Below are 115,343 nucleotides of genomic sequence, written 5' to 3'. Positions count from 1 at the left end.
TAATAAAACTTTTAAGCGAGGAATATCACGATCAGAAAGCCCAATCCTATTTCAAAGTAATTCAAACAGAAATCGATCGAATCAATGGTATTGTTAGTGAATTGCTTGTACTAGGAAAACCCACTGCTCATACGCTTAAAATTGATAATGTTAATACCATTCTGACAGAAATCGAGCCGATCATTCATTCCGAGGCTAATTTTATGAATGTGGAGTTAATCATTAATTACTCTAAGGAAAATCTACCCGTTTCTTGTGTCAAAGATCAGTTAAAGCAAGTCATTCTTAATTTAACAAAGAACTCGTTGCAAGCCATGCCTTTTGGAGGAAAACTTTCTATCATTCTTGAGAAACAGGCAGAACACTGTTTAATTACCGTCACCGATAACGGAGTGGGAATGCAGCAAGATCAAATCAACCAAGCATTTAACCCATTCTTTACACTCAAGAAGGATGGATCTGGCTTAGGATTAACTGTTTGCAAACGGATTATCGACTCCTATGGCGGGAAGATTTCAATCCACAGTATTCCAAATGAAGGAACACAAGTCATCATTACACTCCCATTGGTATTCAACCAATAGGCGTAAAAAAGCTGCCCTCGAAAACAGGGCAGCTTTAAAAATAAACAAAATGGGTGTCAGGCACCATGTGCATTCTTTTATACTTCCTCACTCTTGTTCAAAAGATTAACGGAATTCTTGAAGAGTGGAATGAGAATAATTACCCCCACGATAAATAGCAGGGCCGATAATTCGTACATGGTTACCAAAGAAGTGGTTTTCTTCAGCCATCCGCTCGCTGTCATGGTAATAACCATTGTCCCCATAAACATAGGGTTTAATATGCCATTGACTCGACCGATAAAAGCTTCTTCTGTGTTTTTCAATATCATTGTATTAATCCCAATGTGAATACAAGGCATAAACAAACCGCTAATGAATTGCGCGGTCAATGTCAGCCACAATTGTTCTGATAGCCCCATCGCGAAAAATCCTAGTGCCGAAGCGCTCATTCCAATGGCAAGCAAGATTTGTGGAGGAGTCTTTTTGGCTAACCCCATCGTGAGTCCACCACCTAAAATCATCCCCGCTCCAAAAGCTGCCATCAACCACTGCAAATCCTCTTTTGGTAAACCAAGTCTTTCTGTAATAAGGAAAACAGATAGTGGCTGCGTCAGTCCCAGCCCTAGACCTGCTGCCGCAAAACAGCCACCTAGTAAGGTTAGCGCTCGACTGTTCCAAACATAACGGAATCCTGCCTTCATTTCGTCCATAAGTGTCGTTTTAACAGGGCCTTCCTCAATTTCTCTGTCAGGTGGAAGCATAAATAGAGTCGCTGCCGAAAGCATAAAGGCAATACCCATAATCGCAATCGCTGCATTTATACCGTAATGCTGATACACAAAAGTTCCAATAATCGGACCTAAAATCATAAAGAGCGCAAACACCGTTTGGTACATCGACATCCCCATTTGAATTAGTTCTTCTTTTACATGAAGCTTAAAAAGTTTCATTCCAGAAGGCTGTGAAAACTGTGAAAGGATCGATGACACGAGAGTTGCAAAGAAAATGACCTTCCAGCCCCCAAATACCAGTGTTAACAAAACAATAAAGATAGACACCGCACTGAGGAAATCGCACCAAATCATCGTCCGTCTCGGCCGCCACCTATCAGCAAAAGTCCCTCCAATAAAGGAAAAAAGAAAGATTGGTGCGAATTCTGCAACTGAAATCAGTGAGACTGCAACGGGATCTTCATTTGTCTTCTCAATCACAAATAATAAAATGGAGTAGTTACGTACCCAAATACCGATTTGCAAGAATAACGTAGAAAGCAAGATTGTGCGTATGACACGATTCCTAAATAAGTCCCCCATGGTAATGTTTGATTTTGTTTCTTCCATAAAAAAAACCTCCTCATCCAATTATCTGGACAGGAGGTACTTATGTAGCAAAAGGGCACAGTACACCAAGTACCTTTTACTCCCTTTTGTCTATAAAAGCCCGCACTAACCCTATCCAGAAATATGTTCGTTTAATTATCCGAATTTTTTTCTTTTAATAGGTTTAGTGAATCATTGGCCTTATGGTCACCCTTTCAATTATCGTATTCTCCATACTACTCGATTCAACTCGAAGAATCAATAGCGAAGTTTGTCAAACGGTGTATACCAATGAAAATCACCTGAACCCCTTATTAGTTTAGGTAAATCCAAGATATTCTAAACTAATAGGATCAATAAAATTAATATACCTATAGATACCTTTTAGTCTTCAAGTCTTGTTATTTGATTATATCTAACTCCTTCTTAATCATACTTTGTCGCAGTTTCGAATATAGTTCAACGAATCCGATGAAAATTATGGTAAATTTTAAATAGAAAAAAAATGAAAGTAGGCGGCTATGGTGTTAGAAAAATTCCCTGTTTATATGAGCTCTTTTAAACAAGAACGACTGATTAGAGTATACCTGCCTAGTAGTTACAGAGAGGAAAATAAAAGATTCCCAGTCTTATATATGCATGACGGACAAAATGTTTTTGAAGATGAAGGGGCCATCAAAGGGGTATCTTTAGGAATGAAAGATTACTTGGATAAGCATGGGCTTGAGATCATTGTCGTTGCGATTGATCTAAATCCTGAGGGGGAGGAACGAGTCAATGAATACTGTCCATGGGGTCATGGAGAGGTAAGCAAACAAATCTTAGGATACGCCAGTCCATCTGGCGGCCGCGGTGAAGAATATATTGATTTTATTGTGAACGAGCTGAAACCGTTAATTGATGAGAAGTACCGTACCATTCAAAATCATACATCGATGGCTGGAATATCATTGGGTGGATTAATCTCCACCTATGCAGCCTGCCGTTATCCGCATATTTTTAAAAGAATCGCAGCTTTATCACCTGGATTTTATCGAAATCAAGAGGAAATTGAAAACCTGTTAAGAACATCAGACTTATCTAAAATCGAAAAGTTTTATATGGATTTTGGCACAAGAGAAGTTGGTGCAGATGAAGAAATGAATCAAGTTTTCCTTGACCTTACCAATCGTGTATACGAAATATTGAATGAAAAAATACACGATTTTCACTTTCAGCTTGTCGAGGATGCGGAACATGCTTATCCATTCTTTAGAAAAAGAATTCCGGCCGTACTCTCCTACATATTTTCAGATTAATACGAAGAAGTACGAAAAGAAGGGTGTCAGGCACCATGTGAAAAATTCACATAGTGCCTGACACCCAATATAACCCAATTAGAATGGTTTTAAGATCATCAAGCTGATGATGATTAAAAAGATGATATTTTCCAGGTTTTCAAATTGGAAGAGTATTTTTGATAAACGCCAATATTCCGCTGGGATTTCTTCGCCTTTATGAGATTCTAAAAGTGCTTTTACTGGTTTTGACCTAGGTGATAGGACAAGCGGACCAATGGCAAGGGCTGCCAAAAAAAGAATCAGACTTGTTACATACCACCCCATCTTAAATAGGCTTGGGTTAAGGAGCCCCATACTTAACCCTGTAATTAATAAAAGCGTGCCGCCAATCATAACAAAAATGTGCAACTTATGTCTAATCTTATAGGAATGTCTTAATTCGGTCATGTTTTTTCCAGATTTAACCACGGTTGTTAATATGAATCCCGGCCCCATCCCTAGGATGGCTGAAAAAATATGTATGAAAACAAGGATTTTATAGATAGTAATCAATTGCTGCCAACCTCCATTCACTCCATCCCCATTTTATCATATTCTTAATTAATATATTAAAGTGAAATATAGTAGTTTTTGTGGCTCCTTTTGAATAAACAAATTTTTAAAGTTAACCCTATTTACAAAAAGAATATATAAAGGAGCTTTTCTGTGAAACAACCTTATGAAATTTTTAATATGATTGTTGATGAAGAGGCATACGATCAAGAAGAAGTAACCGCTGATTTTACCTACCAGGAGCAAGATTATAGTATTACTTTTAGAAAAGGAGACCTTGAAGTTGTGAATGCTTGGGTCTTTAAGAACGGAGTGTCATTGCCGGCTAATTTATCCGAGAATATCATCGAATCAATTAGAGCAGATGTGAAGAATAGAATTTAGTTTATTGATGAAAAAGTATAACAAACACGTAAGGCCATCAGAAATCTCTCTGATGACCTTTTCTTGTGCACCCAGTTTTGATGAGATAGGACATCATCCAGTTTCTTGATTACTTGTTAATTGAGTAAGTACCTTTTGATAGGCGGCTGCTTCTTGAATCATCCCTTTTGATTGATACATCTTACTGATTTTCCGTACAGGAGCAGGATTTTGCGGATCGAGTTCCATTTCCCAAAAGAAACAATCGATCGCTTGATCAAATTGTTTGAACTCCGCATAATAATCACCTAATTCCATCATCCGATCAGGATTCTCTAATAATTCAACCATTTCACTTATCTTTTTTATCACTTCCAGTCCCGGGATTACCATTTGTATAGGGCTGAGTTGTTCAAACACGGTTTTAAGGTCATGCTCTTTAAGGAGGAATTCAGCACATTGGAACACCTTTTGTTCAAAGCGCCTAGTTTTTTCTGAATGTGGCAAGTGCTGCAACAATTTAATAAATTCATCAAAATGTTCTATGACAAATGTCGGGTCAGAATGATCCCAAATTATTAGGAGATTGGCATTGAAGGAGGCTGGCAGGTCATCGATAAATCTGAATAAGCATAGGGCAGTTTTCTCATAATTACCAGCTTGAAGCATTTTTTTGATGACAGATTCTGAATCAGGAAGCACTCGAAAGGCATTGATATTCAGTTGTGCCAAAATCAGCATCCATTCTTCCATCGTCACAAAGCGTAAGGCTCTGCCTGTATACTTCTCGATCGATTTAGTCTCTATAAGTTTCTCTGTATTTTCTAACCATAGCAATAACTCAACTAAACCGTCTTGTTTATTCACTATTTCTTCTAAACATTTTTGTTCTTCTGGATTGGTTCGATTTTTGAAGCAATTCAATTCTACATATAGGGGGTCCTTGGATAGGATTGCAGGTAAACTTGAGGAATGGTAAAAATGGTGGTATGAACTAAATTCTTGGGCGGTCAAACGTTCTTGTGCTGATTTGAATTTCGGTGCGAAATCAGCTAACATCTGAAGGATTTGAAAGGATTTTAGAAATTTACCGTTTCTTCTAAAGTGGAAGAAAACCTTATCAATAGCCTTGATTAGTTGCTCTTTTTCGAAAAAAGAGTCAAGTGTGGTTAGAATATAGACCATTTCCTGTGGTGAGTAATCGAGTTGAAGTCGAGAAAAAAGGTTACTTTTATTGGGAATAGTTACGGTTTCTTCGGGGATTAATGCACGTAAGATTGGATGCGGAAATTCAATAGTAATACCTTCTTGAGTCGCTTTATATATAAATGTTCCTTTCTCGACTTGGTCGAGCTTTCCACCAAAAATAAGGGCATTATTATAGTAAATAAGATAATATCTTTCTTGATCTACCGTACTAAGTTCGATTACCTTACTCCTTGCATATACGGCGGCCCTTATTACATTTCCTTTTACCATATGTTTTTTATTTTTTATCGAAATTTCGGTTGGCATTATTTGATTGTTATCCATTCTGCATCTGCCCCCTATCGTAATATACAGCTATTAAAAATTTTACCTTCATGACTTTATTATATCATAAACGCAAAAAGAGGTCCTTTAACCGGGACCTCCCTTTTTAGCCTCCTAATCATTCGGGTTAATAATTGCCAATACCTGATGATCTTCCCATTTTCCGTTTATCTTCACATTTTTCACAGCTAATCCTTCTTTATGGAAACCGGATTTCTCTAATACACGAATGGAACCAATATTGTGCGGCATGACGCCGGCCTCTATCCTGTGTAATTCCAATTCCTTAAATGCATAATCCACCAGCAATTTAACCGCCTCTGTTGTAAAGCCTCGCCCATTATGCTTTTCATCTAAAAAATATCCGATAAACGCACTATGAAGTGAGCCTCTAAGAACGTGAAATAAATTTATCGTTCCAATTAAGCAGCCCTCATTTGTAAAAATTCCAAATACATAGCTCTGATCCATGCTGCACTCTTCTTGATACGTCTGGATTCGCTTCAGCTGCGCCTCAACTGTATAGAAGTCCTCACTGCGTTCCATCGAAAATTTTTCAAAAAAGTGACGATTGTCTTTATTTAATTGAAGGAGTGGCACGGCATCTTCTTTAGAGAACGGTCTAATATAGATATTATCACCTTTAAAGACAGACTTTTCATCTACTGCTCTCAAATGCAATACCATATGTTCATCATTATAATCGATTCCATTAACTTTGAAGGCATTTTCCTCGAATCCATATACTTGAAAACCTAATTTACGATAAAGTTGTTTTGCTTTATCATTGCTTGCCATCACAGATAAATTTATTTTTTCAATCGCTGGAATCGATTTGGCTTTATTTATGGCCTCAGTCATTAATGCTTTCCCCACACCCATACCTTGCTTCTTAGGGGTAACATACATCGCAAAAATATTGGCCCGATGCTGAATTTTTTCAGCATTCTCATGCAATAAAGTGACAACTCCAATTAGATTCTTTTGTTCAAATGCACCAAATGTATAATTCCCTTCAGCATTAAAGTTACGGACAACTTGGTCAATCGGATTTTCTCTTTTTAAAGCATCTTCGTAACTCGTTAAGAACGCTTCCGGATTCTGCTTTAGTGCTTCCAACCTTAGCGCCCAATAGCCTTCTGCATCAGAAGCAGTTAGTAATTTAAACTCCATAATAATCCCCTCCGCAAATCTAACAGCCAAGAACTCGACCACATCCTGGCTCAGTACTTTTCTGTTGAAATTTAACAAATAGTGCTTAATAAAATTCTACATAAGTTATTATCTAAAAAGAAATGATAAGAGCAAAAACAAAGAAGGTTATATCATGAAAAAAGTTTTAATTAGTTTATTTATTTCTATCCTCTGCTTCTCCGGAAGTATAAGTCCACTGACAGCCATAAATAGAGTATCTGCGCAACAAAAACCGATTCCTCCATATGCAAAGTGGGGTACATTGGCGTTGAAGGAAACCCATAAAAAGTATCCGCAAGCCAAGATCATTGATTATCTTCACATTGGAAGAACAAGCGGACCGCAAACCTCCACCGAAAAGTTTAAGCTTTGGTTAAAAGATAAGAATAAAGAATTCGGTGTCTTCGTTAATATAGAATTTAATAAAGTGACGGAAAAAGTCATCAAGGTAACTTTTCAGGAAACCTCGAGATAGTCCTTTTTCAAAAAAAATGATGGCCCTGGTCGCCAATGATACAATTATTCTTAGCAAACTGATAATTAACATGAAGAATATTTATATTGTGATTCAAAAACATGCCAGACGTTGGGTCGTATATCCAAGGCCTGGCAGCATAATACAAATACTTTTATTCAGTTCCTCATGATGAATCAATGAATACGGAATGCTTGAAAATTCATTCCTAACGACTAGTCCTTCTTTCAATTGATACAATCCTCTTCACCTCGTTGATATCTCCAAAAACTCCTCACTTAAAAATCCGCTTAAATGACCTCCTTAAATTCATTTATAAAAAATTCGAGAAGATGACTCAACTTACCTTCCTACATTTAGAATTTATGGCTGGACGGGGGTGTACCTAAAACGACTCGTAAGACAAGATACTACAGGAATTTGGACGGTTGTTGGGTTTGACCGGGCTAATCATTAATATTGAATCAAGAACAGAAAACCACTAAGAGTGCTCATTTCCTCTTAGTGGTTTTTTACTTGTTGGCACAAATTGCATAGATTCCAATTCTTAGGAACAAACTAAATTAACCAGTTAATCGGAGTGAATGTTATGCATAACTCATATTGGTATTATGCTTTACTTGTTCTAAGCATCAGTTTATTTAGTTTTATACTATTCAAAAAAAGAAACACTCAATCACTATACTTATTATTAACAAATATAGGTGGGGCTTTTCTGATTGAGACTGTCATCTATAATTTCTTAGCCTGTTACAATTATAATCCGAATTTTATCAAGGCTAATGAATTCTATGACAACAATTTGGGCGCGTTTGTTTCAAATGCCTTTGCTTTACCGGTTGTGGCCACCTTAATTGCTGTTTTTCATTTAAATTGGATATGGATTATTTTTTTCTCTGGATTATTTGTAGGAATTGAGTGGTTGTTTTTAAAGCTACATATTTACTCCCATAATTGGTGGAGATTAGCCTATACAGGACTGGGGCTCCCATTCTATTTTGCTGCGGCCAAGATTTATTATCATTGGATTTTGCGTCCTTCCAAGGGATTCCAACATTATTGGATCCTTTATTTAATAACTGGCGCGCTCTCTGCAAGCGCACATGTTTTGCCCATCATTTTTTTCTCGAATCGAATATACTCCCCTGGTTGGTTTGAAAATTCTGGTCGTGATTCCATTGCTTTGGGTGCCATTTTCTATCTATGTGACAGTTTGTATTATTGTCTAATGACGAAACTTAACTTAAACAGGAATTGGATTAAATATATTATCACTGGTTTCCTTATGTATGTCGTGAATCTAATGCTCATTAATACTGGAATTCTTTGTAGCCTCGTCTGGTGGGACATGCCCTATTATGTCACTTTATCGATTCTTCTCCTGCTGCTAACAGGTATTATTGATAAAAGATTGTCTAAACTGACATACTTACGGTAGCCAAGGGCACTTTTGGGCTACCGTTTCCCACCCCATTCATAAGGTCCAAATTCCCTGCTGAGAATATCTGGATCTTCAATCATGAAAAATACTCATTTTTAATTTCCTCCTAAAAAAAGAATTGCCAATATCTTCATCTATCCTAACCTTACCTTTTCTTCATGAGCCTTTATTTATTAGACCTTTTTGACATTATTTTTATTATATTCGTTAAGAATAATAATGCACCTTTCATCGATTCCCATTTGAGTATAAAAAAAGCGCTTGCATTTTTTCAAATTCGACCTATAATACTTGTATACAAGTGTACTCGTATTCAATAAAGAAGGTGTAGCGATGATAGAATCAAAGGATTTATTATATCCGACCAAATGGCTCACGAAAGCTTCAGTCGGAGATCGGGTAACATATGAGCTAAGGATGCAGATTATTTCTGGTCTAATTGAAAGCGGCACCATCCTATCAGAAAATAAATTAGCCGCTGATTTTAATGTGAGTCGATCACCGATTCGCGAAGCATTAAAAACCCTTGCTTCTGAAAATTTAATCCGTTTAGAGCGAATGGGTGCGGTTGTCATTGGATTAACCAGCAAAGAAATAGTTGAAATTTATGATGTCCGATTACTGATTGAATCGTTTGTATATGAACGTCTTGTAAAATTAGACACTACATCATTAGTTAAGGAACTGAGTAAAATACTCGAGATGATGAAAATAGCCATCAAATATCACGATGCAGATGAGTTTGCCTATCAAGATGTCCTATTCCACGAAACAATTATTCGGGCAATCAATCATTCTTACATCACGATGATCTGGAATAATGCCAAACCAGTAATGGAGGCTTTCATCCTTTTATCGATGCGGTCCCGGTTCAAGGAAAAATACGAAGACTTTCCGCGCATTGTGGAAAATCATCAATTATATATTGATGCGATTGATGCAAAAAATAGAGACCTCATGATTCTATCCTTACATCAAAATTTCGATGATGTTCAAGGAAAAGTAGAAGACCTGTGGCGGTCTCAACAAATGCTTTCTAAAGGAGTCGAGCAAGAATAATGACAAACTATATGTTGGGGTTAGACATCGGCACGACTAGCACAAAAGCCGTTTTATTTAGTGAAAAAGGTGAAGTCATCCAACAAGAGAATATTGGTTACCCACTCTATACACCTGATATTTCAACAGCTGAGCAGGACCCAGAAGAGATTTTTGCGGCTGTAGTAAAAGCGATTTCAAATATTATGAAGCATCACCCACAAAAAGAAATTTCCTTTATTTCTTTTAGCAGCGCCATGCATAGTCTCATTGCTATAGATGAAAATGATCAACCGCTGACACCGTGCATCACATGGGCAGATAATCGCAGTGAGGCCTGGAGCCATAAAATAAAAGAGGAATTAAATGGACATGAGGTCTACAAACGGACAGGAACGCCGATTCACCCGATGTCGCCATTAAGCAAAATTACTTGGATTGTGAATGATCGTCCAGAAATAGCTAAAAAAGCGAAAAAATATATCGGGATAAAGGAATATATCTTTAAAAAGTTTTTTGACCAATACGTTGTCGATCATTCACTAGCTTCAGCCATGTGCATGATGGATCTGAAAAAACTAGATTGGGACCAGGAAGCATTAAAAATCGCTGGAATTTCACGTGAACAGTTATCTAGGCTTGTCTCAACAACTGAGATTTTTACCAACTGTGACCCTGAATTAGCACACCAAATGGGGATAGATCCTCAAACACCTTTTGTGATTGGTGCCAGTGATGGAGTCCTTTCCAACCTTGGGGTTAATGCGATTCGAAAGGGTGAGATTGCGGTCACTATAGGGACAAGCGGTGCAATTCGGACTATTATTGATCAGCCGCATACCGATGAGAAGGGTCGCATTTTTTGCTACGCATTAACGGAAAAACATTGGGTTATTGGCGGACCTGTAAATAATGGCGGGATGATCTTCCGCTGGATTCGGGATGAATTTGCCGCTTCTGAGGTAGAAACCGCAAAAAGACTAGGCATTGATCCATATGAAGTACTAACAAAAATCGCAGAAGGTGTAAGGCCGGGAGCAGATGGATTGATATTCCATCCATATCTAGCAGGTGAACGGGCTCCATTATGGAATCCTGATGTACGCGGATCTTTTTTCGGCTTAACGATGGCGCACAAGAAAGAACATATGATTCGAGCTGCCCTTGAGGGAGTTATTTACAATTTATATACAGTATTTCTAGCATTAATTGAATGCATGGAAGGTTCTGTGACACGAATCCAAGCAACAGGAGGGTTTGCGAGGTCAGAGGTTTGGCGTCAAATGATGTCCGATATTTTCGACCTCGAAGTAGTTGTTCCAGAAAGCTACGAAAGTTCATGTCTGGGTGCTTGTATCTTAGGTTTATATGCTACGGGAAAAATCGATTCGTTTGATGTTGTTTCTGAAATGGTTGGAAGTACACACAAACATACGCCTAAAGAAGAGGCAGCAAGAGAGTATAGAGAATTACTGCCAATCTTTATAAACTTATCGAGGGTTTTAGAAGAAGATTATACACGAATTGCAAATTATCAAAGAGGATTAATTAATAGAAATAAATAAATTTTGGGGGAATTTTCATGCCATTAATTATAGTTGCAATTGGGATAATAGCATTACTGATTTTAATCATGGGCTTTAAATTAAACACCTTTGTTTCACTTATCATTGTCTCATTCGGTGTGGCCATTGCACTTGGAATGAAATTAGATGAAATCATCGCAACAATTGAAGCTGGGCTAGGCGGAACACTTGGACATATAGCACTCATTTTCGGGCTTGGTGCAATGCTTGGTAAATTAGTTGCAGATTCAGGAGGAGCGCAGCGGATTGCGATGACTCTTGTTAATAAATTTGGTGAAAAGAATATTCAGTGGGCTGTAGTGGTCGCATCATTCATTATCGGAATTGCTTTATTCTTTGAAGTAGGATTAGTTTTATTAATTCCAATCGTATTTGCGATTTCTAAACAATTAAAGGTTTCTATTCTATTTCTTGGTATTCCAATGGCAGCAGCTTTATCTGTAACACACGGATTTTTACCTCCACATCCTGGACCAACAACCATCGCAGGTGAATATGGTGCAGATATTGGGGAAGTATTACTTTACGGCTTTATTATTTCCATTCCAACTGTCTTTATTGCTGGACCTTTGTTTACAAAGATAGCGAAAAGATTGGTTCCTGCATCCTTTACAAGAACTGGAGATATCGCCTCTTTAGGTGAGCAAAAAACATTCAAAATGGAAGACACACCTGGATTTGGAATCAGTGTATTTACTGCAATGCTTCCTGTAATTCTAATGTCGATCGCTACAATTATTACTTTGCTTCAAAAAACAATGGGATTTGCAGATAACACTTTACTTGCCATTATCCGTTTTGTCGGCGGTGCATCTCCTGCCATGGTGATCTCGTTATTGTTTGCTATTTATACAATGGGGTTAGCAAGAAATATTCCTATTAAAACAGTGATGGATTCTTGTTCAACAGCCATCTCACATATTGGGATGATGCTATTAATTATCGGTGGCGGCGGTGCCTTCAAACAAGTATTAATTAATGGTCATGTAGGAGACTATGTAGCTGAATTATTTAAAGGTACTTCATTATCACCAATTATTCTAGCATGGATCATCGCAGCTATTTTACGTATTGCCTTAGGATCTGCCACAGTTGCTGCTTTAACCACTGCTGGGTTAGTGATTCCAATGTTAGGTCAAACAGACGTGAACCTTGCCTTAGTCGTCCTAGCCACTGGAGCGGGTAGTTTAATTGCCTCGCACGTTAACGATGCCGGTTTCTGGATGTTTAAAGAGTATTTTGGTTTAACCATGAAAGAAACATTTGCAACCTGGACATTACTTGAGACAATCATTTCCGTTTGTGGTTTAGGTTTTATTTTAATACTAAGTTTATTTGTTTAAGATAAAGCCAATAGTGGGGGATTTATGTTCCCCACTATTGGCAGTTTAAAGGAGAAGAAAGTGAAATGGACAATACAATTGGAGTTATTGGATTAGGTGTAATGGGCAGCAATATTGCCTTAAATATGGCAAACAAAGGTGAAAAAGTAGCGGTCTATAATTACACGAGGGATCTCACAGATAAACTTTTACATAGAATTGACGGTGAAACGATCGCCCCGTATTACGACGTACAAAGTTTTGTTCAATCCTTGGAAACCCCTAGGAAAATCTTCCTTATGGTGACCGCTGGGGCAGCCATCGATTCAGTGATTTCATCGTTAGTTCCTTTTCTTGAGCCTGGGGACATTATTATGGACGGCGGGAACTCCCATTATGAAGATACGGCCAGAAGATATGAGGATCTGAAGTCAAAAGAAATTGAGTATTTAGGGATTGGCATTTCTGGTGGAGAGGTTGGCGCTTTATATGGTCCTTCGATTATGCCTGGCGGGGAGAAAGATGCTTATGAAAAAGTAGCGCCCATCCTCACCAAAATAGCTGCCCAAGTGGATGGTACCCCATGTTGTACATATATTGGTCCAAAAGGTGCAGGGCATTTTGTGAAAATGGTCCACAATGGCATCGAATATGCTGATATGCAATTGATCGCTGAAGCCTATACCTTTTTAAGGGAAAGATTACAATTATCTGTGAATGAAATTGCCGATATCTTTGAAAAATGGAATCAGGGTGAACTGAAAAGCTACCTCATTGAAATCACAGCCGAAATTTTAAAGAAGAAGGATGAAAAAACAGGCCTGCCATTGATTGATGTCATTCTTGATAAAGTAGGGCAAAAAGGGACGGGTAAATGGACAAGTATGCAAGCTATCGATAATGGGATTCCCTTATCCATCATTACGGAGTCATTATTCTCCCGTTATGTATCATCTTTAAAGGAAGAACGTGTTTTTGCAGAAGAAATTTTAGCTGGACCGGAAGTGGCACTGTCAATAGAAGATAAAGATTTGTGGATTGAGCATATTAGACAGGCTTTATATATGGGTAAAGTTTGTGCCTATGCGCAAGGGTTTACACAATATAAAATGACTTCTGACCTCTATGACTGGAACTTACCATTAGAGGAAATTGCACTTATTTTCCGCGGCGGGTGCATCATTCGTGCTGAGTTCTTAAACGTAATAAGTGAAGCCTATCAAACACAAGCAAATTTGAAGAATTTATTAATTGCTCCTTTTTTCGCTGAAAAAGTAAAAGAGTATCAATCAGGTTTAAGGAAAATCGTATGTGAGGGAATTAATTCTGGAATCCCCTTTCCTTGCTTAAGTGCTTCCCTTTCATATTTGGATAGTTATCGAAGAGGCCATTCCAATGCCAGCCTTTTACAGGCTCAACGGGATTATTTCGGTGCCCATACTTATGAGCGAATCGATATGGATGGTGTTTTTCACACTGACTGGAACTAATCTTTAATCAATCACAAAGTCCTATACTCGTTATTGAGTATAGGACTTTGTTCTATTTTTAGATAGAGTGTGAATAGAATGAAACGAAAGGATTATGGAAAGAAAAACCAACTAATTATGGGAGGGATTTTATGTCAACATCAAGAATACTGAAATGGGTTTCAGGTGGGCTTGAAGCATTACTAGGAATTCCTGTACTTGGAGGTACGATCGTTATCAGTCTTGTATGGACCCCTCTAGCAATTATGTTAATATTACATATTGTTACGTTGGTGATTACCAAAAAAGAGGGCAGCGGGTCCATTACAGGTAGTGTCCTTGGAATCATAACTTCATGTATAGGCTGGATTCCGTTTGTAGGAATGGTTATGCATATTATCTCTGCAGTTATTCTAATGGTTGATGCGGCTAAGGCAGAAGGCAATCAAGCAGGAAGCTAATCTTCCTGCTTGATCGCCTCACGATTTATTTAGCTCAATCGTCAGTTGTTTAATAGCTTCCATCACTTCTTGGAGATTTTCATCATGATTCATTTCATTTCTAGCATGGAGCAAAACAGGCCGCACCGATTCAACAGACCGGCCAAATTGGTACATCCACTCATAGCGCGGGACCATCCAGATGTGGAAATGGTGGGTGGTATCTTCATTATAAAAATAATACACATGCTCTATCCCAAGGACTTCTCTTTGGGCTTTTCTAATTTTCGTAAGAATATTTATGTAATCTGTCTTTTCGGCCTCCGTTAATTCATCTAGGCATGTAATATGCCGTTTGGAGGCGACGATTATTAAACCCTTAATCGGGTAGGCGACATCTTGATGGGCATGGAAATATTCTGTTTCATACACGACCCCTCCGTCAGGGACGATTAAACCACTTGTTAAGGCGCAGCTTAAACATTCCACCTCGACTGTATGTCCATTGGATAAGGTAATTTTTCTCAAATCTACTCCCCCAGTAAAAATCAGATACGAATACTAACAGTAATCTTATCTGATTTTTACTGATTAAACTATACTATTAAATGGAATAATCTTGGGGGATAAAGACTTTTAGTTGTTGCGGCTTTACAAACACTTCTTCGCCTGTCTTTAGATTGAGGCTGCGAAATTGCTCCTTTCTTAATTCCACTTCTAGGTAGTCCCCATTATCCTTTCGAATCAGTTCAAGTTGGACAGCTGCCCCAACTAAATGAATATAATTAATTTTGGCAGAAACTGAATCCTGGCTAGCTTCCCTTTCGATACTAATATCATGCGGACGAACATAACCAACTGCCTCGGTATTCTCTATCTCCGAAAATTCTGGAGCATCGACTTCAAAATGCCCATTCCGTAATTTCCCGTTATGCAGACGGCCTTTAAACAAATTCACATTTCCTAAAAAGTGATAAACAAAAGGACTGTTTGGATTTTCATAAACCTCTTCTGGTGTTCCAATTTGCTCAATCTTCCCTTCATTCATCACGACCACACGATCGGCAACATCCAGCGCCTCCTCTTGGTCATGGGTCACAAATATACTGGTAATTTGATAATCATCATGAAGTTTTCTTAACCATCTGCGAAGATCTTTCCGTACCTTAGCATCTAAGGCTCCAAATGGTTCATCTAACAATAGCACCTTGGGCTCCACCGCTAATGCCCGTGCTAATGCGACCCTCTGCCGTTGACCCCCAGACAAATTGGATGGATATCGATCGGCAAAGGCCTCTAGTTTTACTAACTTTAGTAATTCCATGACCTTTTCTCTTATTTCGTTTTTGGAAGGTCGTAATTTTCTGGGCCGCACTTTTAATCCATAAGCAACATTATCAAAAACAGTCATATGGCGAAACAAAGCATAATGCTGAAAGACAAATCCTACTTTTCGTTCCTTTGTACTGATATGCGTAATGTCTTCTTCCCCAAACAGAATCGCACCTTGATTGGCTGCTTCTAAGCCCGCGATAATCCTCAGCAGCGATGTTTTTCCAGAACCGGACGGACCAAGCAGTGCAACGAGCTCCCCCGTTTGAATATCAAGATTTATTTGATCAAGAGCTTGGAAATTTCCAAATGATTTTGAGATATTTTGGATTTGAATACTCATCTTAATGCGCTCCTTCTTCTGATTCAAATGACTTTCTAGCTTTCCACTCAATGAAATTTTTTACAATCAGTGTAATGATGGCAAACAATGACATTAAGGAAGCCACCGCAAAGGCAGCGGAAAATTGATACTCATTGTATAAAATTTCGATATGAAGCGGCATCGTATTGGTCAGGCCCCGGATATGTCCCGAAACAACCGATACTGCCCCAAACTCTCCAATAGCCCGGGCACTGCAGAGAATAACCCCATATAGTAGTCCCCATTTAATATTAGGCAAAGTTACTAAAAAGAATGTTTTCCAGCCGCTCGCCCCCAGCGTCAGAGAAGCTTCTTCATCGGCGGTTCCCTGCGTTTGCATTAATGGGATCAGCTCCCTGGCGACGAATGGCAGTGTCACCAAAAGCGTGGCCAGCGCAATTCCTGGTACCGCAAAGATGATTTTGATATTATGATCAATTAACCATTGTCCAAATAAACCATGTGCACTAAATAATAAAACAAACACCAATCCCGCAATCACTGGGGAAATGGCAAATGGAAGATCAATAATCGTAATCAATAGACTTTTTCCCTTAAAATTGAACTTGGTAACCGCCCAGGCCGCAGCGACTCCAAAGATGGCATTTAGGGGAACAGTAATTAAGGTAATTATCAGTGTTAGCTTAATAGCCGATAATGCGTCTGGATTGCTAATAGCCTCTAGAAAAACTGCCGCCCCTTTATCAAAGGCTTTGATAAAAATAGCAACCAGTGGCAGCACCAAAAACAACCCTAAGAATGCTAATGCGAGTGTGATGAGTATCCAGCGTACAAGGCGTGGTTCAGAGTTGATGGACGAAGCTTGGACCGGTGCTGTTGAATACTGCAATGAGACATTTCCTGCCATAAGGACCTCCTTCTAGACCTGTTCTTTTTCATCTGTAGTTTGTTATTTTTAGATTCGCTGATAGAACCGATGAATTCGCTGATAGAATCAGTAAATTCGCTGATAGAATCAGTAAATTCGCCGATAGAACCGGTAAATTAGCCGATAGACCTTATAGAGTCGCTGATTAGGTGTAATTTTACACCTGAAACAATAACCTTTTACCGTAAATAAGTGAAAATACACGGTTTCGTCAAGGGTTATTTACGGAAATACCAAGTTTATTTGCAGAACCAGGTGATTTATTTACCGAAACTCCCCAAGTAATTTAAAAAACAAACAATTCTCCTCAAAATCAATTAAAATACTAAATAAATTTCCGATTCGTCCACCACTGCAATACGTTAATAATAAGTAAGGTCGTGAAAGAAAAGATCAACATCACGGCCGCAATTGCTGTCGCACCTGCATAATCATACTGTTCTAATTTCGTCATGATTAAAAGTGGGGTAATCTCTGTCCGCATCGGCATATTTCCTGCAATAAAAACTACCGAACCGTATTCCCCCAGGGCCCGAGCGAAGGCGAGCGCGAAACCAGTCAATGCAGCCGGCATTATTTCTGGAAATATTACTTTTACAAATGTTTGCGAACGGTTTGCCCCTAAGCTTGCCGATGCTTCTTCTATTTCTTTCTCCAAGCTTTGCAGGACCGGCTGGACGGTACGTACCACAAAGGGCAGACCAATAAAGGTTAATGCCAGTGTAATGCCGAGCGGAGTAAACGCCACCTTAAAACCTAAAAACTGTCCAATCCAGCCATTCTCTGTATACAATGTCGTTAAGGCAATTCCAGCAATTGCTGTTGGCAGGGCAAACGGCAAATCAACTAGTCCATCAATAATTCGTCGGCCCGGAAATGGATAACGGACTAGCACCCATGCGATTAATACGCCAAAAATAACATTAATAAACGCGGCGGAAAAAGCAGCACCAAAGCTCAATTTATAGGAGGCAACCACCCTCGGATCTGAAATCGTCCCCCAAATTTTTGACCACTCAACTGTCACTGAATTAATAAAAATCATTGATAATGGCAGAATAACAAGAATGCTTATATAAAACATCGTAAACCCTAACGACAGGCCGAATCCCGGCAGAACACTTTTTCTTTTCATTTTCATACTTGCTAATCGAGCCATGAGGTTGACCCCTTCCAAATAATATACATGTAGGGCGCCCCCCATCACACTTGATAGAGGACACCCGTCTCACTTAACAACATTTACGGCTGGTAAATCTGATCAAACGTTCCGCCATCACTAAAGTGCGTCTCTTGTGCTTTTTTCCATCCCCCAAAATCATCGTCAATTGTCACTAGATTAATTTTTGGAAAGACATCTGCATATTTATCAAGAATCGTTTGATTGCGAGGACGATAATAGTTCTTCGCGATAATTTCCTGTCCCACATCACTGTATAGATAGTTCAAATAGGCTTCAGCTACCTCTTTTGTTCCCTTTTTCTCGACGTTCTTATCAACAACAGCAACTGGTGGTTCGGCAAGAATACTGATAGATGGGACGACAATCTCAAACTTGTCTTTTCCTAATTCATTTAGGGTCAAGAAGGCTTCGTTCTCCCAGGCAACCAAGACATCACCAATTCCTCGCTCCACGAACGTCGTAGTTGCGCCGCGGGCTCCAGAATCTAAAACTTCAACATTTTTATATAGTTGGCTCATAAATTTCTTAATTTTCGTTTCATCACCATTAAATTTATCTTTTGCATAGGCCCAAGCAGCCAAGTAATTCCAGCGGGCACCACCTGACGTCTTTGGATTCGGGGTGATGACGGAAGTACCTTTTTTCGTTAAATCGTCCCAATCCTTAATTCCCTTAGGATTTCCCTTTCTAACTAGAAACACAATCGTCGACGTATATGGTGTGGAGTTATCCTTTAGGTTCTTCTGCCAATCCTTAGAGAGTAAGCCTCCTAGATTAGCAATTTCGTCGATGTCATAGGCTAAAGCTAATGTCACCACATCTGCCTCAAGCCCATCGATAACGGCACGGCCTTGCTTCCCAGAACCGCCATGTGATTGTTGAATCGTCACTTTTTGCCCTTTTTCTTTTTCCCAGTACTTAGTGAATTCTCCGTTAAATTCTTCATAAAGTTCTCGGGTTGGGTCATATGAGACATTCAATAATTGGACAGGTTCCTTCGTTTTTGCAGCTTCTTGTTTGGTTCCTCCATCCTTTTTCTCAGAACTTTGGTTGCTTGCCTGTGTACCGCATCCGGCCAAAATAAGAGCGATTAGAATGAGTACAGTTGTGAATTTGTAAGTTATTTTCATTAGTAATTTCCCCCTTTTTTTAAACAAAAGGCTGTGTTAAACTGGTCTGTTGATTTCCGTTCCAGACACTTCGCTTTCCGCGGGCGTGCCGGGGAGCCTCCTGATATGAACGAAACTGTCAAGGCTCCCCACTTAAACTCGGTTTTGGTTTATTTTTGACCAACTCTAAGAAGAGAAGCTATTTCTCGCTTCTTCGCTTACTTGGTTAGATAGTTAGCCGTTTAGGCTAGGGTAGCTCCTTCTTTAGCTTACAGACCATTTCTCATCTCTTTGAATGGCTGTCAAGTGCTCTCCTTGACAGCCATTCAAAGAGATGAGACACTTTATTAAGCTAAAGTTGGAATAATCTTCCTTCCTTCATCCTTCTTGGAATAGATGTTAAGGACACGGCACGAAGGCAAAAACTTCTACTGCGGTTAGCGCTCTGATATCCGTGGGTTTTCACATTTTATCTTTCCGTATAAAGGCCTTATCCACTAACTCGTGACGTGCGTTAATCTAATTAGATATAGCACAGAGGAGGCACGTGGGTTTTCCTTTCCGGTTTTTCTCTTTGCCTTCGAGCCCTATTCTCATCCATCTATTTTATTTCTAATGTACTAATGTCATAGAGAATCGTACTTCTTTAAGCTGCTGGTACTACTTCGTCTAATTCCTGCGTGATTGCCCAAATAAAACCTGCTAGCTCTCTTGCTACTGCCGTGATGGCTTTACCACTTTCTTTTCCTCTTGATAATAATCGAAAATATTTCTTATGAAGTCGGTTTTGTGCTTTCCAGGATATTGCTAGAACAGTCGGCGACTGTCCATCTTGTCTTTTTTGTAATTCACCTTTAACAGACGGTTTATATCTATAACTCCACGCCGATTCCACGAGTAGTCGCCGGACATGCCGATTTCCTGTTTTGGTGATCTTACCTTGTCTTCTACTTTCACCACTCGAAAATTCACTAGGTACTAACCCCAAATACGCCATAAACTGTCTAGCGGTAGAAAAGCGCTTAAAAGAACCTATTTCCGCCGCAATACTTGTCGCTGTTATTAGCGCAACGCCTCTTAAAGCTTGTAAAGCTTGAATGATTGGGGCATGAATACTGTTCGTTGCTTGTATTCTGATTTCTTCTTCTAGTCTCAAGACTCGTTGTTGTATCTCTTTAATTTGATGGTAGTACTCTTGAAAAACCACTTGTAGTTTTGAGTTTTCAAACTTTACCGTGTCCAACCATCTATAATACCTAACGGTCCATTTTTTTCCCTTTGATGGAGGTTGGATATCATAACGTAGTAAAAATTTACTTAACCGGTGTTTAGCCCTTAATTCGTCTTCTTTTGCATCCTCTCGACATCTAACAAGATCTCGTAAAGCCTCATCCTCTGGAGTAGGAACGTAAACAGAAGTTAATTCTCCAGCTCGATATAATTGAGCCAGTCGAACGGAATCTCTACGATCCGTTTTAATACGCTCACCAGGTTTTTGAGGAATTAAAGATGGCGCTATAACCATACAGTGAATATTTAGAGTAAGGAATAACCTATACAATGCATATCCGGTAGGACCTGCTTCGTAACACACTCGTAAGTTCTCGCTGTTTCCTAACTTTTTCATCAATTTCTTAACTGCTTCTGGTGTATTCGAAATCATGCCCCAATATCTAGGCTCATCTCGACCCTCATCTGCAATCGCAACAGCTATTTTTTCTTTTGATACGTCTAAACCTACGTATTTTATGGTATCCTTCATAATAACTAGCTCCTTCCGTAATGTAGCTCTGATTTGGTTATGTTTTTTTCAGTAAACATTCTAACCAAATTAACCTACGATGTTACGAGTAAGGAGCTAGTTTCGTTCATGATAACTCGTCGCTTTGCTCCTGCGGGGTCTCCCCTGCCCCGTACTCCCGCAGGAGTCTTCGTGCCTTCCTCTCCAATCAACAGAGTGCTAAAATCAACATTAACCTTTAACCAAACAAAAAAGACAACCTATCTCTAGACCATTCCTATTAGAATGAGTTTCTGCGTTTCGGCCTTGGTAAAAGACCTGTCAGAAATGGTCATCCTTCGGATAGTCTAGAGAATAAGTAGCCTTCAGTGGTCTGATCGGCTATATTTTTAAAATGAACGAAATAATAAGTGTTGTTACTTTTGTTCTTTCTGGATGTACTTTTTTTGTTGTGCAAATCTAGTTTTCTCTGTTTTATCAATTTGGGTAATGCTGCCATCATGTACTGTTATCACCACAGATCCATACTCCAGCCCTTTAAGTATCGACAGTATATAATTTGCTTTTGCTTGATCCACGTATGCCATCATATCATCCTCTCTTATTCTACCAATTTCATATAAGAATACTTGGTTTTATTGTAATAAAAAAACGATCCAATGACATACAACAATGTGGACTGCACTTACTTATTGGAAAATTCATGATCAGTCACCTTCCTAACAAAAGAGGCCTATACCCCTTTATTATTTCTAAGAGTATAAGCCTTTGGTTTTCCAATCAGCTTAATTTCATGTTTACGATTTATTTGAATTATTTACATTTTATTCTGACTTTTCCTACCTGTCAAGTAGGTTTTTAAAAACCATTTGAATTATTTAAAAATAAGTCGAAAAGCTTTTACGATAATACCATCATTGGCAGGTTCAAAGTCGTATTGGGGTAACCGCTCGAAACCCATTCGTTCATATAGCTTCATCGCACTTACCATAAAATCCGCTGTGTGCAGGCCAATCGCTGGATATCCCTGTGCTTTTGCACGCTTCATACATTCTGAGATTAAGGCAGCTGCTACTCCTTTTCCTCGAGCGTGCGGTGTGACTGCGAGCATCCGGATCTCGGGATAATCCAACTCATCCACCAATCCTTCATAAGCATCAGTTTTGGCTGGAAATAAGGCAACACTCCCTACGATACTCCCATCCAACTCCGCAACAATCCGTTCCACATTTTCCTGCAAATCTGCTTCTGACGAAATGGCTTGTTTAAGAGCCTGCCAGTGCTCTTGTGGGATGTTATGGGAATGTTCTTCATAGGAGTGAACTCTTTGCTCACGAATAAATGGGAATTCATCCGCTGCAGCATCACGTATATTCATTTTTCCACCTGCTTTTAATCAAATTTTTTTCTCAGTCTATTAAGAATTTCTCAGCGTTTTTACTTAAAGCTTCTCGATGATGTTCCGATGTCAAACCAGATAGATCAGGGCCTTTCGGCAAAATAGTATATCCCTTTTGATCATTACTCGCGATATGGTTTGACAAATGGTAGTGCCGTTTAATCGCATCAAAATCTGTCGTATCACCAAACCCAGGAGTCTGATAAAGATCCCTTAAATAGCCCCATAGATTAGGAAAATCGACTATCCGATTTCGATTGGCCTTGAAGGCAGAATAATAGGCAGCATCGAAGCGAATTAACGTAGCATACAACCGAACATCAGAATCCGTAATAAAATCACCAAATAAGAACCGCTGTTTCGACAAACGCTCCTCCAGCTCATCCAATCTTGCAAATAAAGTGTCATATGCCTGTTCGTAGGCCTCTTGTGATTGGGCGAATCCACATTTATAGACGCCATTGTTGACCTCATGGAAAATGAGATCATTTATTGCATCAATTTCCGCACGTAAATGTTCCGGATACAAATCAGGTGCATGCTCTTTGTGAAAAGGAGCCCAGGCAGTTTCGAGATAGTTCGTCAGTTTAAAATAATCATTATTAACGACCTTTTGCTCCTTAACATCCACGATTACCGGCACTGTCGGCCTGCCAGTATAATCTGCAGCTGTTTTTAAATAAATTTCACTCATATACCTTATTCCTAATACTGGGTCAATGTCGTCCTCATCTAAAGAAAACTCCCAATCCACGTGGGGAAGATTCGGCCGCATAGGACTAGCTGTCCCTAAACTGATTACTTCCTCTAACCCGAGAACACTACGGACAATAACCGACCGATGGGCCCATGGGCAGACAGCAGACCATAATAATCGGTAACGCCCGGCTTCAACTGGCAGCTCTCCAGCGTTTTGACCGAAAGGCGTAGTAAATCTATTTTTTTGACGATTAAACGAACCATCTGCAGTAATCTCTTTTGGACTTTTATTAATTCCCTGATCATCTCGTGACATAAATGAATCCCCTCTAATAAATATTTAAATCTAAGTAATTCTATCGGTTTTATTAATTTTAGTATGATTAATCAATCTGTATAAGTCAATAATATTATCTGACTACATTTAATATTCAGAATCTATACTCCCAAAGCGATCCACTTCAAACGAAAAAGGACATCTCCATGTTGAAGATGTCCTTTCTCCGCTATTAAGCTGCTTTTTGTTCTTGATAAGGTTTAAGCTTGTGGCCTTCCCATCTAGTAATAACAATGGCAGCCAAAGAGTTTCCGACAATATTAACACAAGTTCGTGCCATATCAAGGATCCTATCAATCCCGGCAATAAACGCTAACCCTTCTACAGGAATTCCTACGCTTCCTAATGTAGCAAGAAGAACTACAAATGATACGCCTGGTACCCCCGCAATTCCTTTCGAGGTTAACATCAATACAAGTACTAAGGTGATCTGATGGCCAATACTCATATGAATACCATACATCTGCGCAATAAACAGCGCTGCGATCGCTTGGTAAAGGGTAGATCCATCAAGATTGAATGAATATCCTGTTGGAATAACAAAAGATGTAATCGCCTTAGGACAGCCAAGTTTCTCCATTTTTTCCATGATTTTCGGAAGAACTGCTTCCGAACTTGCTGTTGAGTAGCCTAAAATTAATTCATCTTTTAGATACTTAATGAGATGGATAATGTTAAATCCAACAAGTTTTGCTGTTAAACCTAGGACAACTAAAATGAAGAAAAACATAGCTCCGTATACAACAAGAACTAGTTTACCCAATGGTATTAATGAAGCAACCCCAAATTTTGATACAGTCACACCAATTAATGCGAACACACCGAATGGCGCTAACTTCATGATCTGGTTGGTAACATAGAACATCGCATCGGCAGTTCCTCTAAAGAAATTAATGATTGGAATGCCTTTCTCCCCAATTGCCGCAACTCCAAGCCCGAACATAACGGAGAAGAAAATGATTGGCAGCATTTCCCCGTTTGCGAGAGACTGAATGATATTTGTAGGAACAATGTTTACAACAGTATCAATCATTGAATGAGATTCTGTTTGTTCCGCTGTGCTTACATAGCTGTTTATATCTGTTTTCGCAAGTTTCGATTTATCTACACCTGCACCTGGTTGGAATACGTTTGCAAATAGAAGTCCTAAAATAATCGCAATCGTAGTGATCACTTCAAAATAAAGAAGGGTTTTACCACCAAGTTTCCCCAATGACTTCATATCTCCAGTACCAGCAACACCCACGATTAAACTAGAAATAACAATGGGAACAACAATCATTTTAATTAAACGAATAAATATATCGCCAATCGGCTGCAGGTAACTTGCCACATGTGGATTACCATAAAAAACCGCACCGACAATGACACCGAGAATGAGCCCAATGAAAATCTGCCACGCTAAACTAATCTTCTTCATTTGCATTTCTCCTTTTCAATATAATAAAAGTTGATTACTATAATGAATCAACTCTGACTTATAAAATGAAATATTATTTTCTCTATTCAGTTATACTTAGTTTATATTATATAAATTCTCCTCATATAACAACAATTTTCTTCATGGAAATTACTCCTATTTGTAATATCAGAATAACAATATCCCTTATTTACCAAGACTTTTTTCCTAATATAATCGAAAAATTCCTATCTGAAGAGTATAAGAATAATGGAAATTAACAACCTGTACGAGGAGGTTCCCTACGTATTAGCCTAGCTATTGATGAATAGCCTAGTTGTAGATGGTTTTCCATACTTTTATATAGGAGGGGTCAAAATGGGGTATTATGTAAAGGTTGCCACTCAAGTCAACATTTATGTAGAAGATATTAATCCCAAGAGCCATAAGACCGTCCTCTTTGTCCATGGCTGGCCTGCAAATCATAATTTATTTGAATATCAGTTTAATGTCCTTCCTTCCATGGGATATCGATGTATTGGGATTGACCTTAGAGGATTTGGCAAATCAGATAAACCATGGAACGGCTACTCTTACGACAGAATGGCTGATGATATTCGCCAAGTTGTGAAAGCGCTTCGTTTACAGCGTTTCACACTCGCTGGCCATTCAGTAGGTGGAGCGATTGTAATTAGATATATGGAGCGTCATAGCGGCTATGGGGTTTCGAAATTAGCCCTATTCGGTGCGGCTGCCCCTAGTTTTACCAAGCGGCCCGGCTTCCCTTTTGGGTTAGAAGCGAAGGATGTCAATACATTACTGGGACAAATTTATAACGATCGTCCGAAAATGCTCGCAGACTTCACGAACATGTTCTTCCATCAGGCAATCACCAAACCATTTTCAGACTGGTTTTTTCAATTAGGACTCCAAGCTGCAGGTCATTCCACGGCAGGTTTACTTAATTCCTTAAGAGATGAAACCTTATTCGATGATATCAAAAGGATTCAAGTGCCTACATTGATTCTTCATGGGAAACATGATCAAATTTGCCTGCCGCCGCTGGCTTCCGTCCTTCACCAAGGTATACAGAATTCTAAACTGGTTTGGTTTGAACATAGTGGACATGGGTTGTTCTGGGAAGAGCAGAAGAAGTTTACCCAGGAATTGGCTAATTTCATTGGCTAGAATAAAAAAACGCTTCCTACTTTAAAAGTGGGAAGCGTTTCATTATTATTGTTGGGGATATGCCTTTTGTAAAAATTGGATTGACTCGGTAATGAGCGATTTTAATACAGAAACATCAATATCTGCAACTTTATTGATATAAACACAGGCTTTCCCAGTTGTATATTTCCCAAAGTTTTTAAGTAATTCCTCACGCTTCGGCTCACCAGGTGCAAAATACAAACTAATTTTTGCCTTACGTGGTGAAAAGCCAACCAAAGGGGCATCTCCCTCATGACCAGATTCATATTTATAGTGATAAGAACCAAAACCAATGATACTTGGCCCCCACATTTTTGCCTCATAACCTGTCGTTTCAGTAAAGATATCAATTAATTTATACGCATCTTCACGTTTTTTCGGATTGTCTACCTGTTCAATAAACTCAATAACACTGTGCTCAGTTTCTTTTGTTTTTTGTTGATAACTCAATTGGTTCACTCCTTTTGTTATATTTTAGTGAATATTGGTAAGAAGGACAAATAACAGACTTTTGTATTAATTAATACTCTTTCAATCCTTCCTTTCCTGCTATTTTGTTGCTTTTTCTCCAAATAAAAAAGGAGAGCAGCTCTACTCTCCTTCTTCTACAACTATGATATATCCATGTTGCTGCGGGCCTTCCTCGTATACTTCACGAGAAACTATGTAATAGTTTTCCTTATTTTCGTCACTGATGACTAATTCACTTGGACTTTTGTCCACCGCTGCTGCTTCTAAGCTAAAATATGGCAATCCAAGTGTTGAACTATCAAATGGCATGGTTATCCCTCATTTCTATCTATTAAGATGTACATTCCCTTTGTAAAGTATAACAAATTTTTCCCCTTTGTTGTCCTAATGATTTTTCTTTACTTTCAAGTTATGGTACTCTCTTAAAAGAAAAATGAAAACGTTTCGGAAACGGGGGATTATTATGAACGTATTATGGGATTTTGACGGAACTCTTTTTGACACCTATCCAGCACTTGTCTCTGGATTCATCCGCTTAAGCCAACAAGATTTGGACCGTGATGAGGTTCTTAAATGGCTTAAAATTGATTCCAAGACTGCCTTTAAGCATTATGGAATCGGTGAGGAACAGAGACTTGAATACCAAACTTTACATAATTATTATTCAAAGACAGAAAGCAAGCCATTTGAACACTTAAAGGAAGCTTTATCCTCTGTGGAGAATAATATTATTGTGACACATCGTGATAAGGAATCCACTGTATTTCTGCTTGAGAAATATCAATTAAAAGACTATTTTAAAGACATTGTTTCCGTGGAGGAACAAGGATTTACACGAAAACCACACAGCTCCTCTTATGAATATGTATTAAAAAGTTACCAAATTGATTTGGTTGTCGGTGACCGTGAGTTAGACTTAATTCCCGCTCGCAAATTAAAGATTAAAACATGTGCCTTTCAGAATCAAAACATTGAAGCGGATTTTCATATTGACAGCTATGCCGATTTTATTCCTGAAGTTCTAAACCGCCTTTAGGTTTTTATAAAAATCTTGAAACTTTATTGAATTTCAATCGTACAAGTATATATAGGTAAGATGAATGGCAGAATAAAAAAAATTATGATAGAACGGAAGATCGATATTGGGCTCTAATATTTTACTTATTGGACATTATGTTTTTGAGGCTTATTATTGGTTAATTTTAATATCCATTTTTGGTTCTTGGTTTCCTAAGTTTCAAGAAACCAAACTTGGGATCTGGATTGGCAAGTTGGTCGAACCTTATTTAGGCTTGTTCAGAAGGTTTATTCCACCACTTGGTCCTATTGATTTTTCACCAATTATTGCATTATTTGCCTTTCAATTTATCCGGAGATTTGCAATCGAAGGTCTTCGCCAATCATTGAATGTTATTGGTGTATAAGGCAAAAAAAGGAGCTGCGCTGCAGCTCCTTTTTTCTATATCATCAATATTTCCCTTATATCCTCTTCAGTAAGGGTAGACATGACTTTCTCATCCGAATCAATAATTTCTTCGATAAGGTGTCTCTTTTTTTCTTGCAGTTCATTCATTTTTTCCTCAATCGTTCCGCGTGTTACCAGCTTGATGACCTGGACGACATTTTTCTGACCCATTCGATGGGCCCGGTCGGCGGCCTGTTCCTCAACAGCAGGATTCCACCATGTATCATATAAAATGACGGTATCTGCACTCATTAAATTCAAGCCGGTTCCTCCTGCTTTCAAGGAAATGAGGAACAAATCACGTTCCCCTCGATTAAATCGCTCGCAGATGTTAACTCGTTCTTCTGATGGGGTCTGTCCATCCAGATAAAAGTAGTTCAGCCCTTTTACCGTTAACTCCCGGCCGATAAGTTCGAGCATCTTCGTAAATTGAGAAAAAATTAACACACGTCTTCCAGAGAACTTTGATTCTTCGACAATCTGCAAGAGCTGTTCAAATTTCGCCGAATTTCCTTGATAACCATCTACAAACAAACCAGGATGACAACAAATCTGCCGCAGCCGCGTCAAACCTGCCAATATTCTGATTCGATTTTTGCGAATCGTATCTTTGTCAAGATGCTTTAACGTGTCGTGCCTTAGTTTCGCCAAATAGGCGGCATACAATTTCTTTTGTTCTGGGAAAAGTTCAACCGATTCCAAAGACTCCATTTTTCCAGGAAGTTCAGCGAGGACATCTTCTTTTAACCTGCGCAGTAAAAAAGGACGGATTCTCCGCGCAATCGTTTTTCTTGAAAGCTTACTATATTCCTTTAACCCAAGAAATAGTTCTGGAAAAACAACATGAAAAATCGACCACAACTCCTCTAAGGCATTTTCCACTGGTGTACCTGTTAGCGCAAAGCGATGCTGGGACTGCAGTTTTTTTACTGCTCGGGCAGTTTGGGTCAACGGGTTTTTAAAAGCTTGTGCTTCATCGAAAAACACAGTATGAAACATTTGTTTCTCAAACCAGATGATCTCGCGACGCAGCAATGGGTAGGAGATTATCATAACATCAACATTTGCCCGTTCTTTCAGGAGTTGGGTCCGCTCTGCTTTAGTTCCATCAATAACAATGGCGTTCAATTGAGGAGCGAATTTCCTGCATTCACTCAGCCAGTTATAGGTTAACGATGATGGACAAACAACAAGGGCCGGCTGCCTATTTTTTCGAATATCAGACTGGACCGACACAATATACGCGATGCTTTGAATCGTTTTTCCAAGTCCCATATCATCCGCCAATATTCCTCCGAATTCATAGTAAGCCAGAGTTTTCATCCATTTAAACCCGTGCTTTTGATACTCTTTGAGAATAGGATCTACACTTGAAGGCACCTCGAACTCTAACTTGCCTGGATGGTGAAGGTGATCCAGAAACTGCCGAAAGGAGTCTTCTAGTTTGAAGGCGTCACTAATCTCAACCGTATCAAGAATTTGAAGACTTTGCTCGATTGGTAAATCTAATCCACTGGCAAGATCCCTACTTCTGGCTAGTGGTGAATAAAGAAAACGTTGGATTTCTTCAAATTCTCTTGTCTGAAGCGAGAGCAGCGACCCGTTTGGCAGACGATAATATTTCCGCTTTTCCTCTAAAGCCGCCAAAACTTCACGTATTTGTCTCTCAGGAATACCGTCCATTTCAAATTTGAATTCAAGCCAGTTGGTCCGTTCCCTTTTGACCCTTACCCTTACCTGCGGACGAAAATTCTCTCTCGAAATCCGATTTCGAACAGCTGTCGTTGCGTAAATCCGGACAAGGTTTTGGAGTTTGGGGACGACGTACGTTAAAAAATCATATTCCAGTTCTTCATTATGAAGAAAATATCCCCCGTCCGTCCTGGCAAACGAGCTATCCTCAAAAATCTGCAGGATTTCCTCTTCCTTTTCCACATCACGGATCACTAACGATCCTGTCGGGAGATCTCTATTTTCTAAAGGATTAATGATTGTATTTTCATAATGAAATTCGAGCCCAGCAAGCAGGCGGTTTTTCACACGATCCAAGTAGAGTTTGGCTACTAGAGGTGTGGTCATCCATTGCTTCATGATTGCTTCGGCGATCGTAACTTGGCCTAATCTTTTTAATCCAGGCGCCACCTTTTCTAAAAAAAACTGGATTTGCGCTTCAGGAATCGGTATTTGACTCATTCCCGAGGCATCAAGCATCCTTTTCAGGTCGAAAAGACGTTTAAAGTCCTGCTCTACCAGTTGTTTTATTTTCCCTTCAAATAAAACAGAATGATAAGCTTCAAAGAAAATCATTCGCTGCAGGTTTTTGACTTTCAGCTGATAGCCATTCCCATCCGCTCTAACAAAATCAAACTGTAAAGGCAGCCCTTCGTCAGACACATGCAGCCCCTGATAGCTTCGACCCTCATACTCCACCAGCACATTAGTTATCTTTCGGAGGAAAGAAAGCAGGCGTCCCCATGCGGATGATGGAATAATTAGCATTTGCTGTGTATTAATATTGTTATTGGTGTCAGGCACCGCATCCATATAAACTTTTTCATCAAGGACTACTTGGCAGAGTTGCTCGAGTACGTCATTGTATTCTTTTTGAAAGCAGTGCTGATTTGGGTCAAAATTAAATGAATTGGAAAGTTTGAAGGACTTTCCTGCTCCCATCTGTTCCAGAAAGACACGGATGTTTTGTACTATGACGGATTCGAGTGTAACTTCAATCGTAAATAAATGGCTTCCATTGCCTATATCAACGGGTTTCAAGATAAACCCAATATCCAGCACGGTTCTTTTTTCAAAATGCAGTTGATGACTGCTAGACCGGACCGGCCGGTCGGTAAAAATATTCAATAACCCTTCAGTGAGTTCCTGATTGGTTGAATGAGCGGCGCTCGTGCTAGGGATCGTTCCTTTTTGTTGGTGCTCGTAAATGGCTAATAAAACGGCAGCAATATGCTGACAATCCTTCGAAAAAGAAGCCAGCTTCGGACAGCTGCATTCCGTTCGAAGATCATCACCTGGACCAATCTCGATGGTTACATGAAAATCTTCATCACCTCTCACGGTTGCTTGACAGCGATGTGGGAGATATTGATGAAATATAACTTTATTCGTTTGATAAAAATACTCTCCCCGTTTGAAGGAGACAGTGCCACACATTTCTTTTATCCGTTTATGAGATAATGTTACGTTCAAGTGTCCTGCTCCCTCCTGAGGTTTGGGCTCTGGTGTCCGTTAAGATATACAACATTATAGCATAGGTGAAATTTTTTCTTATCATAGAAAAAACGCCTGCCCCTATAGAACGGAGGGCAGACTCTTAATTATGAAAATCTATTCTTCAAAACCAACTCTCATTGTATCTGGATGAGAACCTGCGCGGCTATCTTGATTTAATCCATCGATTTTTTCCATATCCTCAGCGGATAATTCAAAATCAAAAAGATCGGCATTTTCGATAATGCGATGTTCTTTGATCGATTTTGGTATAGTCACTACACCATGCTGCAGATCCCAGCGCAAGATCACTTGAGCAACAGATTTATTATATTTATGGGCAAGGTCTTCCAGAACTGGTTCATTTAGAAGCTGCCCTTGTTTTAACGGGGACCATGCTTCCATTTGAATGCCTTCCTTTTTACAGTAAGCAAGCAATTCTTTTTGGGTTAAATGCGGATGGAATTCTACCTGGTTTACCATTGGTTTAATCTCTGCGGTACTGATTAAATCTTCTAGATGATGAACAAGGAAGTTACTTACACCAATGGCGCGGACACGGCCATCTTTATAGAGTTTTTCCAATGCCTTCCATGTATCTTTATACTTATTTTTTCCAGGCCAGTGGATTAAATACAGATCCAAATATTCAAGTCCGAGCTTGTTAAGACTAGTTTCAAAGGCTGCTAACGTCGATTCATAGCCTTGATCAGAATTCCATACCTTAGAGGTGATAAATAATTCTTCACGCGGCACGCCTGATTCTTTAATGGCCTGACCTACGCCTTCTTCATTTTTATAAATAGCGGCAGTATCAATACTAATATAGCCATTCTTAATGGCTGCTTTAACGGATTGAACGACCTCTTCTCCTTCATTCACTTTGAATACACCTAACCCCACCCATGGCATTTTTACACCATTATGTAATGTAGTAGTGTCTTTTAAATTTGTTGGCATCAACTATTCCTCCTTTTTATTATGGCTGTGTAAAATTGTCTGTTGATTTCCGTTCCAGGCACAAGCGGTTCGCGGGCGTGCCGGGGAGCCTCCTCGTCGCTTTGCTCCTGCGGGGTCTCCCCTGCCCCGTACTCCCGCAGGAGTCTTCGTACCTTCCACTCCAATCAACAGAGTGCAAAAATCAACATTAACCTTTAACACAACCTTTATTAAAAATCGAAAAAAAGACGAAGGGTCTTTGTTTCGATACTAGAAAACAGCTCTATGGGTTACAGTTTATCTTCCTCTAGCGGCTTGAACTTTTTCAATATACTGTTTTGCATACTCAGTAATTTTGTTAAAATCCCCTGTTTTTGCTGGTGCCAATAGATTACCGCCTACTCCAACGGCTACGCACCCATTCTTAATCCACTGTTCAACATTGTCTAAGCTGACTCCACCAGTTGGCATAATATTTATTTGTGGAAGCGGCGCTTTTACTGCTTTAACAAAATCTGGACCAAAGGCACTGCCAGGGAATAGTTTCACAATATCAACTCCCGCTTCTAATGCACGTTTCATTTCGGTGAGGGTCATACAGCCAGGCATATATGGAACTTGATAAAGATTACATAATGTTGCCGTTTCCTGGTCAAAGGCTGGACTCACTACAAACTGTGCCCCCGCTAAAATGGCAATCCGAGCTGTCGCTGCGTCAAGTACGGTTCCTGCGCCAATCACTACATCATTATTATCTTGATAAAGGGCTGCTAATTCTTTAATCACTTCATCTGCGCCTTGGACGGTGAAGGTAACCTCAATCCCTTGAATACCGCCTTCTACACAGGCTTCTGAAATGTTAACAGCCTCTTCTTTTGAGTCTGCCCTTACAACCGCAACCACACCACATTCCGCAATTTTCGTTAAGATATTGATTTTTTTCATCATCGGAATCACATTCTTTCTACTTATTTTCTTTTCAAAAAAGTATTTTCAAATAGTTTTCATTATTCTTATTTAAATTTACAAAATCACACTCTTATCGTATCATATAATAGAACAGCGTTCCAAAAATATGAACTGAAAAACATTTAAAAGAGGTAGAAATCATGTCTAATGTTCAATCCCTTGAAAGAGCACTTACCATATTAAACAAGCTTTCTGAATATCCCGACGGCATCCAGATTACACGGCTAGCGGAGCAGGTTGGACTGACAAAAGGTACTCTTCATCGATTGTTATCTACATTATCGAATATGAATTATGTTGTTAAAGATGAAGAGACCGACAAATATAAACTTGGCTTACAAATCCTCTTTCTTTCTAGAAACCTTTTAAACAACTCAAATATTGTCACGATTGCTAAACCATTTTTAGAAAAATTATCACAAGAAGTGAATGAAACCGTTCATTTATGCATTGAAGACCGCGGCGAAGTGATTTATATTGATAAAATTGAAAGCAATCAAACCATTCGAATGTATTCGCGCATTGGCAGCAGAGCTCCTATGTACTGTACCGCTGTCGGAAAAATATTACTTTCTGATATGAATCAGGACAAATTTGAAGAACTCGTTTCAAACATTACCTTCATTCCTAAGACACCAACAACAATCACATCAAAAGAAGAATTGATTAAAGAAATCGAAACGGTGAAGGCCAAAGGTTATGCATTAGATAATGCCGAGAATGAAGAAGTATTAAGATGTATTGCCTCGCCTATTTACGACCATAAAGGCAAGATAATTGCCAGTTTTAGTATTTCAGGTCCTAATAATCGAGTAACGATGGATTTAATTAACGATACATTAATAGACAAAATGAAACAGTATAGTATCGCCATTTCAAGAAACCTTGGGTATACAGGTTCTTAAACAAGATAATTTAAAGGTAAAGAAAATCCGATTTTTCTGGTTTTCTTTACCTTTTTTCATCTCTTCTATTAAAGCTTCTCCAAGGATTCTTCAATAAAGGCTTCTAAGTTATCTCGATTCGGTAATCCATCGTTATCCCCAGGGGACATTACCGCAAGCGCACCGATAGCTGCTCCGCGTTTTACCGCTTCCTTCAAAGGCAAACATTCTAATATCCCGCTGACCACTCCAACGGCAAATCCGTCACCAGCACCTACCGTATCAACGACTTTCTTTACCGGAAAACCCTCGGTGTAGAATTGCTCACCTTGTGAACTGGTGAAAGCCCCTGCGGCCCCGAGCTTAATCACGACAGTTTTTACACCGGCGGCGTGATAATAAGCTGCTATCTCATGAACGTCTTCTTTTCCCGTTAACAGTTTCCCTTCCTCAATGCCTGGAAGAACAATGTCTGAACGGCAGGCCAAGTCGTTAATGACCCGAACCATTTCTTGTTTGTCTGCCCAAAGGCCAGGACGCAAGTTAGGATCATACGAAATCTGCACACCGCGCTCACGAGCCACCTTCAAGAGCTCATAGACCATCTCTCTACACCCTGCTGATAATGCGGGGGGAATACCCGTTAAATGAATATGGTCAAATCCGTCCCAATTCAAATGAGCGATTGTTTCCAAGTTCATATGCGAAGCTGCTGAATTCTTTCGGGCTGAAAACACTTCTGGGTCACCGCTCACTACCTTTTCCTTCCACTGCATTCCTGTTAAATAGTCTGCATGATACGTCACATATGTGGTATCAATCGCATTCTGCTTCAGAAATGTTTCAATATTTTTGCCAAACGGGTCCAGCCCTAGTTGGGTAATATAGGTGACTTCATGCCCCAAGCGTGACATCCCAATCGAAAAGTTAACCTCTGCACCTGCCACAAAACGATCAAATCGATCAACAGTTTCTAGGGAACCCTCTTGGTCTGCTACAAATAGTGCCATCGGTTCTCCAACAGTCATAATTCTGCTCATACGATCCTCCCCTTAATTGAAAGAAAGACATACGCTGAATAATAGTCTCCCTTGATTTACTTATCAAGCCGTGGCTTTATTTCCGCCCGGCACAACTGGTTCATTTTTTTTCTTTTTCATGTGTTGCGACCAATAGGCCGTTAAAATTGGAACTAATATCGACGTTACGATAACAGACGCTGCACACAATGCCGTTGCCGATTGTGCAACTGGCAGAAATTCAGGTTTCATCGTAGCAATGATCATTGGATTGGCCACTGCAGCACCTGCTGTACTTGATGCCGCAAGTCCTGCCGTACCGTTTCCGCCACCGATAAACTTATCAGCAAGCATTAATGGAATGCCTGTGATAACGATTACAAGAAGACCCAATAAAATTCCTGCCAGACCTGTCTTCGCAATTACCGTCAAATCAATCGAGTTACCTAGAGCAAAACCAAAGAATGGAATCATGGTATGTGTCGCTTTACTGAAAAATTCACGGAAATCTTTATCCAAGTTACCAAGAATAAACCCTACTAAGAAAGGTAAGACAGCGCCTACAAATGCTTGTGGTTGGAATGCCGCCAACCCAGTTGAACCCAGAATTAACATGGTCACTAGTGGACCTGATTCAAGTGACATTAGGACAAACGCTCCGGCTTCTTCTTTACTGCCATACTGCTGCATAATGGAAGCATATAAGCCTCCGTTTGTCATATCCATGCACGCGATTAAAGCAAGAACAGAGAATCCTGCAAAAAAGCCAGTTTGAATCCCGCCATCTGGGATAAACATAGCAGCAACGATGGCAACGATCCATGCAACCGCTATCTTTGTTAACACAAGTGTTCCTGATTTCCGTAAAACCGTACCTGTTGCCTTAATATTGATTCCTGCACCCATGCAGAAAAACCAAACAGCTAGAATTGGTACAGTACCGGTCATTAACCCATTCGTAAATGAACCAAAATACTCACCAGACTTTGGTGCAAGCGTATGAATAATTGCACCTAAAAATAATGGAACCAGCATAAGACCACCAGGAATTTTTTCAATCGTCTTCATAATTTTCATAATGGCATACCATACCTTTCGGTTTATAATGGGTAATTTTTTTAGTAAAAAAGTGTCGAGACATGCTTGTTTTGTTCCTGAAACAAATCATGACAATCAAAGGCGGCTGGATTTAAACGATATTGACTTTGAACCGCCTCTGTCTTTAAATCACTAATTCCTTTTCCCGACTTAACGGGCTAACCAACCACCGTCAACTGCTAGAATATGTCCATTCATATAATCGGAGGCTTTACTAGATAAGAAGACAACTACACCCATAAGATCTGACGGGTCAGCCCATCTTCCAGCTGGAATACGAGAGAGTATTTCTGCATTCCGACCCTCATCTGCACGAATTGGCGCTGTATTGGCTGTAGCAATATATCCTGGTGCAATCGCATTGATTTGGATATTGTAATGTCCTAATTCGTTAGCGAATGCCTTTGTAAGACCCGCAACCCCATGCTTACTTGCTGTGTATGGAGGAATAAATTTACCACCTTGGAAGGACAGCATTGAACCAATGTTGATAATTTTTCCGCTTTCTTGCTTAGCCATCACTCTAGCAACCTCTTGACTTAGAAAATAGACTGCGTTCAGGTTAATATCCATAACCGCATCCCAATCCTCTTGTTTGTAATCTAGTAATGGCGTACGACGGATGGTTCCTGCATTATTTACGAGAATATCTATTTTCCCATAGACGTTCAGACACTCATCTACGATATTTTTAATATTTTCTCTTACCGTTAAGTCTGCTTGATGAAAATGAACTGTGCGTCCAGTCTCTTCGATTAGAGCTCTAGTTTCATCCCAGTCTGTATTGTGGGAAACAACAAATAAATCTGCTCCCGCTTTCGCTAATGCAATCGCATAGCCTTGACCAAGTCCGGTATTTCCTCCTGTCACAATCGCAACCTTACCTGTTAATGAAAAAAAGTCTAGTGAAAAATCTCTTAAACTCATTAGTTAGCACCTCTTCTTTTTTGTCTTCTCATTGGCAGTTACAAGTTATCTCAGTTGATCCATGGTGACTTGATCCATATCGTTATAGGTTTTATTTTCTCCGGCCATTGCCCAGATAAAGATATAGTTACTTGTTGCACTGCCGCAATGAATCGACCATGGCGGTGAAATAACCGCTTGTTCGTTCTTCATTACCAGATGACGTGTTTCGGTTGGTTCCCCCATCATATGGAACATTCTTGCATTTTCGTCCAAATCAATATATAGATAGACTTCCATTCTGCGGTCATGTGTATGTGTTGGCATCGAATTCCATACGCTTCCCGTATTTAATTGCGTCAAGCCCATCACAACCTGGCAGCTTTGGATTCCTTCATTATGTATCATGCGGCGAATCACTCGATCGTTTGCATTTTCTAGTGACCCTAATCGGTCGCCTTCAATATTTTTAAAGGCTGCGTGTTGGACGGGATACTCTTTATGAGCTGGTGCAGAGAATAAATAATACTTCGCTGGGCTTACAGTGGATTCACTCGTGAACAGTAACTCTTTCTTTCCTAATCCAACATATAAGCAATCTTTGTTGTCCATTTGATATGTTTCGCCATCCACAGTGATCTTCCCGCTTCCACCGACATTGAAAATACCCACTTCTCTGCGCTCCAAGAAGTAATCAGCTTTGATTTGGTCATACCCCTCTAAAGAAATCGTCTCTCCCATCGGTGTGATGCCCCCAACGATGGCGCGGTCTTCCATCGTATATACAAGTTTGATTTCGCCTGGCACAAATAATTCTTCAATTAGATAGTGTTTGCGAAGTTCCTCGGTCGTAAATGTTTTTGCATGGTCTGGGTGTGTTGAGTACCTTGTTTCCACAATATCCACTTCCTTATATTTAATAGGTTTTCTCTTGAGTATTTTTTGTTCCACATCGTGGTACGATGTTTCATAATTTAATTATAGCGTTTTCATTTGCAAATGGCTAGTAGTAATTTGTCAAAATTGTGAATTTTATATTTTAATGATTATTACCAGAACTTTTGGTAAAATCATGTAAAAGTATTTTTGGAGGATTTTTATTATGATTAACTACCCGCATTTAAAAAAGGGAGCTGCCATTGGAGTAACTGCACCGTCTTCAGGTGTGCCCGCACCACTACATGAAGTCATTAAACAAGCATGCAGCCGGATGGAGCAAAGAGGATTCAAGGTGGTTTGTGGAGAAACAACTTGGACTCAAGACAAAGCTAAATCAGCTCCAGCATTAATCCGTGCAGCTGAATTTAACTTAATGATGCAAAACAGTGATATTGACATTATCATTCCACCCTGGGGCGGAGAATTATTAATCGAGATTCTCGAACATATAGACTTTGAAAATATTAAAAACAAGTGGGTACTGGGCTATTCCGATGTAAGTGTGCTTTTGCTTGCGATTACCTTGAAAACAGGTATCGCTACCGCTCATGGGACAAATCTCGTAGATTTAAGAGGAGAATTGATGGATGAAACGACCGCCATATGGGAGTCTGTTTTATCAACGAACATAGGTGAATCAATTACTCAGTTTTCCTCTGACCATTATCAGAAAGAATGGCAGCATGCTAATCCCTCACCCTGTGTCTTTCATTTAACCGAACAGACGGTTTGGAAAGTTGTCGGGAACCAACCTGTTAAGATCGAAGGGCGCTTGCTCGGCGGGTGTGTTGACATTATTAGGCATCTTATCGGGACACCATTCGGTGATGTAGAAGCTTTTAGAAAAAAACATATAAGCGGAGAGCCTGTTATTTGGTATTTAGAGAATTGTGAAATGAATACTGCTGATTTGCGGAGATCCTTAGTCCAAATGAAATTAGCTGGTTGGTTTGAAAACTGTTCAGGCCTAATGTTTGGACGGAGTGAAGCCAATAAGCCCGTTGAAAGCTATACGGTGGAAGATGTTTATCAAGACCTTGCTAATGAGCTTAAAATACCAATTATTTATGATATTGACTGCGGGCATCTCCCACCACAAATCACCTTCATTAATGGGGCTTATGCTGAAGTGGAAGTTGCCGCAGGTAATGGTGCCGTTTTACAATTTTTCCGGCCGTAATTACAACAGTTGTCAGCATGACATTCGGACAGCCTTTTCCGATTTTTCGCTTCTCCTGTCCGAGTAACTGAAATACCTACTTTCTAATCAAATCGAATAGTTCATATTTGTTGGAATCATTGACTTTATAATAATCAAGCAACCCTCCGCCGATCGTGAAATCAAACAAGGTAGAGCTTGCGAATCCCCACACTAAAAATAAAATGGTAATCGATGTAGGTAATTTTTTCGGAAATAGGAAAAATGCCAAATAGGCAACAGCCAGCATAATTAAGATATAGATCTCATTTTTCAGCAAAATGGGATAGGTTGAATCATTACAGCGGGCACGCAAAACACATCCCTAAACTGAAATCATATAATCGCCTGGCCATACAGGGTACATTGAAAGGAACGGAACCTATGAAATATAAGATTATTGAAAGAGATCGTTTTAAAGTTGTTGGAATCAAGCGCGAATTATCATGTGAGAATGGTGAGAACTTAACGGAGATCCCCAAAATGTGGGCTGATGTTCATACCGATGGAACGAACGATTTATTAATCAAGGTGAATAATGGGGAAATTAATGGCGTCCTTGGTGTATGTGCTGAAAAACGAGGCACTCAGGTGCAATTAATGGATTACTGGATTGCTACGGAACATACTGGTGAAACGCCTGAAGGTTTATTGAATCTTGAGATACCTGCTTCTAAATGGGCCGTATTTGAAGTTCACGGCGCAATGCCCGATGCTATACAAAAAGTGTGGCAACAAATATATAGCGAATGGTTCCCTTCCAGTCATTACAAGCATGCTGGCACACCTGATTTAGAAGTCTATTCCGCCGGAGATCCTTGGAGCCCTGATTACTACTCTGAAATCTGGATTCCTATAAAATAAAAAATATGTTTCTGATTAAACGTTTGGTTAGCTCTCCAAGCCAGGTATACCATGGATTCCGGCGATTTGATCAGACGTTTGATTAGTCTTTAACCAAAAATTAACTAATGATTAATATTTAGTTCATATTTTATTAATAATAATGAGATATAGTACTTATTAGAGGGGATAGCACGCGTGGCTATCATGGTATTAGGCGTAGGCGGAGCCGATACCTTAGGAAGAGCTCCAGCTTAACAGTTGCTCCCTTAAATATGTAGTCTATTACTTCCTTATTTGTAAATACGAAAACTCAACGGGAGTGCACCTCTTCATAGAAGGAGGTGTGTTCTTTTTTATTGGCAAAGAAGAAGTTTATTCCATCAAACGTTTGATTAGTTAGTTCACCCCTACATAATGGATGACCACGTTTTAATCAAACGTTTGATCAAAATGGCTCCGTTTGTTTGAATGAAACAAACATTCGTTGCCTGTTAACTCTTTTCCTGAACGTCAGTGGGTTTTTCCCACAGTTCAATCCATCTGCCTTCAGGATCAGAAATCCAAATAAATGTTCCAAATTCACTTTGCTCCGGCTCCTTCAAAAGAGGAACCCCGCATTGGTTAAGATGCTCAAGACACTCAGCCATATTGTCAATTTGAAAATTCAACATAACAGATTGCTCTTGAGGAAAATATTCGTTATCCTCTGTAAAAAATGAAAAGGCTGTTTTATTCTCTGCTCCAGGAGTAATGATTGTCATATTCCAATCATTGTCCATAGGGATACCTAGAACGTCGTTATACCATTTTTTTAAAGTTTCTATATTTTTTGATCTCCAAAAGATGCCGCCAAATCCTAATACTTTCATTTTTCCACCCCTTAAATTTAAATACTATACCTTTTAATTTACCCCTTTAATAATTCAAGATTCATTCAACTAATTCCTGTCACTAAATGATTTTTATAGTTTAATACAAAAAAAGCTTGAGGATCATAATCCCCAAGCTCTCATATTCACTATTTACCAATAAACTCCTGTGTCCAATAGTTCCCCTGCGCGACATAACCTACACCAATATAATTGTAGTTCGGGCTGAGAATATTCTTACGGTGTCCTTCACTATTCATCCAAGCTTTGACTACTTCTTCAGGAGTTCGCTGGCCCTTGGCAATATTTTCACCTGCATAACGATAGGTAATCCCATACTTCTTCATCATATCAAATGGTGAACCGTATGTTGGGCTTGTATGGCTAAAGTAACCATTTGCAGACATATCACGTGATTTTTCATGAGCCATTTTGCTAAGTGTTACATCCACTTTAAGGGCCGGTAAGCCATTTTTAGCCCTTTCTTGATTCGTTAAATCAACTACTTTTTGCTCATAAGCACTTAAGGTACTTGTAGTTTGTGTAGTAGCTGTCTCAGTTGCCGGTTGTTGCTGCACAGACTGTGGAGCAGTTTGAGCAGGCTCCTTTGTTTCGACCGTTTGATTCGGTTGAGTTTGAGTTGGCTGCTTTTCGGTATTTTGTGAAATAGTAAATCCTAAACTAGCAAGATATTTCTCAATCACACTATTAATCTCATTCATATTTGACCCTTGGTATACATAGACCTTTTCCTGTACCGACGGGCTATTTGTGGCCGCATGGGCTTTATTTAAGACCGGATTTGACATCATTAATGCCGCTGCAGCTGCAACAGTAAGAATTGCTTTTTTCTTCATCATTGATTCTTCCTCCTATTTCGACAATTTGCCGTTTTTCCACAAATTCATCGTAACATATGATTTTTGTCATATTTGAGGAAGGATTTTACAACAGAATGTATGATCCATTCTAGTAGAAACTTTATCTCAAGCTAACTCCTTATTCTTTAAGTCTCTTTCTCTATCAAGGTAAAACAGTTCTTTTTACACTTTTTCCAAATTAAGGAATAACTTCTAATAATTATAGTGAGAATTAATATTGACACCTCTTGCAAAGAGCATCGTTCTTAACAAATATTTCAAAAAAGTATCGTGTTTTACATTTATTTATTAAGAATAACCGGAGTAAGTGCTTCACTACCTGTTAAAACACCCAGCATATTGTCCGCTGCCAAATGAGCCATCTTCATTCTAGTTTTTACACTTGCACTTCCAATGTGAGGCAGGGTTACCACATTCGGCAGCGTTAATAATGGATGATCCGTTGGTACGGGCTCTTGTTCAAACACATCCAGTCCGGCGCCCCAAATCTCTCCATTTTTCAATGAATGATATAATGCTTCTTCATCAACGATCCCCCCTCTTGCGGTATTGATCAAAATGGCTTCTTTTTTCATAAGCGACAATTCTTCTTTACCGATTAAGTGGTGGACTTCAGGACTGTATGGCAGCAGCAGGCACACAAAATCAGATTGCTGCAACAAGTCCTTCATTTCTCGGTAGTGAATCCCGAGCTTTTCCTCCGTTTCCCGTTTCCGTGTCCGATTATGATAAAGAATGTTCATATCAAAACCTTGTGCCCGCTTAACGAGAGCTTCGCCAATTCTGCCTAATCCAATAATTCCCAGGGTAGCACCATAAATATCCTGTCCAGTCATTTGCATAAGGGACCAGGCGCCCCATTCCCCACTGCGTAAGTATTCAGATCCCTCGACGACTCTTCGTGCTGAAGCCATTAATAGGGCAAACGTTAAATCAGCGGTCGTTTCTGTTAAAACACCAGGCGTGTTGGTAACGACAATTCCCCTCTCCGTTGAGGCTTGAATATCGATATTATTATAGCCAACCGCAATGTTACTAATGACTTGTAACTGTTTTGCTTGATTTAGCACCTCTACGTCAATCTTTTCTGTTAATAGACAGATCAGCCCGTCTACTTCTTCAATTTCTTTTAATAACACCTCCCGAGGAACCGGAACATTTTCTTCATGCCACATCTTCACATGAAATTGACTTGAGAGTTTATCAATAATTTCCCCGGGGAGTTTTCTCGTAATATAAATCGTTTTTTTCAACAATACCTCCACCTTTCAGCATACACATGATTTAAGCTGTAAACATTTCTAAGAAATGTTCAATAACAAGCGAAGACATCCCTAGTGCGGGAGCATTTTTTCCTAAGGAAGAGAGAACTAGTTCCTGATTGTTGCTTAACATGTCATTACTCCTTGAGGAAATAGAGTTTCTAATCGAGTTCATAACCATAGGCAGGGCTTCAACAATGTCATTCCGGATAATAACTGCTTTCGGGTTAAATGTATTTATAATACTTGTTAATCCAATTCCAAGGTAGAAACCGAAATTTTGTAATCCCATTAATATATCTGGATCATTTTGGTTAGCGCGATTAATTAGGTCCTGGCTGGAAGTGAAGCGATTATTTTGTTGAAAAGGCTGCAGTAATGCTTTTTCGGAGGCGTATAATTCCCAGCACCCTTTGTTGCCGCAACTGCATTTGAGTCCGTTATAGTCGATGGTTAGATGTCCCATTTCACCAGCGAATCCATTAACCCCTCGATATATATCATGATTAATGACAATACCAATTCCGATTCCCGTCCCGATGCTCACATAGATTAAGTTCTCGTAATTTTTAGCTGCCCCAAAGACTTTTTCTCCATAGGCACCGGCATTCGCTTCATTTTCAATAAAAACAGGTACTTGAAATTCCTTTTCGATATCAGCTTTTAAGTCTAGTTGATAATTCCAATCGATATTCGGTGTGAAAATAACCTTTTGCTCTGTACTGACTAGACCAGGTACGCATACCCCTATACCAATCAAACCATAAGGAGATTCTGGGATTTGATTGCTAAGTTCCTTAATCATTGAAAATAATAAATCTTTGTTGGAATCAAGAGAAGGTTCCTTTAGATGATGGAATTGATTTACGACGATGTTTCCTTTTAAATCTGTTAGAATTCCATTGATAGATTCAACGCCGATATCAATTCCGATGGAATAACCGGCATTTTTATTAAAAACAAGCATCACAGGCTTTCTTCCGCCGCTGGATTGCCCTTGTCCAATTTCAAAAATCAGCTTCTTTTCTATTAATGTATTTACTTGGGAAGATACGGTCGATTTATTTAATCCTGTTTTTTCAGATAATCTAGCTCTCGAGATTGGAGAATTAGAAACAATTTCATTCAGTAATACCTTCTGGTTCATTTTTTTTACTAATATTTGATCAGCGATCATCAATTGTTTGCACCCCATTTGTATAATGCGTAAATTAAGTATCAATTATTTTAGTATTATTATTCCATTATAAATCAACTTTCTGGGGAATTATACTTAAATAGTTCGAAATAAACGATTGATTAAAGCCATTTGTTTTTTTGAGACACACTAAAATATCAGTTCCTTTATTCGAACAACAAACAAATTATCTGTTACTCTTTCTCACTAAAAAAGGGCTGAATATCCAGCCCTCGTTGTTTGTTTTATTATTAGAGATTGAAATTAGTCTTAAAAATTCGAGAAGAAAGGCAGGATGATTAAGCAAAGACAAAGAAAAAATATGGCCATTGCACCTATTTTTTCTTTGTCCTTCCACACGGAAACACCGAATCCTATGGTATAAAGAATAATTAAAAATAAACTCATGTAAATAAATATTTTCAACTATGCCCCCACCCTTGGAGGTTTTTTTGTTCTTTTACCATAATCAATAATTTTAACATCTACTTTCACATGAATGTCCGCTTTCTGATATGATTTTCCCCAATTGAATTTTTTATATTCCTGAATCGTCCCAAAGTATTTTCGGGCATACATGGATAATGGAAATGGTACACCTTTAAATTTTGTTTGTGTTTTTTTTAACAATTTTTCATTCAGTGTTTCTATATGAGCGGCTATTTGTTTCTTTACGATTTGTTGATTTTTTTTCTCCGTATAGTTAACCATAGATGGGTTTGATATAATTTCTATCTTTAAAGGAATGGTTATAAAAATCTTTGGCCTTTGACCCTTTAAGTCCATCTTCACTTTATTATTTTCTGTTTTCATGATTCTTGCTGCAAACTGCAACTTGTCTTTTGAAAAAGGATCAGGTATATCAACCAAAATATCTTGGATACTTGTTGAATCATCTAGAATATTAATATTCCGTGTTTCTTGACCGGTTAGCTTATCAATCATCACGCCATTTTTGAAGACAGCTGACCCAATAAACTGTGCAGCTCCCACTTCGCCCGTAGCATTCAATTGCCCTGCCATGTATTCATCTTCACTTCTTACCTCAGGATTCTTTTCCTTATTGGCTGTTGTGTACATCGCCAAATAGTAATCTGTCCCTCTTTCCAATGTTTTAAAAAAACGAAAGAGGGTGGAATCTGGGATGAACCCATTTTCAATGCCGTGGTCGATCATGAATTGAAAATATTTATGTGGTCTTGTTTCCATTTTCGGCCGATTCCTAATAAAATACTCACTTGCCTTTTCTTTAGATATGGCTAAATAACAATCCAAGCGAATGTCTTTATCCTTTAAGATGTCGTAAAACTTCTTAATAAAATCTTTGTCATGTGCATATTCCTCGGAGACAACAATAATCTTTAATAGTTCATAACTAATATCCCGGGAGATAACGGAATTGCCAGTAGCCTTCGCCGCAATGAAATCATTGGCATCAAACGTGACAATTTCCCGAGGCTTTTCGGTTGACCCGCCACCGCCTTGAATACTGCCTACTTCCGCATTGGCTAATAACATGGTGACTTTGATTTTCCCTTCAATTTTGGAGCGATCTAATCCTAGTCCGATCACATAGGCTTTGTCTTCAATTTCTTGACGATCCCAACAACCTGTTAATAAACAAACAATGAGGAAAAACAACAAAATTCTACATACTGCCTCTGTTTTTTTCATGTTTAAATTCTCCCTTTAGCAGTGCCGCCAGCCATAAAGTGATCGAAACAACCAAAAATGTAGGACCAATAACACTTCTTAATATCGGTTTCAGTTGGAGACTGAGGTCATAAGGTGATTCCGGAATGGATCCAATCAAAAAATAAATTGCTGCCAGTGCTGGAATGAGGAATTCAAAATTTTTAATTTTAAATAGTTGACCGAACATAAGTGCATTTATGTACAAAAATACGGCAAAACGAATAAATGCCGCCATTAACCAAGTGACGAAAAATACAATTTCGATATTCGGAAAAAAAGTCCCAATTGAAATAAAACGAATCACTGTGTGGAATGGATAACCAACTCCTCTTAAGGATACATCAAACATACAGATGAAAATGATAATACCCACACTTAATTGGATGCTGACGTAAACTAAGGCTATCCACGTGCCTTTTCGAAAATCTTTGTATGAGGTGATAGACGGTATAATCAAGGCAAACAGAAAAAACTCAGAAAAAAGGGATAGATTTAGGGTGCTTTGCTTCAATAATTCAAGTTTTCCAGGACCCCAAATGGGGAATAGGGATTGAATACTGCTATCTTGAGTACTTAATACGAACGAAAGGAACAAGAAAACGACTGCATAGTAAACAACCAGATAGGCAACTGATCCGATATGCTGAATTCCCTTTTTCGCACCATATACACAAACGCCCATTAAGATGGCATAGATGATGACAATCGGTGTCCTATTAAAATAAAACGTCCTTATGATCGTTGTATACGTTCTTGAATCGAACGAAATGGAAAATACATTGATGATAAATATTAGAAAACAGACAAAAAACCCCAGATATTTTCCGAGTAATTTTTGAATAACAGCAAATAGATTTTTGTTTTGATACAACGACATGGTCTTTAGTAATAAAAAGAGCGGGATAAAAGAGATTGCGGCCGTTATGATTGGGATCATCCATGCTGCGTTTTGGACCTTTTGAAACAGAGCAGTCGGTGTGTCTTCAGTTACTTTGGCACCAACCATTAAAATGGCGATGGACAGATATTCACGGATCCCAATTTTTCCAGGTTGATGCTTCATAGGTTTTTTTATCCCTTTCTTTGTTTGACAGTATCCTTTGGATTTAAATACCCTGGGCGAAACCTTTCTTTCATGGGAACATGACGAATAATTAAGTCTTTTGAAGAAATAAAATGCGGCGTCATGGGTGCAAAGTAAGGAATTCCAAATGATGTTAATGAAGCTAAATAAAAAAGTCCCGGTATAAATAGAGCGACTGCGCCATAAATCCCCATAAAGGTTGCCGCCAAAATAAATAAAAAGCGCGATATGCGAATAGCAAAATTCATGCTCACATCACTGATAATAAATGAGCTTAAGCCACTTAAGGCAATAACAATGATGACAATCGGACTAATAATATTCGCTTGAACAGCAGCCTGTCCTAAAATTAATGCACCGACAATCCCAATCGTTGGACCAATAGGGGTTGGTACACGTAGTCCCGCTTCTCGAATGAGTTCAAAGGCGATTTCCATCATTAATATTTCAACGGTCGACGGAAAAGGGACACGTTCCCTTGTCCCGGCAATGGCCATTAATAAATCAGGCGGGATCATCCCTACATGATAATTTGTAATTGCAATATATAAGGGCGATGCAAACATGGCAACAAACAACGCTTGAAACCGCAAAAACCTGATGAAATTCCCATAGGGTGTACGTAGGTAATTATCTTCCGGCGAATGAAACATTGACCAAAAGGTAGCAGGCAGTATCAGACAACTTGGAGAATTTGTCATTAATAAAACGATATGGCCTTCCTCGATGAAGGAGGTGGCCCGGTCCGGACGTTCTGTATATAATATGGACGGAAACAATGACCTTGGCCGTTCTTCTAGATATTGCTCTAAAATACTTAGATCAAGAATTCTATCCGTATCGAGAGAAGCTAACTTGTCTTTTATCGTTTGAAGCAATTCATCATTTACTAGGTCTTTTTCATAAACCAAAAATACATCGTTTCTGGATCGTTTCGAAATAACCTTTGCCTCAACAATAAGATTTTCATTTCTTATCTTTTTGCGAAGTAAGGAAATATTATCCATTACCTTTTCATTAAAAGCTTCCTTTGCCCCTTTTACAATCACTTCATTTTCGGATTTCTCTATGGAACGGCCTGTAATTTTCGTCGTTTCAAATAAGTAGCATTGTGTATCGCCATCCACAAAGAGTGCAGTGACTCCACCTGTAATAAATTCCGTAATTTCCCTAATATTTGTTGCGGTTCTTTCACTTGGGTAGGAAGTGATATTTTGAATCTTACCTGACGGCTGAATATTACCAATTAATTTTTCCATGATGCCCTCTTGAATGCTTTGTGCGTCGACCATCGTAGTTATGTAAATGATAAAAGCACGGAGGTTAAGTGAACCGATGGTAAACTCACGTACCTTAACATCGATATTCATAGGCATACTGAAAATGGATTTAAATGTCACTAAATTTTGATCGTAACTACTGCTAATATCTTGTTTTTTTAATTCAATTTCCTGTGTATTGGACTGTTCACTAAATTGTGGTTCTGGATTGAGCTTCTTAAAAAACTGCTTTAAGATTTTTTTCTGCAAAATGAACCACCCCCTAATTTTTATATTGTTTTCCATTTTTAAGGGTATTTATGTACAGATTAGTAAGGATTCGGGCATATTTAATGGTTGATTTTTATTTGTTTCCAGTTATACCATAGTAAGATGATGTCGCTGCTGTAAAAAGCAGTTATGTAATCATTCATATGGATTTAAGAACAGGGGTGGATCTATTATGAAAGGAAAAATCAGACTTGTTTTGACGATGCTCATTTTTGGGAGCATCGGGGTTTTTGTAAGAAAGATTGACCTGTCTTCAAGTGAAATTGCCTTCTTACGGGGTGTCATCGGATGTCTGTTTCTGCTTATTGCTAGTTTCCTGGTCAAACATAAGCCATCTTTTCAATCACTTAAAGAAAATGCGCTTCTGCTTCTATTATCAGGTGCAGCAATTGGATTAAATTGGATTTTTCTTTTTGAGTCCTATCGCTATACGACTATATCCAATGCCACGATAAGCTATTACTTCGCACCGATTTTTGTGATGATCTTAGCCCCATGGATTCTTAAAGAAAAATTGACGAGCGTGAAGATTATATGCATTGCTTCGGCAATGATTGGTTTGTTTTTAATCGTTAATCCTGGTGCTGGCGGCACGAGCGGTTCACAGAATCATACGTTAGGGATTTTTTACGGCCTTTTAGCGGCAGCATTTTATGCTAGTGTGATCCTAATGAATAAATTCATCAAAAATTTATCAGGTTTTGAAACAACGGTAGTGCAATTAATGGCAGGAGCTCTGGTTCTGTTTCCATATGTACTCTGGCAGGGTAATTTAAACCTGGGTAGTTTAGACACAACCTCCATTATTTTCATCTTAATTCTAGGGATTGTACATACTGGTTTTGCTTATTTTTTATACTTTACTTCTCTCCAAGAACTAAAGGGGCAGACGATTGCGGTACTCAGCTATATCGATCCGATATCAGCCGTGATTATTGCCGCGATTTTCTTAAACGAAGGCATGTCACTAATTCAAATGATAGGCGGTGCTCTTGTCTTAGGCTCCACGTTCTTGAGCGAAAAGCTGGAATTAAAAATCTCCAAAAAAGGTCAGACTCCCACTACTTCACCGTAATGGAAGGCTGACCCTTTTTTATCCTATTATTCTCCTATACTTTAAGACTCCATTTCATTAGAAGAGCTTTCTTGCCCGTGTTGCGCCTCACAACTTTAATTGTGTTATACTTTAGAAAGTTTGTTCTACAGTGGAGGTTTAAGTAGTGGAGTTACTAAAATCAAATACCTATTCGAAATCGACTTACATCATATGGCTCATTATTGGGATTGTACTAATTGCCTTTAATTTGCGTCCTGCGATTACATCAGTAGGACCGTTAGTTGGAATGATTCAGAAAGATGTGGGGCTAGCCCATTGGAGCGCGGGCTTATTAATGAGTTTGCCTTTAATTGTTTTTGCCATTATGTCACCAATTGTACCAAAGCTCGCCAACCGTTTAACGAATGAGACAGCTTTAGTAGTTGGTTTGATCTCTCTTTTAATAGGCATTGTCATTCGATCTATTCCCATGGCGTTTTTTCTTTTCACAGGGACTTTGTTTATTGGGGTCGGGATAGCGATTGGAAATGTCTTATTACCTGCGATTGCAAAGGACAAATTCCCAGACCAATTTGGGCTGATGACAAGTGTTTATTCAACATCCATGGGATTAGTTGCCTCCTTAGCATCCGGAGTTAGTGTTCCGTTAGCAGTGGGAATGAACCTTGGATGGAAGGGTGCCTTAAACGTTTGGGGGATTCCCGCTGTCGCAGCGATTTTGGTGTGGATATTCCTTTCTAAATTTAATCAAGGAAATCAAAAGGAGATTAGAAAAGTCACTCCGAGCTCGAATCATGTCTGGCGTTCGCCGCTTGCCTGGCAAATCGCTATATTTATGGGGTTTCAATCTTTTTTATTTTACGTAACGATTTCCTGGTTACCTGAAATCTTACATAGCCATGGATTGAGTATGGAAACAGCAGGCTGGCTCTTGTCATTTAGTCAAATTGTCGGACTACCGGCTAGTTTCTTCATCCCTGTAATTGCTGGACGGTATCGTTCGCAAGTATGGATATCTTTTGTGTTAGGCATATGCTCTATCATTGGTTACGGAGGATTACTGTTAGGCTCTTCTTATCCGATTTTAATCGTAAGTATTATCATTATTGGAATCGCATTGGGAGGAACTTTTCCACTAGCTCTAAGTTATATTGGCCTCCGCTCTAAGAGTGCCGGCGAGGCAGCCGATTTATCTGGGATGGCACAATCAACGGGTTATATCTTAGCTGCAGTAGGTCCCTTGTTTATTGGATTTTTGTATGATTTCACCCATATGTGGATGATTCCGCTAATTACCTTAATCATAATCTCTTTCATCGTTATGCTGTTCGGGATGATGTCGGGCCGAGACAAATATGTGTAGTAGTGGGGAATACTAGATTAAATACTTGGCGCACGGTGACAGTCACTGTGCGCCATCATTTTATATTTTCTTCTTCCATTTAATGGACCCGCTATCACTGTGAGGATGACTATTCGACTTTAATCGTTTGTATTCATGTTCTAATTCTGTTAAAGAAAACTTCGAAAGCTGTTCCTCATTTTCAAATACTTTAAAGGTAAGCAATATATTTATTAATGTTTTCCTTCTTTGTTCTACAGCATTCCGAAGGATATTCTCCATACCATCCTCTCCTTTATTTGTTTCCCCTAAAGAATTACTTAGCAATCCAATCATTCAAATCAAAGTCTTTTTTGGCAAATTTCCCTTCCACTAGAAATGTTTTCGTACCATCCAATAACTTGAGTCCTTCAGTGGACAATGCATCGGATTTCAAATTATTAAGCGGCAAAGAATCTTTCATTACTTCGACTGGATAACCGACTTGCTCTGATTGAAATTGATAAAAATCCTCCGGTTTCTTTAATAAATCCGCTAATGATTGTTTACGGGCTTCATTCCAAATCGATAGAAAATCTGGATTCTTCGCTAAATAATCCTCAGTAATAACGGTGACCGTGCTTCCTAGTAACTCTGGATGATCCTTTGCCTCATCAATGACTGGATATCCTTTCGACTTGATTAGCGGACCTGAGTTTGTCGGAAACGCATAAGCAGCAATGTCATTTCGTTCTAATGCTGCTTCCGCATCACTAGAAAGCATGCTAACAATCTTTACATCCTTATCCAAGCCCTTTTCTTTAAGTACTCCGGTTAGGTAGCGATACATGTAGGATCCAAACTGAGTGGCAACTGTTTTCCCTTTTAAATCTTCGATAGTCTTCACTCCGTTTTTAGGAGTAATTAACCAGACATTGCTGTTAATGGCCGCTTGGTTAATCAAACGTGTTTTCAGCCCGTTCGATCTGCCGACAATTGCTGGGGTATCTCCTAAAATACCAATATCTAATTCTCCTGCAGCAATCGCTTCATTTAGAGGTGGACCATTTGGAAAAGCATGAAATTCAAATTTTTCCACACCTATTTTTTTCAATTTTTCCTGAAGTAATTGATGTTGAATCCCCCAGCCATCCACTCCTGTTGGAATATTATCTTTCGTTGATCCAATATAACCAATCCGTAAGGTCTTTGACTGGGAGTTATTAGATTCCTTTGAGTTGGTTGAAGAAGCGTTGTTTGAGCACCCTGCAACTACTATCAAAATAATAGTTGCAAACAGAAAGCCTACTAAGCCCCTTAATAATGGTTTTTGCTCATTGCTAATACTCATGAAAATCCTCCTACTGGATCATTAATGTCCTGGTAATTTACTCATCATCTGAAACATTTTATAAGAAGCATCTGAAGCGGCACTTGGGCTCTGACCTTTTCCCCAGCCAATTTCTCTTCGATAACTTCCCAAAACTCCGCTTTGGACCAGTTCTTCCTCATTTACTGTCACTTCATCTACATTTGGAGATACATACATAGCATCTACAGGGCAATAAACTTCACACATAAAGCAAGTCTGGCAATCATCTTTCCTAGCAATCACAGGAACTTTCCCTTTTTCCTGGTCAAATACGCCAGTAGGACACACGGAAACACATAAACCGCAGCTTACACATTTTGATGGACTAATAAATTCAATCATCTTCTCATTCCTTCCTGTTGATGCAAAGTTTTATCAGGTTTTACCCAAATCTCATCCAATCCCCCAGTAAGAATTCGATAATGGAAATTGGAGTCTTGTTCCTTATAATCTAACCGTTTATGCATCCCCCTTGTCTCCCTCCGCTCTATAGCCGAAGAATACATCCATCGAGCGGTAGCCGTCATAGCAGCGGCTTCTCTTACTCTCACAACATTCGATTCGTTTGCTAGGAGACCTAATCGAAGTTCCTCCCAAATCAGGTCAAGACGTTGTAAAGACGACTGAAGCGTCTTTTCTGTTCTAAATAAGTTAATTTCAGTAGGCGTTACTTCTGCTTGGACGCTTTCCGTAACTTCATATAATACCGAACCTTTTTTGTTTGATTTGCTCCACCCCGCTGCAATGGGTGTAGTAGAAATCCCTTTTACATCCCGTTTCGAGGCATTTGAACCTTGCTTTAAGGCATACTCACCTGCTGCTTCACCGGCCCAAGAACCCGATGACATTGCCCAGGCAGCATTATGGCTGCCTCCACCCGTAAATCCTCCGCAAATTAATTCTCGGGTTGCGGCATCTCCAGCTGCATATAATCCAGGTACCTTCGTTTCACAATTCTCATTGATAAGATGGATGCCGCCCGTCCCACGAACGGTCCCTTCTAATCTTAAAGTCACTGGAAATCGGTCCGTGAATGGATTAATACTCAACCTGTTAAAAGGAACGAAGAAATTCGGCTGTGCTTTTCGCATCCATTTTTGCATTTCTTCATCTGCTTTATCGAGCCTTGCATACACGGGCTGTGTTTGCAGTGTCTTCGCGATCACGGACCGACCTCTTTGAGAACCTGCTCCTTCAATGACTGAACCATCCTGATAGTAAAATGTTGCCCATGTATACAATGCTGTTTTTGTTACCGATGAAAAAGCTGGAGCAATGGCATAAGCATTTGAAAATTCCATCCCAGACAGATTGGCCCCTGCTTCAGCGGCAAGTAAATACCCGTCACCGGTTAAAACATTGGTTCCCAATGCCCTGCTTAGAAAGGCACATCCCCCAGAAGCGATAACAACGGCTACAGCCTTTACTTTCCAGCGTTCCCCTGTTTCACTAAAAACACCGGCTGCCCCACCCACACCGTGTTCATCTGCCAGAAGCTCAAGTGCAGGGCTATGATCCCAAATTTTCACCCCTGCTTTTTTCACCTGTTTCCGCATCAACCGCATATAATCTGGCCCCTGCAAACTCCTCCGATGCTTAAATCCGTTATCATCTAGTGGGAAAGGATATCCCCATGTATCTAATTGGTGGATATTGCTATACGTTCGGTTTAATACGTTTTTCATCCATTTTCGATCCTGTAAATATCCCCCAAGCGCTTCTCTACTCTTCATTGCCTTTTCTTGCTCCTCCGGGGTTGGATTCACAAACCAAACTCCTGTCCCTGATGGCGCCGTCGCACCACTTGTTCCACAGTACCCTTTATCGACAAGAATGACCCTTGCTCCTTTGGAAGCGGCATTAATCGCTGCCCATGTCCCTGATGGTCCACCACCAATTACTAATACATCCGTTTCTACTTCTCGTTCTCCCTTTTGTTGTAATCCTAATTGTTTACTCATGAATACGAACCTCCTTTAGTAGCTAATAATTTTAAACCCCTAAACATCAGATGGTATGAACTTTTTTCGGCAGCGGTTCCTGTTCGTGAGACGCTTTTCTTCCCAACACACGATCAAGAATGAGCCTCTCAAAATAGACAAATTTGCTATCCTTTATGCGAGGACGGTCGAGTGTAATCGCAATATTCATCGTTACTTCTCCCTCTTCTATCAAAAGTACACGGTCAGCTAAAGAAATAGCCTCACTCACATCATGGGTAACCAGAATAGTCGTGAACTTTTGTTCTAACCACAATTTTTCTATCAATTGCTGCATTTCGATTCTAGTTAGTGCATCTAGGGCACCAAGTGGTTCATCCAGCAGCAGTAACCGAGGTTCACCCGCTAAAGCTCGTGCTAATGCAATTCGCTGCCTTTGTCCTCCCGAGAGAACAACCGGCCAGTCTCCTGCGCGATGTTCGAGACCAACTAACGACAAAGCTGCATTGGCTCCTTCTTTGGAACGAGATTTCGTCCCGATTTGTACATTGGTCAGGACACTTTTCCATGGCAGTAAACGTGCATCCTGAAACATGATTCTAGAATCAGGATGATTCCGTATAACGACATCTTCATCCGCATGAATAAACCCATTACTGACTGGTTCCAATCCAGCTATTAGTCTGAGTAATGTACTTTTTCCACATCCGCTTTTTCCAACGATGGCTACAAATTCACCTGGCTTGATAGAAAGATTCACCTCTTTCAATACCTTGTTATGACCAAATGATTTTTCAACGTTTGTGAGTTCCAAACTTAATCCATTCTGGGTCTGGACCATTTTGTTCACTCTCACTTTCCTTGTAAATTCTTGTTTTCGTAAATAGTGTTGTTAGCACTCGATAATTGTGAAAAATTACACTCTATATTTTGGGTTTTTATCGACTTTTCCTATCAATGAGCGAATTTTTGAGTTTTACGAGCGAATTCTGGGGTCTAATGAGCGAATTATTAGCATCAATGAGCGAATTGAGTGTATTAATGAGCGAATTCAAAATCAACAATCTTTTAACCAAAAAAGAAGCCCTAACTATTTTTCACACTGTTATAATTAGGGTGCCATCGCAACCATTTCTTCTCTAAAAACTTAGCAACGGAATCAGAAAACTTTCCAAGAAAGGCATAAAGTAAAATACTGACAACGACGATATCCATATGCATAAACTCTCTTGCATTCATTGCCATATAGCCAATCCCTGAGTCTGCTGAGATCGTTTCGGCCACAATGAGTGATAACCACATGATCCCAAGGGCATAGCGGAGACCTACCAAAATGGATGGTAACGCGCCAGGTAGAATCACCAGCACAATTAAATGGAGCGATTGAAGGCCATACACTTTCCCCATTTCAATGAGTCCCTTATCAACAGACTTGATTCCATGAAAGGTATTAAGATAGATTGGAAACGCCACACCAAGTGCGACTAGAAATAATTTTGACGATTCGCCAATCCCAAACCACAAAATAACAATCGGGATGAGGGCTAGGTGAGGAATGGTTCTCACCATTTGAATCGAACTATCTAATAATTTTTCTGAAGTTCTTGATAGCCCATTTACCATGCCTAGGATAAAACCAATACTGCCGCCAATTATAAATCCAATTAATGCCCTCTTAGCACTTACCCCCATGTTCTCCCATAAAACACCTTCCTTACTTAATTGAATTAATGCCTGTAAAACCTCCAGCGGTGTGGGTAAAATATCTTGACCAATTAGCCCAATTTGTCCTAACACTTGCCAGGTAACCAGGATAAGAATCGGGACCACCCATGTTGACCACTGTTGCCCAATTGATTTTCTTAATCGTCTCAATAAAAATCAGCTCCTTTAATTTGGATAAAAAAAGAGACTTCTCAAAGTACGAGAAGTCTCTATCGGAATAGTCGACTAGTGTTGGAATCTTATATAAATAAAAAGGAGACACAGTAAATTGTGTCTCCAGTTGTCTGGTAACGATTATTATTTTATTAACTAGTTAAAAGCATTTTATTTGATTGCTTTTAATTCCGACAATACTCATCTGAATACTTAATAGAATATTAACATCCTCCGATTGATCCTGTCAATGACTTATTTAAAAATTTAAAGATAAGCGCATTAGCAAAAAAAGCAGAATGATGATTAGTCATTCTGCTTTGTAGATCCCTATGAAAGTTAAACTAATTTTATTTTTAAAACCGCCCCACGATGCTACCATTACTCCACCGAGTGTCATCCCGACAGCATAAGAAATCTCATTTGCGGTTAAGCGCCAAACATCATCGCCAAAGCTTCGGGCCACGAGTAAAGGTGTTAAAAAGGCAGCCGGTGCAATCAGGATAAAGAAAATGCTGTAAAACATAAAAAACTGCTTCACAAATTGGTGATGTTTGATATAAGTGTAACCCTGTTTCATATCATCGAAATAGCTGGTCGTTTGCTTTTGTAATGCTTTCTCATGAACAGGAATATCCAAGAAAACTAGTAAAGTAATTATCGCTATGGCCGCGGTCAATACATCGACAAAGAAAATACTTTCAATCGATGCCATGGACAAGAGCGCACCACTGACCATTGGTGCCACGAGAAAAACCATCGCTTGAATACTTCCGTTGATTCCATTTACCTTGGTCAACTTATCTTCAGGCACTAGTTGTGGAAGAATCGCTCCAACTGCAGGAGTTTGAATTCCAGTCCCTATCGCACGAACGGCCGAGATCACAAACAACAGCCAGAGTGCATCGTAACCGATTAAAAACAAGATGGCCAAGACAAGTGTGGCGATGGCAATCATCGCATCTGATAACATGATCAACAGCTTCCGATTATAGCGATCTGCCAAGACCCCAGCAAAAGGAGAAAGTAAAAATGTAGGCACGAATCCACAAATGATCGATATCGTCATCATCATACCTGACTGGGTGTTTAACGTGATATACCACGTAATCGCATACTGGACCAAAGCTGATCCAAAGAGCGATATATTCTGGCTTCCTAAATAAAGAAATATGTTCCTTTTCCAATTTTCAGTTTGTTGTTTCATTTCATTACATCCTTTTCTAAGTTTTGTTATTGATGGTTTTCATTCAACTTCAGCAACTTAGAACCGTTTCTTTAAAACACAAAAAAACACATGCAATCTGCCTGTGTTTTAGAAGTAAATGGGCCAGTCAAAAGAAACCAGAAGCAGCTGATGTTTCTCCGATATAGCTATGGCCAGCAAAAAGAAGAGGATATTCTCCATAGGGCTATACGAACAAACGAACGTTCTTCTTTTGGTTCATTTTTTAACAGCAAAAAAAGGGTAGACTCGCTCCCTCTTTTTTACCTAATCGTAAAATAAAGGTTTCCTAATAATAAACAGACCAATCCCATTTACTCTGCACACATATCCAGAGTCTTTGAACGTATTAAATTAACGGTTCAAAGAGTGGTAACGTAGTCTGATAGAATGCATTAGGAAAACCTCCATTTCTTAAAAGTTACTAGTATCTTAACATATTAAAAGATCGATTTCCAGTACAGTTCTCAGCACATTTTAGCTTTCTCTCTGTTGAAATTCAGATACTTTATTCCCTTTCGAAAATGGCCAAGCAAACACTTTTTGGGGCTCACTGCTGCCGCCAAATTTAAAAACAACAATTCCGCCGACGATGACCAGCACTCCCATCAACTGATTGAGAGTAAACGGGACCTTATTGAGACCTAACCAGCCTAGTGAGTCCCCGAGTAAGGCAAATAACAACTGTGATGTTAACGCAATCGCAATGGCATAGGTTGGTCCGAGCCTCTTAATTCCTTGAACAAGACAAACTACCACACCTACGCCAATCATCCCGCTGAACCAGTACCACGTTTTCATATTTTCCAAATGGAATAACTGTCCACCCTCAAAGATAAGTCCGAACGTCAGTGAAGCAAGAAATCCCATCCCTAATACTAAGGTCGTTGTTGCCCATGACCCTGCCCGTTCATTGACTTTACTGTTGAAAATATTTTGCAAGGCTACCAGCGATCCGGCAATAATTGCGAATAATAATCCTAGAATCATCCATTTTCTCTCCCTTGTATTGATTTTTTTCAAACTTATTCGTAAATATTATCGCCTGCGAGGCCTTTCAATCCATTCCTGTCCTTAACTAAAATGGAACCTCTATTCCGTTCAATCAGACCCTCTTCACAAAATTGTGTGATGACTCGATTCAAATGACGATAACTCGTTCCGATTAAATTGGCCGCATCCTTAATGCTGATACTCAGTTGATATTTATCGTGTGAATCAGCTTCATCAAAGGAAACCGACAAAAGGTAACTAGCCAAACGAACTTCGACCGGGTACATAATATTAAAGGTCATTAAATTGTTTTTTAGCTGAAACTTCCTGGTGATAATATCTAATAAAAATTGCAGAAATGGCGCGTGGTCACTTCCATATTGCTTCAACCAGCGATAATGAATTCCAATCATCCATACCGGCGATACCGCCTCCACCGTGTTAATAATATCAATGCCGCGGACATACTCAATATCCCCGATCACTTCAATCGGTTTCTTAAAAGAGAGAATGAGTGTTTTACCTTCCGGCGAACTAGTATAGATTTTGACCTTTCCTTTAACCAGAACATACAAATACTGTGAAGCTTCCCCCTGGGAGCAGATTAGTTCCCCTTGGTCAAAACTGTACAGCGACAAATGAGGAATCAATGGTTCATGAAATATCGAATCTAATTGGTATGTTTGGATATAGGCGAGCAATTGCTCCTGATTCTTTTGTTCCCTCACTCGGTTCCACCTCTGTTTTTAACTGCATCATGCGAGACTTAAGACCTTAGGATGACCACACCAGCGATCATCATCCCGATACCAATAAACTGTGGCAGTTTCATCTTCTGCTTTTCCAAGCCGAACCATCCGCTGCTATCGATAATAAAAGTTAATGTTAGCTGCGAAATCAGGATGGCCGATATACTAAGGGTTACACCGATTTCCTCAATAGATTTCACATTACTGAAGATAACAATTGCCGCAAAGGCACCACCCATCAGATATAGTGGTTTCACTTGTTTGAATCCTTGCCATTGGCGTTCTCGAACGCACAGTAAGATAATGAAGGCCATTATGAATCCTGTAAACTGGGTAATGGTTGCAGCTTGCCATGTACCTATATCTTGACTAATTCGTGTATTAGCAATTCCTTGCAAGGTAATAAATGCCCCGCCTAAAAACGCAAAGATAATTCCCTTCATTCTCTCTTCTCCCCTAATTTTTATTTCTGTCTATATTAAAAGGTATCACATGCTTGTTTGAATAGGACATATGTCCTCAACTATAAAATTGTGTTAAATGCCTAATATAAAAAGACCGCCAAAATGACGATCTTTTACAGTCCATAACTTATTTCGGCTTTTTTTGGGCTTGTCTAACTACCTTTTCAAGTCCATTTTCTCCTGCAAACTCTTGATCATTTGGTTGAGCATTTTTATTGTTCTTCAATTGGTTATTCTTATTTTTAGCCATACCTTCACCACCCTTGTCGTTTCCTAATTCAAGATGCCAATTAATAAATCGACACCCGCCATTTTAGTTTGCTAACTTTTTTGCGGGCTATGCGATTTGATTCACGAATTTTCTCAACAAACAAAAGGATTGTTTATAGCAGCCATAGGGGTTAAATAAATAGCTATTGACTACCTTGTTGCCCCATTTTTATTATTCCCAGTCGTCAATAAGCCCTATTGGCTAACCTGGTGCCTCATTTTTATGATTTCCAGTCGTCAATCAGCTCTATTGGCTACCCTGTCTCCTCATTTTTATGATTTTCAGGCGTCAATCAGCCTGATTCTTTTAATTTCCGGCCGGCTCTGTTCATGCTTTTAAATAGCTTACAAAAAAAACAGGCAACCTTGGCCAAGGTTGCCTAATAATCATTTATTCCATGGTCAGCCAGGTTTGTGACCATTTTTCAAGTTCTTGTATGATTGGTTTTAAAGAGAGTCCCTTTTCTGTAAGAGAATACTCAATTCGGACAGGTGTTTCCGGAAACACCTCTCGTTTCACAATCCCCTGACCTTCTAAATCCTTGAGCCGCTCGGAAAGGACTCTTCCGCTAATCCCCATTGAAGATTCCAAGCTGCAGAAGCGTTTTGGGCCTGATAGCAGTTGATAAATAACTAATCCTGTCCAACGCTGGCTTAACATCCCCATCGCTTTTTCAAATCGAGGACAAATGACTGACTCATCCATTGACCTTTCCCCCTCTTCGCAATTAGCAACATAATTACCTTGCAAAATATATTTATTTGACACAATCGATTTTTAAAAATATAATTACTTACATAAAGTAACTTACTAACGAATAATTATTAACTATGAATATTTTACTTTAACCATTTATGGTTCGTCAATACATCAGATATAATAAGGTGGTTTTCAAACATGAACCTTGAGGCAGATGTTTGTATTGTAGGTGCAGGTCCCGGAGGCGCGTTACTAGGATATTTGCTTGCCAAAAAAGGAATTTCAACGATTGTACTCGAACGCCACAAAGGGATTGATAAAGAATTCCGTGGTGAACATCTCAATCAGGACGGAGAACGAGTATTAAAAAAATATAATCTTTATGACCAAGTAGAAGCTGCTGGGTTATTATTAATGGAACGAGTGGAATATTGGCAGGACGGAAAGGCAATAAAGACCATCACACCTGGTGCTGGGGAGCAGCATGTCGGCATCCATGTCCCGCAAAAGAATTTGTTAAGCGTGCTAATTCAGGCATCTGAACCTTATCAGAATTTCAAACTGATGATGGGGACAAAGGTGACGGAATTAATGTTTAATGATATGAGTTATGTAACTGGTTTAAAAGCGCTATATGGCGAGCAAGAAGTAACAATAAACAGCAAGATTGTTGTCGGTGCTGATGGTAGGTTCTCAACTGTAAGGAAACTGTCTGAGATGCCTTTTACAAAGAAAACACATGGATACGATTTGTTATGGGCGAAAATTCAAAGCCCAGCTAATTGGGAGCCAACTATTAAAAACACTTTAGTGAATGGAAATCAGCTGGCTTTGTTTACCCAGGCAGGCGGGTTCATTCAAATAGGCTGGAATATTGAAGAAGATTCGTATCCATCTTTAAAAAAGCAATCATGTGAACCTTTTATCAAACAAGTGATAGATGCATTTCCAGAGTTAACCGAAACCATCCGTACCCAGATTCAATCCTGGGACGATTTTATTTTATTAAAAGTGCAAAGCTCACATTCTCCAACATGGGTGAAAGACGGGTTGGTGATCATGGGCGATGCCGCACATACGATGAGTCCAACTGGTGCATTTGGGATCAATTGTGCACTATTAGATGCAGATGTATTAGCTGATGTACTGAGCGAAGCACTCGACAAACAGAACCATAGTGCGGCACAATTAAAAAGATTCGAACACGAACGACGGGATCATACAGAAAAGCTGCAACAACAGCAACGAGAGAAAGAAAAAAACTATCGGGATAATTTTGCCGTGCCAGTCCTTTCTTGACAGAAATGGCAGCAGGAATCTATGAAAATATGGATTGGGGGAATTCATAGTGGAACAAATTCAATTAAAAGCAGATACTCTCTCTTTTTTAGAGGATAAAATAAAGTTAGTTAAAAAAGGTGAGGAAGCGATTTACCTAGTGGGACCGATCAAGCTTCCAGTCAATTTATATGGTGAAACGGTAGAATTTAAATGGTACAGCTGGCTGAAGAGTGAACATGTAACAGAAGATTTCCAGCAAGTCATTGATCAATTAGCTTCTGGGAATTTAGCGGAATACCAACAATCAAGTGTCCTCGTTTATGGAGATTTTGAATACGGAGAGGATGCATTAATCAGATTGCATTCTATTTGTCATACAGGAGATATCTTTGGCAGCAAGCGCTGCGATTGCGGTTTTCAACTAAAGCAATCGATGAAAATGATTGCCGAGCATGGAACCGGAGCGTTATTTTATTTAGCCAATCATGAAGGCCGAGGAATAGGCTTATTTAGCAAGGCAATGGCCTATATTCTGCAAGAAAATGGCTACGACACAGTCGAGGCAAATGAAGGACTTGGATTTCCAGATGATACACGAAATTACGAGGATGCGATTGAAGTGCTTAAAGCGCTAAGAAGCAAACCTGTCACCCTCATCACGAACAATCCGAGAAAGCTTAAGGCCTTAAAAGCAGCAGGTGCAACAGTTTCTGGACGAACTCCTCTTTGGGGCGATATCTCCGAGTACAACGAAAAATACTTACAGACGAAAGTAAAAAAATCTGGTCATATGGCGTAGGAAAATAAAACAATTGACATTTCATGACAATTGTTTTAAAGTAACAAAGGCAATAATTAAATAACAAAATTCATTTGTTTGTGGACTTTTCTAGAGAAATATCTCTATTTTCGCCACACAGTTCTCACGTGAGAGCTGTGTGGCTTTTTTGTTGTTTGGAAACTGGATCGAAGGATTAAAAAAATCAAAAAGGGGTTGAAAAAATGAAAACTTGGCACTATGCATTGATTGTTTTTTTAGGAGGATGCTGTTACGGTGTTTTATCGACCTTTGTTAAGCTTGCTTACTCTGCTGGGTTTACGGTAAAAGAGGTTACTGGGAGTCAATTCATACTCGGGACCTTACTCATCTGGATCGTCGCACTGTTTTCAAAGAAGGCAAAACTTACCCTGCTGAACATAGGTAAATTGCTTTTAGAAGGAATTCCAGTTGGGTTGACGGGCATATTTTATTATCAATCCCTGCAGACCCTTGATGCTTCACTTGCGATTATCTTTTTATTTCAATTTGTATGGATTGGCACTTTTATTGAATGGATGGTTTATAAAAAGATACCTAGTATGGGGAAAATGGCTTCGATTGGGGTTCTAATCATTGGCTCGATTCTTGCTGCTGGCATTATTACTGAAGGCGGCGTAGATCTAACCTTGCAGGGAACAGTGTGGGGACTGCTTTCCGCGATTTCATATACTGCTTTTATTTTTCTCAGCAGTTCTGTGGGAGAGGGTACACCGCCAGTACAGAAAAGTGCACTCATGTCCACTGGCGGATTAATCACAGTTTTATTAATTTTTCAGCCAACAAATTTACTTCATTTACCCGTAATGATGGGAGTGGCTCCTTATGGATTGTTCCTAGGATTACTAGGCGTCGCCTTGCCGCCGCTTTTATTTTCTATTGGAATGAAGCATGTCGGACCAAGCCTCGGAACCATCTTAACAGCCTCTGAGCTTCCGATTGCTGTTATCTTGTCTGCTATCGTTCTAGCCGAGAATGTTAACTTGTCACAATGGCTTGGAGTTGTCCTTATTTTAGGGGGGATTATGGCCGCGAACGTTAAATGGCCTAAGCCTCAAATGAAGTCAGCATCTTTGGAAAGTAAATCGGTGTTATAAGATTTGCGGGGCCGTCATGATGGCCCCCATTTTTATTGATAAGATGGTCTTTTTAAAGAGCATTTACTTGCTGCATCATGTAAATTCGGAGCGAAGAAGCTTAGCTTTTTTATAAAGTAACAGGTTTCTGGAAAATGATGCTCTAAAAATCGTAAGGTTGTTTTATTAAGCAATTTATTTTCCTTATATTTAATCACCATGTTGTAGACAAATTGGCTCATCTCTAGAGTTGTTTTTCCCACTTCATTTGCAAATTCAGTTTGACGGGCGAAGCCAGGCTCTTTGAACCGCAAATAACCCTTTAAGTGGTGATTTTGAACGATATAAACTTGAAATTTGTTGATATACATCTCCGCTTGAGTACTGGCCATGATTTCAATGGGGTCAATAATATTCTTAAACAGAACGGCGTGTCCCAGTTGATCTTCAAGCCATAAATCCATTAGGTCTGCTAATGGAAGAGGTACAGGTTCTTTTCCATAGACCAACAGACTTAGAAATCGCAGATATTCTTGATTTTCAGCTAACGTTCCGTTCAGGTAGGTTGGCGATAAATTTAAATTCACCTTATTATCAATTCTAAGCGCTTGCAATTTCCCTTCAAATTCAAAATATCCTTTTGCAACGGGCCATGCTCTTTGGGAAAAATAAATCATGGCTTCGTCTGTATAGTTACTTGAACGTGGAATGTTGTCTAATGATGCAATTAAATCCCCAAATAAATGAATATACTGTTGCGCAGTGTTAACGTATTCAGCTTCTCTAACAGAAAGATTGTCTCTCACAAAATACGCATGATCCTGTAAAACTTCTAACCAAAATAAATGTTCGTCCCATAAAGAAATCACATTTCTTTGCAATGCTCTCCCCCCTCTACCCCATTTATATGGATGAGAGGACTATGAAAGAATAAATTCACACACATTCTTATGTGTTTATAACAAAAGAAAAAAGACCGATTTGGTCTTTTTTATGTCATCTTCAACTATGCAGCCAATCGCTTAGCAGCAAATAAATTACCCGCTATTTCTCCCAAAGCTCGACCAGCCGACCTTCAGGATCTTTAATCGCTGGGAGGTCCTGTTTTTAAATGGAATCTCTCTCGCATACCTCCTTACCTCTCAAACAAGTTAATATTATTATATTACAAATTTACCCTTTTTTTACAATGATTTATTAATAATAGCTTAGTCCTCAATAAGAAAAATTCAATAGCATTCATCAATCCAATTTTTAATGGTAATACTAAAATATATTCGAAAAGTAAAATAGGTAAGGAATGGTAAACGATGCCACGAAAAGCTTCACTAAATAACGAGGTGCCTGACACCGATGAGAATGTTGTATCGCAAACTAACCAAAAAAAAGAGGATGATATCGATAAACTTTCACGTATGTTAGGTGCTGTAATGAGTTATCTATCGGATGATGAATTAGAGGAACTTGACATCGAATACCTTTTAGATGATACAGAAGGGTTACGGGATTGGTGGGATCAATATCGAGAAAGTAATAAAAAACAATTGGAGGAAGAAATTAAAGAATCTCTAGGTGAACTGTCATTAAAAGAACTGGAAGAAATCCGTGAAAAGATCAAGGAAAAGCAAAATTGAAAACTCACTAATTCATTAAAATCGTTATACACGTTTTTTTAAAATAGACCTCCTAAATTTTAGAAATATCTATTTTAAATTAGTACAAATATAGTTAGAATAGATTTTATATGACTTTAAGTAAAGAAGGAAAATCTATTGACTACAGAAAACAATAAGTACCAGGACCAATCATTATTTAGCATCACGTGGCCTCTTTTTATCGAAATATCGCTCCATATGAGTATGGGAATTGTTGCTACGTTAATTTTAAGCGGATATTCTGATAACGCAGTGGCAGGAGTTGGCGTAGCCAATCAGATTATTAATATATTTATTTTAGTATTTAATGTCACAGCTATCGGTGCAACCATCTTGATCGGTCAAAATTTGGGGGCGAACCGATTAGACCGGGCACGACGCCTTGCAAGATCTGCATTTGGGGTGAACTTCTGGATTGGTGTAGTGATGACTATCGTTGTAGTTGCATTTGGCGGTGTATTTTTAAACTTTTACGGACTGAGCGGGGAGGTTTACGATTTTGCTTACACCTTCCTTTCTATTATAGGTCTGTCTCTTTTCCTTGAAGCCATCGCATTAGCATTAAGTGCTGTTTTGCGCAGCTACGGACACACAAAAGAAACTATGGTTGTTACGGTTATCATGAATGTGATTAGTATGGTCGGTTCCTTTATTGCCATTAAAGGATGGTTCGGCCTTCCTGTAACAGGTGTTGCCGGGGTTGCCTATGCCATGTTTGCTGCTCGAATTTTTATTATTGCAGCACTTTTTTATTTTGTTTATAGGCGACTAGCTTTAAAGTTTCATATGGAAGATTTGTTTAGAATTAATAAAATGGATGTTAAGGGGCTACTTTCGATTGGGATCCCATCTGCTGGAGAAAACCTCTCTTATCAATTTTCACAAGTGGTGATTACAAGCTTTGTAGCACTAACCGGGGATGCTGCGTTAGCAGCACGGGTGTATATTTTAAATATATCCATGGTTTGCTTCCTATTTACATTTGCCATTGGCCAAGGGACACAACTGTTGATTGCCCGTTATATCGGAGCCAAGCAATATGACCGGGCCCTAAAAAGGGGCCTGAAGACTTTAAAAATTGCCGTGATTATTTCGGCATCGGTATCACTTGCGGTTGCTTTAATCGGTAAGCCAATTTTAACTATATTTACAAGCGATGCAGACATAATCGCTATCGCTCTGCCAGTATTATGGGCGATTGTGTTCATTGAACCGGGCCGGGCCATGAATATCGTTCTCATGGGTTCTTTAAAATCAGTCGGTGATGTACGCTTCCCTGTTGTCATCGGTATCATCAGTATGTGGGGAATTGCCGTCGTCTTAAGTTACTTTTTCGGAATTACACTTGGTTTGGGACTGTTAGGAATTTGGCTTGCCCAAGGATTGGATGAATGTATCCGAGGTTTTTTTGCCCTAAAGCGCTGGGTCTCCAAACCATGGTTAAAGAAGAAAGTGGTCGAACAAAACTTATCATCAAGTTTGTCTTAAATGACTTGGTAACTCTCATTAACATGGCTGCCGAAAGGGCGGCCATGTTCTATTTTTACGAAATTGACTGAAAGTGGATGGTGTGTTTTTAATCCAATTGGATGGTTAATGATTCATCCAGTTGAGCTATTATTAACCTATTAACCTATTAATCTTTAATGGAGATGATGAAAATGACCTGGGCTGTGGTTTCGATAATTATCGTAAGTACGATTAAAATATTAATGACTTGTCTTCCAACCGGGCCAGTGGAATGGCTTATACGGAAATTTGAAATTCACTCAAAACTAAATGAAACAGACGCCACCATAACCATTGACGGAAAAAACTTAACAGGTGAAGACAAACTTCAATTGATTCATTACTTTAACGAAGCTGTCTTTTTAAAGCAGCATTATATCTATCCAGGGACGGAGGAATTATTTTTACATCCTGAAAATAGTCAGCCTCCAGTGGTTATTGATACGAAAAGCGGCAAAAAAGAGGTTCGATTATTTGTTTACAGTTACAACGATCGCATTGATGTCGTCAAACAGTACAAGAAGAAGGTCATCGCGTATAGTCTATCTTCCGAACCTCTTCAAAAAAGTACTTTGGAAGTCCAATACTAATTATGAAAATGAACACGGAAGCCTAGTCCCGTGTTCATTTTTATTTCTATTGATTTTTTAATTCCTCAGTTATTCTGGTTAAATCCTTTCGGCGATAGACGCTTAAGACAATTCCAACTAAAATAGCATTTAGCAGCGTTGGCATTAGTCCATAGCTGATAAATGGCAAGGATATCGAAATTAAAGGAAAAATACCTAATGTCATTCCGATATTAGTAGCTAGCTGGACGGTATAAAGAGAAACGGCACCGATTAGCAGAAGTTTGCCGTACGGATCTTTCATCCTGCTTGTGATGACCATCATTCTGGCGATAAATAGGCCAAGGATTACCACTAATACAAGAGCTAATAGCCATCCATAGTAATAGGTAAAGCTGACAAAGACTAAATTGGTGTGGGCCAAGGGAATAAATTCTTTGTCCATGGAGTGGCCAAACCAGCCTGCTTTTAACAGAAATTCTTTCACATGCAAGATCATATACCCTGGTCCATCCGCGTATTCTTCTGGGTTTAAGTAAGCCAACAATCGATCTTTTTGGTATATACTTAAAAACTTCCAAGAAATGAAACTCACAATCAAGAATAAACTAACGGAAACTCCCCAGATGGAAAGAACAGTTTTTCGACTAAACCTGCTCCACCAAATCATCGAAAAGACCATGACGGTGTAAATATATGTGGAAGAAATACTTGGTGCAGTTAAGAGTAAAAAGAATGGCAGAGAGAAAAGCAGAATAAACTGCCAGACCTTCAACCTCTCAAGATCCAATATGGAAGCCCAGGCAAGGAAGAAGAATGGGAGCGACATGATCGTTTCAATCGTTAACGGTCCAATCCTAAAAAGCGGAAGTCCATTGATTGTGGTGTTTGAAAATAGTCTTAACACCAGAAGAATCATTACCCCAATGGAATAAAATAACCAGCCTTGCGTTTTGAACTTCCGATAATCCATCAGCATGATTCCTAGAACGGATGCGCTCCCGATAAAAGTAATAATGACTTTAGACGGTAACAAATATTCTCCTATACTGATTGAAAACATTGGTAAAAATCCGAGCCCGAAAATGGTCACTAAAAGAACCACAAGAATCCAATCTACTTTTGGTCGATGGAGTTTATTGAGCTGCTTCCCTAATTGAACCGGGCTTCCCATTTGTTCTACTGCTTTTTCTTCAGCTTCTACTTCCGGAAGTCCCTTCTCTATCCAAATATTTTTCGCTTCCTTTACATGATAATTCAATTCATCTATCACATATTTCTTTGCATCCTTCGATTTGATTTGAGCGATGACCTCATTTAAAAAGACTTGCTTTTTATTCACTAATTCCTCACCTCTCAAATAATTCTTTCCATGCCACTTGGCTTTTTATTTGTTTTTTATCGGCTTTCCGTAACACTTTTCGTCCCTTATCTGTTAACTGATAATACTTTGCCTTTGCTTCAGTCCAGCACGATTGGATACATCCGGACTGTTCGAGTCGATGTAAAAGAGTGTATAAAAATCCTTCATTGTCTTCAAACTTTTTAATGCCTCTTCCCCGCAAAAGCTTCGTTAATTCAAAGCCTGTTTTTTCATGAACAAGCAGCTGCATTACCGCTACTAAAATGTCCTCGTCAGTTTCGGGTGGTTGATTAATTTTTCCAAGGATATTCCTGCGATGCTTCTCTGTAAAGTTCAATTGAGAAAACGCCTGTCGATCCATGGCTTTTTTTAAGTTCTTTAATCGGTCCTCCATCACCATTCCTCCAATCGTTCTTTCAAAAGTTCCTTTGCCCGTCTAAGCCTGGTTTTCACAGTATTCGCCCCTACTTCCGTTACTACGGCAATCTCCTTAATAGGCAATTCCTCATAATAAAAGAGATAAATGACTTCCCGATATTTAATAGGAAGGAGCATGATCGCAGCAATCAATTGATCATCCTCTTGTCTTTGGATGACTGTTTGCTCAATCATTTCCTTTTTCGTCGTGTTGTTTAACGGCTCCTCTTCAGTAATTACGACGTTCTTGTTGTACCAGCTTTTTAGAAAATCTTTGCAATGATTGATGGCAATCCTCCATAACCAAGTTCGCAACTTGGATTTTCCTCTATATGTATGGAGTCCTTTATAACACTTAACAAAAATGTCCTGAGTCAAGTCTTCCGCGATGGTGCGATTATTCACATATGAAAAGACCAGCTGAAGAACGTCCTGTCCATACCTGTTCATAATTTCATCTATAAGTAATTCTTTATCTTCTGTCTCTATTACTTCCAACGTCAGTTCTTCCACGTCTTCCCCTCCTTCCTAAACTATAGACGATAGACTCCTATATAAAGTTTTTTATAATAAACACCGAAGGCAGGGATAGCACAAATATATACCATAATAGGCGGCTGGCTTCAGGCTGCTGGTAATACTTCAAATGCAGTTGGTGCAGATATTGAAATATCCGGTTCAGAAGAGGAAGGAACAGTGATAGATGCCCTTGGCAGCGGAATACAAGGCCTTGGTGCAGCTTTTGAGGAAACAAAAAGAACCTTCAATCCAAAGTTAGATTAAAGGTTCGGTATTTTATTACCTTGGTTTCTACTTCAAAGAATTAACTAAAGACCAGCTCTTTTTCTCTTAGTCCAAGTGTCTGCTCTGTGGTAGTATGAATTTCATGCAGAAGGTTTGGATTTTCCATTAATGACATGCCATAAGAAGGGATCATTTCTTTGATTTTCGATTCCCACTCTTTGATATGTTCTGGGAAGCATTTTTTGATGACCTCAAGCATGACGTGAACGGCAGTAGAAGCACCCGGTGAAGCACCTAGCAACGCTGCAATTGAGCCATCAGCAGCAGTAATCACTTCCGTACCAAATTGCAGTGTTCCTTTGCCGCCTGCTTCGGTATCTTTGATTACTTGTACACGTTGGCCGGCTACTACTATATCCCAATCCTCTGTTTTAGCATTCGGGATAAACTCTCGTAACTCTTCCATACGCTGTTCTTTCGTTAACATTACTTGTTGAATCAGGTATTTTGTTAGTGCCATCTCTTTTGCGCCTGCAGATAACATAGTCAAAACATTATTAGGTTTGACAGAAGTAATTAAATCCATATTTGAACCAGTTTTTAAGAACTTTGGTGTGAAACCGGCAAATGGTCCAAATAGCAGCGATTTTTTATTATCGATAAATCTCGTGTCAAGATGCGGAACAGACATTGGCGGAGCACCAACCTTAGCTTTGCCGTATACTTTTGCATGATGCTGTTCTACAACTTCTGGATTGTTACATACCATGAATAGTCCGCTTACCGGGAATCCTCCGACATGTTTTCCTTCTGGAATGCCCGATTTTTGCAGCAAATGCAGGCTTCCTCCGCCGCCACCGATAAAGACGAATTTTGCGGTATGGCGTTTGACTGTACCACTAAATTGATTCTGAACTTTCAATTCCCATTGGCCGTCGTTAGTACGCTTGATACCGTTAACATTATGATTATAGTTTATCTGGACATTTTTAGTTTCTAAGTGGTCAAACAACATGCGTGTTAATGCACCAAAGTTGACATCTGTTCCAGAGTCAATTTTTGTTGCAGCAATCGGTTCATTCAATTTACGGCCTTCCATGATCAGCGGAATCCATTCAATCAGTTTTTCATGATCTTCAGAGAACTCCATTCCTTGAAATAAAGGATTTTTTGACAGCGCTTCAAAACGTTTCTTCAAAAAAGCTAGATTTTCTTCCCCTTGTACTAAACTCATATGTGGCAAGCGTCTAATAAAGTCCTGTGGATTATCAATTAGATTGTTTTTTACTAGATAGGACCAAAATTGCATGGAAACCTGAAACTGTTCATTAATTCTTATCGCTTTACTAATATCTAAAGATCCATCTGGTTTTTCAACTGTGTAATTAAGTTCACAAAGTGCCGCATGCCCTGTTCCTGCATTATTCCATTCGTTAGAGCTTTCCTCACCTGCGTTCTCGAGTTTCTCATACACTGTAATTTCCCATTCTGGTACTAATTCTTTCAAGAGTGTCCCAATAGTCGCACTCATGATTCCGGCACCAATTAAAATGACGTCTGTTTTTGTTTCCCCGTTGTTCATTTTAACCCACCTTATCCCCTGAAATTTGGCAAAAAAGATGTAGGTGTTACACCAAGGTAATGCGCGACCTAATCACACACCTTTTCTGTCTCAAAAGTATTCCAAACTCATAATCTATAAAAGTATTTAATATTAATATATCTACTATTATTATATGACAATTTTAAATTATTTAAAAGGTATTGAAAAGCGAGAAGTCTTTCCATATGGTTTTTAATGATATTTTTTCCCAAGTGGATACCAAGGGGACGGTTCTGTCATATGTATCTCTACTTACAACGATCCCTATATTTTTCCAAAGAATGCCGTAAAATAAATCGTATGTTTCCTGAATTATATTATGAATCTCTTAAATAGGTCATATAAATCCCCAATTTGAAGTGATTTCAAATGATTATCCAGCAAATATCTAAAATAAAGGAAGAAAAACCCGACTTTCCTTAGTGGTAGGAAAATCGGGCTTTTTCTTTAGTAAAATAGTGTTCTACTCTTTTTCGAAGAGATATTGTGTTTAATAAAAATTTATACCGTTTGAAGTTCTTTTTCACCATAAAATGCCGGTCTTTCTTGAAGTTCAATAGATTCTTTCTCACCTGTTTGCTGGGCTTTGACACACGCATCAGATGTTACTGCTGCTATGTAGCCATCCCATGAGGTTGGTCCTTGCGGCTGACCTTTTTTAGTAATTGAATCAATAAAGTCCTGGATTTCAACATCGTATGCGTCCATAAAACGGTATTTCCAATCAGTTAAGATCGCTGTGCTTAATTTTGCATCTTTGCGCATAACAACACTTGGAACTTCCGGCAATTTCGCGATTCCATCTTCACCAATAACTTCACATTGAATGTCGTAGCCATATCTGCAATTCACAAATACCTCCACATTCATTACAATGCCCCCAATTGTTTCAATTGTAAATAATTGCGGATCTTGTAATTTTTCATGTGAATATTTGGTTTTCTTTGGAAAAACCACTTGAACGGATTTATAGTCGTCATTAACCAACCAGTGAAGAACATCAATTTCATGGATTAATGTATCTTGAACGGCCATTTCAGTCACATAGTTTTCATCAACTGCCGGGTTACGGTGTACAGCACGAATCATTAATGGTTCACCAATTTCATTGTTGTCAATCACTTGTTTTAATTGAACATATCCGCTATCATAACGGCGCATGAAACCAACTTGAACCAACTTCTTACCCTGCTTCATTTCTGCTTCTACAATTCTCATACAGCCTGCAGCAGTAGTAGCTAATGGTTTTTCACAAAATACATATTTACCAGCCTCAACAGCTGCTACTACTGTTGCTTCGTGTGCAGGACCCCAGCTTGTAACCAGGATGGCATCCACATTCTCATCCGCAATTAGCGCTTTGTCATCAGGATAGACGACTGCATCTAATTGATAGGCCTCAACTGTTTGTTTAGCAGATTCTTGATTGACATCTGTTACAGCAACAATTTTTCCACCTGATAATTTATTAGTAATTCTATCAATATGTTCTCTTCCAATTGCACCTGTTCCTACTACACCAAATCTTAAAGTCATGTTGATACTCTCCTTTATGTTTACGTAATTAATGTATTACAACTAGACAACGTTTACATATTCCACTTAAGTCATCATTCAATCACTGTTTGATACGATTATTGATTGGAAGCTTGTTGATGACTTTCTTGTCCATAGTTTCGGAAATAACTTTCTAACTGCTCAAGTGACTTTCCTCTTGTCTCTGGCAAAATTTTATTCACAAATATTATGGCGGCAATTCCACACACAGCGAAAAGGAAGAAGGTGATCGATAAGCCCACTGCACTTAGTAATATTGGGAAAAATAGCCCAACAAGGAAGTTTGTGATCCATAAGCAGAAAACCGTAACACCCATTCCAAGTCCGCGTAATTTTTGCGGGAAGATTTCCGATAACATGAGCCAGGTGACCGGAGAAATAGCTCCCTGTTGGAATGCAAGGAAGGTAACAGTCAAGGCGAGAACAACAAATGGAAGTGTTGGGGATCCCTTAAGTACTAACGAGAATACTCCAATTAAGGCAAGTGCTGCTGTTGTTCCCGTCAATCCAGCAATAAGCATCGGACGTCGACCAATTTTTCCTAATAGCCAGATCCCGACAATAGTGGCTACTACAGAGATGACACCATTAGCAATATTTCCGATCAGTGCTGCATTTGTTGAAAAACCTGATTTTTGAAGAATTTGAGTACCATAATACATGATGGAATTAACACCAGTTATTTGTTGGACAATCGCAATACCAATTCCAATCCCGATAATCCGGCGGACCCACGGTACATTTAAATCCTTAAATGTTGCATGCTGAGTCCCTGACTCTTGAGCAATATTATTTTTAATTTCATCAAGTTCCGATTGGGCACGGTTTGCATCACGTATTTCTTTAAGGACTCTAAGCGCATCGCCCAGTTTTCCTTTTGACGCCAGCCAGCGCGGGCTCTCTGGAACCGCTAACATTCCAAACCATAAGACCACAGCCGGAAGGGACGCAATCACTAACATATAACGCCAAACATGTGAAACCCCTTCACCAACTGTATTTCCAAGAATGGCATTAAATACAAACGCTAACAATTGACCGGAAACGATCATTAATTCGTTCTGGGTAACCATTCTTCCCCGCATCTCGGCCGGAGACATTTCAGCTAAAAAGGATGGTACCATGACGGATGCAGCCCCTACCGCTAAACCCAGTAAGAATCGGAAGACAATCATCACACCAGCAGACGGTGAAAGGGTACATCCTATTGCTGCTATAAAAAATAGTAATGCAAGATTAAGAATCATTTTGCGGCGTCCAAAACGGTCTGATAAGCGCCCGCCAAATACTGATCCAAGTGCTGCGCCGAAAAGAAGTGAACTTGTAACAAGACCTTCAGTAGCAGGGGTTAGATTTAACTGGTCCGATTTTGCCATAAATGGTAATGCACCGTTGATAACACCTGTGTCATATCCGAAGAGTAGTCCTCCGAAAGTGGATATAACTGTAATCTTCTTTAAAGCCTTTTTGTAATCACGTGGTCTTTCAATCGCCTGATTACTCATAATTTCCCTCCCCAGGGTTCGTTTTTTTAACCTTTGATTAATGAACTATTTTCTAATGGAAGTAACTCTTCATTAATGTAATTACGGGCTTTCAACGCATACTCCAACGGATGTGCAACTGAGGGGTCTTGTTCTGCTTCAATGACAATCCAGCCTGAATAATTTGTTTCCAAAAGCTGATTGTATACTTCTGTAAAATCGATGCAGCCATCACCAGGAACGGTAAACATTCCTGCCAGAAAGGATTGTAAGAAAGACTTTCCTTCTTTTTCACATTGTTCTTTTACGGCTGGACGCACATCTTTAAAATGAACGTGTTGAATACGATTGATATGGCTAGTTAATAAAGTCATATAATCAGCATCGGATACAAAGATATGGCCGGTATCATACAGCAAATGAACGTGATTCGGATCCGTGTTTTCCATCAGACGATCAATTTCGGCTAATGTTTGTACGCCCGTCCCCATATGATGGTGAAAAACTAGCTTCAAACCATAGCCTTCAGCAATTTTTCCTAATTCATTGAGTCCCTTGCATAACTGATCCCATTCTTTATCTGTGAAGCATGGTTTTTCTTTAAACACATTTTTCTCTGTACCTTGAATACTATAGGTTTGTTCTGATACAACAGCAACAGCTGCGTTAACCGCTTTCAAATATTCGCAATGTTTATGGAAAGCTTGCGATGCTGCTTCCACGCCGTCGCGAATAATAAAACTACTAAACCACTGTCCGGCAATTTTTAAGTTGCGGAGTTGAAGTTCTTTGTTCAATACTTTCGGTTCTGGAAAAAAGCCGCCAACTTCTGTTCCTTCAAATCCTGCCACTACAATATCACTAAGTAAGTGGGACAAGGTATTCTCTGCGCCAATTTCCGGAATATCATCATTTCGCCATCCAATTGGAGCGATCCCCCATGTGATTTTTTTATTTTCCATCGTTTAACCCTCTTCCTTTTTAAAGTAGGACTGTTTAACCGGTTGACCTTATTTTATAAATTATGAAGAATCGATGTATTATATAAAATTGCTATCAAATTATCATTTCTTGCTAAATTACTTAAATAGTATCAATATTTAATAAAAAGATACCCAAATAATAGGGTATCTTTTTATAATATTTAATTAAAAACAAAGTTTTCTAAACTTTCCAGGAGTAATACCTCCAGTTGATTGGGAGAATACCTTAATAAAATGACCAATACTATTAAACCCACATTCCATGCTTATTTGCTCAACTGAAAGATTGGTTTCCACCAATTGATTCTTAGCCTGGATCAATCTGTAGTTTAGTACATATTGGTGGGGGCTGGTTCCTATATACTTTTTAAACGTACGACAAAAATGATAGGTACTCAAATTTGATATTTCACTCAGCTGCTCGACGCTAATTTTAGATGAGTAATTCTCACTTATATAAGTCAAGACGGCTTGCATTTCGTTTGGTACTGCTTTTGCCACATTTGCATCTCTGTTTTCAAACGTATTCCGGGTACTTTCTACTAAATTACCCAGCAGTTCATAAATTTCTAATGATATTTTAAAATCAATTTCCTGTTTCGACTCTATTAGGGATAAAATAGTGGGAATATTATTTTTTTCAGCAGGCAGTCTATAAATACAACCCTTTCTTTTGTATAACTCGTTATACATAGCTTGCGTTTGACTACCTGTAAAGTGAATAAATTGGAAGGTTGTTTCTTCCAGTGCATAGTAATTATTTTTTTCTTTACAATCTAGAAGAACAATATCATCTTTCGAGGCTACAAATGCTTGGTCAAGATAGTGGAATTGCATCGATCCTTTTTTTATATAAAAAAAGAGAAAGGCATTCATGTAATCACGCTGAATGCTGTAGGGAACATCTACTATATATTCCCCTCCCCAGAGGACATAATGATATAATTCTTTCGTCAAAGCGGAAGGTTCATAAAAATATAATCCCTTTTTTGACTTGATGCCAGGTTCTACTTTTGGAATATAGAAGTTCACTTTTTCACCTCTCACTAATTGTAAACACTAATTAACATAAATACCTATAGTATATTTTATACTGACTCAAAGGATAATGGTCTATTTTTTAGAACTATTCGAATACTTTATAGAATAGCACAGAGAATATTCTCTGAATATCCCGAAGCGTCTATAATAAACTACCAATATTTTCAAAACGGATTAAAAAATAGCACCAAAACACAATTTTAAAGCAAGATTATATAGAGTAAACAAGGAAAATTTCCATTAAACTGAAATCGCATACATAAGTTATTAAATGGAGGTTTACCTATGAAATTATCATTTAATGAAGGAACAACATTCGAAAGTGCTTCTCTTCAACAGAATTTAGAGTTTTGTGAAAAACACGGTTACGACTTTATTGAAATTCGCTCCATTGATCAGTTAAAAGATTATCTTAAAGAATATACATTAGATGATTTAAAGGCCTATTTTGATACCCACCATATTAAACCACTTTCTTTGAACGCATTATGCTTTTTTAATAACCGTACGAAAGAGGATGAAGAGAAAATTCTCGAAGAGTTCAAGGAATACTTAGAGATTTGTAAAAAGATAGATTGTCCATATATTTGCGTGGTCCCTTCTAATATCGATGTGACGGAAAAAGGAAAAACATTGACAGAAGAAGTAAATGCAAGTTGTATTCGAGTTTTAACCCACCTATCTGATTTAGCCGAACCATACGGAGTAAAGATTGCGATTGAGTTTATCGGAATTCAGGAAAATACAGTGAACACATTCGCACAAGCATACAGTATTGTAAAAGCGGTTGATCGAAATAATGTGGGTCTTGTGTATGATACATTCCAATTTACTGGAATGGGGTCAAGATTAGAAGATGTAACAGATGAAACAGCAGATAAATTGTTTATCTTCCATATCAATGATGTGGAGGGTTATCCAATTGGCCAAATGCGTGATAGTGATAGAGTATGGCCTGGTCACGGTGTGATTGATTTAGAAGCACATTTAAAACGATTAAAAGAATTGAATTATGATTTTGTCGCATCCGTTGAGTTATTCCGACCAGAATATTATCAAATGGATCCGGAAGAAGTCATCAAAAAAGCAAAAGAAACGACCTTGGTAGTATTGGAAAAGTACTATCATAATCAAGCTGTTCATAATTGATCGTAAGGCATAAAGGATTTTTTGTAGAAAAAGTCCTTTATGCCTTTTTTATTACTTAGGCTTGGAATGGGAGTTATTCTATATGCACATGGATATACTCGATCGTGATCGTGAACATTAAACAAATAAGCCGCAATTATGCGGCTTACTTTTGATGACAATGCATCTCGGTGATGCATATTTATTTTACAGTTATTTTTTTAACCTCTGACATATTCCCATTATAATCTTCCAATGTAATACCTATAATGGATCCCTCTTTAGGTACTGGAAGTCCATTAAAATCATGATATCCCCTTATAAAGTAATCAGTTGCCACGCCGTTATACTTTTTTATAGGTTGTACTACCTCGCCGTTGATTGTAATGTACATATGCCACCAATCTTTTGAAGAAGGTACATCAATCCCTAATTTATTTCCATCGATATAGTAGCCACCGTCGAATGGTTCGGAATATATATCTTTCATTTTGCCTGTGTAACTGACGGTGTCGATGGCTTTACCATTCGAATCCAAGGTAGATATTTTTAAAAGGTATCGATCATCGTCTTTCATAGGTACTTCAAATTTAGTAGAAGCCAATTTTTTATCTACCGTCTTGATGTACGTATCTTTTCTTCCATCGGTAAAGCTTAGGTCCAATCGGATCTTATTGCCTTTGTTTTCTTTACCCCAGCTAATATCAAATCCTTCTGTATCTTCATTAACCCTCACATTTGAGATGAAGTTCTTATGGTTCAGAGATATAATAGCTGGTTTACTCTCGGAATGATCGGACCCAACAGCAGTCAGTTTAAGGGCCACGACATGTTTATCTAAGTTCTTTATATAAAAGTTGTCGCCATATAAACCGCCCAAAAATTCCTCCTTGCCATTATTAAGCTGTGCGTAGAGATGGTATTGTTTTACCTTGTTATAATCTTCACGATCCCATCCGACATTGAGTTCATTGGTATGAAACCTATTATTAATTTCAAATCCTGTAGGTGTACTTGGTGTGTAATCCTGCCCATCTGTGATTTTAAGCTCACCTATATTGACCTGGTAATCTTGAACAGTGTTACCCTTTGGATCAAAGGAAAGTCCCAGAGCAGCAATTTCACGATTGGCGTAAGCACTTAAATCCAATTCCGTTGTAACATATCCTTTCGTTCTCTTCTCGCTATGTGGTACAGAGATATATTCAACTTGATCAGGAGAATCCTTAAAGATAACTCCTAACTGGATCTCAGAACGATCATTAGCTGACGTTTTGTTATACGTAATTGAAGCTGTTGTTGTACTCTTAACATCTAGATCTGTCTTATATAGGCGCAGGAAATTCTTCGCATCTAAAGTTCCATTCACGACTAGGGAGCTTCCGCCCTTATATCCGCCAATCGGCTGGTAGGTGAATTTATCGCCATTCTCAACAGAGTTTCCATAATCAAAATCCGCTTGCAGCTTGGTTCCTTCTGTATCGATCCACCATTGCCACGTTGGAAGGATATCTTGTAAATTGATGTTTGACCATTCTTCATCATCCGAAACTTTGCTATTCATATAATATTTCATGCCGTGCCCAGTATTAAAGTTTGTAACAAAGGTACTTCCATCAACGATTGAACGCTCTGTGATGTACCTGGATATCCCTGTCCATTCTGATGCGTCTTTCACACCAACATCCGGTCTTGCATACCCCTTCTGTTCATCTGTATCTGTTGGATCAATCTTAACGCCGGTATACCACATACGCTCCCGCTCAGCGATCATCCACTGATGATCGTCATCTGCTCGAAGATTCTTGCTTGGATCTCCAAGGTCTTCGTCTAGCGCATGTTGTACAAAGTTTCCTCCCAATGTTGCAAGTGCTGTCAGAGGATTCCCTGTATCTTGATCTAGAATAACATCCAGATTACGAGTCGAGTTATGAGCTCCCCCGAAGCCTCCCATTCCTGCTTCAACACCGGAGAAGACTGTTTTGACAGGATCAATTCCTCTTCGTTTAGCTTCTTCTACGGATTTTTTAATATAAACTTGATTCGTACTATCTCCGTTATTCCAGCCGTCCGGTGAGTTCCAGTTATAGTTCATAAAGATGGAGTTATTAACAGTTCCTCCCATTTCATCATCTCGAACGAAAGAGCTGTGGGAAGGAATAAGCGAAGGCTGGTAGCTCAGTTTACCCTTTTCATCGTCCACCGTGTCATACCACTGTGTATACACACCCGCATCTATTAATGTTTTGGTGAATGCCTTATATTTCTTAATATGCTCAGGTTTAATCGAGCTTTCCTGATTAATGAAATACCCATCAAAGCCGAAGTATTCCTTCATTTCAATGAGCTTCTCAGCTACCGGAAACGTCCCGTCTTCTCGTTGTTTGAGAATAAGATCATAAGGTTGTCCTGAGCGCGGTATAAAAATAGTTCCTACGGATTTCACACCATTTTTATGGGCCGCATTCGTATAGGCCGGATTAGGTAAATCTACGATACCGAATTCAAATGCTCTTCTTTCCCAGGATTCTGCAGGATCATATAAGGTCGGTGGCACATCCTCTGTTGCTGTCCCATGCCACCCGCCATAGTAATCGGTATACTGCCAGAAGTTAAATAAATAGTTTGAGAACTCGTTATTATAAGGAGTTGCGCCAAAGAAATAATTATCATAATCCCCTGTCAAGTTAAAAAACTCGGTCTCTGGACTAAGTTTTGGATTCGCTTGCGTTGCAGCAAACGCTTCGTTTCTTGCTTGTAAAGGCACAAAGGCTCTTAAGCGCTCCGCATTCGGATCTGTTTCTGGAGACCAATGCTCAATGTCCATAGCTCTATATCCGTGAGTCACCGGTTGATTCTTCCCGAAGACAGCATCCCCTGTAGGGGGCATGGCGTCTCCAGCAAATGCGTGTAGTGAAGGTGTTGAGAGTGTCATCATTAATGCTGTTGCAATTGCTAGTTTGGCTTTTTTCACTGATCTTTCCTCCTAGTTTGGTAGTGTTGCCAGCAGCATTCTGAAGGCAAATGGGGGAGGTGCTACAGTCTGACAGTTCCATCATTTGACGAGTGAAAATGGTTTCATAATTTTAGTATGATTCAAACCACTCCTCTTTGTCATAGTCTGCAGAAAGACTAAGGACCTCCGCTTTATTTGTCAATTTTGGAATCGCTTGTGTTGGTGAGAAAGGTTCTATTCGTTTTCAAGTGGTACTCTTGAACGGAAATATTCCGCATAAGGATCTGTTTCTGGACTCCAATTTTTAATTTCTTTGCATTATAACCGTACATATAAGGCTGGTGGGGTCCTCTTGGTGTTTCAAAGAATGATCATTCTCTGTCTGGTTTTGCGCTGATAAAGGGAGTTATGTAAACGTTAACAAAGAAATGGTTGAAAAAATAACTAATTTTTTCATCGTTTTTTCAAATAAACCTTTCGCATCTTGAAACCTCCATTATTAGAAATTAATTTAGAATCCGCCCCTTCCTTCAATTAACAGTAAATTACCATTCTATAGTAATAAAATTATGTACCCAGGAAAACTAAAATAATATTAGAATTACTGTATTTAATTAAGAAATGTATAAATAAGGGTAAGTAGTTTTTTGATATCTTTTAGAAATTATTTTTGTCCATGGAAAAAAAGAGAGATATTGAGACTTGATATTTACACTCTTTCATTCATATTGTTAGCGTTTTTTTCATACATGTTTTCGTTTACATCATGATTGTTAAAGAGACTCCCAAGGTACAAAATTAAATTAACCAAATTATTCCCAGGGAGGAATCATGATGAAAAGAATAATGGAATTCATTCAACATACAATGCAATCTTTTAACCATTCAATGGATCAATATGGTGAAGCACGTATCATTTTTTATGAAAGTATGACTGCTTTAAGCGAAATAATCTCATCTAACAAAGCCTATACAAAAAAACGCGGAGCGATCCTTTAGACCATCTCCGCGTTTCAATTATTCATTTATTTTTATCTATGCTCTCATTTTAAAATTATCCTCTATTTGTTCTAAAGATAACCCTCTTGTCTCAGGCAAGTTTTTCGCTACAAACACGATCCCAATGAATCCAAACACAGCAAATAAGAAAAATGTTCCTGAAAGTCCGAGTGTGCTTAAAAGAGTAGGGAAGAATAGACCTACTATAAAATTACAAAGCCATAAGAATAATGTAGCAATTCCCATACCAACACCACGTAAGCGAGCAGGGGAAATTTCAGCAATAATCAGCCAGCCTAAAGGGCCAATCGCCCCTTGGAAGAAGGCTAAATATAGGACTGTCAGTGATAATACTACAAATGGCAAGGCAGGTGAACCAGCAAGTGCGAAAGTAGAAATACCGATCGTAATAAGAACAACTGTTACACCAGTTAAACCTGTAAGCAGCATTGTTCGTCTATTCACTTTGTGCATGATGGACATACCAACTATAACAGCAATAACTGCGATTAATCCATTTGCGACGTTTGCAATCAAAGCCGTTTTTGTTCCAAAACCGGAATTTTCAAGAATTTGTGTTCCATAATACATAATAGAGTTTATACCGACTAACTGCGAGACTGACCCAATTACAACCCCTATTAATACCATCTTTCGAATCCAAGGGATCCTTAAATCTTTAAGTGTTGCTTTTTCCATTTTTTGCTCTGCTTGTATACGCGCTTTTATTTCATTTAATTCTTGTTGTGCTGTACTCTCATTACGAATCATTTGAAGCACCTTTAGTGCTTCGGCCATTCTTCCTTTTGATGCTAACCAGCGAGGACTTTCTGGTAAAATAACCACTCCAATCCATAAAGCTACAGCAGGTAATGTTGCAATGACTAACATATATCGCCAAACATGTCCTGTATCACCAAAGGCATTTCCGATGACTGCATTAAATATATAAGCTAGAAACTGCCCAGTTACAATCATCAATTCATTTCGAGTAACCATCATGCCCCGCCGGTCCGAAGGAGACATTTCTGCAAGATACGATGGTATGATCACGGAAGAACCACCGACAGCAAGACCAAGCAAAAATCGGAATATAATCATGATGGATGCATTCGGTGCAAGAACGCAGCCTATTGTTGAAAATAAAAATAAGATTGCTAGATACATGATTAAGCTTCTGCGCCCTTTTTTATCAGATAACCGACCTCCGGTTATTGAACCAAAAGCCGCACCTAGGATTAATGAACTCGCTACTAACCCTTCTGTAAAAGCAGTAAGATTTAATTGGTCTGGTTTAGCCATAAATGGAAGTGCCCCATTAATGACTCCTGTATCATATCCAAATAATAGCCCCCCGAATGTTGATACAGTCGTAATTAATTTTAAGAACTTTTTTGGGTTCTTTTTCTCATCAAGTTCCAGTTGAACTGGAACATCAGATGCTTTGAGATTTTGCATATTAAATTTCCCCTTTGTTTAATTGTTTTATAACAATTTCTTCTGCTAGATTCCTTGATTAAGTCAGATTGGAATAATAGACTCCCATAAGATCCTTGCTTATTCGGGATTAATTTAAACGCTTTCATTTTGCTCTCCGGTTAGATAAAAAATATATTTTATCTAACCGGGGAGCAAACTACAGTAATTGCCCCCCGGCCTTTATCGTATCCTTTTTTATACTAGCTGTGGTTTTTTGCTCTCATATTCTACCCAAACCGATCCGTTGTCTGCGGAGCGAACGCAGTTTTCAATCCAGCGAATACCTTCAATACCAGCATTAATATCAGGGTATACTAGATTTTTCAATGTTTCCTCATCACCGCGATTTTTTGCATCAATGGCAATGGCAAATTTCAGATAAATATTTGCCCAAGATTCGGTTAAACCTTCTTGATGCAATGCTCCCAAACGCTCATCAGCATTACATGTTTCATCCAAGTATGGCATTGCACGAATTAACGTTTGAATCGGTTCTCCCTGTACCTCGTATCTTAGTTCATTTGGTTTGCTATCCCACCATTCCAGGCTTGCCTTCGATCCGACAATGCGAATTCGGTGGCCGTCCATACATCCTGCATTGATAGAAGAGGTCCATAGTCTACCTACTGCTCCGTTTTCATATTGCATCAGAACGAAAGCATTATCCTCTAGAGGGTAACGGCTTCCAACAAAGCTCTGTCGATCACATAATAATTTTTTTATTTTCATATGCGGCATAATTAACTCAGACATATAATAAGTGTGTGTGGAGAGATCTCCCAAAACAAAGCTTGGGCCGGCCACCTTAGGATCCACACGCCATTTTTGGGCAGCATTTGTTTTATCACCTTGTTCGGTTGAACTAAAACCATGTGTGTACTGTAACTCAACCACACGAATATCACCAATCTTGCCCTGTTCAATCATTGCTCGCATCTGAAGCAGCAACTGATTCCCAGAAAAACCATACGTCACTCCGACAATTTTTCCTTGTTTCTCTGCCAGAGCTTTAATCTCCTCACCCTCTGCTACGGTAAAGAACAAAGGTTTTTCACAAATAACATGTAATCCAGCTTCCAGTGCTGCTTTTGTAATTTCATAGTGAGTTCCGTTAGGAGTGGCAATGGATACAACCTCAATACCATCCGCACGTTTAGCTTCTTCCATAAACAATGTTTTATAATCAGGGTAACAGCGGTTTTCATCTACCCCAATATTGACACCAAAGTCTTTTCCTCTTTCTGCATCAATATCAAATGCACCCGCGACTAATTGATAAGCTGTATTATCCCTTAATGCACCAATGCGGTGTTTATAACCAACCTGGCCAGTTCGTCCGCCTCCAATCATAGCCCAGCGTAGTGGTCTTACAATCTTTTTCTCTCCATTTAACATCGTAAAAACTCCTCTCAATTGAATAATTTTTAATATTTTTTCTGAAATTTCTGTTAAATTAAAAGCTAAGGGTTTGTTTTAAAGCATCAATCGATGTTCTTATACCTGCCTCAACGGACATTGTTAAATCTTCCATTTCTAGTGACACTTCACCGTTATATCCCATCATGCGAACAACAGAGAAGAATTCTTTCCACCATTGCAAATCTTGACCGCAGCCGACAGCCACGTAATTCCATGCTCTATTGGCTGTATCCGTAACCTCTTTTGTTTCCAATACACCATTAACAGCTGATAAATGTCTTTCAATTCTTACATCTTTACCATGCACATGGTGAATCGCTGCTCCCAATTCTCTGGCTGACAAAATTGGATCTGCCCCCATCCAGATTAAATGGCTTGGGTCTAAATTCAAACCAACCATTGGTCCAACTGCATTCCGTAATCTAAATAATGTTTCCGGATTATAAACCAACATCGAACTGAAATTTTCAAGGGCAATTTTTTCAACACCGCATGCTTCCGCCTTTTTCACTAACTCTTTCCAATACGGAATGGCTACTTCATTCCATTGATAATCCAAAATATCTTTTAATACAGGGGGCCAGCTGACTGTATAAGTAATCCAGTTAGGGATTTTATCTTCTGGGCTTCCTGCGGGCAGGCCACTCATCATAATGACCTTCTTAACACCAAGTAAACCAGCTAATTCCATTGTTTTTTCTGTTACTTTTCTGTGCTCTTTACCAAGTTCACCTGGATCTAAAGGATTCCCGGAACAATTCAATGCGCAAAGCTTAATATTCCGCTTTTCTAATTCCCCTAGAAATTCACTTCTTTTTGCTTCACTTTCCAGCAATTCATTTAAACGCAAATGTGGAGCCGGTGACCAACCTCCTGTTGTCATCTCAATGGTATCAATCCCCATTTCGGCCACCGTATCCAGCATTTTTTCAAATGGCAAGTGACCTAAGCTATCTGTTACATATGATAATTTCATAGAATTCTTTCCTCCTCGTTTTCACCGCTGTGTATTTCTGAATCCTTTATTGCATAAAAGTGTTTGGTTTTTACATTTAAGGACATCTTGCAAATCAACCTGTTTTTGGGGAATTCGCTTTCATTTTCCCATGTCTGTACTTTCCAATGTATCACCTTCTATAATCCTGTCATGACCTTGTTTACATAGCTAATTATATAAAAGGAATTCAGAATAGTAATTAAATTATAGAGACATGTTTTTATACTTTAAGGACATCTTTTTTCCAAATGATTATATTTTCATAGTAAAAAACACCCCCAACATAGGCGGTGGGGGTGTCAGTTATGCGAAAATGTAGTTGTATTTTGGTCTATAAACAGAGAGCGAAACCTTCCTGGTGATATTTGCATCATAGAAGTAAACACACGGGTAAAATATTGAACATTCATAAAACCCGTTTCCTCAGCAATTTCTTTTAACGATAAATTCGATTTTTTAAGTAAAATCATAGCTTTTTTTATTCGTTCGTCTTGCACGTACTTTGAAAAACTTACTCCTAATTCAGATACAAAAACTCTAGACAAATGTCTTCCGGAAATGTGTAAATGTTTAGCTACTTCCGTAAGTTTCAAGGAATTTGATAGATTGTCATGAATATATAACTGCGCCTGCGTAAGGAGGACGGAATGCTGTTCAGGATTATGTTTATGATTACTCTTATTCAAAGCAGGGACAAAATCTTGCAAGATGGAGAGAATAAGAGAATAAGCAATATTGGAAAGCATTTCTTCAAAAAACTCATTCTGCCGCTTTGTGGCCTGAATAAGCAGCGATTTCCATAATAAGGCAGTTTCTATTACATCTTCTTCATATAAAATTACTCCGGAGCATTGTTTGGCCGTTTCCATGATTCTAATCCAGCTTTCACTGGACTCCGATTCAAGTAAATCAAAGGCAAGGTATAAGAGAGACAGCCCCTTCTCGCTTTTTATTTGATGGAGTATTTCAGGTCTCGATAAAAAAAGTGTATTCTCTTGGAGAGTAAAGGTATTTTGATCATCTTGATAAGTTCCTTCTCCGTCCACTACATAACACACTTCGAAAAATGAATGTTTATGTAATTGATTATCATAATGCCGTGGCATGACTCCCCAATAATGAATTTGAAAAGAAGCGCCATTTTGGTTTAAACGATGGACATAATCATTCAAAGAAGTTTTTCCAAATAGGTATTTATTTAAATCCACTTTAAGCACTCCTTTTCCAAACAACTGCCCTTTTTAATCTTTCATTCAAGCAAAATATTTAATAATTTGATTTCTGTCATTATAAGAGAAAACGGTTGCAATAACAAGATTAACAGGATTTCTAGAAAAACACACGCCCACTCTCATTACTTTTATTTATTGCTTTATACTTTTTCATTTTCTTATAATAAGAGTACATATACATTAAGCGATATTACAAAATACTTAAACAAATTGCTTTTATTAATTAAAGGAGATCCCTATGAAGATTATTGAAAAAGGTGTGTTGCAACAATCTGAGATTTTTTTTCATATTCCTAGTGAATTTGCTAAAAAGGCACTTTACTGTTTACATGATTCTGGCCTTTTCTACTGTGATGATAGATATATCGTGGAAAGAAATCATTACAACAACTATCTCATCATGTTAATTAGGAAGGGATCCATGACCATTAGATATAGAGATCAGGAATATCAAGCTAGAAAAAACACTCTCGTATTTCTCAATTGCCATGAACCTCATACCTACTTGGCAAATGAAAATGTATTCTTTGAATGGTTTCATTTTTCAGGCATGGCAAGTCAACCTTATTTTGATTTTCTCTATGAGAAAAGTGGATGTATTTTTTCAATCGACAATAATTTTGTCATTCCAGAATGCATGGATCAAATTCTACATATGGCCGAAAAGGGTAATATCAATGAGCATTTTATTTCGATGAACATTCATAAAATTATGTATGAGTTGAATGAGATTTCAAATGAATCAACCGATATTCAAGAAAAAATTATCCTCCAAGCGATTGCCTATATTGAAAACCACTTTAATACGGAAATTAATCTTAAAGAGCTAGCTCAATACGTCAATTTAACTCCATTTCACTTTTCTCGTGTATTTAAAAAATATACTGGATACTCGCCATATGAATACGTCCTTAACTTTCGCATAAACCATGCGAAACAATTGCTTCAAAACACGAATCTATCAATTAAGAAGATTTCTATTACAGCAGGATTCAATAGTGATACCCACTTTATTACAACATTTAAAAAGCATACAAACCTAACACCAAAGCAGTTTAGAGAATTACAATTCTAGGATCGAGATTAGACGTCCAATAAAAAATCACTTCAAATATTGAAGTGATTTTTTATCGTGAGCCGATCTTTCTTTCCTATAAGGCTTTAAAATTATCTTCTATTTGTTCTAATGACAACCCTTTTGTTTCAGGCAGGTACTTTGCTATAAAAAGGACACCCAAGGCACCAAATACGGCGAATATGAAAAATGTTGATGAAAGTCCAATTCCATTTAAAAGCACAGGAAAGAACATACCTACTAAGAAATTGCAAATCCATAAAAACAAAACGGCGATTCCCATCCCCATACCCCGTAAACGGGCTGGAAAAATTTCTGATAATGTCAGCCATGTCATCGGACCGATAGCTCCTTGAAAGAAAGCTAAATATAATACGGTCATTGACAATACTACGTATGGCAGCATGGGCGAACCAGCAAGGGTTAGAGTTGCTATCCCAATTGATATAAGCGCAACGGTTGCACCGATTAAACCGGTAAGAAACATGGTCCGTCTATTCACCTTATGCATGATGGACATTCCAACAATAACTGCAATCACAGAAATCAAGCCATTGGCTACGTTCCCGATCAATGCTGCTTTTGTCCCAAAACCTGAATTTTGTAAAATTTGTGTACCGTAATACATGATCGAGTTTATGCCTACTAATTGCGATATAGCTCCAATCCCCATACCAAGAAGGACAATACGTCGAACCCAAGGGATCCCCAAATCTTTGAATGTTACTTTTTTTGTTTTTTTCTGTTCTAAGATATGGGCCTTAATTTCATTTAATTCTATTTCAGCGACATTCTCACGGCGAATCTGTTTAAGTATTCTTAGTGCGTCCCCCACTCTTCCTTTCGAAGCTAACCAACGAGGACTTTCAGGTAAAATAATGACCCCTATCCATAGCGCCACTGCTGGTAATGTAGCAACCACTAACATGTAGCGCCATACATGTCCTGTATCTCCAAAAGCATTGCCAATGACTGCATTAAATACGTACGCAAGAAACTGTCCGGTAACAATCATTAATTCATTTTGAGTTACTAACCTGCCACGGCGCTCTGAAGGTGACATTTCGGCAAGATATGAAGGAACAACTACTGAAGCACCGCCTACCGCTAGTCCTAATATAAAACGGAAAATAACCATAACAGTTGTATTGGGGGCGATGACACAGCCTAAAGCAGAAAACAAAAATAAAATGGCAAGATACATGATGGCCTTGCGACGCCCCTTATGATCCGATAAACGCCCGCCAAATAATGAACCAAAAGCAGCACCTAATACTAAAGAACTGGCGACTAGCCCCTCCGTGAAAGGAGTTAAGTTTAATTGATCGGGTTTAGCCATAAATGGAAGGGCACCATTAATCACTCCTGTATCATAGCCAAATAATAGTCCCCCAAATGTTGATACAATGGTAACTAACTTCAAAAACTTTTCTGGGTCCTTTTTCTTTGCATGTTCCAGTTGAACTGATTCTTCAGTCACTCGGATACTTTCCATGTTAAATTTCCCCTTTGCATTAGTTTACATGTTAGTCCAGTTACTTTATGTATTTTAGCAATATAGAAGTCTATCTGATTCTCCAATCACCTTAAAATAGATTGTAATCGCTTACTATTACTACTAAAAAATAACCCATTTTAGAGTAGTATAGTAGTGTTGTCCTATTCTGAAAAGGTATTATCTTATCATTTTAGAAGCACGAGAGCCTGTTAACCAGGCTCTCCAGCATCAGCTCATACCCCAATTGTTGTTAGGTATTTTCTGGTTCTTTTTGCGATTGGGAATGGTTTCTCAAAAGGTGCAGGATACATATCCTGCTCAACGATTGCCCAACCAGTAAAGTCAATTTCCTCTAATACTTGCACGAATGCTTTCATATCAACAACACCAAGTTCTGGCTCACACATGATATCCTCACTCACTGCCTTTGCGAAGGACCAGCCCTCTACTTGCATTTTTTCTCTAACGCTTAGATCACAGCTTTTTATGTGAAGATAAGGAATACGAGCGTGATACTTCCGCATAAAAGCAACTGGATCCCCATCCGCGTACGCATGATGGCCTGTGTCCAAGCAGAGATTTATATCCGTGTCATTCAAGAGTCTTTCAATTTGCTCTTCCGTTTCAACATGGCTTTGGGCATGAGGATGAAAAACCACTTCCAAACCGTAATTTACTTTCGCATGGTCACGGATTTTTAAAATGTTGGTAATAAACTTGTCCCAGTCTGCACCGTTTAAATCTCGCGGTCTTACCAATTCACCGGTAAAAAGATCGGTATAACAATCATCAATCAATACCACATATTTTGCACTCTCAAATTTCAGTTGAAGCTGGGCCATTTCATCCAGCGAGGTAATCAGTTCCTCCGTTTTGCGATCGGATGTAAGATCTCCCACTAGGGTTGTTGCGGTCAATTCAAGATTTCTTTTCTCAAGTTCTTCTTTTAATCGATCGTATTCATTCGGAAGGTATCCCCATGGTCCCAGTTCAATCCCTGCATATCCGGCTTCAGCCATTTCATTCATACATCTTTCCCATGGTGTCTGTTTTTCATTTTCAGGAAACCATACTCCCCAAGAATCTGGTGCTGTTCCAATTTTGATGTTCATGTTTCTCTCCTCCTCTTAAATAACTTCTGCAACTTGCTTTTCTACTTCTACCCATTTTCTTTCTGCAGCAGATTCTAAAATAGCGCTTACTGTTCTATCAATCTTATAACCAAATTCAAAATCACACGCGTATGGCCTGCCTTCTGTAATAGCAGAAAGCAGTTCATGTGCCTCTAAAACCTTCATATCATTGTATCCAATCGCAATCCCGGATGCAGGATAGAAGGCATTGTATCCTTTATGATCAGGACCAAGGAATACATTTCTGAAACCTCGATCGGCACTACTGTCAGACGTGAAGTACACATTCACTTCGTTCATTCTTTCTAGTGAATAGTAGACCGAACCCTCGGTTCCTTGAATTTCAAATGAAAGATAGTTTTTGCGCCCAGTTGCCACACGACTTGCCCCAATTGTGCCAATTGCTCCGTTTTCATATTCTGCAAGAATATTAATCAAGTCATCATTTTCTACATCTGCAAGTTCCGATGAACCGGCTTGTACTGGTCTTTTCGGAATAACGATTTTCGATATGGCATTTACACTTTTGATATCCCCAAGGATAAACTGAGAAACACTGAGCAGGTGTGAGCCAAGATCACCAAGGGCACCGCTGCCAGAATGTTTGTTGATGTGACGCCATGTAATTGGCAAGGTTGGATCCAATAGTCCATCCTGGTCGTAAGTTCCTGAGAATCTCATAATTTTGCCTAGTTTACCAGAAGAAACAAGTTCCTTAATATAAGCGTTTGCAGGATTCATCACATTGTTGTAACCCACATAATTAACGACTCCCTTTTGCTTAGCAAGTTCGGATAATTCTTTCGATTGCTCTGCTGTCAGAGTTAATGGTTTTTCACAGTAAACGTGTTTTCCGTTTTCCAAAGCTGCTTTTGCCACCTCATAATGGAAGGCATTTGGGGTAGCAATATCAACCACATCCACATTTTGATCCGTAACAACCTCTTTCCAGCTTTCAACCCATCTTGAATATCCAAGTTTCTCGCACGCTGCCTTAGCTGCCTCAATACTTACATCTGCTACCACTTCAAAAACCGGTTTCCCGGAGTCCGGTCCAAATAACATTAAAGCATTTAAAAATGAATTCGTGTGAGCCTTCCCCATCCACCCTGCACCAACAAGTCCTATTCTGATCTCCTTCATATGTTTCTCTCCCTCTCGAATGACTATTATTTATTGCTTTCTACATTTCTAATTTTAGTACAATAAATACACAATTACATTAAGCGATATTGCTCACTTGCTTAAATATCTTGCTCTTTGTAAGGGTGTTCAAAGCTATGAAATGTTTTAAATGAGATATCCACATAAAAAGCAAAAAATGAGGCTTGAACATAACTAGCTTTTAATAATAAAAAAGGTGAATTTGAGCGCACTCAAATTCACCTTTTTCTATTATTTTTGCGTGTAAATCTTCTATTACCTTAGTTGGTGGCAGTGAATTTTCATAAAATTACTGCCATTAACGCGAGTCCTATTTTGTTTTCTACCCTCGATTTTCCTCGTACAGAAAATCGAGTAAAACACAAATTAGCCTTCAAGAATCCAAAAACTAGCTCCACATCGATTTTACGTTTTCGATAGAATCATTCTTTACGATGAAAATTTTGTGTGATAACTTTATTTTATCAGAAGTGGTCCTTAATTTTATTAAAAAAATAATCAAAGCCTGTGAAATTTTACTCCTCGTAAAATTCACAGGCTTTTTAGATTCTAGAGGGGGTTTTGTCCCAGCCTCATTGATTTCATTCTCAAAATGATCAATTGTGCTATTGCAAATTTGGCAAATGATAGTTCCCATTAGAAAACTCTTGGAAGCTACTTTTTGACAAGGTTGTCACTTTAGGATTTATTTTGCACTACAACTTTAAAACCCAGCTACCTTCACATGAGAAGATTAGCTGGGTTTCTTAATTATTTACATCCAATTATTATAGAACTATTCGGATCCGTCTAGTAAGCCACTGCTCTTTGTTCAGCAATGGCGCCCGTTTCTTGAACAAGGAAAGTGATACTCTTGTTTTTCAAGCATCGCACCTGTAAATTTAATTAACAGCAAATAAAATTTTAATAGTTAGAAATTTCTACTAGATCACAATCTGGATCCCTAGTATAAATAGAAGCTATTGATCCTAATGCTTAAAGCTACACTTTGCAACTTTCATCGCTTCTTTAATATATTCCGCTGATTGATGAAGCCATTCAAGTTCTTGGGAGTCGAGAGCAATTTCTAATTGTTTTTCTATGCCATTTCTCCCGATGACACATGGCATACTTAATGCAACATCTCCATCGTATCCATATTGTCCGTGTAAGGTTGTAGACACCGGATAAACACTACGTTCATCCAGCATAATCGCTTTTGCTAGAGTAACAGCAGCTTGGGCAACCCCTGCATTTGTCCACCCCTTCCCATTTAACACATCAAAGGCTGCCTTAACAACTTGTTTTTTAATACCTTCCCGGTTTAATGATTCTTTTCCTTGAAAAACTTGGTCTAATTCTTTTTCACTAAACCCCTGCACACTTAAACGGCTTAATACCGGGAAAGCGGTATGGCCGTGTTCGCCCATCATATAAGCTGTTACACTTTTTGGATCGATGTCATAATTAGCAGCAATTATTTTGCGAAGACGTGCAGAATCAAGCATCGTTCCGGTTCCGAATATTCGTCCTTTTGGATAGCCAAATTCATTTTCTGCTATGTAGACCATGGTATCTAATGGATTTGTTATGAGAATAATGATTGCGTCTTTTGTGTATTTCGTAATTCCCGTCATGACTTCACGAATTACCTCTGAATTGACAACAGCTAATTGTGCCCTGTCCGGCATCGCATCTTCATCACTTTTTACCATGCTGGGACCGGCAGCACAGATGATTACATCTGCATTTGCGCATTCGGAATAATCTCCGGCGTATACCGTTGTATTTGACATATATGTCAGAGCGGTTGCATGTTCTTGGTCAAGAGCTTCGCCATAAGCAACCTCCTTATCAATATCAATGACAGCTATTTCGGCAAATAGTCCCAATTTCAAGGCATCCGCCAGAACATAAGAGCCCACATGTCCTACTCCCACAACTACTAACTTATTTCTTTTCATCGTTTCCCCCCCCAATCATAATATATAAATTTTAACACAATTTAGAAAATACTATTAATTTTTAATTAATTGGTGCAGTTACACCAAAAGAACTTTTTCAGGTCCTATAGCAGTAATGGAATATCTTGTGCGTTACACACATCGTATTGCCATTTCAAATAATAGAATAGTTTCTGCCTTTTTGGGCGCAAAACTTCCGATTGTCTCCTGAAAGAACCGTCTCTGTAGTTTTTTACTATTCCGCAAAAATTCTAAAAATTAAGTTGAAAACGTTTACTTTGTAATATAATTGTTATTTAATATAAATATATTTTAAATTTTCAAAAAACTAGGAGGTAGAGCAATGAGGAAGATTGTAAAAAAGTCATTTCTATTGATTTCTGTACTATTACTTGTGGCTTTAGCAGCTTGTGGTAAAAGTACAGAAACTTCAGGAAAGGATTCAGCGAAAGACGGGGGACAGGCTAAAAAGGGTATGAAAGCAAAAATAGGAGTTATCACGTATTTAAGCGGTCCAGGTGCAGCTTATGGTGAAGCAATTACGAGTGGTTTTAAGTTAGCACAAAAAGAAATTAACGCAAAGGGCGATGTAAACATTGAACTTGTGATTGAAGACTCCGCGGGTAAGCAGGAACAAGCTTTAGCAGCAGCTCAAAAACTAATGAGTGATGATGACATTGTTGCCCTTTTAGGACCTACTTTAAGTACGGAAATGAACGTTGTTGGGCCTGAGGCGGATTTAAACGGAATTCCAATTATGGGTACATCAACAACTGCTGTGGGAATTCCACAGATTGGCGACTATGTTTTCCGAAATTCAATACCTGAATCACTTGCCATTCCGGCATCGATTAAAAAAGCAGTCGATAAATACGGCGCGAAAAAGGTTGCCATTCTTTATGGTAATGACGATGTATTTACAAAATCAGGCTTTGATACGATGAAAAAAGAAGCAGAAAAGATGGGGCTTGATGTTTTAACGATTGAAACCTTCCAAAAAGGACAGTCCGACTATAATGCTCAATTAACAAAAATCAAGGGCCTTAATCCAGACTTGATTTTATGCTCGGCTCTGTATAATGAAGGTGCGGTTATCATGGATCAGGCAAGAAAAATGGGGATTAATGTACCTTTTGTAGGAGGAAATGGCTTTAACTCTCCGCAGGTTATTGATATTGCAGGAAAAGCTTCTGAGGGATTAATTGTTGCCACTCCATGGTTTGCGGAAAAGGATGATCCGAAAGTAAAGGACTTTGTTCAAAAATTTGAAAAAGAGTACGGCAAGAAACCTGACCAATTTGCTGCTCAAGCCTATGATGCTCTGTATATTTATGCGGAAGCGTTGAAGAATGCAGGTGAAGCTGACAGAGATGCATTTCGCGATGCACTTGCTGAAATCAAAGATTTAGACGGTGTACTTGGTAAATTCTCCTTTGATAAAGAGGGAGACGTTGTCATGGACCCAACCGTACTCATCATCAAAGACGGCAAGTTCCAACTGTTTGAATAAAAAAGTAGTAAAGGGTGAGATGTCTTGTTTTTAGAGCAGCTAATTAACGGAATTACACTAGGAAGCATCTACGCCATCGTTGCTCTTGGGTTCACACTGGTTTTTGGGGTTCTGGGCATCATTAATATGGCACATGGTGAAATATTTATGTTTGGGGCTTTTATAGGAGTTATCGTTACGAGTACGCTTGGGCTGCCGCTTTGGGTGGCCTTTGCCGCTGCGATCCTTGTAACGGTCATTTTGGGCTATTTGCTTGAGCGCTTTGCACTAAGACCACTCCGTGGGAAGCAAGGCGTCTCACACCTTGCTCCATTAATCAGTACGATCGGCGTGTCGATTTTACTTGAAAATCTTTCGCATCACTTATTCGGAGCAGGAAATCATCCTTTCAGTAATGCGTTTGCTGAGATTCGTTTCCAGATTGGCTCCATCACCATTTATGCAGTTCAAATCTTAATTTTTGTCATTTCGATTGTTTTAATGATGGCTCTTTCGTATTGGCTTTCCAAAACGAAGGCTGGAAAAGCGCTCCGGGCAACAGCAGAAAATTTGGAAACGGCTAGTATCCTGGGGGTCAATACAAAACGAATCATTACGCTAACGGTGATTATTGCATCAGCAATGGGAGGTATTGCTGGGATTTTAGTCGGTATGGCCTTCAACTCCGTTAACCCGCAAATGGGATTATCAATGGGGCTTAAGGGGCTTGCCATTATCATTTTAGGCGGAATGGGAAATGTGAAAGGTGCCATGGCAGGAGGATTGATTCTTGGATTGTCCGAGACGCTGGTTGTGGCGTACGGAGATTCAGGATATCGTGACGCAATTGCCTTTATCACCATCATCATCATTCTTTTATTAAGACCTCAAGGGCTTTTTGGGCAAAAGACGGCTGGAGCGGGGAGGCCATGATATGCTTGGAGAACTAATCAATCCCTACTACCTACAAGTCGGTTCCTTTATTTTGATCAATATTATTCTTGGCTTAAGCATATACGTTACTCTTTCTTCCGGACAGCTCTCTTTAGGAAATGCTGGGTTTATGGGAATCGGAGCCTATACATCTGCTATATTGACTATCCATTATGATGTTCCCATCATTCTTGGTATCATTGCAGGTGCTGTCGTTGCCGGGATCGTCGGCATTTTGATTGGAATACCGTCTCTTAGGTTAACAGGTGTTTACTTGGCGATTGCCACTTTGGGATTTGGAGAGGTCATCCGAGTATTCTTTGTAAACTGGGAATCTGTTACGAATGGAGCCATCGGAATTTCCGGTATTCCGCAAATCGGCAGAGAGTTATTCCGGATTTTTCGAGAGGCTGGATTTGACCCGAGTACCCTCGGCTTAAGAAATAATCAATTTGTTTATTTACTTGTCCTCACCATTTTGTTAGTTATTAACCTTTTCCTTATTTGGTTTTTGATCAGACAAAATAAATCCCGTGTGGGACGGGCCTTCGCATCGATCAAAATGGATGAAAAAGCTGCCGAAGCCATGGGAATCAATATTACCTATTATAAAGTTTTATCCTTTGCACAAGGTGCTGTTCTGTCAGGCTTTGCCGGAGCGTTATTTGCTCATGTCATGGGATTCATCAGTCCAGCTGACTTCTCCTATCACCGCGCTGTGGAAATCCTGATTTTTGCCATATTTGGCGGCAGTGACGTCATTTGGGGAGCCGTATTTGGAGCGACTTTTATGACAATCATGCCTGAGGCGCTAAGATTTATTAGCGAGTACCGGTATATCATTTATGGTCTTATCCTGATTTTCATGATGGCATTCCGTCCGCAAGGATTGATTGATGTATCCACTATGCAATGGTTTAAAAAGTCAAAAAAGGGGGCCGCTCATGGTACTGGAAATCAAAAACATATCTAAAAACTTTGGCGGCATCTCCGCTTTAACCGATGTTACTTTTTCCATTCAGGAAGGAGAAATCTATGGGCTCATTGGTCCAAACGGCGCTGGGAAAACAACGATGTTTAATGTGATTACCAACATGTTTCCCCCTTCTTCTGGAGAGATTAGCTTTATTGGTGAAAGTATAACAGGGCTCAAACCCTACAAAATTACCGATAAGGGGATTTGCCGCACCTTTCAAAATATCCGCCTTTTCTCGCAAATGACCGCTTTAGAAAATGTATTGGTTGGCGGGCATTCCCGCAGTAAGTCAGGAGTATTGAGCGGCGTCTTTCAGACAAAGTCTCAGCGGCTGGAAGAAGAAAGGCTGCATCAAACTGCAAAGGAACTTCTGGAGCTGGTAGGTTTATCCCCTTATAAAGATGTGGATGCTGAAAACCTAGCCTATGGTCAGCAAAGAAGACTTGAGATTGCTAGAGCGTTAGCAAGTCATCCGAAGCTATTATTGTTGGATGAGCCAGCTGCAGGAATGAATGAAACCGAAACAGAGGAGTTATTTGATTTAATTAAAAAAGTCCAACAAAGAGGGATTACTGTTCTTTTAATTGAACATGACATGCCTCTTGTCATGAAGCTGTGCGACCGAATTACCGTTTTAAACTTTGGGAAGAAACTAGCTGAGGGCACACCTGAGGAAATTCAAAACAATCAAGCTGTTATTGAAGCCTACCTCGGAAAAGAGGAGGAAGACGATATTGCTTAAAGTATCAGGAATTGAGACCTTTTATGGAAAAATTCAGGCACTAAAAGGAGTCAGTCTTGAAGTGGAACAAGGCAAGATTGTAACCATTCTTGGTGCCAATGGAGCAGGAAAAACAACGACCATGAAAACCATCGCCGGTTTATTAAAGCCAAAGAATGGATCCGTGGAGTTTTTAGGAGAAGATGTGACAGGTTTTAGGCCAGACCAGCTTCTTAGAAAGGGGATTGCGCTTGTACCGGAGGGACGAGCGATCCTATCGAGTATGACGGTGATGGAAAACCTGGAAATGGGAGCTTACCATCGAAACGATAAAGAGATTGGAAAAGATATTGAAGATGTCATGAAACACTTTCCGATATTAAAAGAAAGACAGAACCAGTTGGGAGGTACCCTTTCAGGCGGGCAGCAGCAGATGCTGGCGATCGCAAGGGCACTACTTTCACGGCCAAAACTATTACTTTTAGATGAGCCATCTATGGGACTTGCTCCTTTAATTGTAGCGGATATATTTAAGATTATAAGAGAAATAAAAGATGCTGGCACAACCGTGCTCCTCGTTGAACAAAACGCCAAGCAAGCTCTGAGAGTCGCTGACTATGGTTACGTATTGGAAACAGGAAAAGTAATTATCAGCGGAAAAGCAGAAACTTTACTAGAAGATCCTCGAATTGTGGAAGCCTATCTTGGAAAAAGATCGGGTTAGGGACCTGGGGACGGTTCTTACAGGGGACAATCGGAAGTTTTGCGCACAAAAAGGCACAACTAGTGGATTTTTAGCTAGTTGTGCCTTTAATCTTTCTTATGGCGTTCCCTTTGAAGAGTCTGTCCTTTTTTGAAAAGGGGAAGCTCTTTTTCCAAAGATTAACTAGGCACGAGCCTTACTTTTTTCAATAGATTTTTCTATTGCCATTTCAGCATGATCTTTCCCCCATATGATGATGAGGAGCGTAGCAAATAATCCAAGTATCCCAACAAAATAAAATCCTGCTTTAATTCCCATAAGCGAATTAAAGATACCTGCAAAAAACGGCCCTGCAAAGATGCCGACAGCATAAATCGCCTGGTAGGCACCCATCGCCGTCGCCCTTTTTTCGGGTGCTATTTTTTCAATGGCCAATCCCAACAGCAGCGGGAAAATTAAGCCCAGTGAAAATCCGCTAAAAATCTGTACGGTCAATAATAATCCTTTACTTTGAACGAACGGAATCAGTATCGTAAAAACAGATGCAAGGAAAAAGGCCGTCTTTAGGGCATTCCATTCACCAAAAAGTGGAACCAATACTCTCCCCATAAAAAGAGTCGCGATGGCATGAGGGATCATAAACGCAAACACGATCCAAGTTAGCTCACTTTCTGTAAAGCCAATATGGAGAGCATAGTTGGATGTAAAGCCAAACATTGTTGAAAAAATAATACTATGTGCCAAAATCGATAAGAGAGCCACCTTCAACAATGAAGGTTCTTTGATAACAGCTGCTAATTCCTTCACCTTTAGCGGCTCTCTCTCGATTCCTTCTTTTGATTCATAGATAAACAGGGATAGAATTACACCGAGAATGCTGAAAGATACAGCCAACCAAAATGGAGCTTTCCAACCCCATTCACTTACAATTGACCCACTGAAACTCATGCCTAAAAACTGGGCAAGTACGATAATGAATGAAATACTCCCCATCGCCCGATGTACTTCATGATCTGCAAAATAACTTGGATATAAGACGGTAAATGCAACCCACGTAGCTGCTGAAATCCCTGCAAGTGCGCGGGCTGCGAGAATCCAGCCTAAACTATCTGTTAGCAAAAAAATTCCACAACTTAACACGCTTACCAACATGCCAAAAATGATAAATGGCTTCCTGACTTTCTTTACATCAGAAAAGATCCCAATCGGCATTCGGCATAAAAGCTGCATGATTCCGTAGCTGCTCAATACGATTCCAATGAAAGTATACTTTCCGCCCAATGATTCCAGATAAGGTGAAAAAATAGGAACATAGAGAAATTGCGGAAACCACAATAGAAAGGAAACAACAATAAAAAGATATTTGTTTCTTTTTGATCGTAATGTACTCAGGCATACCACCTCCAAGTTAATAAAGTTTAAGAAAAAGACTGAAGACTATGAAAAGGATTCCACTGGATGGCAAGTAGACCCTATTGAAGACCGAAAGCTACCAAAATGATTCATCTGGGTAGCCAATAGACTCTTTTGACTCTTGGTAGACAATAGTCCCTATTAACGACCGAAGGCTACCAAAATGACTCAACTGGGTAGTCAATTTCCATGTTATACCCCAATAAAAAATGACTATCAAATTAGCATACATTTTGATAGTCATTTTTTATTGTTTGTGATAGTTAACCGAACCCGTTACAAGCACCGCCCGGTTAAAAAAATTATGCTTTATTGCTTGATCTAAACTCTCTAATTTTCTCTTTGACTGTTTCTTTCACAGCTTCCTTACCCGGTGTAAGGATTGCCCTGGCGTCATACACTTCTTTATCGTTCTCTAGTATATTTCGGACAGCTCTCGTCCATGCCTGTAAGCATTCTGTATTCACATTAATTTTGGCATGCCCCAGTTCAATAGCTTGATGGATTTGGTGTAATGGGATGCCTGAACCGCCATGTAATACAAGCGGCACATTGGTTAATTCTGAAATCTCTTTCATCTCAGCGAACCCTAATTTTGGTTCTCCTTGGTAGGGGCCATGTACAGAGCCAAGGGCCGCTGCCAGTGCATCAACTTCTGTTTCTTGTACAAGCCGTAAACATTCCTGAGGATCTGCGTAATTAATACCGCCGATGAGACCATCTTCGTTACCGCCCACGGTCCCGACCTCCGCTTCAACTGTAACACCATGAAGTCGGGCATAGTCTGTCACTTGCTTTGTCATGGCAATGTTTTCTTCAATGGAATAGTGCGAACCGTCAATCATCACGGAAGTATATCCAGCATCAATGGCTTCTTTACATCTTTCCACACTTTTCCCATGATCAAGATGCAGGGCAACTGGTACCGTAATCTTCTTTTCCTCTACAATTCTATTTACCATCGTAGCAATCGTCTTAAATCCGCCTAAATAATCTACTAGTCTATCGGATGAGGCCACAATGATAGGAGACCGTTCCTCCTCTGCTGCTTCCAGCATCGCTTCTGCCCATTGAAAGCTGTTGATATTAAATTGCCCTACTGCATATTTTTCTTGTTTCGCCTTCTCAAGCATTTCTTTCATCGGAACTAACCTTGATGTTGCGATCATTTCCATCCCACCTCTCTTGTCTGAATTTTCAAATTTATTAACGCGGATCAAATTCAAGTGAATTTGATCCAACCTCATGTTGTTTTAAGCTTTTTAGTATTGTTTTGCCGTTTCTAATTTGTGCTTCCTTAACTCAAATGCCTTTTGGATGCTTTCTTTATCGGATACTTCTGCCACACCGACATTCCACCAGCTATCATAGCCATCTGTCATTGTTTTTGGAAGGACTTTAATATCGATTAGTGTAGAGACTTCCTGCTTCTTGGCATCTTCTAGCGCAGCCTTCAATTCTTCGACTGTATTGACACGATATGTTTTTGCACCATATCCTTCAGCCACTTTTGCATAATCAATATTTAAGATTTTATTATCATGGGTTCTAAATTCACAGAAATAACTGCCTCCACCATGATCCATTTGTAAATTATTGATACATCCAAATCCTGAATTATCAAAGAGGACAACATTGATTTTTTGTCCGTATTGAATAGACGTGATTAATTCAGAATGCAGCAATAGGAAGCTGCCATCACCAACAAGGGAATACACTTCTTTCGTTGGCTCCGCCAATTTTACCCCTAATGCACCGGAGACTTCATACCCCATGCAAGAGTATCCGTACTCGACATTGTACGTATTTGGTTCAGACGTATTCCAAATCCGCTGTACGTCACCTGGAAGGGACCCAGCTGCGGTGATGATCACGCTATCAGGTGAAATCGTCTCATTCACAGCTAGTAATGCGGTTGTCTGAGCGAGCTCTGTGTTAAGTGCGTCCGCATATTCATTTAGTACTTCTTGCGAAAAATGATTTTTTACTTCCGGAAGGAAATTTTCACGTTTGAATGTTACTTGACTCAAACGGTCGCGTTCGGCATTCCATTCCGCTTTCAGGTCAGCAATTTCACTGCCAAAATCACTTTCATATCCTTCTAATAATGGAGCCAATTGCTCTAATGTTGTTTTTGCATCTGCGACAACTTCGAAGGCATCCATTTTATATGCTTGCAGACGGCTGACATTGATGTTTAAAAACTTGGTTTGGTCAAAGTCAAAGGCCGTTTTGGAAGAAGTCGCAAAATCGGTATATCGTGTGCCAATTCCAATAAATAGATCGGCTTGACGTGCTGCTTTATTGGCTGCCAGTGTACCAGTAATCCCCATTCCACCTAGATTATTTTTGAAATCAGATTCTATTGTGGCTTTACCAGCTTGTGTTTCTACTAATGGGATATTATGTTTTTCCGAAAGCGAGACCAAAATCTCACGTGCTTGGGAATATTTTGCGCCACCGCCAACTAAAATGACCGGTTTTTTGCTTGCACGAATCCGTTCGGCAGCTCCCTTAAGTTCTCGCTCAACTGGTGCTTTACGATCCACATAATGGACGCGTTTTTCAAAGAATTTTTCATCATAGTCAAACGCTTCCCCTTCTACATCTTGCGCAATACAAATCGTTGCCGGACCTGCTTTTCCCTGGTCGGTCATCACTTCAAAGGCACGAAGCAAACTTGGCATTAACTGTTCAGGCCGTGTAATCCGATCCCAATATCTAGAAACTGGTTTTAATGCATCATTTGTCGTTACAGCTAAGCTGTATTCCTGTTCTACTTGTTGTAAAACGGGATCAGGCTGTCTGGATGCAAAGGTATCACCCGGGATAAACAATACAGGGATGTTATTGGCCAAAGCTGTTCCAGCCGCTGCGGCCAAGTTCGCTGACCCTGGCCCAACAGAAGTTGTTACGGCATAAATTTTTTGTCGAAGCATTTGTTTACTGTAGGCGATGGCTGCGTGTGCCATTCCCTGTTCATTTTTGCCTTGAATCACTTTTAAATGGCCTGAGTATTGCTCAAGTGCCTGCCCTATTCCTAAAACATTTCCATGTCCAAATACATTAAAGATTCCTTCAACAAATGGAAATTCTTTTCCGTCCACATGGATATATTGTTGATTTAAAAATTTAATTAATGCTTGCGCCGTTGTTAATCTAATTTTCCCCATGGCTATTCTCACCTCAAACTGTTTGTTCAGCTTTTTCAGATCTTTCCGCAATCAACTGTTCAATTTCAGATACGGTTGGCATCGCTTCTGAAGAACTGTGTTTACTTACCACAATGGCTGCAGAGGCACTGCCGAATTTAAGAGCGGTTTCAATATCCTTGCCTGTGATTAAAGCGTATAAGAAGGCAGATGCGTAAGAGTCGCCTGCACCAAACGTTTTTAAAACTTTTGTTAAGTAAGCGCGGCCTCTAAATGTTTCTCCTGACTTTGCATAGGCATAGGAACCTTCTACACCATGTTTGATCACAACTAATTCTGGAGAATGCTTAAACAACTGTTCGATGGTTGCTGCGTTGCTGCCTTCAGTCACATTTTCCATGACATCAAATTCATCGCGTGTACCAACAACAACATCTGACTGCTGTGCTACTAATGTATAATAAACAGATGTTTCTTCAAGAGATGTCCATGTATATCCGCGATAGTCTAATTCGAATACTACTTTTGCATCATTTTTCTTTGCTAGCTGAATCGCTTTTAACACCGCTTCACGAGAAGGGCTTTTGGCAAGAGCAGTTCCGGAAACAAGCAGAACTTTTGCTCTTTTAATATAATTTTCATCTACCTCTGAAGGCTGTAAATAAAGATCAGCAACTTCATCACGGTACATGAGAATGCTGCACTCTTCCGGACTTTTAATCTCTGTAAAAGCCAGGCCTGTCTTATGACCTTCTTGATCCACCACCATGTTGGATGTATCCACACCCACACCGCTCATATATTGCTCAATAAACCGGCCATGCTGATCATCGGCAAGTTTCCCAATGAATCCTGCTTTTAATCCAAGCTTTGATGAACCGATGGCGATATTTGCCGGTGAACCACCTACATACTTTTTAAATGTCATCGTTTCTTCCATTGGACGGTTGTATTCCACTGCGTTCAAGTCCATGCAAGCACGGCCGATGGCAATAAGATCAAACTCTCTATCAGAATGAAATTGAATTTTCATGATTAAAGCCACTCCTTTATTTTCGGTTTAGAATCCATTCATGGGCTGGTTCGTTGTAGAATTTCCAGATACGTGTTGGTCCTGCCATTACATTTAAATAATAGGACTCATAACCATCAGGCACACCAACTGGATGGTATCCAGCCGGTACTAATACGACATCACCATTCTCTACTGCCATGGTTTCATCAAGTGAACGGTCATCTGTATAGACGCGTTGGAAGACAAATCCTTGCCGCGGGTTCATTTCATGATAGTAGCTTTCTTCTAAAAAAGATTCATCCGGCAAATTATCTTGATCATGCTTATGCGGCGGATAGCTTGACCAGTTTCCGCTTTCTGTGAATACCTCTACAACTAACAAGCTATTTGCAGACGGGTCTGAATCAGGTAAGATATTATGCACTAAACGCTTATTGCTGTATTTTCCTCTATTTTCAATTCCATTCTCTTCAGCCTTTATTAACTTTGTTGGGAGTTGATTGTTCGAAGGAGAGTAGCAAAGAGCCACACGAGCTTGTGTAACACCCTCTACCTCAAAAGAACGATCATTTGAAACATAGACACTATCGGTTGGTCTCTTTTCGAAAACGCTTTCCCTTGTGCCAATATTCTCAAATACTTCTCCGTCAGCCGACACATTTATTTTTCCTGTTAGGGCAACGATGCAGCATTCCACTTTGCTTAAGTCTTCTGTATACTTAGCACCTGGTGCTAAATCTACTACTTTAAAACCAACATATTCTAACGGGGAGTTTTCACTAGTTACTTCCTGAATGATGGTAACTCCTGGTGACGTTTCGTTTTGTTTGGGCTTTCGGAGCAATTTACTCAACTTGTAATCCTCTCCTATCTATGTAATAGCTATTATCCTGACCGTAGAGGACAGGATAATAGCATTTTATGTTGCTATCACTTATTCGAATTTTGGTGTTTTATAATTAGCCGTAACAACTTTTTTATGTGTATAGAATTCAACCCCGTCTTTTCCGTTGGCAGGTAATGTTCCATAGAAGGAAGATTTCCATCCTGAGAACGGGAAGAAAGCGATTGGAGCTGGAACACCTAAGTTAACGCCCAGCATTCCTGCATCGATATTTTCACGGAAGTAACGAATCGAAGATGCATTTGAAGTATAGATACATGCACCATTTGCAAACTCAGATTTATTGGCTGTTTCAACCGCTTCTTTTAGATGTTTAACACGAACGATTGAAAGGACTGGTGCGAAAATTTCATCTTTCCAGATGGTCATATCAGTTGTCACATCGTCGAAAATCGTTGGTCCGACAAAATATCCTTCTTCAGGGGCATTTTCACGGCCATCACATACAAGTTTAGCACCTTCATCAATACCTGTTTGAATATATCCTAATGTACGCTGCTGATTTTGTTCGCGAATAACTGGTCCTAAGAATACACCCTCATCAAGGCCATGTCCGATTTTGACCGCTTTTGCTTTCTCGACTAATTTCTCAAGAAATTCATCTGCAATTCCTTCTTCAACTGTTACAACAGCGCAAGCCATGCAACGTTCGCCAGCAGAACCAAACGCTGAAGCGATAACGTTAGTTGTGGCAAGTTCTAAATCTGCATCGTTTAATACGATGGAATGGTTTTTCGCACCTGTTAAGGCTTGAACACGTTTTAAATTTTGGCTTCCGCGCTTATAAACATATTCTCCAACTGGCTTTGAACCTACGAATGAAATAGCTTTTACTTCTGGGTGGTCTAACAGTCCGTTTACTACATCATGTGCACCATGAACCACATTAAATACGCCCTTAGGAAGACCAGCTTCTTCTAATAGTTCTGCTAATCTATTAGCCAATAATGGTGTTCTTTCAGATGGTTTAAGAACAAAGGTATTTCCAACGGCAATGGCGGTTGGGAACATCCAGCATGGTACCATCATTGGGAAGTTAAATGGTGTAATTCCGCCAACAACACCGATTGGATAACGATAATTTGTGACCTCCACATCTGTTGCAATTGTTGAAAGTGAATCTCCCATCATCAGTGTAGGAGCACCTGATGCAAATTCTACATTTTCAATTCCGCGCCCTACTTCCCCAAGTGCTTCTGTAAGATTCTTACCATTTTCTATTGTAATGATTTTAGCCAATTCTTGCTTGTTTTTTTCTAATAGTTGCTGGAAGTTGAACAGGACTTTCGTACGTTTTAGAACAGGTACATTTTTCCAGCTTTCAAATGCTTTTGCTGCTACCTCTATGGCATAATCAATTTCTTCTTTTGTTGAAAGGGGAACCTGGGCAATGACTACTTTTTTCGCAGGATCGTACACATCTTCGAATTGAGTCGCTTTACTTTCAACCCATTCACCATTTATGTAATTTTTTAGTTTCTTTACCTGTGTTAATACTTTAGACATCTTTTTTCCTCCTTAAGAAAAACTTCTTATCATTTTTTGAGTAATTTTTAATTTCGAAACGATTAAGACTCTAGTTAACTGGTAAGATACTTTTAATTATTTGTTACTTGTTGGTTATGTTTTGGTCATCTTTGATTACATCTTAATACTATAAACGCTTTCAGTCAACTATTTTTTAATATTTTTTTAGTATCGAGTTAACATCATTTCGGCCCTAGGCTCCTTACAATTTACCAGTTAAAAACTGTGCTTCTCCAAATCCAAAGCTCCAGTCAGACGCCCCATTGGTAACAATAGAAACCATAATATCATTTGGGGCAATTCCACAGCTTTCACCAAGCTCTTGTACCAAGAGTTTATAAAAGGATTTCTTTTGCTTGTCACTTCTTTGGGTACTTGTTACACTCACAATGACTAAATCATGGCTCCTCTCGAATCCTAATCCAGTATCTTCAATGATTAATTCATTGACAGGATGTTGATTTATTATTTGGTAACGATCTCTTTCAGGTACGCCAAAGGCCTTTACAACGGCTCGGTGGGAAGCATCTAATAATTGTTTTAAAGCTTTATCATCCCGGCCCTGTATTAAATCAAAGCGAATTAACGGCATATTTCTCTCCCCCTATTAAAAGTAGTATTTCAACCAATTTATCAACTCACTATTAAATATTGAGTATATTTTGGTTAAGTTATGATTATATCATAGTATTTATTCAGGCTGCCGTCAATACTTATTCTTCCATTTGGATGTAAAGTTTTTGGAACTACGAGAATTCATTGACAAGCTTTAGGAATTTACTAAAAGAGATAGAATCTAAAAAAGCCTTTCCTCATCAAACACTGAGGAAAGGCTTTAATTTATGAGATTTTCCGACCCAGAAAAGAGTTTCTACACACGATTAAATATATAATCCCTCTTTAATGGATTTCAACGTAACTTCATTGGACCACTCTGGTTTATCAGGAAACGCGAATACTGAATTTGTTACAATTCCATCAAATTTCATTTCTCTTAATTTCCGATATAATGCATCGAAGTTTACTTCCCCTTGGCCAGGATTCAAATGTTGATGGATGGTTACGTTTGCATCAGGCGGATTAATGATATAACGTAATCCAAATGCCGCTTTATGATTAAGCGTATCAGCAATTAGGACATGTGCGAGTAAATCTCCTGCTTCATCTAAGTGTTTGGCTACATCACCAATACCATCATCATAAAAGAAAGCATGTGCTACTGAATATACCAACTTAATCCAATCTTTATCAAGTGCACGAATCATTTGAATTGCCTCCGTGTTCAACTCAATAAAATCATGGGGATGAGATTGTAAATTTAGTTTAATACCTTCTTGTTCAAAGATCGGCATTAACTCGTCCATTGATTTTACAAAAGCAGCTTCACTTTCAACTGGACGGCTTTTGTCACCGGCAAATTCGCTGTTCATTAAATCAACTCCTAATTCAGAAGTGATTTCAATACAACGTTTCCAATTCCTTACTGCAGCCTGGCGTACTTCTTCGTTTGGCGAAGACCATTGCTGAACAGGAAGCACGGAAGAGATTTGAACGCCGGCATCTGAACAATATCTTTTTAAATCTTTTATCAGCTGCTTATCAACCTTTGGATATTGATTAAACCAAATAAAATCTTTACGCGGAGATAACTCCACCCATTCATACCCTAATCTGGCAACTGCATCGATAGTATCTTTTAAATTTGTGTTGTCACGATAATGTGACGGATCGTAAGCTAAACGCATTCTCATTTTCCCCTTTCTTTTGTAAGCAACAACATGTCAATTATGTTTTGTATTACTATTAAAAAGTAAATACTCTTTATTACTCTTAATATGTAATGTAATTCTCTACTCATTCCAAAATATTTTTTAGCCGCATATAAATCCCAAATCGATTTCATGATTGATAACCTTCATATACCCAAAGTTTTTATTATATGTTGGGTAACTCTTGGTTATCTATATGTACATATTAATACGAAACGTACCTACAATCAATATTTTTTTATTATTTTTTTATGAGAATATGTGAGAGCCATAAATATTTACAAAAAATCCCCTTCTTTCGTGGCGTTAGCCACAATTGAAGGGGATTTTGAAAGATTCCACTAGTCAGCCATAACAAGTTGTATGCCATTTTTCTTAGCATATTCTTGATAGGTTTCATTCGGAAGCGCGTCGGTAACAATATAGTCAATTTCATCAAAACCGCAATAGGTCATTAAACCATATTTATCAAATTTATCCTGGTCTACCAATAAATAGACCTCTGCACTTCTATTCACAACGATCTTTTTCAATTCACTCTCTAGGGGGGATGCGTTGGTTACACCATTTGTTAAGGAAATCCCCGTGGAAGCCATAAAGGCTTTCTTAATATTATAATCTTTTAGCAAATCCATATTTCGCGGGTTTACAAATGATTTGGTTTTACGTTCAAGCATACCACCGATTGTGATAACATTTATTTTTTCATATGGAAGTGAATCAACAATAAAATCAATGTTATTTGTAAAAACAGTCACTTGTTTGTCCTTTAAATATTCAAGCATTTCAATTGTAGTCGTGCCTGAATCAATAAAAATAAAATCCCCATCTTCCACGTAACTTGCTGCCTTTTTTGCAATTAATTCTTTCCGATCCTGGTTACGCACTTGTCTTACTTGGAAAGATTCGAGCTTACTTTGAACGACGGATACCCCGCCATAAACTTTTTTAAGTTCCCCGCGGTCCACCAATTCTTGGACATCGCGTCTTATCGTATTTTTAGATACATTAAAAACTGTAACTAATTCGTCTAATGACGCTGATTGATGCTCATTAACATATTCTTGAATCTTTTTTAAACGTTTCTCTTTAATCATATCCGTTTCACCCTAGTTTTCTGCATCATAAATTGTTATCGTTTACAATTATAACATATATATTACCAACAACTAACCAAAACCTTGGTTATATTTTTAAAAAATGTAAAGTCATTTATTGGGTTTTTTAATTGGCTATGATTAGTTGTATGGCATTATTCCTAGCGTATTCCTGATAGGAATTACTTGGGAGCTTATCGGTTACTAGATAATCGATCTCAGCTAAACTGCAATAGGTCATTAATCCATATTTATCAAACTTGTCATGGTCTACCAATAAATAAACCTCGGAACTTCTGTCAACAATTGTCTTTTTCAATTCACTTTCTAGAGGAGATGCATTCGTTACACCGTTTGCTAATGAGATACCAGTAGATGCCATAAACGCTTTCTTAATATTGTAATCTTTTAGTAAGTCCAAACTTCGTGGGTTACTAAACGAATTGGTTTTAGGATCAAGCATTCCTCCGATTGAGATGACATTCAAATGTTCAAATGGAATGGCACGAAGAATAAAATCAATACTATTCGTAAATATGGTCAGCTGTCTTTCCTTTAAAAATTCAAACAATCCGATTGTCGTGGTTCCTGAATCAATGAAAATAATATCGCCATCTTCCACATAACTTGAGGCTCTTTTCACAATTGATTCTTTTTGCCCTTTGTTACGTATCTTTCTATCTTGAAAGGATTCAAGTCTTTTACGAACGGTAGTAACCCCGCCATAAACTTTCTTCAGTTCTCCACGGTCAACTAATTCTTGAATATCTCGTCTAATGGTATTTTTAGAAACCTCAAAAACTGTAATCAGTTCGTCTAATGACACTGATTGATGTTCAATAACATATTCCTGAATTTTTTTGATACGCTTCTCTTTCATCATTTTAGTTCACCCTAGTTCTGGCTTAATAATACCCATATATCCATTTATTATATAATATAACACAAACATCACCAATACTTAACCAATACTTTATTAATTTTTCCAAGAAAGTTTGTTATTCTACAAATCGGAATTTAATCGTTCAGGTATATTTTCCCATTTTGTTAATCTACCTAAAAATCAAAAATTCCCCTTCATAATAAAAAAGGGGAATTTCTTTTGGTTCACTTATTAAGTATTAGACCGGATAATTTGTAATATTTCACTACGGGCTCTATAACGATGGATTGTAACATGAATCGTGCAGCATCCGGTTCAGCGGAATGCATAACAGCAACAATGGCCTTCAATTCGGAGTAAAAAAGATTGGCGCTTCATCAACATTCTTCAGCCATATATACTCTTTACAATTTAAACCGTCCTTCACCCAGACATCACCTTTAGATCCAACTCCCGGCTTGCGAACCCAAGTAAGATAGGTACCAACAACTTGAGGTACTTCATCAAGTTCATTATTGTTTGGAAATGAGATTTGCTTTTGTTCTTTTGTTTTAATATTAATCTCATACAGTGTGGTGAACATCGTTGGAACGGGCCCTTCTTTCCACACCTTGTTCTCTTTTGCGCGAGCGACAATCACCTTTTCCGGTGAGAACCATTCCAAATCAAGGTCTACAAAACCTTTAGGTGTGTATTCCTTTTGCGGCTTGTAAGTTGGCATATCAGCAATCGTCGTTTTCTTATTTTCAACAAAAAATCTTCCTTCTCCTGAAATATAGGCTAGTTGGTTGGCTGATGGAGCCCACTTGAACCAGTTTTTGAAACCTAACATTTTACCTACCGCTTGAAAGTGTTCTCCTTTGGAGGTTAAAACACATAAAGTATTGCTATCCATCGACCAAGAGGCGGTTGGAGTTGCTAAAAAGCTAACCCACTTCCCGTCCGCACTCCACTTAAAATAATCAGCATCAATCGCAAACAGCTCAGGTTCTTTTGTTTTTATGGTATAAAAATGCCTCATTTTTTCTTTCGCGAGATTGGCATCTACTGGTATTCGATAAAGCGGAATGGGCCCCCATCCCGTTGGACGTAACTTAGATTGTGAGGCAACGATAAATTCCTTCCCATTCGGAAACCATTCAAAACCGCTAACCCCAAGTGAGACATTTTCAAAACCTTCCGGACGGCCATTCTTTGTTTTCGTAATGTTCAAAATGCCTTGATCATTGTAGGCTAATTGATTTTTGGTTGGAGACCATTTAAAGTCAGATGTTTCGACCCTTACGTAAGGCTGGTAGGTTTCCCTTTCCTTTGTATCATAAATAAATAGATTAGATTTTTCACCCTTTTCATCCCCATCAATAAAACCAATAAACCTACCATCATATGACCATTTCTGAGAATACACATATCGATTTTTAGTGATTTGTATTTCTTGTTCTCCCTTTTTGATCCAGAGCTGATGGTCACGGATAAAAGCAGCAGTGAGCGGAGTTTCTGCACTGACAACCAACGAAAAATTAAGACTGAATAAAATTATTAATAATACAATCCGAAATCCCAAGAGTATCCCTCCTGTTTATATTGTGCCCTGATAGGAACTTGGGATGCTCCTAACTAACAATCGTGAAATGGTCCAATTTGGAGGATATCTTCCAATTTTAAGTACCCGATCTGATAAATAACCGGAGAAATTCCGCTTAATTCTTAATTATCATTAAAAAGGGCTCAAATAGACGGAGAAATTCCGCCTATTGACTCGAAAAACATGAAAATGGAAGATTTTTCTTTGCATAAGCGGAAAATCTCCCCTTATTTCCCCCAAAACAAGCCCCATTCTGCATATAACCGGAAAATCTCCGCTTACTTTCGCTGGTTACTCGATTAAGGAAAAGACGTTTTAGTTTAAAAAAACTGATTTTCGAATGATTACCCACTGCCTCGGGAATAATTTATTTATATTTAAAGAAGGTGGGATCCTTTTGATTTTAACAAATCCGATAAGCTCTTCAGAGGTAGGAACCCTTTGGCTTACATACCAAGAAAAAACTCTTATTATGAGAGTTTTAGAATATTTCATGAAAAAAGCGGATGACGAGGAAGCCAGGAATATTTTAGGGGGCTTATGGCAGGAGTTAAATTACTATGTTATAGAAATTGAGAAAATATTTATCCAGCAAGGGGTCGTTATTCCGATTGGTTTTAGGAAAGAAGATGTTAATTTAGAAGCGCCCAAATTATTTGACAATGGATTTGACGTGATGTTTTTACGAGTATTAAAAGAAGTAAGCATGGGTATGTACACCATTAACATGAATATGGCATATAACGATGATGTAATAAAGATTTATGAAGGACTTACCACTGTTACCCACAAAATTTATAAGTTAGCCACCCTATATTTACTGGAAAAAGGAATCTTGACCCTTCCACCAAAGGTGACAATGCCAAAAACAACAGAATTTATTAAGAGTAAGGATTATATGAACGGCTTTCACCCATTTAATTCTAAACGGGCATTAAACGACATTGAACTTGGTGTACTCCATCATGGAATAGAGACTAATAACATTGGGGTGCAGCTTATTACAGGATTTGCTCAATGCGCGCAGAGCAAAGAAGTTAGAAAATATTTTGAAAAAGGGAAAGAACTTGCAAAAAAACAAGTTAAAATATTCCAAGGAATTCTTTTGGAAAATGATATACCGTTTTCGGCCCATTCAGGGGGTACGGTAACAACGTCAACCATTGCCCCATTTTCAGACAAACTAATGATGCATTGTATCACCTTTCTAAATGGATTTTGCATCGTAGGAAATAGCTTTGGTACATTTTTTACATTAAGAAATGATATCTCCTTAAAATTAGCCCTCCTAGCCAAAGATATCTATTTTTATGGTCAAGAAGGGATTGAAATTATGATCAAGCATAGATGGTTTGAGGAACCACCTCAATCAGAAGACAGAAATCAAATCATAAATAACTCATGAAGTTTTGCCAATTCAAATAAAGAGCGTTGCAAATTCTTGCATCGCCCTTTTCACTTCTATACTAGTCTTTTCCTTGCTAGTAAATACCCAAAACCAATAACAAAGACTGTAATTGCTGTAGGAATCAATAACTGTAAATCACGAGTGAGAAATGATACAAATTCGGGTTCCTCGACAATCATTTCTCCTGCAGTCCAAGATAAGATTCCTGAACCTGCATAGGAGATAATCGGGTACTTCTCCATTGCTATTAAAATTAACTGGCTTCCAAAGACAACAATTGGAACACTTACAATCACACCGATCACAATACCGCCCAAATTCCCACCAACTGCCCCCGCAATAGCTAGGACATTATCAAGAGACATGACAGCATCTGCAATGATAATTGTTTTGACAGCGGAAAATAAACTTGACCCGCCCTCTTTCAGATGTTCCTCCTCCTCACCAATTAATAACTTAATGGCAATATACACGAGCAGAAGGCCGCCAATAAAGGTAACGAACGGTACGTCAAGCAGGTTAACAATGACTACTGCAAATAGTAACCGTAAAATAATCGCTCCAAAGGTTCCCCAAAAGATGGCTTTCTTTTGCTGTTTCTTTGGAACATTTCGTGACGCCATTGCAATCACAACTGCATTATCTCCACTTAATACAATATTGATTACTATAACTTTCAATAATACTGCAAATGACAAACCAAAAATCTCCAAAATATTCACCTCTGGACAAGTTTAACTTTGTCATTATATTCATTTGATATAAAGAATAGAACTCCTAATGTCGATAATAGAATATTTTATCTCTTATCTAATTGAGTATAGCTCTCCATCTTTGTAACTGTATAAGCGACATAGTAAAGAGTTAAAAAAATAATAAAATCATATAAAGTGGACCAATTTTTAGGGTTATAAAAGTCGATTGCATCAAAGAAATTCATTCCTCCAAAAGCACTAATTGCAGCGAATACGACTCCTTTTAACAAGGGATTCATTTTTGGCTTTATTTGTAGAGCAAGCATGATCCCAACTGGTGCTAAAGAGAAGTGATAAGGTAAAAACAGAAAGGGGGCTAGTGGAATGATTACCATTGGATAAGACCACAACCCTAGAGATAAGGCAGCAAGATCTATTGTAAGTGACAATATAATGGTCATTAAGCCTGCTAAAAGAAGGCGTCCTGTGCTATCTTTTTTCCTAAATATAATCCAAACAATCCATGGAATAATAAATAGGGCCACTCCAAACCACCATTGCCATGTTGAGAGAAAATCTTCTTTCAATGTTTTAGCAAATAAAGAACAAACCTCAGTGAGCTGGTTGTAAGCTTTTTCTGATTGAGCGAGCCCTTCCTCAAATGCCATTCATATTACATCTCCTTAAAACATAGTTATTACATTTTTTCTCTTAAACAATCTTTTATTCACTTAGCCTTTTAAAGAATTTTCATAACCTAAAATTAAAAAGTTCATTAAAAATAACTTATCAATTTCCATTTGTTCTCACCTCTTCCGTATTTTTTACTGACATAGAAATAGATATGCATTTCTTAGGACTTAAACCTTTTAAGGGAAATTGACAAAAATGAGCTAATAAAATGAGGATGGTACATTAGTATGGTTAGAGTTAACAGAAGTAGAAGGTGATTCAGGCTACAATTCACTCCTTGAAAGAATTGACACTGTTGTAATGGGAAAAGGAAATAATTTTCATTATCTTCCGGCAGACACTTATATTCGGCATAAGCGCCAAAACTCGTCAGAGATGCGGCAAAAAGCGGGAGGAACTCCGAGACCAAATATCTGCAACTGTCACGGTTGTCGCTTTTACTTTTACCAATATTCCATTATCTTTAGGAATCGGTTTTTCCACCTCACTTAGTTGAGGAACTTCGGGTGATAACCTATAACAAATTGGAGGAGAAAAAATGAAAACAATCGTGTACAGAAAGTACGGTACAAA

At 38.9% G+C, this 115,343-nt stretch carries 109 protein-coding genes and 4 pseudogenes (1 of these 113 only partly in view); 35 read left to right on the top strand and 78 right to left on the bottom strand.

Annotated features, from left to right (window positions below; all coding sequences use genetic code 11):
- Positions 1 to 584, top strand: the 3' end of a protein-coding gene (locus tag AC4QJR_RS04420) for an ATP-binding protein (protein WP_496525431.1). 928 nt of this gene lie to the left of the window's left edge; 584 of the gene's 1,512 nt are visible here — the last part of the coding sequence; its start codon lies beyond the left edge, outside the window; the stop codon is at positions 582 to 584.
- 77 nt (positions 585 to 661) lie between these two features.
- On the opposite strand, the gene AC4QJR_RS04415 is transcribed toward AC4QJR_RS04420, so the two are convergent.
- On the bottom strand, positions 662 to 1,906 hold the full coding sequence (locus AC4QJR_RS04415) for an MFS transporter (protein ID WP_098575858.1): 1,245 nt from the start codon (positions 1,904 to 1,906) through the stop codon (positions 662 to 664).
- Positions 1,907 to 2,406: 500 nt separating this feature from the next.
- Between AC4QJR_RS04415 and AC4QJR_RS04410 the strand changes: the two genes are divergently transcribed.
- A complete protein-coding gene (locus AC4QJR_RS04410) occupies positions 2,407 to 3,183 on the top strand; it encodes an alpha/beta hydrolase (protein WP_251461004.1) in 777 nt (258 codons plus the stop codon).
- Between the two features lie 78 nt (positions 3,184 to 3,261).
- Here AC4QJR_RS04410 and AC4QJR_RS04405 read toward each other — a convergent pair whose 3' ends face one another.
- A complete protein-coding gene (locus AC4QJR_RS04405) occupies positions 3,262 to 3,717 on the bottom strand; it encodes a DUF2269 family protein (RefSeq protein WP_098575860.1) in 456 nt (151 codons plus the stop codon).
- 153 nt (positions 3,718 to 3,870) lie between these two features.
- On the opposite strand from AC4QJR_RS04405, the gene AC4QJR_RS04400 reads away from it, so the two are divergent.
- Complete coding sequence (locus AC4QJR_RS04400; RefSeq protein ID WP_251461003.1) at positions 3,871 to 4,101, top strand: hypothetical protein; 231 nt, start codon at positions 3,871 to 3,873, stop codon at positions 4,099 to 4,101.
- Positions 4,102 to 4,194: 93 nt separating this feature from the next.
- Here the strand turns inward: AC4QJR_RS04400 and AC4QJR_RS04395 are convergent, their stop codons facing one another.
- The 3 genes and pseudogenes from AC4QJR_RS04395 to AC4QJR_RS04385 all read right to left on the bottom strand — a co-directional run.
- A complete protein-coding gene (locus AC4QJR_RS04395; protein ID WP_496525430.1) occupies positions 4,195 to 5,613 on the bottom strand; it encodes a tetratricopeptide repeat protein in 1,419 nt (472 codons plus the stop codon).
- A gap of 114 nt (positions 5,614 to 5,727) precedes the next feature.
- Positions 5,728 to 6,300, bottom strand: coding sequence for a GNAT family N-acetyltransferase (locus AC4QJR_RS04390; protein WP_496526618.1), 573 nt, complete (start codon positions 6,298 to 6,300; stop codon positions 5,728 to 5,730).
- A 9-nt stretch (positions 6,301 to 6,309) separates the two neighbouring features.
- A pseudogene (locus tag AC4QJR_RS04385) lies at positions 6,310 to 6,786 on the bottom strand (GNAT family N-acetyltransferase); the annotation flags it as partial.
- A gap of 154 nt (positions 6,787 to 6,940) precedes the next feature.
- On the opposite strand from AC4QJR_RS04385, the gene AC4QJR_RS04380 reads away from it, so the two are divergent.
- Positions 6,941 to 7,282, top strand: coding sequence for a YqzG/YhdC family protein (locus AC4QJR_RS04380; RefSeq protein ID WP_496525429.1), 342 nt, complete (start codon positions 6,941 to 6,943; stop codon positions 7,280 to 7,282).
- Between the two features lie 93 nt (positions 7,283 to 7,375).
- Here the strand turns inward: AC4QJR_RS04380 and AC4QJR_RS04375 are convergent, their stop codons facing one another.
- On the bottom strand, positions 7,376 to 7,522 hold the full coding sequence (locus AC4QJR_RS04375) for a hypothetical protein (RefSeq protein WP_496525428.1): 147 nt from the start codon (positions 7,520 to 7,522) through the stop codon (positions 7,376 to 7,378).
- A gap of 349 nt (positions 7,523 to 7,871) precedes the next feature.
- On the opposite strand from AC4QJR_RS04375, the gene AC4QJR_RS04370 reads away from it, so the two are divergent.
- The 6 genes from AC4QJR_RS04370 to AC4QJR_RS04345 all read left to right on the top strand — a co-directional run bounded on the left by AC4QJR_RS04370 (position 7,872) and on the right by AC4QJR_RS04345 (position 14,599).
- Positions 7,872 to 8,720, top strand: a complete 849-nt coding sequence (locus AC4QJR_RS04370; RefSeq protein WP_496525427.1) for a hypothetical protein — start codon at positions 7,872 to 7,874, stop codon at positions 8,718 to 8,720.
- Positions 8,721 to 9,056: 336 nt separating this feature from the next.
- Positions 9,057 to 9,782, top strand: a complete 726-nt coding sequence (locus AC4QJR_RS04365; protein ID WP_496525426.1) for a GntR family transcriptional regulator — start codon at positions 9,057 to 9,059, stop codon at positions 9,780 to 9,782.
- A complete protein-coding gene (gene gntK, locus AC4QJR_RS04360) occupies positions 9,782 to 11,326 on the top strand; it encodes a gluconokinase (protein ID WP_496525425.1) in 1,545 nt (514 codons plus the stop codon). The genes AC4QJR_RS04365 and gntK overlap by 1 nt, the downstream gene beginning before the upstream one ends.
- Positions 11,327 to 11,343: 17 nt before the next feature.
- On the top strand, positions 11,344 to 12,690 hold the full coding sequence (locus AC4QJR_RS04355) for a GntP family permease (RefSeq protein ID WP_375376275.1): 1,347 nt from the start codon (positions 11,344 to 11,346) through the stop codon (positions 12,688 to 12,690).
- A 65-nt stretch (positions 12,691 to 12,755) separates the two neighbouring features.
- Positions 12,756 to 14,159 carry a decarboxylating NADP(+)-dependent phosphogluconate dehydrogenase gene (gene gnd, locus AC4QJR_RS04350; RefSeq protein WP_496525424.1) on the top strand — a complete coding sequence of 468 codons (1,404 nt, stop codon included), beginning with the start codon at positions 12,756 to 12,758 and terminating at the stop codon, positions 14,157 to 14,159.
- A gap of 131 nt (positions 14,160 to 14,290) precedes the next feature.
- Positions 14,291 to 14,599 (top strand): hypothetical protein, encoded by a 309-nt coding sequence (locus tag AC4QJR_RS04345; protein ID WP_375376277.1) that lies wholly within the window; start codon positions 14,291 to 14,293, stop codon positions 14,597 to 14,599.
- Positions 14,600 to 14,617: 18 nt separating this feature from the next.
- Here AC4QJR_RS04345 and AC4QJR_RS04340 read toward each other — a convergent pair whose 3' ends face one another.
- From AC4QJR_RS04340 to AC4QJR_RS04295, 10 genes are all read right to left on the bottom strand, one after another.
- Positions 14,618 to 15,106, bottom strand: coding sequence for an HIT family protein (locus AC4QJR_RS04340; protein ID WP_496525423.1), 489 nt, complete (start codon positions 15,104 to 15,106; stop codon positions 14,618 to 14,620).
- Between the two features lie 76 nt (positions 15,107 to 15,182).
- Positions 15,183 to 16,253: a sulfate/molybdate ABC transporter ATP-binding protein gene (locus AC4QJR_RS04335; RefSeq protein WP_098575870.1), complete on the bottom strand. Its 1,071-nt coding sequence runs from the start codon at positions 16,251 to 16,253 to the stop codon at positions 15,183 to 15,185.
- A 1-nt stretch (position 16,254) separates the two neighbouring features.
- On the bottom strand, positions 16,255 to 17,142 hold the full coding sequence (cysW, locus tag AC4QJR_RS04330; RefSeq protein ID WP_496525422.1) for a sulfate ABC transporter permease subunit CysW: 888 nt from the start codon (positions 17,140 to 17,142) through the stop codon (positions 16,255 to 16,257).
- Between the two features lie 346 nt (positions 17,143 to 17,488).
- A complete protein-coding gene (gene cysT, locus AC4QJR_RS04325; RefSeq protein WP_251460998.1) occupies positions 17,489 to 18,322 on the bottom strand; it encodes a sulfate ABC transporter permease subunit CysT in 834 nt (277 codons plus the stop codon).
- Positions 18,323 to 18,405: 83 nt separating this feature from the next.
- Positions 18,406 to 19,476 carry a sulfate ABC transporter substrate-binding protein gene (locus tag AC4QJR_RS04320; RefSeq protein ID WP_496525421.1) on the bottom strand — a complete coding sequence of 357 codons (1,071 nt, stop codon included), beginning with the start codon at positions 19,474 to 19,476 and terminating at the stop codon, positions 18,406 to 18,408.
- A 625-nt stretch (positions 19,477 to 20,101) separates the two neighbouring features.
- Complete coding sequence (locus AC4QJR_RS04315; protein WP_496524190.1) at positions 20,102 to 21,217, bottom strand: IS110 family RNA-guided transposase; 1,116 nt, start codon at positions 21,215 to 21,217, stop codon at positions 20,102 to 20,104.
- A gap of 395 nt (positions 21,218 to 21,612) precedes the next feature.
- The gene (locus AC4QJR_RS04310) at positions 21,613 to 21,783 is read right to left on the bottom strand and encodes a YezD family protein (RefSeq protein ID WP_496526617.1); all 171 of its coding nucleotides are present in this window, start codon (positions 21,781 to 21,783) and stop codon (positions 21,613 to 21,615) included.
- A gap of 287 nt (positions 21,784 to 22,070) precedes the next feature.
- Positions 22,071 to 22,574 carry a GNAT family N-acetyltransferase gene (locus AC4QJR_RS04305; protein ID WP_496525420.1) on the bottom strand — a complete coding sequence of 168 codons (504 nt, stop codon included), beginning with the start codon at positions 22,572 to 22,574 and terminating at the stop codon, positions 22,071 to 22,073.
- A gap of 31 nt (positions 22,575 to 22,605) precedes the next feature.
- A complete protein-coding gene (locus AC4QJR_RS04300; protein WP_496525419.1) occupies positions 22,606 to 23,610 on the bottom strand; it encodes a glutathione S-transferase family protein in 1,005 nt (334 codons plus the stop codon).
- Between the two features lie 193 nt (positions 23,611 to 23,803).
- Entirely contained in the window at positions 23,804 to 25,051 is a 1,248-nt protein-coding gene (locus tag AC4QJR_RS04295) for a cation:dicarboxylate symporter family transporter (protein WP_496525418.1), read from the bottom strand.
- A 357-nt stretch (positions 25,052 to 25,408) separates the two neighbouring features.
- Between AC4QJR_RS04295 and AC4QJR_RS04290 the strand changes: the two genes are divergently transcribed.
- On the top strand, positions 25,409 to 26,218 hold the full coding sequence (locus AC4QJR_RS04290) for an alpha/beta fold hydrolase (protein ID WP_496525417.1): 810 nt from the start codon (positions 25,409 to 25,411) through the stop codon (positions 26,216 to 26,218).
- A 45-nt stretch (positions 26,219 to 26,263) separates the two neighbouring features.
- Here the strand turns inward: AC4QJR_RS04290 and AC4QJR_RS04285 are convergent, their stop codons facing one another.
- Positions 26,264 to 26,689 (bottom strand): DUF1801 domain-containing protein, encoded by a 426-nt coding sequence (locus tag AC4QJR_RS04285; protein ID WP_496525416.1) that lies wholly within the window; start codon positions 26,687 to 26,689, stop codon positions 26,264 to 26,266.
- 141 nt (positions 26,690 to 26,830) lie between these two features.
- Entirely contained in the window at positions 26,831 to 27,019 is a 189-nt protein-coding gene (locus tag AC4QJR_RS04280) for a hypothetical protein (RefSeq protein WP_496525415.1), read from the bottom strand.
- 154 nt (positions 27,020 to 27,173) lie between these two features.
- Between AC4QJR_RS04280 and AC4QJR_RS04275 the strand changes: the two genes are divergently transcribed.
- Positions 27,174 to 27,746 (top strand): HAD-IA family hydrolase, encoded by a 573-nt coding sequence (locus AC4QJR_RS04275; RefSeq protein WP_375374473.1) that lies wholly within the window; start codon positions 27,174 to 27,176, stop codon positions 27,744 to 27,746.
- A gap of 106 nt (positions 27,747 to 27,852) precedes the next feature.
- Positions 27,853 to 28,134, top strand: a complete 282-nt coding sequence (locus AC4QJR_RS04270; RefSeq protein ID WP_098575881.1) for a YggT family protein — start codon at positions 27,853 to 27,855, stop codon at positions 28,132 to 28,134.
- A gap of 35 nt (positions 28,135 to 28,169) precedes the next feature.
- On the opposite strand, the gene AC4QJR_RS04265 is transcribed toward AC4QJR_RS04270, so the two are convergent.
- The 3 genes from AC4QJR_RS04265 to AC4QJR_RS04255 all read right to left on the bottom strand — a co-directional run bounded on the left by AC4QJR_RS04265 (position 28,170) and on the right by AC4QJR_RS04255 (position 33,284).
- Positions 28,170 to 31,379, bottom strand: a complete 3,210-nt coding sequence (locus tag AC4QJR_RS04265) for a DEAD/DEAH box helicase (protein WP_496525414.1) — start codon at positions 31,377 to 31,379, stop codon at positions 28,170 to 28,172.
- Positions 31,380 to 31,517: 138 nt separating this feature from the next.
- Positions 31,518 to 32,360 (bottom strand): glyoxal/methylglyoxal reductase, encoded by an 843-nt coding sequence (gene pgoN, locus AC4QJR_RS04260; protein WP_251460988.1) that lies wholly within the window; start codon positions 32,358 to 32,360, stop codon positions 31,518 to 31,520.
- 276 nt (positions 32,361 to 32,636) lie between these two features.
- Positions 32,637 to 33,284 (bottom strand): bifunctional 4-hydroxy-2-oxoglutarate aldolase/2-dehydro-3-deoxy-phosphogluconate aldolase, encoded by a 648-nt coding sequence (locus AC4QJR_RS04255; RefSeq protein ID WP_251461026.1) that lies wholly within the window; start codon positions 33,282 to 33,284, stop codon positions 32,637 to 32,639.
- Between the two features lie 164 nt (positions 33,285 to 33,448).
- On the opposite strand from AC4QJR_RS04255, the gene AC4QJR_RS04250 reads away from it, so the two are divergent.
- Positions 33,449 to 34,213, top strand: a complete 765-nt coding sequence (locus AC4QJR_RS04250) for an IclR family transcriptional regulator (RefSeq protein WP_496525413.1) — start codon at positions 33,449 to 33,451, stop codon at positions 34,211 to 34,213.
- 68 nt (positions 34,214 to 34,281) lie between these two features.
- Here the strand turns inward: AC4QJR_RS04250 and AC4QJR_RS04245 are convergent, their stop codons facing one another.
- The 4 genes from AC4QJR_RS04245 to kduI form a co-directional block, all read right to left on the bottom strand.
- Positions 34,282 to 35,232 (bottom strand): sugar kinase, encoded by a 951-nt coding sequence (locus tag AC4QJR_RS04245; protein WP_251460983.1) that lies wholly within the window; start codon positions 35,230 to 35,232, stop codon positions 34,282 to 34,284.
- Between the two features lie 63 nt (positions 35,233 to 35,295).
- A complete protein-coding gene (kdgT, locus tag AC4QJR_RS04240; RefSeq protein ID WP_496525412.1) occupies positions 35,296 to 36,288 on the bottom strand; it encodes a 2-keto-3-deoxygluconate transporter in 993 nt (330 codons plus the stop codon).
- A 171-nt stretch (positions 36,289 to 36,459) separates the two neighbouring features.
- Complete coding sequence (gene kduD / locus AC4QJR_RS04235) at positions 36,460 to 37,236, bottom strand: 2-dehydro-3-deoxy-D-gluconate 5-dehydrogenase KduD (protein WP_375374468.1); 777 nt, start codon at positions 37,234 to 37,236, stop codon at positions 36,460 to 36,462.
- Between the two features lie 45 nt (positions 37,237 to 37,281).
- Positions 37,282 to 38,112 (bottom strand): 5-dehydro-4-deoxy-D-glucuronate isomerase, encoded by an 831-nt coding sequence (gene kduI / locus AC4QJR_RS04230; RefSeq protein ID WP_496525411.1) that lies wholly within the window; start codon positions 38,110 to 38,112, stop codon positions 37,282 to 37,284.
- Positions 38,113 to 38,317: 205 nt separating this feature from the next.
- Here kduI and AC4QJR_RS04225 point away from each other — a divergent pair, with 205 nt between their 5' ends.
- Positions 38,318 to 39,334, top strand: a complete 1,017-nt coding sequence (locus tag AC4QJR_RS04225) for a S66 family peptidase (protein ID WP_496525410.1) — start codon at positions 38,318 to 38,320, stop codon at positions 39,332 to 39,334.
- A gap of 76 nt (positions 39,335 to 39,410) precedes the next feature.
- Here the strand turns inward: AC4QJR_RS04225 and AC4QJR_RS04220 are convergent, their stop codons facing one another.
- Positions 39,411 to 39,668, bottom strand: coding sequence for a hypothetical protein (locus AC4QJR_RS04220; RefSeq protein WP_496525409.1), 258 nt, complete (start codon positions 39,666 to 39,668; stop codon positions 39,411 to 39,413).
- 68 nt (positions 39,669 to 39,736) lie between these two features.
- Between AC4QJR_RS04220 and AC4QJR_RS04215 the strand changes: the two genes are divergently transcribed.
- Positions 39,737 to 40,216: a GyrI-like domain-containing protein gene (locus AC4QJR_RS04215; RefSeq protein ID WP_251460973.1), complete on the top strand. Its 480-nt coding sequence runs from the start codon at positions 39,737 to 39,739 to the stop codon at positions 40,214 to 40,216.
- Between the two features lie 473 nt (positions 40,217 to 40,689).
- Here AC4QJR_RS04215 and AC4QJR_RS04210 read toward each other — a convergent pair whose 3' ends face one another.
- The 7 genes from AC4QJR_RS04210 to AC4QJR_RS04180 all read right to left on the bottom strand — a co-directional run bounded on the left by AC4QJR_RS04210 (position 40,690) and on the right by AC4QJR_RS04180 (position 48,695).
- Complete coding sequence (locus AC4QJR_RS04210) at positions 40,690 to 41,067, bottom strand: VOC family protein (RefSeq protein WP_251460971.1); 378 nt, start codon at positions 41,065 to 41,067, stop codon at positions 40,690 to 40,692.
- A gap of 149 nt (positions 41,068 to 41,216) precedes the next feature.
- Positions 41,217 to 41,924: a CAP domain-containing protein gene (locus AC4QJR_RS04205; RefSeq protein WP_496526616.1), complete on the bottom strand. Its 708-nt coding sequence runs from the start codon at positions 41,922 to 41,924 to the stop codon at positions 41,217 to 41,219.
- Between the two features lie 305 nt (positions 41,925 to 42,229).
- A complete protein-coding gene (locus tag AC4QJR_RS04200; RefSeq protein WP_496525408.1) occupies positions 42,230 to 43,201 on the bottom strand; it encodes a 2-hydroxyacid dehydrogenase in 972 nt (323 codons plus the stop codon).
- Positions 43,202 to 43,232: 31 nt separating this feature from the next.
- Positions 43,233 to 44,390 carry an ROK family protein gene (locus AC4QJR_RS04195; protein WP_496525407.1) on the bottom strand — a complete coding sequence of 386 codons (1,158 nt, stop codon included), beginning with the start codon at positions 44,388 to 44,390 and terminating at the stop codon, positions 43,233 to 43,235.
- Between the two features lie 423 nt (positions 44,391 to 44,813).
- Complete coding sequence (locus AC4QJR_RS04190; protein ID WP_496525406.1) at positions 44,814 to 46,061, bottom strand: Ger(x)C family spore germination protein; 1,248 nt, start codon at positions 46,059 to 46,061, stop codon at positions 44,814 to 44,816.
- Positions 46,036 to 47,145 (bottom strand): GerAB/ArcD/ProY family transporter, encoded by a 1,110-nt coding sequence (locus AC4QJR_RS04185; RefSeq protein ID WP_098575896.1) that lies wholly within the window; start codon positions 47,143 to 47,145, stop codon positions 46,036 to 46,038. Before AC4QJR_RS04185 ends, AC4QJR_RS04190 begins: the two co-directional genes overlap by 26 nt.
- An 8-nt stretch (positions 47,146 to 47,153) precedes the next feature.
- Positions 47,154 to 48,695 carry a spore germination protein gene (locus AC4QJR_RS04180; RefSeq protein ID WP_496525405.1) on the bottom strand — a complete coding sequence of 514 codons (1,542 nt, stop codon included), beginning with the start codon at positions 48,693 to 48,695 and terminating at the stop codon, positions 47,154 to 47,156.
- A gap of 193 nt (positions 48,696 to 48,888) precedes the next feature.
- Between AC4QJR_RS04180 and AC4QJR_RS04175 the strand changes: the two genes are divergently transcribed.
- Together AC4QJR_RS04175 and AC4QJR_RS04170 are read left to right on the top strand one after the other, a co-directional pair.
- Positions 48,889 to 49,791, top strand: coding sequence for a DMT family transporter (locus AC4QJR_RS04175; protein ID WP_496525404.1), 903 nt, complete (start codon positions 48,889 to 48,891; stop codon positions 49,789 to 49,791).
- A 145-nt stretch (positions 49,792 to 49,936) separates the two neighbouring features.
- Positions 49,937 to 51,136 (top strand): CynX/NimT family MFS transporter, encoded by a 1,200-nt coding sequence (locus tag AC4QJR_RS04170; RefSeq protein WP_375374459.1) that lies wholly within the window; start codon positions 49,937 to 49,939, stop codon positions 51,134 to 51,136.
- A gap of 60 nt (positions 51,137 to 51,196) precedes the next feature.
- Here the strand turns inward: AC4QJR_RS04170 and fbpA are convergent, their stop codons facing one another.
- The 12 genes and pseudogenes from fbpA to AC4QJR_RS04110 form a co-directional block, all read right to left on the bottom strand.
- Positions 51,197 to 51,397: a Fur-regulated basic protein FbpA gene (fbpA, locus tag AC4QJR_RS04165; RefSeq protein WP_496525403.1), complete on the bottom strand. Its 201-nt coding sequence runs from the start codon at positions 51,395 to 51,397 to the stop codon at positions 51,197 to 51,199.
- A gap of 34 nt (positions 51,398 to 51,431) precedes the next feature.
- On the bottom strand, positions 51,432 to 52,445 hold the full coding sequence (locus tag AC4QJR_RS04160) for an ABC transporter substrate-binding protein (protein WP_496525402.1): 1,014 nt from the start codon (positions 52,443 to 52,445) through the stop codon (positions 51,432 to 51,434).
- 21 nt (positions 52,446 to 52,466) lie between these two features.
- Entirely contained in the window at positions 52,467 to 52,808 is a 342-nt protein-coding gene (locus AC4QJR_RS04155; protein WP_496525401.1) for a 4Fe-4S dicluster domain-containing protein, read from the bottom strand.
- The gene (locus AC4QJR_RS04150) at positions 52,805 to 54,427 is read right to left on the bottom strand and encodes an FAD-dependent oxidoreductase (RefSeq protein WP_496525400.1); all 1,623 of its coding nucleotides are present in this window, start codon (positions 54,425 to 54,427) and stop codon (positions 52,805 to 52,807) included. Before AC4QJR_RS04150 ends, AC4QJR_RS04155 begins: the two co-directional genes overlap by 4 nt.
- Before the next feature lie 46 nt (positions 54,428 to 54,473).
- Positions 54,474 to 55,247, bottom strand: a complete 774-nt coding sequence (locus AC4QJR_RS04145; protein WP_496525399.1) for an ATP-binding cassette domain-containing protein — start codon at positions 55,245 to 55,247, stop codon at positions 54,474 to 54,476.
- A 245-nt stretch (positions 55,248 to 55,492) separates the two neighbouring features.
- Entirely contained in the window at positions 55,493 to 56,281 is a 789-nt protein-coding gene (ssuC, locus tag AC4QJR_RS04140) for an aliphatic sulfonate ABC transporter permease SsuC (RefSeq protein ID WP_496525398.1), read from the bottom strand.
- A 349-nt stretch (positions 56,282 to 56,630) separates the two neighbouring features.
- Positions 56,631 to 57,491: pseudogene (locus tag AC4QJR_RS04135) on the bottom strand (MFS transporter); the annotation flags it as partial.
- A gap of 495 nt (positions 57,492 to 57,986) precedes the next feature.
- Positions 57,987 to 58,499: a DMT family transporter gene (locus AC4QJR_RS04130; RefSeq protein WP_496525397.1), complete on the bottom strand. Its 513-nt coding sequence runs from the start codon at positions 58,497 to 58,499 to the stop codon at positions 57,987 to 57,989.
- A 35-nt stretch (positions 58,500 to 58,534) separates the two neighbouring features.
- Positions 58,535 to 59,230, bottom strand: coding sequence for a Crp/Fnr family transcriptional regulator (locus AC4QJR_RS04125; RefSeq protein WP_496525396.1), 696 nt, complete (start codon positions 59,228 to 59,230; stop codon positions 58,535 to 58,537).
- Positions 59,231 to 59,268: 38 nt separating this feature from the next.
- Complete coding sequence (locus AC4QJR_RS04120; protein ID WP_098575906.1) at positions 59,269 to 59,694, bottom strand: DMT family transporter; 426 nt, start codon at positions 59,692 to 59,694, stop codon at positions 59,269 to 59,271.
- A gap of 148 nt (positions 59,695 to 59,842) precedes the next feature.
- Complete coding sequence (locus AC4QJR_RS04115) at positions 59,843 to 59,965, bottom strand: hypothetical protein (protein ID WP_257148591.1); 123 nt, start codon at positions 59,963 to 59,965, stop codon at positions 59,843 to 59,845.
- Positions 59,966 to 60,376: 411 nt separating this feature from the next.
- Positions 60,377 to 60,691 (bottom strand): winged helix-turn-helix transcriptional regulator, encoded by a 315-nt coding sequence (locus AC4QJR_RS04110; RefSeq protein WP_098575907.1) that lies wholly within the window; start codon positions 60,689 to 60,691, stop codon positions 60,377 to 60,379.
- A 192-nt stretch (positions 60,692 to 60,883) separates the two neighbouring features.
- On the opposite strand from AC4QJR_RS04110, the gene AC4QJR_RS04105 reads away from it, so the two are divergent.
- The 3 genes from AC4QJR_RS04105 to AC4QJR_RS04095 all read left to right on the top strand — a co-directional run bounded on the left by AC4QJR_RS04105 (position 60,884) and on the right by AC4QJR_RS04095 (position 63,880).
- Positions 60,884 to 61,984 (top strand): FAD-dependent monooxygenase, encoded by a 1,101-nt coding sequence (locus AC4QJR_RS04105; protein WP_496525395.1) that lies wholly within the window; start codon positions 60,884 to 60,886, stop codon positions 61,982 to 61,984.
- Between the two features lie 49 nt (positions 61,985 to 62,033).
- Positions 62,034 to 62,765, top strand: coding sequence for a GTP cyclohydrolase II (locus tag AC4QJR_RS04100; protein WP_496525394.1), 732 nt, complete (start codon positions 62,034 to 62,036; stop codon positions 62,763 to 62,765).
- Positions 62,766 to 62,968: 203 nt separating this feature from the next.
- Positions 62,969 to 63,880, top strand: a complete 912-nt coding sequence (locus AC4QJR_RS04095; RefSeq protein WP_496525393.1) for an EamA family transporter — start codon at positions 62,969 to 62,971, stop codon at positions 63,878 to 63,880.
- 32 nt (positions 63,881 to 63,912) lie between these two features.
- Here the strand turns inward: AC4QJR_RS04095 and AC4QJR_RS04090 are convergent, their stop codons facing one another.
- Entirely contained in the window at positions 63,913 to 64,740 is an 828-nt protein-coding gene (locus AC4QJR_RS04090) for a DUF2935 domain-containing protein (protein WP_496525392.1), read from the bottom strand.
- Between the two features lie 429 nt (positions 64,741 to 65,169).
- Here AC4QJR_RS04090 and AC4QJR_RS04085 point away from each other — a divergent pair, with 429 nt between their 5' ends.
- From AC4QJR_RS04085 to AC4QJR_RS04075, 3 genes are all read left to right on the top strand, one after another.
- Positions 65,170 to 65,493: a hypothetical protein gene (locus AC4QJR_RS04085; protein ID WP_496525391.1), complete on the top strand. Its 324-nt coding sequence runs from the start codon at positions 65,170 to 65,172 to the stop codon at positions 65,491 to 65,493.
- Between the two features lie 138 nt (positions 65,494 to 65,631).
- Entirely contained in the window at positions 65,632 to 67,002 is a 1,371-nt protein-coding gene (locus tag AC4QJR_RS04080; RefSeq protein WP_496525390.1) for an MATE family efflux transporter, read from the top strand.
- Between the two features lie 173 nt (positions 67,003 to 67,175).
- Positions 67,176 to 67,613, top strand: coding sequence for a YfmQ family protein (locus tag AC4QJR_RS04075; RefSeq protein WP_496525389.1), 438 nt, complete (start codon positions 67,176 to 67,178; stop codon positions 67,611 to 67,613).
- A 46-nt stretch (positions 67,614 to 67,659) separates the two neighbouring features.
- Here AC4QJR_RS04075 and AC4QJR_RS04070 read toward each other — a convergent pair whose 3' ends face one another.
- From AC4QJR_RS04070 to AC4QJR_RS04060, 3 genes are read right to left on the bottom strand one after another with little or no spacing between them, the layout of a single operon-like run.
- Positions 67,660 to 68,934, bottom strand: coding sequence for an FtsW/RodA/SpoVE family cell cycle protein (locus tag AC4QJR_RS04070; protein WP_496525388.1), 1,275 nt, complete (start codon positions 68,932 to 68,934; stop codon positions 67,660 to 67,662).
- Positions 68,935 to 68,941: 7 nt separating this feature from the next.
- On the bottom strand, positions 68,942 to 69,349 hold the full coding sequence (locus tag AC4QJR_RS04065) for a PadR family transcriptional regulator (RefSeq protein WP_496525387.1): 408 nt from the start codon (positions 69,347 to 69,349) through the stop codon (positions 68,942 to 68,944).
- Positions 69,349 to 69,885 (bottom strand): sigma-70 family RNA polymerase sigma factor, encoded by a 537-nt coding sequence (locus AC4QJR_RS04060; protein ID WP_375374446.1) that lies wholly within the window; start codon positions 69,883 to 69,885, stop codon positions 69,349 to 69,351. The genes AC4QJR_RS04065 and AC4QJR_RS04060 overlap by 1 nt, the downstream gene beginning before the upstream one ends.
- Before the next feature lie 75 nt (positions 69,886 to 69,960).
- On the opposite strand from AC4QJR_RS04060, the gene AC4QJR_RS04055 reads away from it, so the two are divergent.
- Complete coding sequence (locus AC4QJR_RS04055; RefSeq protein ID WP_496526615.1) at positions 69,961 to 70,155, top strand: DUF6944 family repetitive protein; 195 nt, start codon at positions 69,961 to 69,963, stop codon at positions 70,153 to 70,155.
- 40 nt (positions 70,156 to 70,195) lie between these two features.
- Here AC4QJR_RS04055 and AC4QJR_RS04050 read toward each other — a convergent pair whose 3' ends face one another.
- The 5 genes from AC4QJR_RS04050 to AC4QJR_RS04030 all read right to left on the bottom strand — a co-directional run bounded on the left by AC4QJR_RS04050 (position 70,196) and on the right by AC4QJR_RS04030 (position 76,775).
- Positions 70,196 to 71,698, bottom strand: a complete 1,503-nt coding sequence (locus AC4QJR_RS04050; protein ID WP_496525386.1) for a malate:quinone oxidoreductase — start codon at positions 71,696 to 71,698, stop codon at positions 70,196 to 70,198.
- Positions 71,699 to 72,220: 522 nt separating this feature from the next.
- Positions 72,221 to 73,255, bottom strand: coding sequence for a bifunctional inositol 2-dehydrogenase/D-chiro-inositol 1-dehydrogenase (iolG, locus tag AC4QJR_RS04045; protein WP_496525385.1), 1,035 nt, complete (start codon positions 73,253 to 73,255; stop codon positions 72,221 to 72,223).
- Positions 73,256 to 73,353: 98 nt separating this feature from the next.
- Complete coding sequence (locus AC4QJR_RS04040) at positions 73,354 to 74,781, bottom strand: sugar porter family MFS transporter (protein WP_496525384.1); 1,428 nt, start codon at positions 74,779 to 74,781, stop codon at positions 73,354 to 73,356.
- 26 nt (positions 74,782 to 74,807) lie between these two features.
- Positions 74,808 to 75,722 carry a myo-inosose-2 dehydratase gene (iolE, locus tag AC4QJR_RS04035; protein ID WP_496525383.1) on the bottom strand — a complete coding sequence of 305 codons (915 nt, stop codon included), beginning with the start codon at positions 75,720 to 75,722 and terminating at the stop codon, positions 74,808 to 74,810.
- A 186-nt stretch (positions 75,723 to 75,908) separates the two neighbouring features.
- On the bottom strand, positions 75,909 to 76,775 hold the full coding sequence (locus tag AC4QJR_RS04030; RefSeq protein WP_496525382.1) for a helix-turn-helix domain-containing protein: 867 nt from the start codon (positions 76,773 to 76,775) through the stop codon (positions 75,909 to 75,911).
- 294 nt (positions 76,776 to 77,069) lie between these two features.
- Between AC4QJR_RS04030 and AC4QJR_RS04025 the strand changes: the two genes are divergently transcribed.
- Positions 77,070 to 77,933, top strand: a complete 864-nt coding sequence (locus AC4QJR_RS04025; protein ID WP_496525381.1) for a sugar phosphate isomerase/epimerase family protein — start codon at positions 77,070 to 77,072, stop codon at positions 77,931 to 77,933.
- A 181-nt stretch (positions 77,934 to 78,114) separates the two neighbouring features.
- Here AC4QJR_RS04025 and AC4QJR_RS04020 read toward each other — a convergent pair whose 3' ends face one another.
- Positions 78,115 to 80,886: an endo-beta-N-acetylglucosaminidase gene (locus AC4QJR_RS04020; RefSeq protein ID WP_496525380.1), complete on the bottom strand. Its 2,772-nt coding sequence runs from the start codon at positions 80,884 to 80,886 to the stop codon at positions 78,115 to 78,117.
- An 813-nt stretch (positions 80,887 to 81,699) separates the two neighbouring features.
- Between AC4QJR_RS04020 and AC4QJR_RS04015 the strand changes: the two genes are divergently transcribed.
- Complete coding sequence (locus AC4QJR_RS04015) at positions 81,700 to 81,867, top strand: hypothetical protein (protein WP_496525379.1); 168 nt, start codon at positions 81,700 to 81,702, stop codon at positions 81,865 to 81,867.
- A 36-nt stretch (positions 81,868 to 81,903) separates the two neighbouring features.
- On the opposite strand, the gene AC4QJR_RS04010 is transcribed toward AC4QJR_RS04015, so the two are convergent.
- The 4 genes from AC4QJR_RS04010 to AC4QJR_RS03995 form a co-directional block, all read right to left on the bottom strand.
- Positions 81,904 to 83,325 (bottom strand): sugar porter family MFS transporter, encoded by a 1,422-nt coding sequence (locus AC4QJR_RS04010; protein WP_496525378.1) that lies wholly within the window; start codon positions 83,323 to 83,325, stop codon positions 81,904 to 81,906.
- Between the two features lie 216 nt (positions 83,326 to 83,541).
- On the bottom strand, positions 83,542 to 84,741 hold the full coding sequence (locus AC4QJR_RS04005; RefSeq protein WP_496525377.1) for a Gfo/Idh/MocA family protein: 1,200 nt from the start codon (positions 84,739 to 84,741) through the stop codon (positions 83,542 to 83,544).
- A 58-nt stretch (positions 84,742 to 84,799) separates the two neighbouring features.
- Complete coding sequence (locus AC4QJR_RS04000; RefSeq protein WP_496525376.1) at positions 84,800 to 85,741, bottom strand: sugar phosphate isomerase/epimerase family protein; 942 nt, start codon at positions 85,739 to 85,741, stop codon at positions 84,800 to 84,802.
- Positions 85,742 to 86,061: 320 nt separating this feature from the next.
- On the bottom strand, positions 86,062 to 86,970 hold the full coding sequence (locus AC4QJR_RS03995) for an AraC family transcriptional regulator (protein WP_496525375.1): 909 nt from the start codon (positions 86,968 to 86,970) through the stop codon (positions 86,062 to 86,064).
- Positions 86,971 to 87,232: 262 nt separating this feature from the next.
- Between AC4QJR_RS03995 and AC4QJR_RS03990 the strand changes: the two genes are divergently transcribed.
- Positions 87,233 to 88,069, top strand: a complete 837-nt coding sequence (locus AC4QJR_RS03990; protein WP_496525374.1) for a helix-turn-helix domain-containing protein — start codon at positions 87,233 to 87,235, stop codon at positions 88,067 to 88,069.
- Positions 88,070 to 88,145: 76 nt separating this feature from the next.
- Here AC4QJR_RS03990 and AC4QJR_RS03985 read toward each other — a convergent pair whose 3' ends face one another.
- The 6 genes and pseudogenes from AC4QJR_RS03985 to AC4QJR_RS03960 all read right to left on the bottom strand — a co-directional run bounded on the left by AC4QJR_RS03985 (position 88,146) and on the right by AC4QJR_RS03960 (position 93,807).
- Positions 88,146 to 89,564: a sugar porter family MFS transporter gene (locus AC4QJR_RS03985; protein WP_496525373.1), complete on the bottom strand. Its 1,419-nt coding sequence runs from the start codon at positions 89,562 to 89,564 to the stop codon at positions 88,146 to 88,148.
- A gap of 236 nt (positions 89,565 to 89,800) precedes the next feature.
- Entirely contained in the window at positions 89,801 to 90,679 is an 879-nt protein-coding gene (locus AC4QJR_RS03980) for a sugar phosphate isomerase/epimerase family protein (RefSeq protein ID WP_496525372.1), read from the bottom strand.
- A 15-nt stretch (positions 90,680 to 90,694) separates the two neighbouring features.
- Positions 90,695 to 91,843: a Gfo/Idh/MocA family protein gene (locus AC4QJR_RS03975; RefSeq protein ID WP_496525371.1), complete on the bottom strand. Its 1,149-nt coding sequence runs from the start codon at positions 91,841 to 91,843 to the stop codon at positions 90,695 to 90,697.
- Positions 91,844 to 92,145: 302 nt separating this feature from the next.
- Positions 92,146 to 92,283 (bottom strand): annotated as a pseudogene (locus AC4QJR_RS03970) (transposase); the annotation flags it as partial.
- Positions 92,253 to 92,501 carry a GapA-binding peptide SR1P gene (locus AC4QJR_RS03965; RefSeq protein ID WP_496525370.1) on the bottom strand — a complete coding sequence of 83 codons (249 nt, stop codon included), beginning with the start codon at positions 92,499 to 92,501 and terminating at the stop codon, positions 92,253 to 92,255. The gene AC4QJR_RS03965 and the pseudogene AC4QJR_RS03970, both read right to left, overlap by 31 nt.
- A 331-nt stretch (positions 92,502 to 92,832) precedes the next feature.
- Complete coding sequence (locus AC4QJR_RS03960; RefSeq protein WP_496525369.1) at positions 92,833 to 93,807, bottom strand: lactate/malate family dehydrogenase; 975 nt, start codon at positions 93,805 to 93,807, stop codon at positions 92,833 to 92,835.
- A gap of 70 nt (positions 93,808 to 93,877) precedes the next feature.
- Between AC4QJR_RS03960 and AC4QJR_RS03955 the strand changes: the two are divergent.
- From AC4QJR_RS03955 to AC4QJR_RS03930, 6 genes and pseudogenes are all read left to right on the top strand, one after another.
- Positions 93,878 to 93,982, top strand: a pseudogene (locus AC4QJR_RS03955) (transposase); the annotation flags it as partial.
- Between the two features lie 168 nt (positions 93,983 to 94,150).
- Positions 94,151 to 95,317, top strand: coding sequence for an ABC transporter substrate-binding protein (locus AC4QJR_RS03950; protein ID WP_496525368.1), 1,167 nt, complete (start codon positions 94,151 to 94,153; stop codon positions 95,315 to 95,317).
- A gap of 24 nt (positions 95,318 to 95,341) precedes the next feature.
- Positions 95,342 to 96,229, top strand: coding sequence for a branched-chain amino acid ABC transporter permease (locus AC4QJR_RS03945; protein WP_496525367.1), 888 nt, complete (start codon positions 95,342 to 95,344; stop codon positions 96,227 to 96,229).
- A 1-nt stretch (position 96,230) separates the two neighbouring features.
- Complete coding sequence (locus AC4QJR_RS03940; protein ID WP_496525366.1) at positions 96,231 to 97,202, top strand: branched-chain amino acid ABC transporter permease; 972 nt, start codon at positions 96,231 to 96,233, stop codon at positions 97,200 to 97,202.
- A complete protein-coding gene (locus tag AC4QJR_RS03935; RefSeq protein ID WP_496525365.1) occupies positions 97,174 to 97,947 on the top strand; it encodes an ABC transporter ATP-binding protein in 774 nt (257 codons plus the stop codon). Before AC4QJR_RS03940 ends, AC4QJR_RS03935 begins: the two co-directional genes overlap by 29 nt.
- Positions 97,940 to 98,650, top strand: coding sequence for an ABC transporter ATP-binding protein (locus AC4QJR_RS03930; RefSeq protein ID WP_251460881.1), 711 nt, complete (start codon positions 97,940 to 97,942; stop codon positions 98,648 to 98,650). The genes AC4QJR_RS03935 and AC4QJR_RS03930 overlap by 8 nt, the downstream gene beginning before the upstream one ends.
- 162 nt (positions 98,651 to 98,812) lie before the next feature.
- Here the strand turns inward: AC4QJR_RS03930 and AC4QJR_RS03925 are convergent, their stop codons facing one another.
- From AC4QJR_RS03925 to AC4QJR_RS03875, 11 genes are all read right to left on the bottom strand, one after another.
- On the bottom strand, positions 98,813 to 100,021 hold the full coding sequence (locus tag AC4QJR_RS03925) for an MFS transporter (RefSeq protein ID WP_496526614.1): 1,209 nt from the start codon (positions 100,019 to 100,021) through the stop codon (positions 98,813 to 98,815).
- Between the two features lie 323 nt (positions 100,022 to 100,344).
- Complete coding sequence (gene fba, locus AC4QJR_RS03920) at positions 100,345 to 101,211, bottom strand: class II fructose-1,6-bisphosphate aldolase (protein WP_496525364.1); 867 nt, start codon at positions 101,209 to 101,211, stop codon at positions 100,345 to 100,347.
- A gap of 93 nt (positions 101,212 to 101,304) precedes the next feature.
- Positions 101,305 to 103,215, bottom strand: a complete 1,911-nt coding sequence (gene iolD / locus AC4QJR_RS03915; RefSeq protein WP_496525363.1) for a 3D-(3,5/4)-trihydroxycyclohexane-1,2-dione acylhydrolase (decyclizing) — start codon at positions 103,213 to 103,215, stop codon at positions 101,305 to 101,307.
- A gap of 13 nt (positions 103,216 to 103,228) precedes the next feature.
- A complete protein-coding gene (gene iolC, locus AC4QJR_RS03910; RefSeq protein ID WP_496525362.1) occupies positions 103,229 to 104,227 on the bottom strand; it encodes a 5-dehydro-2-deoxygluconokinase in 999 nt (332 codons plus the stop codon).
- 16 nt (positions 104,228 to 104,243) lie between these two features.
- Complete coding sequence (iolB, locus tag AC4QJR_RS03905; protein ID WP_496525361.1) at positions 104,244 to 105,062, bottom strand: 5-deoxy-glucuronate isomerase; 819 nt, start codon at positions 105,060 to 105,062, stop codon at positions 104,244 to 104,246.
- An 81-nt stretch (positions 105,063 to 105,143) separates the two neighbouring features.
- Entirely contained in the window at positions 105,144 to 106,619 is a 1,476-nt protein-coding gene (locus AC4QJR_RS03900) for a CoA-acylating methylmalonate-semialdehyde dehydrogenase (protein WP_496525360.1), read from the bottom strand.
- Positions 106,620 to 106,842: 223 nt separating this feature from the next.
- The gene (locus tag AC4QJR_RS03895; RefSeq protein ID WP_375374393.1) at positions 106,843 to 107,232 is read right to left on the bottom strand and encodes a tautomerase family protein; all 390 of its coding nucleotides are present in this window, start codon (positions 107,230 to 107,232) and stop codon (positions 106,843 to 106,845) included.
- 289 nt (positions 107,233 to 107,521) lie between these two features.
- Complete coding sequence (locus AC4QJR_RS03890; RefSeq protein WP_496525359.1) at positions 107,522 to 108,385, bottom strand: sugar phosphate isomerase/epimerase family protein; 864 nt, start codon at positions 108,383 to 108,385, stop codon at positions 107,522 to 107,524.
- Between the two features lie 365 nt (positions 108,386 to 108,750).
- Positions 108,751 to 109,506, bottom strand: a complete 756-nt coding sequence (locus tag AC4QJR_RS03885; protein ID WP_375374392.1) for a DeoR/GlpR family DNA-binding transcription regulator — start codon at positions 109,504 to 109,506, stop codon at positions 108,751 to 108,753.
- A 127-nt stretch (positions 109,507 to 109,633) separates the two neighbouring features.
- Positions 109,634 to 110,389 carry a DeoR/GlpR family DNA-binding transcription regulator gene (locus AC4QJR_RS03880; RefSeq protein ID WP_496525358.1) on the bottom strand — a complete coding sequence of 252 codons (756 nt, stop codon included), beginning with the start codon at positions 110,387 to 110,389 and terminating at the stop codon, positions 109,634 to 109,636.
- 346 nt (positions 110,390 to 110,735) lie between these two features.
- Positions 110,736 to 111,953, bottom strand: coding sequence for an eIF2A family protein (locus AC4QJR_RS03875; RefSeq protein ID WP_496525357.1), 1,218 nt, complete (start codon positions 111,951 to 111,953; stop codon positions 110,736 to 110,738).
- A gap of 418 nt (positions 111,954 to 112,371) precedes the next feature.
- On the opposite strand from AC4QJR_RS03875, the gene AC4QJR_RS03870 reads away from it, so the two are divergent.
- The gene (locus AC4QJR_RS03870; protein ID WP_496525356.1) at positions 112,372 to 113,379 is read left to right on the top strand and encodes a DUF3231 family protein; all 1,008 of its coding nucleotides are present in this window, start codon (positions 112,372 to 112,374) and stop codon (positions 113,377 to 113,379) included.
- A gap of 56 nt (positions 113,380 to 113,435) precedes the next feature.
- On the opposite strand, the gene AC4QJR_RS03865 is transcribed toward AC4QJR_RS03870, so the two are convergent.
- Positions 113,436 to 114,080 carry a TerC family protein gene (locus AC4QJR_RS03865; protein WP_496525355.1) on the bottom strand — a complete coding sequence of 215 codons (645 nt, stop codon included), beginning with the start codon at positions 114,078 to 114,080 and terminating at the stop codon, positions 113,436 to 113,438.
- A gap of 101 nt (positions 114,081 to 114,181) precedes the next feature.
- On the bottom strand, positions 114,182 to 114,745 hold the full coding sequence (locus tag AC4QJR_RS03860) for a CBO0543 family protein (RefSeq protein ID WP_496525354.1): 564 nt from the start codon (positions 114,743 to 114,745) through the stop codon (positions 114,182 to 114,184).
- Between the last annotated feature and the right edge of the window lie 598 nt (positions 114,746 to 115,343).

The sequence above is a fragment of the Neobacillus sp. BP17 genome, from assembly GCF_059579525.1.
The sequence above is the reverse complement of the archived record's forward strand: the minus strand, read 5'-3'. Positions and strand labels throughout refer to the sequence as shown.

Excerpts from the sequence above, each read along its gene's own strand:
- AC4QJR_RS04415 (WP_098575858.1), bottom strand. The coding sequence starts at position 1,906 with ATGGAAGAAACAAAATCAAACATTACCATGGGGGACTTATTTAGGAAT.
- AC4QJR_RS04410 (WP_251461004.1), top strand. The coding sequence starts at position 2,407 with ATGGTGTTAGAAAAATTCCCTGTTTATATGAGCTCTTTTAAACAAGAA.
- AC4QJR_RS04395 (WP_496525430.1), bottom strand. The coding sequence starts at position 5,613 with ATGGATAACAATCAAATAATGCCAACCGAAATTTCGATAAAAAATAAA.
- AC4QJR_RS04390 (WP_496526618.1), bottom strand. The coding sequence starts at position 6,300 with ATGGTATTGCATTTGAGAGCAGTAGATGAAAAGTCTGTCTTTAAAGGT.
- AC4QJR_RS04380 (WP_496525429.1), top strand. The coding sequence starts at position 6,941 with ATGAAAAAAGTTTTAATTAGTTTATTTATTTCTATCCTCTGCTTCTCC.
- AC4QJR_RS04370 (WP_496525427.1), top strand. The coding sequence starts at position 7,872 with ATGCATAACTCATATTGGTATTATGCTTTACTTGTTCTAAGCATCAGT.
- AC4QJR_RS04365 (WP_496525426.1), top strand. The coding sequence starts at position 9,057 with ATGATAGAATCAAAGGATTTATTATATCCGACCAAATGGCTCACGAAA.
- gntK (WP_496525425.1), top strand. The coding sequence starts at position 9,782 with ATGACAAACTATATGTTGGGGTTAGACATCGGCACGACTAGCACAAAA.
- AC4QJR_RS04355 (WP_375376275.1), top strand. The coding sequence starts at position 11,344 with ATGCCATTAATTATAGTTGCAATTGGGATAATAGCATTACTGATTTTA.
- gnd (WP_496525424.1), top strand. The coding sequence starts at position 12,756 with ATGGACAATACAATTGGAGTTATTGGATTAGGTGTAATGGGCAGCAAT.
- AC4QJR_RS04345 (WP_375376277.1), top strand. The coding sequence starts at position 14,291 with ATGTCAACATCAAGAATACTGAAATGGGTTTCAGGTGGGCTTGAAGCA.
- AC4QJR_RS04335 (WP_098575870.1), bottom strand. The coding sequence starts at position 16,253 with ATGAGTATTCAAATCCAAAATATCTCAAAATCATTTGGAAATTTCCAA.
- cysW (WP_496525422.1), bottom strand. The coding sequence starts at position 17,142 with ATGGCAGGAAATGTCTCATTGCAGTATTCAACAGCACCGGTCCAAGCT.
- cysT (WP_251460998.1), bottom strand. The coding sequence starts at position 18,322 with ATGGCTCGATTAGCAAGTATGAAAATGAAAAGAAAAAGTGTTCTGCCG.
- AC4QJR_RS04320 (WP_496525421.1), bottom strand. The coding sequence starts at position 19,476 with ATGAAAATAACTTACAAATTCACAACTGTACTCATTCTAATCGCTCTT.
- AC4QJR_RS04315 (WP_496524190.1), bottom strand. The coding sequence starts at position 21,217 with ATGAAGGATACCATAAAATACGTAGGTTTAGACGTATCAAAAGAAAAA.
- AC4QJR_RS04310 (WP_496526617.1), bottom strand. The coding sequence starts at position 21,783 with ATGGCATACGTGGATCAAGCAAAAGCAAATTATATACTGTCGATACTT.
- AC4QJR_RS04305 (WP_496525420.1), bottom strand. The coding sequence starts at position 22,574 with ATGAATATACGTGATGCTGCAGCGGATGAATTCCCATTTATTCGTGAG.
- AC4QJR_RS04300 (WP_496525419.1), bottom strand. The coding sequence starts at position 23,610 with ATGTCACGAGATGATCAGGGAATTAATAAAAGTCCAAAAGAGATTACT.
- AC4QJR_RS04295 (WP_496525418.1), bottom strand. The coding sequence starts at position 25,051 with ATGAAGAAGATTAGTTTAGCGTGGCAGATTTTCATTGGGCTCATTCTC.
- AC4QJR_RS04290 (WP_496525417.1), top strand. The coding sequence starts at position 25,409 with ATGGGGTATTATGTAAAGGTTGCCACTCAAGTCAACATTTATGTAGAA.
- AC4QJR_RS04280 (WP_496525415.1), bottom strand. The coding sequence starts at position 27,019 with ATGCCATTTGATAGTTCAACACTTGGATTGCCATATTTTAGCTTAGAA.
- AC4QJR_RS04275 (WP_375374473.1), top strand. The coding sequence starts at position 27,174 with ATGAACGTATTATGGGATTTTGACGGAACTCTTTTTGACACCTATCCA.
- pgoN (WP_251460988.1), bottom strand. The coding sequence starts at position 32,360 with ATGCCAACAAATTTAAAAGACACTACTACATTACATAATGGTGTAAAA.
- AC4QJR_RS04255 (WP_251461026.1), bottom strand. The coding sequence starts at position 33,284 with ATGAAAAAAATCAATATCTTAACGAAAATTGCGGAATGTGGTGTGGTT.
- AC4QJR_RS04250 (WP_496525413.1), top strand. The coding sequence starts at position 33,449 with ATGTCTAATGTTCAATCCCTTGAAAGAGCACTTACCATATTAAACAAG.
- AC4QJR_RS04245 (WP_251460983.1), bottom strand. The coding sequence starts at position 35,232 with ATGAGCAGAATTATGACTGTTGGAGAACCGATGGCACTATTTGTAGCA.
- kdgT (WP_496525412.1), bottom strand. The coding sequence starts at position 36,288 with ATGAAAATTATGAAGACGATTGAAAAAATTCCTGGTGGTCTTATGCTG.
- kduD (WP_375374468.1), bottom strand. The coding sequence starts at position 37,236 with ATGAGTTTAAGAGATTTTTCACTAGACTTTTTTTCATTAACAGGTAAG.
- AC4QJR_RS04225 (WP_496525410.1), top strand. The coding sequence starts at position 38,318 with ATGATTAACTACCCGCATTTAAAAAAGGGAGCTGCCATTGGAGTAACT.
- AC4QJR_RS04215 (WP_251460973.1), top strand. The coding sequence starts at position 39,737 with ATGAAATATAAGATTATTGAAAGAGATCGTTTTAAAGTTGTTGGAATC.
- AC4QJR_RS04210 (WP_251460971.1), bottom strand. The coding sequence starts at position 41,067 with ATGAAAGTATTAGGATTTGGCGGCATCTTTTGGAGATCAAAAAATATA.
- AC4QJR_RS04205 (WP_496526616.1), bottom strand. The coding sequence starts at position 41,924 with ATGAAGAAAAAAGCAATTCTTACTGTTGCAGCTGCAGCGGCATTAATG.
- AC4QJR_RS04190 (WP_496525406.1), bottom strand. The coding sequence starts at position 46,061 with ATGAAAAAAACAGAGGCAGTATGTAGAATTTTGTTGTTTTTCCTCATT.
- AC4QJR_RS04185 (WP_098575896.1), bottom strand. The coding sequence starts at position 47,145 with ATGAAGCATCAACCTGGAAAAATTGGGATCCGTGAATATCTGTCCATC.
- AC4QJR_RS04175 (WP_496525404.1), top strand. The coding sequence starts at position 48,889 with ATGAAAGGAAAAATCAGACTTGTTTTGACGATGCTCATTTTTGGGAGC.
- fbpA (WP_496525403.1), bottom strand. The coding sequence starts at position 51,397 with ATGGAGAATATCCTTCGGAATGCTGTAGAACAAAGAAGGAAAACATTA.
- AC4QJR_RS04160 (WP_496525402.1), bottom strand. The coding sequence starts at position 52,445 with ATGAGTATTAGCAATGAGCAAAAACCATTATTAAGGGGCTTAGTAGGC.
- AC4QJR_RS04155 (WP_496525401.1), bottom strand. The coding sequence starts at position 52,808 with ATGATTGAATTTATTAGTCCATCAAAATGTGTAAGCTGCGGTTTATGT.
- AC4QJR_RS04150 (WP_496525400.1), bottom strand. The coding sequence starts at position 54,427 with ATGAGTAAACAATTAGGATTACAACAAAAGGGAGAACGAGAAGTAGAA.
- AC4QJR_RS04145 (WP_496525399.1), bottom strand. The coding sequence starts at position 55,247 with ATGGTCCAGACCCAGAATGGATTAAGTTTGGAACTCACAAACGTTGAA.
- AC4QJR_RS04130 (WP_496525397.1), bottom strand. The coding sequence starts at position 58,499 with ATGATTCTAGGATTATTATTCGCAATTATTGCCGGATCGCTGGTAGCC.
- AC4QJR_RS04120 (WP_098575906.1), bottom strand. The coding sequence starts at position 59,694 with ATGAAGGGAATTATCTTTGCGTTTTTAGGCGGGGCATTTATTACCTTG.
- AC4QJR_RS04115 (WP_257148591.1), bottom strand. The coding sequence starts at position 59,965 with ATGGCTAAAAATAAGAATAACCAATTGAAGAACAATAAAAATGCTCAA.
- AC4QJR_RS04110 (WP_098575907.1), bottom strand. The coding sequence starts at position 60,691 with ATGGATGAGTCAGTCATTTGTCCTCGATTTGAAAAAGCGATGGGGATG.
- AC4QJR_RS04105 (WP_496525395.1), top strand. The coding sequence starts at position 60,884 with ATGAACCTTGAGGCAGATGTTTGTATTGTAGGTGCAGGTCCCGGAGGC.
- AC4QJR_RS04095 (WP_496525393.1), top strand. The coding sequence starts at position 62,969 with ATGAAAACTTGGCACTATGCATTGATTGTTTTTTTAGGAGGATGCTGT.
- AC4QJR_RS04085 (WP_496525391.1), top strand. The coding sequence starts at position 65,170 with ATGCCACGAAAAGCTTCACTAAATAACGAGGTGCCTGACACCGATGAG.
- AC4QJR_RS04075 (WP_496525389.1), top strand. The coding sequence starts at position 67,176 with ATGACCTGGGCTGTGGTTTCGATAATTATCGTAAGTACGATTAAAATA.
- AC4QJR_RS04065 (WP_496525387.1), bottom strand. The coding sequence starts at position 69,349 with ATGGAGGACCGATTAAAGAACTTAAAAAAAGCCATGGATCGACAGGCG.
- AC4QJR_RS04050 (WP_496525386.1), bottom strand. The coding sequence starts at position 71,698 with ATGAACAACGGGGAAACAAAAACAGACGTCATTTTAATTGGTGCCGGA.
- iolG (WP_496525385.1), bottom strand. The coding sequence starts at position 73,255 with ATGACTTTAAGATTTGGTGTAGTAGGAACAGGTGCAATTGGAAGAGAA.
- AC4QJR_RS04040 (WP_496525384.1), bottom strand. The coding sequence starts at position 74,781 with ATGAGTAATCAGGCGATTGAAAGACCACGTGATTACAAAAAGGCTTTA.
- iolE (WP_496525383.1), bottom strand. The coding sequence starts at position 75,722 with ATGGAAAATAAAAAAATCACATGGGGGATCGCTCCAATTGGATGGCGA.
- AC4QJR_RS04025 (WP_496525381.1), top strand. The coding sequence starts at position 77,070 with ATGAAATTATCATTTAATGAAGGAACAACATTCGAAAGTGCTTCTCTT.
- AC4QJR_RS04015 (WP_496525379.1), top strand. The coding sequence starts at position 81,700 with ATGATGAAAAGAATAATGGAATTCATTCAACATACAATGCAATCTTTT.
- AC4QJR_RS04010 (WP_496525378.1), bottom strand. The coding sequence starts at position 83,325 with ATGCAAAATCTCAAAGCATCTGATGTTCCAGTTCAACTGGAACTTGAT.
- AC4QJR_RS04005 (WP_496525377.1), bottom strand. The coding sequence starts at position 84,741 with ATGTTAAATGGAGAGAAAAAGATTGTAAGACCACTACGCTGGGCTATG.
- AC4QJR_RS04000 (WP_496525376.1), bottom strand. The coding sequence starts at position 85,741 with ATGAAATTATCATATGTAACAGATAGCTTAGGTCACTTGCCATTTGAA.
- AC4QJR_RS03990 (WP_496525374.1), top strand. The coding sequence starts at position 87,233 with ATGAAGATTATTGAAAAAGGTGTGTTGCAACAATCTGAGATTTTTTTT.
- AC4QJR_RS03985 (WP_496525373.1), bottom strand. The coding sequence starts at position 89,564 with ATGGAAAGTATCCGAGTGACTGAAGAATCAGTTCAACTGGAACATGCA.
- AC4QJR_RS03980 (WP_496525372.1), bottom strand. The coding sequence starts at position 90,679 with ATGAACATCAAAATTGGAACAGCACCAGATTCTTGGGGAGTATGGTTT.
- AC4QJR_RS03975 (WP_496525371.1), bottom strand. The coding sequence starts at position 91,843 with ATGAAGGAGATCAGAATAGGACTTGTTGGTGCAGGGTGGATGGGGAAG.
- AC4QJR_RS03965 (WP_496525370.1), bottom strand. The coding sequence starts at position 92,501 with ATGGGAACTATCATTTGCCAAATTTGCAATAGCACAATTGATCATTTT.
- AC4QJR_RS03960 (WP_496525369.1), bottom strand. The coding sequence starts at position 93,807 with ATGAAAAGAAATAAGTTAGTAGTTGTGGGAGTAGGACATGTGGGCTCT.
- AC4QJR_RS03950 (WP_496525368.1), top strand. The coding sequence starts at position 94,151 with ATGAGGAAGATTGTAAAAAAGTCATTTCTATTGATTTCTGTACTATTA.
- AC4QJR_RS03940 (WP_496525366.1), top strand. The coding sequence starts at position 96,231 with ATGCTTGGAGAACTAATCAATCCCTACTACCTACAAGTCGGTTCCTTT.
- AC4QJR_RS03935 (WP_496525365.1), top strand. The coding sequence starts at position 97,174 with ATGGTACTGGAAATCAAAAACATATCTAAAAACTTTGGCGGCATCTCC.
- fba (WP_496525364.1), bottom strand. The coding sequence starts at position 101,211 with ATGATCGCAACATCAAGGTTAGTTCCGATGAAAGAAATGCTTGAGAAG.
- iolD (WP_496525363.1), bottom strand. The coding sequence starts at position 103,215 with ATGGGGAAAATTAGATTAACAACGGCGCAAGCATTAATTAAATTTTTA.
- iolC (WP_496525362.1), bottom strand. The coding sequence starts at position 104,227 with ATGAAAATTCAATTTCATTCTGATAGAGAGTTTGATCTTATTGCCATC.
- AC4QJR_RS03900 (WP_496525360.1), bottom strand. The coding sequence starts at position 106,619 with ATGTCTAAAGTATTAACACAGGTAAAGAAACTAAAAAATTACATAAAT.
- AC4QJR_RS03895 (WP_375374393.1), bottom strand. The coding sequence starts at position 107,232 with ATGCCGTTAATTCGCTTTGATTTAATACAGGGCCGGGATGATAAAGCT.
- AC4QJR_RS03890 (WP_496525359.1), bottom strand. The coding sequence starts at position 108,385 with ATGCGTTTAGCTTACGATCCGTCACATTATCGTGACAACACAAATTTA.
- AC4QJR_RS03885 (WP_375374392.1), bottom strand. The coding sequence starts at position 109,506 with ATGATTAAAGAGAAACGTTTAAAAAAGATTCAAGAATATGTTAATGAG.
- AC4QJR_RS03880 (WP_496525358.1), bottom strand. The coding sequence starts at position 110,389 with ATGATGAAAGAGAAGCGTATCAAAAAAATTCAGGAATATGTTATTGAA.
- AC4QJR_RS03860 (WP_496525354.1), bottom strand. The coding sequence starts at position 114,745 with ATGGCATTTGAGGAAGGGCTCGCTCAATCAGAAAAAGCTTACAACCAG.